Source organism: Enterococcus canintestini (assembly GCF_001885735.1).
GTDB lineage: Bacteria > Bacillota > Bacilli > Lactobacillales > Enterococcaceae > Enterococcus_C > Enterococcus_C canintestini.
Genome location: NZ_JXKG01000001.1, coordinates 230,687 through 321,132, shown reverse-complemented (window position 1 = coordinate 321,132; position 90,446 = coordinate 230,687). Strand labels below are relative to the sequence as shown.

At 34.6% G+C, this 90,446-nt stretch carries 82 protein-coding genes and 1 tRNA gene (1 of these 83 cut by a window edge); 13 read left to right on the top strand and 70 right to left on the bottom strand.

Annotated elements, in window-relative coordinates:
• Positions 1-48: 48 nt before the first annotated feature.
• From rpoD to RU96_RS01475, 4 genes are all read right to left on the bottom strand, one after another.
• Complete coding sequence (rpoD, locus tag RU96_RS01490) at positions 49-1,155, bottom strand: RNA polymerase sigma factor RpoD (protein ID WP_016172347.1); 1,107 nt, start codon at positions 1,153-1,155, stop codon at positions 49-51.
• A 24-nt stretch (positions 1,156-1,179) separates the two neighbouring features.
• On the bottom strand, positions 1,180-3,045 hold the full coding sequence (gene dnaG / locus RU96_RS01485; RefSeq protein ID WP_071863775.1) for a DNA primase: 1,866 nt from the start codon (positions 3,043-3,045) through the stop codon (positions 1,180-1,182).
• A gap of 260 nt (positions 3,046-3,305) precedes the next feature.
• Positions 3,306-4,148 (bottom strand): DUF368 domain-containing protein, encoded by an 843-nt coding sequence (locus RU96_RS01480; protein ID WP_071863774.1) that lies wholly within the window; start codon positions 4,146-4,148, stop codon positions 3,306-3,308.
• An 88-nt stretch (positions 4,149-4,236) separates the two neighbouring features.
• Positions 4,237-4,857: a lysozyme family protein gene (locus tag RU96_RS01475; protein WP_071863773.1), complete on the bottom strand. Its 621-nt coding sequence runs from the start codon at positions 4,855-4,857 to the stop codon at positions 4,237-4,239.
• Between the two features lie 199 nt (positions 4,858-5,056).
• Here RU96_RS01475 and RU96_RS01470 point away from each other — a divergent pair, with 199 nt between their 5' ends.
• On the top strand, positions 5,057-5,653 hold the full coding sequence (locus RU96_RS01470; protein ID WP_249024133.1) for an alpha/beta fold hydrolase: 597 nt from the start codon (positions 5,057-5,059) through the stop codon (positions 5,651-5,653).
• Positions 5,654-5,777: 124 nt separating this feature from the next.
• Positions 5,778-8,354, top strand: coding sequence for a bifunctional lysylphosphatidylglycerol flippase/synthetase MprF (gene mprF / locus RU96_RS01465; RefSeq protein ID WP_071863772.1), 2,577 nt, complete (start codon positions 5,778-5,780; stop codon positions 8,352-8,354).
• A 184-nt stretch (positions 8,355-8,538) separates the two neighbouring features.
• On the opposite strand, the gene lepB is transcribed toward mprF, so the two are convergent.
• The 7 genes from lepB to RU96_RS01430 all read right to left on the bottom strand — a co-directional run bounded on the left by lepB (position 8,539) and on the right by RU96_RS01430 (position 13,979).
• Positions 8,539-9,078: a signal peptidase I gene (lepB, locus tag RU96_RS01460; protein WP_071863771.1), complete on the bottom strand. Its 540-nt coding sequence runs from the start codon at positions 9,076-9,078 to the stop codon at positions 8,539-8,541.
• 15 nt (positions 9,079-9,093) lie between these two features.
• Positions 9,094-10,524, bottom strand: coding sequence for a S41 family peptidase (locus RU96_RS01455; RefSeq protein WP_071863770.1), 1,431 nt, complete (start codon positions 10,522-10,524; stop codon positions 9,094-9,096).
• Positions 10,525-10,539: 15 nt separating this feature from the next.
• Positions 10,540-10,761, bottom strand: coding sequence for a YozE family protein (locus tag RU96_RS01450; protein WP_071863769.1), 222 nt, complete (start codon positions 10,759-10,761; stop codon positions 10,540-10,542).
• Complete coding sequence (gene msrA / locus RU96_RS01445; protein ID WP_071863768.1) at positions 10,754-11,275, bottom strand: peptide-methionine (S)-S-oxide reductase MsrA; 522 nt, start codon at positions 11,273-11,275, stop codon at positions 10,754-10,756. Before msrA ends, RU96_RS01450 begins: the two co-directional genes overlap by 8 nt.
• A 4-nt stretch (positions 11,276-11,279) precedes the next feature.
• Complete coding sequence (locus RU96_RS01440; protein ID WP_071863767.1) at positions 11,280-11,933, bottom strand: YpmS family protein; 654 nt, start codon at positions 11,931-11,933, stop codon at positions 11,280-11,282.
• 30 nt (positions 11,934-11,963) lie between these two features.
• Complete coding sequence (locus RU96_RS01435) at positions 11,964-12,863, bottom strand: SGNH/GDSL hydrolase family protein (RefSeq protein ID WP_071863766.1); 900 nt, start codon at positions 12,861-12,863, stop codon at positions 11,964-11,966.
• A 270-nt stretch (positions 12,864-13,133) separates the two neighbouring features.
• Positions 13,134-13,979, bottom strand: a complete 846-nt coding sequence (locus tag RU96_RS01430; RefSeq protein ID WP_071863765.1) for a DegV family protein — start codon at positions 13,977-13,979, stop codon at positions 13,134-13,136.
• Between the two features lie 137 nt (positions 13,980-14,116).
• Between RU96_RS01430 and trhA the strand changes: the two genes are divergently transcribed.
• Positions 14,117-14,770 (top strand): PAQR family membrane homeostasis protein TrhA, encoded by a 654-nt coding sequence (trhA, locus tag RU96_RS01425; RefSeq protein WP_071863764.1) that lies wholly within the window; start codon positions 14,117-14,119, stop codon positions 14,768-14,770.
• 106 nt (positions 14,771-14,876) lie between these two features.
• Here the strand turns inward: trhA and RU96_RS01420 are convergent, their stop codons facing one another.
• From RU96_RS01420 to RU96_RS01350, 15 genes are all read right to left on the bottom strand, one after another.
• Entirely contained in the window at positions 14,877-15,377 is a 501-nt protein-coding gene (locus tag RU96_RS01420) for a dihydrofolate reductase (RefSeq protein ID WP_071863763.1), read from the bottom strand.
• Between the two features lie 31 nt (positions 15,378-15,408).
• Positions 15,409-16,356 carry a thymidylate synthase gene (locus tag RU96_RS01415; RefSeq protein ID WP_071863762.1) on the bottom strand — a complete coding sequence of 316 codons (948 nt, stop codon included), beginning with the start codon at positions 16,354-16,356 and terminating at the stop codon, positions 15,409-15,411.
• A 51-nt stretch (positions 16,357-16,407) separates the two neighbouring features.
• Complete coding sequence (locus tag RU96_RS01410; RefSeq protein WP_417323499.1) at positions 16,408-18,231, bottom strand: ABC-F family ATP-binding cassette domain-containing protein; 1,824 nt, start codon at positions 18,229-18,231, stop codon at positions 16,408-16,410.
• A 443-nt stretch (positions 18,232-18,674) separates the two neighbouring features.
• Positions 18,675-20,720: a cation:proton antiporter gene (locus RU96_RS01405; protein WP_071863760.1), complete on the bottom strand. Its 2,046-nt coding sequence runs from the start codon at positions 20,718-20,720 to the stop codon at positions 18,675-18,677.
• Between the two features lie 3 nt (positions 20,721-20,723).
• Positions 20,724-21,005 carry an AAA family ATPase gene (locus RU96_RS01400; protein ID WP_071863759.1) on the bottom strand — a complete coding sequence of 94 codons (282 nt, stop codon included), beginning with the start codon at positions 21,003-21,005 and terminating at the stop codon, positions 20,724-20,726.
• Between the two features lie 197 nt (positions 21,006-21,202).
• Positions 21,203-23,338, bottom strand: a complete 2,136-nt coding sequence (locus RU96_RS01395) for a penicillin-binding transpeptidase domain-containing protein (RefSeq protein ID WP_071863758.1) — start codon at positions 23,336-23,338, stop codon at positions 21,203-21,205.
• A gap of 333 nt (positions 23,339-23,671) precedes the next feature.
• Positions 23,672-24,781: an LCP family glycopolymer transferase gene (locus RU96_RS01390; RefSeq protein WP_071863757.1), complete on the bottom strand. Its 1,110-nt coding sequence runs from the start codon at positions 24,779-24,781 to the stop codon at positions 23,672-23,674.
• 156 nt (positions 24,782-24,937) lie between these two features.
• The gene (locus RU96_RS01385) at positions 24,938-25,747 is read right to left on the bottom strand and encodes an ABC transporter permease (protein WP_071863756.1); all 810 of its coding nucleotides are present in this window, start codon (positions 25,745-25,747) and stop codon (positions 24,938-24,940) included.
• A gap of 42 nt (positions 25,748-25,789) precedes the next feature.
• Positions 25,790-26,845, bottom strand: a complete 1,056-nt coding sequence (locus RU96_RS01380; RefSeq protein ID WP_071863755.1) for an ABC transporter ATP-binding protein — start codon at positions 26,843-26,845, stop codon at positions 25,790-25,792.
• Between the two features lie 133 nt (positions 26,846-26,978).
• A complete protein-coding gene (gene tagD, locus RU96_RS01375; protein WP_071863754.1) occupies positions 26,979-27,374 on the bottom strand; it encodes a glycerol-3-phosphate cytidylyltransferase in 396 nt (131 codons plus the stop codon).
• A gap of 100 nt (positions 27,375-27,474) precedes the next feature.
• Positions 27,475-27,675 (bottom strand): cold-shock protein, encoded by a 201-nt coding sequence (locus RU96_RS01370; protein ID WP_071863753.1) that lies wholly within the window; start codon positions 27,673-27,675, stop codon positions 27,475-27,477.
• Between the two features lie 82 nt (positions 27,676-27,757).
• A complete protein-coding gene (locus RU96_RS01365) occupies positions 27,758-28,237 on the bottom strand; it encodes a GNAT family N-acetyltransferase (RefSeq protein WP_071863752.1) in 480 nt (159 codons plus the stop codon).
• Between the two features lie 59 nt (positions 28,238-28,296).
• Positions 28,297-28,905, bottom strand: coding sequence for a superoxide dismutase (locus tag RU96_RS01360; RefSeq protein ID WP_071863751.1), 609 nt, complete (start codon positions 28,903-28,905; stop codon positions 28,297-28,299).
• 78 nt (positions 28,906-28,983) lie between these two features.
• Positions 28,984-29,958, bottom strand: coding sequence for a glycosyltransferase family 2 protein (locus RU96_RS01355; protein WP_071863750.1), 975 nt, complete (start codon positions 29,956-29,958; stop codon positions 28,984-28,986).
• Positions 29,955-30,401, bottom strand: a complete 447-nt coding sequence (locus RU96_RS01350; protein ID WP_071863749.1) for a GtrA family protein — start codon at positions 30,399-30,401, stop codon at positions 29,955-29,957. Before RU96_RS01350 ends, RU96_RS01355 begins: the two co-directional genes overlap by 4 nt.
• A gap of 142 nt (positions 30,402-30,543) precedes the next feature.
• On the opposite strand from RU96_RS01350, the gene RU96_RS01345 reads away from it, so the two are divergent.
• Together RU96_RS01345 and RU96_RS01340 are read left to right on the top strand one after the other, a co-directional pair.
• Positions 30,544-31,347, top strand: a complete 804-nt coding sequence (locus RU96_RS01345) for a DUF1189 domain-containing protein (RefSeq protein ID WP_071863748.1) — start codon at positions 30,544-30,546, stop codon at positions 31,345-31,347.
• A gap of 95 nt (positions 31,348-31,442) precedes the next feature.
• Positions 31,443-32,387, top strand: coding sequence for a phosphoglycerate dehydrogenase (locus RU96_RS01340; RefSeq protein WP_071863747.1), 945 nt, complete (start codon positions 31,443-31,445; stop codon positions 32,385-32,387).
• Positions 32,388-32,460: 73 nt separating this feature from the next.
• Here RU96_RS01340 and RU96_RS01335 read toward each other — a convergent pair whose 3' ends face one another.
• From RU96_RS01335 to RU96_RS01220, 24 genes are all read right to left on the bottom strand, one after another.
• Positions 32,461-33,417, bottom strand: coding sequence for a glycosyltransferase family 2 protein (locus RU96_RS01335; protein ID WP_211269884.1), 957 nt, complete (start codon positions 33,415-33,417; stop codon positions 32,461-32,463).
• Between the two features lie 15 nt (positions 33,418-33,432).
• On the bottom strand, positions 33,433-33,726 hold the full coding sequence (locus tag RU96_RS01330; protein WP_071863745.1) for a HesB/YadR/YfhF family protein: 294 nt from the start codon (positions 33,724-33,726) through the stop codon (positions 33,433-33,435).
• Positions 33,727-33,738: 12 nt separating this feature from the next.
• Positions 33,739-34,404, bottom strand: coding sequence for a potassium channel family protein (locus RU96_RS01325; RefSeq protein ID WP_071863744.1), 666 nt, complete (start codon positions 34,402-34,404; stop codon positions 33,739-33,741).
• A gap of 99 nt (positions 34,405-34,503) precedes the next feature.
• Positions 34,504-35,133, bottom strand: coding sequence for a response regulator transcription factor (locus RU96_RS01320; protein WP_071863743.1), 630 nt, complete (start codon positions 35,131-35,133; stop codon positions 34,504-34,506).
• Positions 35,134-35,185: 52 nt separating this feature from the next.
• The gene (locus RU96_RS01315) at positions 35,186-36,244 is read right to left on the bottom strand and encodes a sensor histidine kinase (RefSeq protein ID WP_071863742.1); all 1,059 of its coding nucleotides are present in this window, start codon (positions 36,242-36,244) and stop codon (positions 35,186-35,188) included.
• Positions 36,241-36,972: a cell wall-active antibiotics response protein LiaF gene (gene liaF / locus RU96_RS01310; protein ID WP_071863741.1), complete on the bottom strand. Its 732-nt coding sequence runs from the start codon at positions 36,970-36,972 to the stop codon at positions 36,241-36,243. The genes RU96_RS01315 and liaF overlap by 4 nt, the downstream gene beginning before the upstream one ends.
• A gap of 331 nt (positions 36,973-37,303) precedes the next feature.
• Positions 37,304-37,783 carry a transcription elongation factor GreA gene (gene greA, locus RU96_RS01305; RefSeq protein WP_071863740.1) on the bottom strand — a complete coding sequence of 160 codons (480 nt, stop codon included), beginning with the start codon at positions 37,781-37,783 and terminating at the stop codon, positions 37,304-37,306.
• A gap of 106 nt (positions 37,784-37,889) precedes the next feature.
• On the bottom strand, positions 37,890-39,308 hold the full coding sequence (gene mltG / locus RU96_RS01300) for an endolytic transglycosylase MltG (RefSeq protein WP_071863739.1): 1,419 nt from the start codon (positions 39,306-39,308) through the stop codon (positions 37,890-37,892).
• 99 nt (positions 39,309-39,407) lie between these two features.
• Complete coding sequence (locus tag RU96_RS01295) at positions 39,408-41,387, bottom strand: GH25 family lysozyme (protein WP_071863738.1); 1,980 nt, start codon at positions 41,385-41,387, stop codon at positions 39,408-39,410.
• Between the two features lie 119 nt (positions 41,388-41,506).
• Complete coding sequence (locus RU96_RS01290; protein ID WP_071863737.1) at positions 41,507-43,843, bottom strand: YfhO family protein; 2,337 nt, start codon at positions 43,841-43,843, stop codon at positions 41,507-41,509.
• Positions 43,840-44,262 (bottom strand): YfhO family protein, encoded by a 423-nt coding sequence (locus RU96_RS01285; RefSeq protein WP_071863736.1) that lies wholly within the window; start codon positions 44,260-44,262, stop codon positions 43,840-43,842. The genes RU96_RS01290 and RU96_RS01285 overlap by 4 nt, the downstream gene beginning before the upstream one ends.
• Positions 44,263-44,356: 94 nt before the next feature.
• Positions 44,357-45,307, bottom strand: a complete 951-nt coding sequence (locus tag RU96_RS01280; protein WP_071863735.1) for an SDR family NAD(P)-dependent oxidoreductase — start codon at positions 45,305-45,307, stop codon at positions 44,357-44,359.
• 14 nt (positions 45,308-45,321) lie between these two features.
• Positions 45,322-48,777 carry a CDP-glycerol glycerophosphotransferase family protein gene (locus RU96_RS01275; RefSeq protein ID WP_071863734.1) on the bottom strand — a complete coding sequence of 1,152 codons (3,456 nt, stop codon included), beginning with the start codon at positions 48,775-48,777 and terminating at the stop codon, positions 45,322-45,324.
• Between the two features lie 27 nt (positions 48,778-48,804).
• Positions 48,805-52,098 carry a CDP-glycerol glycerophosphotransferase family protein gene (locus tag RU96_RS01270; protein WP_071863733.1) on the bottom strand — a complete coding sequence of 1,098 codons (3,294 nt, stop codon included), beginning with the start codon at positions 52,096-52,098 and terminating at the stop codon, positions 48,805-48,807.
• A 26-nt stretch (positions 52,099-52,124) separates the two neighbouring features.
• Positions 52,125-53,303 carry a CDP-glycerol glycerophosphotransferase family protein gene (locus RU96_RS01265; protein WP_071863732.1) on the bottom strand — a complete coding sequence of 393 codons (1,179 nt, stop codon included), beginning with the start codon at positions 53,301-53,303 and terminating at the stop codon, positions 52,125-52,127.
• Complete coding sequence (locus RU96_RS01260; protein WP_071863731.1) at positions 53,296-54,027, bottom strand: WecB/TagA/CpsF family glycosyltransferase; 732 nt, start codon at positions 54,025-54,027, stop codon at positions 53,296-53,298. Before RU96_RS01260 ends, RU96_RS01265 begins: the two co-directional genes overlap by 8 nt.
• On the bottom strand, positions 54,024-55,163 hold the full coding sequence (locus tag RU96_RS01255) for a CDP-glycerol glycerophosphotransferase family protein (RefSeq protein ID WP_071863730.1): 1,140 nt from the start codon (positions 55,161-55,163) through the stop codon (positions 54,024-54,026). Before RU96_RS01255 ends, RU96_RS01260 begins: the two co-directional genes overlap by 4 nt.
• 186 nt (positions 55,164-55,349) lie before the next feature.
• Complete coding sequence (locus RU96_RS01250) at positions 55,350-55,580, bottom strand: hypothetical protein (RefSeq protein WP_245813011.1); 231 nt, start codon at positions 55,578-55,580, stop codon at positions 55,350-55,352.
• A 268-nt stretch (positions 55,581-55,848) separates the two neighbouring features.
• Positions 55,849-57,147: an asparagine--tRNA ligase gene (gene asnS, locus RU96_RS01245; protein ID WP_071863729.1), complete on the bottom strand. Its 1,299-nt coding sequence runs from the start codon at positions 57,145-57,147 to the stop codon at positions 55,849-55,851.
• Positions 57,148-57,202: 55 nt separating this feature from the next.
• Positions 57,203-58,396: a pyridoxal phosphate-dependent aminotransferase gene (locus RU96_RS01240; protein WP_071863728.1), complete on the bottom strand. Its 1,194-nt coding sequence runs from the start codon at positions 58,394-58,396 to the stop codon at positions 57,203-57,205.
• 85 nt (positions 58,397-58,481) lie between these two features.
• The gene (locus tag RU96_RS01235; protein ID WP_071863727.1) at positions 58,482-58,985 is read right to left on the bottom strand and encodes a cell wall elongation regulator TseB-like domain-containing protein; all 504 of its coding nucleotides are present in this window, start codon (positions 58,983-58,985) and stop codon (positions 58,482-58,484) included.
• Between the two features lie 81 nt (positions 58,986-59,066).
• Positions 59,067-61,817: a helicase C-terminal domain-containing protein gene (locus tag RU96_RS01230; protein ID WP_071863726.1), complete on the bottom strand. Its 2,751-nt coding sequence runs from the start codon at positions 61,815-61,817 to the stop codon at positions 59,067-59,069.
• Positions 61,818-62,019: 202 nt separating this feature from the next.
• Complete coding sequence (locus tag RU96_RS01225; RefSeq protein WP_016172403.1) at positions 62,020-62,220, bottom strand: cold-shock protein; 201 nt, start codon at positions 62,218-62,220, stop codon at positions 62,020-62,022.
• A gap of 280 nt (positions 62,221-62,500) precedes the next feature.
• On the bottom strand, positions 62,501-63,622 hold the full coding sequence (locus tag RU96_RS01220) for a baeRF6 domain-containing protein (protein ID WP_071863725.1): 1,122 nt from the start codon (positions 63,620-63,622) through the stop codon (positions 62,501-62,503).
• Between the two features lie 171 nt (positions 63,623-63,793).
• Between RU96_RS01220 and RU96_RS01215 the strand changes: the two genes are divergently transcribed.
• On the top strand, positions 63,794-65,128 hold the full coding sequence (locus tag RU96_RS01215; RefSeq protein ID WP_071863724.1) for a Y-family DNA polymerase: 1,335 nt from the start codon (positions 63,794-63,796) through the stop codon (positions 65,126-65,128).
• A 99-nt stretch (positions 65,129-65,227) separates the two neighbouring features.
• On the opposite strand, the gene RU96_RS01210 is transcribed toward RU96_RS01215, so the two are convergent.
• On the bottom strand, positions 65,228-66,160 hold the full coding sequence (locus RU96_RS01210; RefSeq protein WP_071863723.1) for a DUF7916 family protein: 933 nt from the start codon (positions 66,158-66,160) through the stop codon (positions 65,228-65,230).
• A gap of 480 nt (positions 66,161-66,640) precedes the next feature.
• On the opposite strand from RU96_RS01210, the gene RU96_RS01205 reads away from it, so the two are divergent.
• Positions 66,641-66,714: transfer RNA gene (locus RU96_RS01205), tRNA-Arg, on the top strand.
• A 33-nt stretch (positions 66,715-66,747) separates the two neighbouring features.
• Here the strand turns inward: RU96_RS01205 and RU96_RS01200 are convergent.
• From RU96_RS01200 to sfsA, 11 genes are all read right to left on the bottom strand, one after another.
• The gene (locus tag RU96_RS01200) at positions 66,748-67,908 is read right to left on the bottom strand and encodes a GNAT family N-acetyltransferase (RefSeq protein ID WP_071863722.1); all 1,161 of its coding nucleotides are present in this window, start codon (positions 67,906-67,908) and stop codon (positions 66,748-66,750) included.
• 179 nt (positions 67,909-68,087) lie between these two features.
• Positions 68,088-68,501, bottom strand: a complete 414-nt coding sequence (locus RU96_RS01195; RefSeq protein WP_071863721.1) for a DUF3284 domain-containing protein — start codon at positions 68,499-68,501, stop codon at positions 68,088-68,090.
• Positions 68,498-68,695 carry a DUF3188 domain-containing protein gene (locus tag RU96_RS01190; RefSeq protein WP_071863720.1) on the bottom strand — a complete coding sequence of 66 codons (198 nt, stop codon included), beginning with the start codon at positions 68,693-68,695 and terminating at the stop codon, positions 68,498-68,500. Before RU96_RS01190 ends, RU96_RS01195 begins: the two co-directional genes overlap by 4 nt.
• Positions 68,696-68,764: 69 nt before the next feature.
• On the bottom strand, positions 68,765-68,986 hold the full coding sequence (locus RU96_RS01185) for a hypothetical protein (RefSeq protein WP_071863719.1): 222 nt from the start codon (positions 68,984-68,986) through the stop codon (positions 68,765-68,767).
• Positions 68,987-69,136: 150 nt separating this feature from the next.
• Positions 69,137-70,558, bottom strand: coding sequence for a PTS sugar transporter subunit IIC (locus tag RU96_RS01180; protein WP_071863718.1), 1,422 nt, complete (start codon positions 70,556-70,558; stop codon positions 69,137-69,139).
• 125 nt (positions 70,559-70,683) lie between these two features.
• The gene (locus RU96_RS01175; protein WP_379924011.1) at positions 70,684-70,986 is read right to left on the bottom strand and encodes a PTS lactose/cellobiose transporter subunit IIA; all 303 of its coding nucleotides are present in this window, start codon (positions 70,984-70,986) and stop codon (positions 70,684-70,686) included.
• Positions 70,987-71,034: 48 nt separating this feature from the next.
• A complete protein-coding gene (locus RU96_RS01170; protein ID WP_071863716.1) occupies positions 71,035-71,358 on the bottom strand; it encodes a PTS sugar transporter subunit IIB in 324 nt (107 codons plus the stop codon).
• A gap of 142 nt (positions 71,359-71,500) precedes the next feature.
• A complete protein-coding gene (locus RU96_RS01165; RefSeq protein WP_071863715.1) occupies positions 71,501-74,206 on the bottom strand; it encodes a sigma-54-dependent transcriptional regulator in 2,706 nt (901 codons plus the stop codon).
• A gap of 54 nt (positions 74,207-74,260) precedes the next feature.
• Positions 74,261-75,529 (bottom strand): DEAD/DEAH box helicase, encoded by a 1,269-nt coding sequence (locus RU96_RS01160; protein ID WP_071863714.1) that lies wholly within the window; start codon positions 75,527-75,529, stop codon positions 74,261-74,263.
• Positions 75,526-76,548, bottom strand: coding sequence for a Gfo/Idh/MocA family protein (locus RU96_RS01155; protein WP_071863713.1), 1,023 nt, complete (start codon positions 76,546-76,548; stop codon positions 75,526-75,528). Before RU96_RS01155 ends, RU96_RS01160 begins: the two co-directional genes overlap by 4 nt.
• 56 nt (positions 76,549-76,604) lie before the next feature.
• On the bottom strand, positions 76,605-77,345 hold the full coding sequence (sfsA, locus tag RU96_RS01150) for a DNA/RNA nuclease SfsA (protein WP_071863712.1): 741 nt from the start codon (positions 77,343-77,345) through the stop codon (positions 76,605-76,607).
• A gap of 124 nt (positions 77,346-77,469) precedes the next feature.
• Between sfsA and RU96_RS01145 the strand changes: the two genes are divergently transcribed.
• The 3 genes from RU96_RS01145 (at position 77,470) to RU96_RS01140 (ending at position 79,550) form a co-directional block, all read left to right on the top strand.
• On the top strand, positions 77,470-77,817 hold the full coding sequence (locus RU96_RS01145; RefSeq protein WP_071863711.1) for a DUF4828 domain-containing protein: 348 nt from the start codon (positions 77,470-77,472) through the stop codon (positions 77,815-77,817).
• 103 nt (positions 77,818-77,920) lie between these two features.
• Positions 77,921-78,067 carry a hypothetical protein gene (locus RU96_RS12995; RefSeq protein ID WP_016172419.1) on the top strand — a complete coding sequence of 49 codons (147 nt, stop codon included), beginning with the start codon at positions 77,921-77,923 and terminating at the stop codon, positions 78,065-78,067.
• A 181-nt stretch (positions 78,068-78,248) separates the two neighbouring features.
• The gene (locus tag RU96_RS01140; RefSeq protein WP_071863710.1) at positions 78,249-79,550 is read left to right on the top strand and encodes a serine hydrolase; all 1,302 of its coding nucleotides are present in this window, start codon (positions 78,249-78,251) and stop codon (positions 79,548-79,550) included.
• Positions 79,551-79,661: 111 nt separating this feature from the next.
• Here the strand turns inward: RU96_RS01140 and RU96_RS01135 are convergent, their stop codons facing one another.
• Entirely contained in the window at positions 79,662-80,144 is a 483-nt protein-coding gene (locus RU96_RS01135; protein ID WP_071863709.1) for a GyrI-like domain-containing protein, read from the bottom strand.
• A 131-nt stretch (positions 80,145-80,275) separates the two neighbouring features.
• Between RU96_RS01135 and RU96_RS01130 the strand changes: the two genes are divergently transcribed.
• Positions 80,276-81,478: a YdcF family protein gene (locus tag RU96_RS01130; RefSeq protein WP_071863708.1), complete on the top strand. Its 1,203-nt coding sequence runs from the start codon at positions 80,276-80,278 to the stop codon at positions 81,476-81,478.
• Between the two features lie 66 nt (positions 81,479-81,544).
• On the opposite strand, the gene RU96_RS01125 is transcribed toward RU96_RS01130, so the two are convergent.
• Entirely contained in the window at positions 81,545-82,048 is a 504-nt protein-coding gene (locus RU96_RS01125; protein WP_071863707.1) for an HD domain-containing protein, read from the bottom strand.
• A 118-nt stretch (positions 82,049-82,166) separates the two neighbouring features.
• On the bottom strand, positions 82,167-82,925 hold the full coding sequence (locus RU96_RS01120; protein ID WP_071863706.1) for a TrmH family RNA methyltransferase: 759 nt from the start codon (positions 82,923-82,925) through the stop codon (positions 82,167-82,169).
• Between the two features lie 98 nt (positions 82,926-83,023).
• Here RU96_RS01120 and RU96_RS01115 point away from each other — a divergent pair, with 98 nt between their 5' ends.
• Positions 83,024-83,305, top strand: coding sequence for an acylphosphatase (locus RU96_RS01115; RefSeq protein WP_071863705.1), 282 nt, complete (start codon positions 83,024-83,026; stop codon positions 83,303-83,305).
• 200 nt (positions 83,306-83,505) lie between these two features.
• Entirely contained in the window at positions 83,506-84,450 is a 945-nt protein-coding gene (yidC, locus tag RU96_RS01110; RefSeq protein ID WP_071863704.1) for a membrane protein insertase YidC, read from the top strand.
• A 128-nt stretch (positions 84,451-84,578) separates the two neighbouring features.
• Here the strand turns inward: yidC and glyS are convergent, their stop codons facing one another.
• The 5 genes from glyS to recO form a co-directional block, all read right to left on the bottom strand.
• Complete coding sequence (gene glyS / locus RU96_RS01105) at positions 84,579-86,657, bottom strand: glycine--tRNA ligase subunit beta (protein ID WP_071863703.1); 2,079 nt, start codon at positions 86,655-86,657, stop codon at positions 84,579-84,581.
• A 1-nt stretch (position 86,658) separates the two neighbouring features.
• Complete coding sequence (gene glyQ / locus RU96_RS01100) at positions 86,659-87,573, bottom strand: glycine--tRNA ligase subunit alpha (protein WP_071863702.1); 915 nt, start codon at positions 87,571-87,573, stop codon at positions 86,659-86,661.
• Between the two features lie 64 nt (positions 87,574-87,637).
• On the bottom strand, positions 87,638-87,877 hold the full coding sequence (locus RU96_RS01095; RefSeq protein ID WP_071863701.1) for a hypothetical protein: 240 nt from the start codon (positions 87,875-87,877) through the stop codon (positions 87,638-87,640).
• A 291-nt stretch (positions 87,878-88,168) separates the two neighbouring features.
• On the bottom strand, positions 88,169-89,830 hold the full coding sequence (locus RU96_RS01090) for a formate--tetrahydrofolate ligase (protein WP_071863781.1): 1,662 nt from the start codon (positions 89,828-89,830) through the stop codon (positions 88,169-88,171).
• Positions 89,831-90,072: 242 nt separating this feature from the next.
• A protein-coding gene (recO, locus tag RU96_RS01085) for a DNA repair protein RecO (RefSeq protein ID WP_071863700.1) crosses the window boundary here: on the bottom strand, positions 90,073-90,446 show its 3' end. 397 nt of this gene lie beyond the right edge of the window; 374 of the gene's 771 nt are visible here — the last part of the coding sequence; its start codon lies beyond the right edge, outside the window; the stop codon is at positions 90,073-90,075.

Genomic DNA, 90,446 nt, shown 5'->3' with positions numbered 1-90,446 from the left:
CAACACAATTTGACGAAGAGCCCAATAAAATAGCGTAACAGCTTGATATTATTCTAAGAAATCTTTTAATTGTTTCGAGCGAGATGGATGGCGCAATTTCCGCAATGCTTTTGCTTCAATTTGGCGAATCCGTTCTCTGGTAACCCCAAAGACTTTTCCGACTTCTTCTAACGTCCGGGTACGACCGTCATCAAGACCAAAACGAAGACGTAACACATTTTCTTCACGATCTGTCAAAGTATCTAAAACATCTTCTAGTTGTTCTTTTAAGAGTTCATAAGCCGCATGTTCTGCTGGACTAGTTGCTTCTTGGTCTTCAATAAAATCACCTAAATGAGAGTCATCTTCTTCACCAATTGGCGTTTCCAATGAAACTGGTTCTTGGGCAATTTTTAAGATTTCACGTACTTTTTCAGTTGGCAAATCCATTTCTGCACCAATTTCTTCAGGTGTTGGTTCCCGTCCTAGGTCTTGTAGTAATTGACGTTGGATTCGAATCAATTTATTAATGGTTTCAACCATGTGAACTGGAATTCGGATTGTCCGGGCTTGGTCAGCAATCGCACGAGTAATCGCTTGACGAATCCACCAAGTCGCATAAGTAGAAAACTTGAAACCTTTGCGGTAATCGAATTTTTCTACTGCTTTCATTAACCCCATATTACCTTCTTGGATTAAATCTAAAAATTGCATTCCACGGCCAACATAACGTTTCGCAATGGAAACAACTAAACGTAAGTTTGCTTCAGCTAAGCGTTGTTTTGCTTCTTGATCGCCTTCTTCAATTTTTAAGGCTAGTTCAACTTCTTCTTCAGCCGTTAAAAGTGGTACGCGACCAATTTCTTTTAAATACATACGCACAGGATCATTTATTTTTACCCCTGTTGGTGCGGACAAGTCTTCTTGTTTGGCTGCTTCTGCTTTCTTTTCATTGCTCTTTAAGCTGTGAACAGACGGTTCGCCATTTTCGTCGACGACACTAATACCAGCATCTTCAACTTTTTGGATTAATTTGTCCATTGCGTCAGCATCTAATGAAAAAGGTGTGGCCAATTTATTGGACAATTCGTCGTAAACGACTTGGCCATTGGGTTTATTTTCTTTGATAAAGGCACTTACCGCTTTATCATATTCTGTTTTTTGTTCTTTTGCCATGAAAAGAAGGCCCCCTTTGTGTAATTAAGCTTGCTGCAATTGTTTGGTTAAATCTATTATTTCAACTGCCAACTCTAATGCCTGCTGCATATTGCCCAATTGACTTGCTTCTTGCTGCATAAATTTCTTTTGATTAATTTTTTCAGCAATGCGTGCCTTTTGGAATAAACGCAAAATGCTTTTTATCTCCTCTTCAGAAGAATCTTGCGGTACATTAAGATAGGCAATTTCAATCACTTTATTTTTCACTGCCGTTTCTGTTAAATAATCGAGAAAATCAGGTAAAGAAAAGTTGCCGAAACTCTCGATAAAGTTTTCATACATAAAATAAATCGTTTGATATTCATCATGGATAAAAACTAACTCTGCTTGTTGTAAACGCGATAACAGTGAACTATCGTTAAAGAGTCGATACAAAATTAGCTGTTCGCCTCGTTCGACCTGAGTTAACGGTCTATTTGGCCGCTGGGTTATAGCTGATGATTTTACTTCCTGTGAACCAATTTGAGGCGCATCTTCAGTCGCTATATTGTGCCGAGGTGCTTTTGTAGCTTCTTGTCGTCGTTTTTGTTTGAATTCACTGAGTTGTTGCTGCAATGTTTCCCGACTTAAATGAAACTCCGTGGCAATTTGAGTCAAATAACGATCCTGAGCGAGTAATGAATCAACTTTTGCCAATTCTTGTAATAAATCAGTTACATAGTCAAGTTGTTCTTTTTCATTACTTAAATTTCTATTTTGGCGTAAATAAGCCATCTTAAAACCAAAAACAGTTTCACGGCCATGATAAGCCAATTCATAAAATGCTTCACTACCGTACTTTTGAACATACTCATCTGGATCAAGTTTTTCCGGCAACTGTAAAATTGCTAAATCCAAATTACTGTGTTCATCTAATAATGCTATGGCCCGATCAGTTGCTTTTAAGCCAGCATTGTCGCCATCGTAACTAATGACAATTTCCCCTGCAACTCGTTCGATTATTGCAATTTGTTGACTTGTTAAACTCGTCCCCATACTGGCAATTCCGTTTTTTACACCAGATTGCCAAGCAGCAATAACATCCATAAAGCCTTCAAATAAAAAAACGGTATTTTCTTTGCGGATTACAGGTCTGGCTCTATCAAAATTAAAAAGAACTTGGCGTTTATTAAATAATTCGGTTTCCGGTGAGTTTAAATACTTCGGTTGGTTTTCGCCTGGATAATCCGGTGTTATTAAAATACGTCCGGAAAACCCAATCGTCTTTCCCTTTACATCGTGAATTGGAAACATAATCCGTTGATAAAAACGATCGGCTAATTCACCGTTTTCTCGTTCCACAAAAAGTCCCGACTGAACTAAAAGAGTGGAGTCCACTTTTTCGTTAGCAAAAACTTGTTGCAAAAATTGGCGTTCGTTTGGTGCAAAGCCAATTTCAAACTCATCAATCAGCTCTTGGGTTAACCCACGTTCTAATAAATAATCTAAAGCTAACTGCCCGACAGCTGTATTCACCAACATATGGTGATAAACTTCTTTTGCTTTTTCATGCAGTTTAATTAATGCCTGTTGGGGTGAATTGCCCACTTGCGTCGTTGTATTTAATTTGTATTCATCAGCAAAAGGAATTTGTTCAATTTCTGCTACTTTTGCAACAGCCTCTGGAAAAGTAAGTCCTTCTAATTCTTCAACAAAACCAAAAACGTTTCCTCCTCGGCCGCAACCAAAACAGTGAAAAATCTGCTTATCTTCGGCGACAGAAAAAGATGGCGTTTTTTCTTCGTGAAAAGGACACAAGCCAACGTAGTTTTTACCGGCTTTTTTTAGCTGGACGTATTGACCAATGACTTCGACAATATTACTCTTTTCCCGAATCTCATCAATTACATTCTGAGGTATTCTGGCCACTTCATTCACCTCCAGCCTGCAAATTATTAAACAATTGTTATCGGTAAAAAATCGCACTAATTAAAAATCAGCGCGACTTCAAAAAAGACCCAATAATACAAACTATATTCTAACATATTCTCTTTGTTTTTCAAGTCTTACGACCTAAAGTCCGTGAATTGAAAAACACTCATTAAAAAAGTACTAAAGAAAGTATTTGCTCTATTCAAAAGCTCAAAAGCATTTTTTGGCAAAAGCCAAACAAAATTATTTTAGGACAACTATTTGTACTGATCTTCTAGTTTGCTCATCCAAGCACCCAATAATGCGCCCAGCAGACACAACACAACACAACCTGCGTAACCTGCAAAAGTAAACCCTTGATAATTCGTTGGAATAATCATCACAGTCGAAGCAAAAACAATTCCTAAAATAAAATGGAACAATTGAGGATAAGCTTTACTAAAAATATAATCCATCACTTTTGACAAGCCTAAAACGGTGATAATACCACCAATCCCAATTGGAATAATCACACTGAGATTTAAATCTTTAATACCATCAGACATCGCTTTATACATCCCCATATATACTAAAAAATTAGAAGGGCTAAGTCCTGGTACAATCATCCCCAAACCAATTAAGCCACCTGCGATTATCCAAGTGAAAAAGTTTTGATCTACTTGAGAAAATAAACCTGAACCTTTCCACAAAAATAAAAAGCCTAATGTAAAACTCACCACTAAAATAATAATTTCTCTTTTACTACGCCCTTTTTTACCGGCTTCTTTCCATAAAGCAGGAACTGTTCCTATAATACACCCTACAAAAAACCATAAAATAATCGTTTCATAAGTTCCTAATAAAAAACTCACCACAAAAGATAATAAAAAGACACCAGTGATACCACCTAAACCAACTGGAATAAAAAATAAAACATTTTCTTTAAAATTACGGGTTATGTGCGCTAAAAACGAAATAATCCGTTCGTAAATACCAAAAATTGCCGCTAAAGCTCCCCCAGAAACTCCTGGCAAGATGAAACCTGACCCAATAAACATGCCTTTAACAAAGCGAAGTAGCCAATCTTTTGTTTTCGCCTCTTTTGCCATTGTTTTTCCCATCTTCTAAGACACTCCTCATGATTAAATTCAACTTTAACAATTAATAAAATACCTTTTAAAGTTTAGCATATTTGGTTTTGCTTGCAAGCTAAAATAAAAAGTTCGTCCAATTGATTTTCTTTTCGTTGAATTTCACCAGATCCGCATAAAACATATTCCCGCCATTATGGTATAAAAAGCCACCATTATAAAGTAATGACTGAATTCCCCAATAACGGTATTTCGTTTTATCTTGATTACCTAAAATTGGCGATAAAACATCTTTAGAATATTTTTCCGCTAATTCGACTGTGTTTGTCCCCCCATTTTTGGCAACAAAATCAATATAATCCAAACCAAAATTATAAGCTTGAACAGCCGTCCAGAGATCACAGTCTTGTGCTTGTGCTTTTTTGATAGCGGCAGCTAAAAATTTAACACCGGCATCAATACTTTCGTCTGTGTTTGTAATCTTATTTTGGCTGCCATAACTACTTTCAGAACTTTGCATCACGTCAGAGCCTTGCCCTTTTGATTCAGTAAAAATGATGGCCTGGGCTAATTTTTCTTTAGAGGAAATCTGATATTTTTTGGTCGCACTAGCAACAATCGCATCGTATTGATGGACTTGTTTTAATATTTGGTAATTTCGAAAGCCAATAAAAATAATACCTACTAAGACAATCAAAATTAAACACTTTAAAATAATCTTGCTAATTTTTTTTAACATAAAAACCATCCAAACGTTTTGAGTATTTTTCTATACTACTATTTCTCTTTTTCTATGGCTATCACAAAACCATTTCTTGGTAATAATTTTAGAAAAACAAAATATTTGGCAACAACTTACAATATTGTTTGGCTAAAGTTATCCATATCATTGTTCATAATTTTAGCCAATCGTTATAATGAAAGAAAGGAGGGTGCCTATGACAAGTGGATTTATTACTTTAACAGATCAAACCAAGCTCTATTATGAACGTTATGGCGCCGGCAAACCTTTGATTTTTTTACATGGCAACAATAGTAGTGGTCGCTATTTTAAAAAACAAGTTCCTTTTTTTGCCAATTATTTTGATTGTCTCATTTTAGATACGCGTGGTCATGGCCGTTCTAATAATGAAGCAACAGAGCTTAATTTTCGCCTTTTAGCTGGTGATTTAGCAGAGGTTATGGAAATTTTAAAGCTTAGTAAGGCTACTATTTTAGGCTTTAGTGATGGTGCCAATCTAGCCCTGGCCTTTTCCCATATTTTTCCCGAAAAAGTTGAAGGCCTGATTTTAAATTCCGGCAATTATCGTGTAAACGGGGAAAAGTGGCTAACTAGAGTGGCTACTCAATTGGGCTATTTTAGCTTGGCTTTTTTAGGAGTTTTTAGCACTACTTTTATAAGACAAAAAAACATGCTGAGTTTAATGGTGAATGATTTACCGTTAAGTGAAATAGATTTAGAGCAGATCACTGCCAAAACACTCGTCATCGCAGGCACTTGTGATGTCATTAAACCAGTCACACCCAAAAAATAGCCGCCCTCTTACCTAATAGTCAGCTAATTTTAATTAGCAAAGCCGGTCACACAGTCGCTTTTAGTCATCCGGAAATTTTCAATCAAATGGTTTACAAATTTTTACAAGAAAAGTAGGTGTTGATATGCAAAAAATTATTGCCAAAGTAAAAAGCTATGAGAGTATTTTAAAAACAATTTTTCTTTTCGCAGTTATCATTATTGTAGTAGGTGAACTTATTTCAATTAGCAAAACAATTAATATCGCCCAGTTAAAAGCTACTTTGGGAGATGTCCCTATTTACAAAGTCTTTTTAATGTTTATTATTGGCCTGATTGCTGTTTTACCAATGGTAGGCTATGATTTCACATTAAATAAGATGTTGAATTTGAATCACAAAAAAAGTTACATTTTTGAAATGAGCTGGTTAATTAATACGATTAACAATATCGCAGGCTTCGGAGGATTTATTAGCATTGGGTTACGTTCAGAATTTTTTGGCAAAGGCCAAAAGGGAAAAGACGTCGCCAGCGCACTATCAAAAATATTGATCTTCTTAATGTCTGGCCTTTCTATTTATAGTTTGATTTCCTTTTTCTTAGTTACTTTTACTGATATTAATCCTTATTTAAAACAGTATTGGATTTGGTTAATCGGTGGTGGCTTATACTTCCCTGTTGTTTTAATCATTACCCATTTTAAAAAGACTGGCTTATTAGGTGGACTTAAACAACAGTATCGTCTTGAACTAATTGCAACTTCCTTTTTGGAGTGGACAGGTGTAGCCGGTTCGTTTCTAGCAATAGGCTATTTAATGGAAGTTCCTTTTCCTTTATGGCAAGTCTTGCCACTTTATATCGCAGCTTCTGTTATTGGGATTGTTTCCATGATTCCTGGGGCATTGGGTAGTTTTGATATTATGATGATTTTAGGATTATCCAATCTGGGAATCAACCGTGAAACAGTTGTTGCTTGGCTTTTACTCTACCGAATTTTTTATTACCTGATTCCTTTTGCTATTGGTCTAGCACTTTTCTTCAAAAATCTATGGACAAAAGTGGACGTACGTTACTCTGGTATACCCAAACAACTTACATTGGAAATTTTCCATAAGATCGAAGTAATTATGCTTTATTTTTCCGGTATTATGATGGTCCTAATGGCAACAATTCCCCAAGCGTTTTCTGAATTCAAATGGTTACAACACGTCAATCCATTTCGTTTCCACATTATCGTGCAATTTCCTAGTATCGTTTTAGGATTTAGCTTGTTAATTATGGGTAGAGGGATTGCTTCACGAGTAAAACGCGCCTATTTCCCGACCATTATGTTAATTGTGGCCGCGATTATTTATACGTTTTTAATTGACTTTAGTCTAGCCGCAATTATTTTCTTAAGCCTGATTTTATTGATTACAATTTTATCTAAAACTGAATTATTCCGTGAACAACTCGTCTACTCATGGGAACAATTAACTATTGACGGTATTATTATCGGTGGTCTAACTCTTTTATATTTAATTATTGGTATTTACAATCTGCCTACATTTCCCCACCATCACCGAAAACCGATTAGCTTTTTCTTGTTTCCTTCAGAAAAGTTATGGTTTTCAGGGTTTGTCGCAATTTTAGTTATCGCTTTGTTTATTTTGCTTTTTGTCCGTTATTTACAAGGGAAAAAGCAGCAGCCTGGTCAAGCGTTTGATGAAGCAAAAGTCAGCCATATCCTAACCACATATGGTGGAAACTCAGATTCTCAACTGGTCTATTTAAAAGATAAAAATATTTACGTCTACAATAACGGCAGCGATGATACCGTCTTTTTACAGTTTGCGACTTACAATAATAAAAATGTGGTGATGGGTAGTCCCAATGGCAATAAAGCTGATTTTGAAGCGGCGATTGCCCAATTTATTCACGATGCAGACTTATTGGGCTATTTACCAGTCTTTTATGAAACAGATGAAGAAACCGTTATGATTTTGCATGAATTAGGTTATGACTTTATCAAGATGGGCGAAGAAGCACTAGTTGAATTGGATACTTTTACCACCTCTGGTAAAAAGATGAAAGGAACACGAGCAGTTTTAAATAAAATTGAAAAAAAAGGCTTTACTTTTGAAGTTTTACAACCACCATATTCGGACCAACAAATGAAAACTTTTAAAGAAATTTCTGATAGTTGGTTAGACGGCCGAAAAGAAAAAGGATTTTCATTAGGCTTTTTCTCTGAAGATTATTTGCAACGCGGGCCAATGGCAGTGGTCAAAAATAGCGATGGTGAAATTGTTTCTTTTGCCAATATTATTCCGACCTATACGAATGAGATTGGTACAATCGATTTGATGCGTCATCATGCCCAAAAAGCGCCATCTGGCAGTATGGATTTCTTGTTTGTTAACTTGTTTTCTTATATGCAAGAAAATGGTATTCAGTATTTTGATTTGGGAATGGCGCCACTTTCAAATGTCGGTCAATCCCGTAAAAGTTTCTTACAAGAACGTATTGCTTATCTGGTGTATGAATTTGGTTCACGATTTTACTCTTTCCAAGGTCTCCGAGACTATAAAGAAAAATATGCCAGCCAATGGCGCTCTCGTTATACCTTGTACTCTCGTGATAGTTGGATTGCTTATGTAATGTTGGCAATATTATTTATTGACAACCGGACAGTTGATAAAAAGACACCGCTACACGGTGTAAAACGCTTTTTAAAGCGTTAAGCCAGATTTATTTTATAAAAAACAGGTGTGACAAAAATCTCGTCACACCTGTTTTTTGGCGATAAACTCTTGTTTCAAAAGCAAATTTTGCTTAAATAACTCGAAATTTCACAAATATTTAAGTAGCAACTTCTTAACATTACTTCCTATTTCTTGAAGCTGACCACTTCTGTCACCTATCATTTTAAATAATCCGCCAATGTTTAAAAGGATAATAGACAAAGCGTGCTTTTCCTAAAATTGACTCTGCTTTAATCGCCCCAAAAGAACGACTATCTTTTGAAATACGGCGGTTATCCCCCATCACAAAATAACTATCCGGACCTAATTTTTTAGCCCCAGTTAATTCTTCTAAAGAAAAATCATTGGTAAAAGAGCCCTCATCTGCTAAGTTCTTTTTATTTGTTGCTAAAAAGGGTTCTGAAACGACCTTGCCATTAACGTAAAGCTTATCGTTGTCATAATATAGTTCATCCCCAGGCAAGGCTATGACTCGTTTAATATATGTCGTACCACTTGCTAGTTGAAAAACGACAACGTCAAACCGTTTAATTTTGGAAATTTTTTCCATGATGACCATATCATCTTGTTTTAAAGTAGTCTCCATTGAATTTCCTTCTACCGGCACGGGAATAAGTAAAAAACCGCGTACTAAAATAGCAATTGCAAAAGCAATAATGGCATATTTTATTGTCATCCAAAAATATTCTTTAAACTTTTTCATACCATTTCTCCTGCATTAATTCTTTGAAGCCATTTCTTTTTTCAACACGTCAATTCCTTTGTGGTACGCTTCATCATGACTCGTAATTTGCGTAGTTAATTGTTTTTCAATTGCATCGGCAGTCTCTTTGTTTAAAGTCTGTGAAACTTCTAGATGTTGTTTAGTTTGAAAATCTTTCAGCGCATTTTTGGTTTTCTCATTAAACACATCTCCAGCGGTATCATAACCTAAAGCTTTTAAAAAGCGATTTAGACGTTTGATTTCATCAGAAGACTGGCCTTGTTTTAATTCCTTGTCCCGTGGTAATGGCGCTAAATAAGCATAATCAGGAAAATCAGCTTTAATCGTTGGTTCTAAACCTTTTTCGTGAATCCAATTACCTTTTGGGGTTAGCCATTTACTGACGGTTAGTTTTAAACTGCTTTTATCATCAATTGGACTCACCGTTTGAACCGTTCCTTTACCAAAAGTAGTCGTCCCGATAATCGGTATTTTAGCAGATTCTTTTAGGGCGGCCGCAAAAATCTCTGAAGCAGAAGCAGAACCACTATCTACTAACACGACTGTTGGTTCAGTTACTTTAAATCCTTGATCAAATTTTTCGCCAGCAACTGCTTTTGAAACAGTATGATGATTGTCTTTAAATTCTACAATAGTTTGACCATCTTTTAAAAACATACTTGCCATTTTTTCAACTTGATCTAATAGTCCACCAGGATTTTGTCTGACGTCTAAAATAAATGATTTTGCACCTTGCTTACGTAATGAAGTGATAGCATCTTTTAGTTCTTTAGCGGTATTCTCGCCAAAACTACTGATTTGTAGTACCCCAATTTGCTTATTTTCATTACTAATTTTTTCTGTAACTGTGTGAAGTGGAATCTTATCTCGCTTTAAAGTAACTGAGAATGTCTCGTTACCACGCTTTATTTGTAAAATAACTTCGGTTCCTTTTTTACCACGAATTTTACTTACTACTTCAGCTAATTTTTTTCCTTTGGTAGTCATTTGGTCTACTTTTAAAATGATATCATTTGCTCTTAGACCACTTTTAGCAGCTGGAGTATCTTTAATTGGCGCTTGCGCAATTTCAGGATATTCATCTTTGATTTGCAATGTCGCGCCGATTCCTTCAAAACTATCAGATAAAGATTGATTTAATTGACTCGATCCTTCTTCATCTAAAAAAGTCGTATACGGATCATCCAAGGCCTCTGTCATGCCCTTTAACGCTCCATTGACCAATGTCTTTGAATCTACATCCCGATAGTAATTTCCCTTTATTTCATCATACAATTGTTGTACTTGAGCTAAATCATCATTGCTTTTTGCGACTGTTTCATTTTGTAATTCGTGAATAGTCCCATACAAATAGCCGCCAGCGCCAAAAAGAACTGCCACTGTTACGAGTGAAGCAAAATAAATTTTAGGGGATATTTTCTTCATCTTGGGCCTTCTTTCTTAACGATTGTTTTCCACATATTGCTCATAAATGCGATCAAAAATATCCATACTTGTTAGGTAATTAACATTCATCTCCAAATAACTAGATAACTCATCATAATCACTAGTATGTTTGGGAAACTGAATATCATGACTGACATGATTAGCGAAAACTTGTTCTTCACTTAAATGATTTGGCCCTTTTAAAGTCAAAACATAATGATAAAAACTTCTACGCATTAAACTCCTCCCAATGTTCTTTAATAAATTCAGCGCGTCTTTGGTGATTTAAAGCAAAATTTTGAGGATGTTTTTTATAGTAATCTTGATGATAACTTTCTGCTTCATAAAAAGGTTGCGCTGGTTCAATTGTCGTCACAATCGGTTCAGAGAAAATACCGCTATCAGCTAAAGCTTGCCGACTTTTTTCAGCTTTTATTTTTTGTTCTTCATTTAAATAAAAAATGACTGGTCGGTAATTATCCCCGCGATCTTGAAATTGACCAAAGGCATCGGTGGGATCTGTCTGTTGCCAATAAATTTGCAATAATTCTTCATAGCTAATAATTTCAGGATCAAATATAATTTCCACTGCTTCAGTATGACCTGTGGTATGAGTTAAGACTTGCTCATACGTTGGGTTTTCCACGTGACCTCCTGTATAACCAGAAGTCACTGTATAAATTCCAGGTTGTTCATCAAAGGGTTGCACCATGCACCAAAAACAACCACCTGCAAAAATTGCGCGTTCCATCAAATCATTCCTTTCCTTCTGGCAAATATAAGCCTACTTGAATTTCATCGTCAATTAAATTAATCTTTTTAGCTTTGACAAAAAGGCCCGTTGGTAATTGAAACTGATCTAAACGTAAAGTAATAGCTTTATCTTTCGGGGTTACTTCAATCCATTCTGGAAAATCATAACTTCGCTTCACCAATTTCATAACTTCTTCAATGGGCAGACCCAATGTACCAATTGACATGCTCTTGGCCCGCAATTGAATATTTCCGTTTTCCATCACATAAGGATCAAAGTACAAATAAAAATGAACCGGAAAATTTAATACTTTTGTCTCACCTGAAAGCATAGCTTCATTTTCTAGGGCAAATTGATATTTCACGCTACTATCTTTTTGAAAATCGGTTAAATAGTAATCAATTAAAGCATTTAACTGACTTTTGTTCATAGAAATTGTAGTAACTTCTTGTCCTTTAGTATTAGTTACTTTTGCGGTTTCACTATAATTTGGTTCTCTGATAGCAAAAATTCTCGTACTCAAAAAGATACCGGTGCCAATGACAAACGCCGTTAAGACTAAAAATGCAATCTTCCAACCATTCATTTTTTTGAAATTCATCTTTTTGAATATTTGCTTTTCTTCACGAGTTTTTTTAGGATTATTTTCAGTCATTTGCGACTACTCCTCGTCTTTATAGGTTTCTTATTTTTTTATCAGCCACTCTGATTTCGTTTGAATTAATTCATCTCGCAATGCATTGGCCATTAACTGATAGCCCAAATTATTCGGATGAAATTTATCCTGGTCATATAACGCATTGTTATCGACAATATTTAAATCACTACTATTTGAACTTTTTATATCAGCCTCTGCTGAAGAATCAAGTGTACTGTCAATGCCCACTTCATTATCAAGTCCACGGTATAACAAATCATTAATTGGAATAAAATGAACATTTTGAAATTCTTTTGTCGTTTCTTCCGTAGCTAAATTCCAGTTATCGACAATTTTTTGCATATCGGTAATTTCAGGAAAATTTAAATAAAATGGATTGTAGATACCAAAAACGTAAATAGGCGCTGTTTGATTTTCTTTTTGCATTAATGTAATGATTTCAGCTACCCTTTTTTGATATTTAGCTTGTGGTTTCTGAAATGTTTTAATAGAAAGGCCAAAGAAATTATCTTGAATCACTTTCATTAAATCATTTCCACCTACAGTTAATGTCAAAATATCTGCCGAAGCAATATTTTTTAAAATTTTATTTTCTTTTTTCATGCGTTTTAAAATCTGATCACTACGTTCTCCAGCCACCCCGTAATTTTCCACTTCTACACTGGTTAGACGATAGCGTTCTTCAATATCGCTTGTAACGATAGGAACAAAACCACCACGTTTAGTTTCATCACCTATTCCTTCAGTCAAAGAATCGCCAACAGCAACAAAGTGAATTTTTTCTTTTTGATTTTTCACCACTTCATTACTAGGTGCTGATTCCAAGATTGGTTTGGCAGCAGGAATCGCTTGATTTAGCACAATATAAACAAGCATTGCACCAATCCCCACGATTAAAACGGTAATCAGGGGTTTAAAAATTTTCAATAGCTAAACCTCCTCTTTAAAACTAAGCCAAAAAGCTATAGTATCGCCTATTTTAGCAAAAAAAAGGATAAAAAGGTAGTATCCCACATTAACGCTAATAAAGCTTTACTTTTCTCTAATTACTAGACTGTAAAATTTACCAATCAAAAAGAAGCCAAAACAAAAGTTTGCTCGTAGCAGCTGCTTATTAATCAATTTTTTTAGATAAATCATTTCTTATCTCTTTTGATCATTGATTATTTCGCATACTTTTGTTTTAACTTCCAATTATTAATCTTCCGTATAATAAGTTATCGCAAATGCACCTTTACCAGTGTGTGTTGCAATAATCGGCGTGGTGTGTAGCAGTGGGATATGCATTTCAGGAAAAATTTCTTGCAGTTCTTTTTTAAATTCTTCACATAAGGCTAAACCATCAGCATGGGAAATACCAATACTTTTTACGTTGGTTTTTTGCTGTAATTCTTTTTTTAATCCTTCAAACCATTTGGTAAAAGTTTTAGTCCCTCGTCCTTTTACCACTGGAATCAATTCAGAATGATCAAAGTCCATTACAACTCGCATATTGAGTAAATTAGATAAAATCCCTGTTGCGCGACTAATTCGTCCACCTTTTACGAGATTATCTAACGTCGAGACACCGATATAAAGTTTTGTGTTTTCTCTTACTTTTTCAACCGCTGCCAAAACTTCAGCTAATGAACTGCCTGCTTGTGCCATTTGGGCGGCTTTAATTACTTGAAAAGATAGGCCTTGATCTGTCGTGTCACTGTCAATGACTGTCACATCACTTTTAGATAAATTACTCGCTTGACGGGCCGCTTCAACTGTCCCACTTAAGCCTTTCGTCATATGAATAGACAAAATTTGACTGCCATCTTCTCCTAATGCATCAAAAAGCTCAACGAATTCGCCAATTGGTGGTTGACTTGTTTTGGGTAATTCTTTGGCTGTAGCCATCATACTCATAAATTTTTCACCAGGTAGGGTTTCGTCATCTTTATATAAGACGCCATCAATCATTACCGATAAGGGAACGATTTCAATTTCTAATTTCTCTTGCATTGCTTTTTCCATCGTACACGATGAATCCGTAACTATTTTAAGTTTTGCCATGGTTCCTTCACTCTTCCTTTAACATTGCTCATCTTCATGTTAAAATACGTCTAAACATGCTCTGTCTCTAAGTATAACAGAGACAATTTGTTTTTTCATTAATTTTGAAACATTCCCTAAAAGGAGGCAGGTAAGATATGGAAAAACCGCGATTTTCTCGTAAATATTTAATCTTAAATGAAGTACTAAACGCTGTGACTCACGGTATTGGCTTTGGGTTAGCAATCGCTGGACTTGTTATCTTATTAGTCAAAGGTGCCCGTTTAGGATCAGCCATCCATGTAGTTTCTTATGCGATTTATGGTTCGATGATGATTCTACTTTTTTTGTGTTCTACTTTATTTCACAGTTTAATTTTTACCAAAGCAAAAAAAGTCTTTCAAGTATTTGATCATGACTCTATCTTTCTTTTGATAGCAGGTAGCTATACTCCTTTTTGCCTTTTAAGTATTAAAGGTTGGTTAGGATGGACGTTATTTGCATTAATTTGGCTCCTAGCAATTACTGGCATTATTTATAAATCTTTGACACTGCATAAAAAAGATACAGTCTCTAAGGTTTCAACTTTTATTTATTTATTCATGGGTTGGCTTTGTTTAGTCGCGGCTAAAGATTTGTGGTTATCTTTAGGCAATATAGGAACTGCACTTTTAGTTGCTGGCGGCATGTCCTATTCCATTGGAGCCCTGTTTTATAGTCTGAAAAATATTCGCTTTATGCATGTGGTGTGGCATCTTTTTGTTATGTTAGGTGCAGGTTTTATGTATTTCTCCATTTTACTTTATACTTAAAAAGTGATGATTAGTTCATAATTGTTAGTTAAAATTTTAGCTAACTAGCAGATAAAAGCTAAAAAATGAGGTGTGATAAGAGTCCATTATCACACCTCATTTTTTATTAATCCGCATGAATGCGTTCATATTCTTCAAAAGTATGGGGAAATTTATTCTTGTCATCAATTTTTCCGGCAACTTTTTTCACTAAGCGCCAATTTTCCCATTCAATCGCAGGAAAATACGTGTCCCCTTCAAAAGAATCTTCAATTACGGTGCGAAAAATGTAATCGCAAAAAGGTAATAACGCCGTATAGACTGCCGCTCCACCTGCAATAAAAACCGTATGCTCTTTTTTGTGTGCATATTCTAACACTGCATTAACATCATGCATTACATAGACGCCTGCTGGAGCTTGGTAATTTTGATTACGTGTTAAAATGATAGTTGTTCTTCCCGGTAAAGGTCTTCCGCCCATTCCTTCAAAAGTCCGCCGTCCCATTATTAATGTATTGCCAATCGTCATCTCTTTAAAAAACTTTAAATCGTCTGGTAAATACCAAGGTAAAGCTTCATTTTTGCCGATTAAACCATTTTGATCTTGGGCCCAAATTGCTGCTAACATGACAATCTCCTTTTTATAAATTGTTTTTTATTTAAACTGCAATCGGTGCTTTAATTGTAGGATGAGGATGATAATTTTCCACTTGAATGTCTTCCATTTCAAAGTCAAAAACAGAAGATTTTGTTTGATTTAAAACTAATTTTGGTGCTGGACGAACATCTCGAGTTAACTGTTCATTCATCTGTTCAATATGATTTTGATATAAATGTGCATCCCCTAAAGTGTGGACAAATTCTCCTACGCCTAAACCTGTTTCATGAGCAATTAGATGTGTTAGCAATGCATAGCTTGCGATATTAAACGGCACACCTAAAAAGACATCTGCACTTCTTTGATATAATTGGCAGCTTAACTTACCGTCATAAACATAAAATTGAAACATCGTATGACAAGGAGGAAGCGCCATTGAAGGAACATCTTCTGGATTCCATGCCGTTACGATGAGACGACGGGAATTGGGATTGGTTTTAATCATCTCAATGACATCTTTAATTTGATCAATGAAAGTTCCATCTTGCTTTTCCCAATGACGCCATTGATAACCATAAATATGGCCCAGATCACCATGTTTTTGGGCAAACTTCTCATCTGCGACAATTTTTTCGCAAAAAGCTTTCATTTGTTTTTGATATTCTTCATTAAATTTTTCATCCACCAAAGAACGACGACCGAAATCAGTCATATCTGGACCAGTATAATCCGCACTTTTTACATAGCGTTCAAACGCCCATTCATCCCAAATATGGTTATTGTGTTGCAACAAATAACGAATATTAGTATCCCCTTTTAAAAACCACAACAATTCACTTTTAATTAAACCAAAAGGAACGCGTTTAGTCGTCAGTAATGGAAAGCCTTCATTTAAGTCAAAACGCATCTGGTAACCAAATAAACTTTTCGTACCAGTTCCCGTCCGATCCCCTTTATCGTGTCCTTCTTCCAATAGCTTTCTGCCTAGATCTAAATATGCTTGTTCCATAAATATCCTCCTTACCATTCAAAAAGATTTCAGTCATATTATATTCATCGCTTAGTCTGTAGCAAATTCACTTAAATACTCCCACCGTTGCATCTTTTCTTCTAACAAAGCTTCAGATTTACTAATCTGCTTTTGTAATTCTTGCAATTTGGTAAAGTCTGCCCCTTGATGATTCATTTCTTCTGTTAGCGTGGCAATCTTTTCTTCTAGCTTTGTGATTTCTTTTTCGATTGCTTCCCATTCTTTTTGTTCCATGTAAGTCAATTTTTTCTTTACTGCATCTTTTGGCTTGGTTACTGGATCTTCACTGATTTTTTTAGTTACAGATGTGGGAGAATCTCCTATCGTATTTTCCGCTAAATAATCGGTAATACTACCAAAATAAGACGTAATAATGCCATTCCCTTTGAAAATCAGTAGTTTTTCAGCGACCTTGTCTAAGAAATAGCGATCGTGGGAAACAGTTAAGACTGCACCAGGGAATGTATCTAAATAATCTTCTAAAACAGTTAATGTCGCAATATCTAAGTCATTTGTCGGCTCATCTAACAATAAAACGTTCGGTTGACTCATTAATAATTTTAGTAAAAACAGACGGCGTTTTTCTCCACCGGATAATTTTCCTATTGGGGTGCCATGGGTTTGGCGTGAAAATAAAAAACGTTCCAACATTTCCGTCACACTAACTTGAGTACCATCATTTTTTTTGACCATTTCTGCTACTTCTTGCAGATAATTGATCATGCGCTGATTTGGATCCATCACATCACTTTGCTGCGTATAATAAGCCATACGAACAGTTTCACCAATCGTTAAAATACCGCTTTGTAAAGGAATTTTGCCACTAATAAGATTGAGTAACGTTGATTTACCGGCGCCATTTTCACCAGTGATGCCAATTCTTTCTCTAGCCTGCACTAATAAATTAAAATCATTTAAAATTACTTTATTCTCATAGGCATAATTTGCTTCTTTTAACTCGATTACTTTTTTTCCCAAACGTTTAGTCGCTATTTCAATGGCGACTTGTTCTTCATTTTTAGTTTGGCCCATACTTTCTTTTAAATCTTCAAAACGATTAATCCGTGCTTGTTGTTTAGTTGTTCTAGCCTTAGCCCCAGCTCGCATCCAGGCTAACTCTTGTTTATAAAGTTGCTTTTTCTTTTGTTCCGCTTCAGCATTTACCCGTTCTCTTTCAGCTTTTGCCGCTAAATAGTTTTCATAATTTCCACTAAATTCTTGCAACTCCCCATTTGAAAGCTCAAAAATACGATTGGTTACGCGATCTAAGAAATAACGATCATGGGTAACCATTAAAAGGGCACCGCGATAATTTTTCAAATAATTTTCTAACCATGTAATTGCATCATAATCCAGATGGTTTGTCGGTTCATCTAATAAAAGTAAATCCGGCTCATCAATTAAAACTTGCGCCAAACCGACCCGCTTTTGTTGCCCACCAGATAAGTTGTTAATCGGTTCATTTAATTGGTGAATGCCTAATTTTTGCAAAATAATTTTAGCGTTGGTGTCAGTCTGCCAAGCATCTTGCTCGTTCATCGCTGCTTCTGCTTTGGCAAAACGTTTTTGTGCTCGCTCACTTGTTCCGTCTATCGCGAGCTGCTGCAAAGCTTGCTCATATTCTTTTACTACCTGAACTTTCAGGCTGTCACTTTCAAAGACCGCTTGTAAAACGGTTTGATTTGTATCAAAGTTACTTTCTTGGGCCAAATATGCGATACGATAATCTTTGGCATAGTCTAGAGGATTTAAATCACCGTCACCACTTTCAATTCCGGCAATGATTTTTAACAAACTACTTTTACCGGTCCCATTAATTCCGATTAAACCAATCCGATCTTTTTCATGAATCATAAAATTTAAATCGTAAAATAATGTTTTTTCGCCGTAAGTTTTGTGTAGTCCTGTCACTTTTAATTCTTTCATTTGTCACCCTCCAATGTCTCACACATTGTACCATTATTTGTAAAAAAAAACAGTTAGACATTTTGTGTAAACTTTGTTTTTTCATTCAATTTTTATCTAATTCAATTGTCTGAAAACTATAAGATGTGGTCGATTTTTAGCCATGATATTTCTCTTAGATACTAATAAAATTAACTATGCTACATTTTTAACCAAACAAAAAAATGTTACTAAGTAATGCCCCACCGCCAAAGCTAAATTTTTGCTTTGAGACTTAGATGTGGCACCCTTAGTAACATTTTTAAATTAAGCAACTATTTTTTGCATTCATTTATTCATCAGCAAATACTAAATGAGCTAGCCCTTTTTACGAATCAAAATCACCTGTGATTTTAGATTTTTCTAAAAAAAGGTACTCTTGGTAAGTTACCTGTCTGCCCCATTGCATAAGATTCTAAAAGATTCACTTTACGGCGATACTCATTAGCTGCAAAAGTTGTAATAGTTCCAGCCGTTTCAAATAAATCAATCACTTTACGTTCCAAATAATAACCACGTAACATTTCCTTAATATAAGCGGGATCTTGTCGAATCATGACTGCTGCCATAAAATCATTTAGCTCCAATTGTCCCATCATATTTTGACGTTGCTCTAAGAAATGGGCGATAATTTTTTCATCATAAACCCCATCTAAACTAGACAAACTTTGCTTAATTAATTTTGTATTACGCAAGTATACTTTTTTAATTTGATTTAAGTCATTTGGTTGCATTTGTTTAGGAGCATTTTGTCTTCTTTCAAAAAAGAGTTTAGGGTGCAAAATCACCCGGATAATTCGTCTCACTACTAATAACCAAAAAGCGAGAAATGACAAAATTTGCTGTCCTACCGAATGTTGAAAGTTAGCGATAAAGCGAGAATAAAAACGATAGGTATTACCATCAATTTCATGGCGGCGAAAACTTTCATCTAAACCATCCCGTTCAATACCGATAATTAACGCCTGGATTTCTTGTACTTCTTGCCGTTCGCTTTCTGTCATAGCTACCGTATAAATATCCCACATTCGGTTTTCATACGTTTGGATTACAGCTTTTAATGCAATTTGTTCATTTTCTGTTAATGTTTCATCTAACTGATCTACCTTTAGTTCTTCTTTGACTTCTGATAAGATAGCGAGTCCTTTTTCATCAACTGGTACTTCTGCTTCACCATCAGAAATTTGAGGTAAAACAACTAAACTAATGATCAAACTTAACAAAATAACTCCAGCGGTTAAAAATAATAAAACGCTACGTTGTGGGAATAACTCACCATGAAGGCTAGTTGGTAAAATAAAAATAGTTGCTAAACTGACGGTTCCTTTCACCCCACCAAATGTTAAAAGTAAAATTTCTTGCCACGACTTTGCTTTACTTTTTTTAGCACTAAAAAGATTTAAAAGTAGCAAAAAAATAAAACGAATAAAAAACAAAATGATCGTAACTGCTACAATAACCAACAGTAATAACCAATTAGCATAAACATCACTTTCCCAAATTGGTGAAAAAACTTGCGAGATTTCAATTCCCAAAAAAATAAAGACGAGACCATTTAAAGTAAAGACAATCGTATTCCATGTTGCCGTAGAAACATTTGCCAGTTCTGCTTGAAATAAAGTTACTTTTTGCCGTCCAGTAGCTTGCATAACTCCCGCTACAACAGCGGCAATAATGCCAGATACACCAATAATTTCAGAAAAAACGTATGCTACAAAGGGTAATAAGAGTTCAATCAACAAATAAGCCGTCACATCTTGGGCAGATAATTGCTCAATTAAACGGATTAATTTTCTTTTTCCCCAAACTACAACGATCCCCACAAGAGCTCCGCCAACGCTAGCAAACAGTAGACGCCACGAACCTTGCCAGATAGAAAAACTCCCAGTAACTAATGCGATAGTAGCAAATTGAAACGCCGTTACACCAGAAGCATCATTTAATAATCCTTCGCCTTCTAAAATTCGCATTACCCGTGGAGGAATTTTTAACGATTTCGTAATAGAAGACACTGCCACAGCATCGGTTGGTCCTAAAGCCGCACCAAAAGCCATACAAGCTGCCAGAGGAATGGTTGGCATTAAAGTATGTAACGTTATTCCCACCGCCACTAAAGTTACAAGTACGCCACCAAAAGCTAAAGATAAAATCGTCCCGAAATTTTTAAAAATGACAGGTAGATCCGCATGTTCTCCTTCCCGAAACAAAAGTGGTGCGATAATCAACACTAGAAAAATTTCTGGGCGAAAATTCAACGTCCGACCATAACTTGATAGACCAACTAAAATACCAAAGAATATTTGGATGAAAAAAATAGGTACAGTCGGAATAATCTTGGCTAAAATATTGGAAAATGTAATGGCTACAGCAATTAAAATAATTAATTCAACTAACTCCATCCCTTACTCCTTTTGTTTAAATTCACACAATAATTTTAAAAAGATTTCTTTGCGCGCTACAATTTTTTCTTCGAGTTCTTTTAGTTCTTTGGGCTGCTCTTCCAACTCTGTTTGCGCTCTTTTGGCCTCTAAGCGCAAAAGTTCGTGTTTCAACCGTTCTAATTTTCGATAGCTAAATAAATTTTTGCGCCTTATTTTTTCTAAAATACGCCGTCTTTCTGCCATTGTTAGACTACCATATTTTGTGCGTAACAAATTCATCTGTGTTTCAAAGTCTTTACTCATGATTTTTCTCCCTTAAAAAATGTCTTATTAACAGTAGCGCAAAGAATTAAAGTTGACAAGTAATAACTGCGTTTCTTAAGGCCAACCCAACTTTTTGTGAAACTTCAATTTATTAAAAAGAAACTGCAGCTGTTACACCTTCTATTTCAAAAAAAGACGATGCGACAAGAATTTTGTCACACCGCCTAAAAATATAGTTAGTTATTCATGTAAAGATCATAATAAGCATCCATGATTTCTTTAGCAATAATGACATTGACATGATCATTATCATTTTTCAAGTTTGGCAACATTACACTAATAGCGACTTTAGCATCATCAGATGGCCCATAAGCGACAATATTACTATTGATGGTATCAATCAGTTTACCATTTTTTGTAGTAACAGAGGTTTCTGCCGTACCTGTTTTAGCTGAAGCTGACATTTTTGCTCCCGCTAAAGCAGTTGCAGTCGTATAAGGATCATTCCCATGAACGGCATCGTAAAATCCACCTTGAATAATATCCATTTGACTTTTTGAAAGATTAACAGTATTTAAAATTTTCGGCTGAATCGCTTTTTTCAAATTGCCTAAATTGCCTTCAGCATCGTTTCCATAAATTCCACTCACGATATGGGGTTGAATTCTTTTACCACCATTTGCCACTGTTGCAGCATATTGTGCAAGTTGCATTGGTGTGTAAGTATCAAACTGACCAAAAGATAAATCGAGTACACTCCCCCCATTATTTTGGGAATCTAGGAACCGAGTATCTTTAATCAAACCACTTTCTTCACCAGGAAGATCAATACCTGTTTTTACACCCATCCCATATTCAGAAAATGCTTTTCGCAAAGCATCATAGGTGCCAATCTGTTTGTCAATTAAAGGCATTGAAATATTATATTGATAGTCCATGTGTAGTAATTTAAAAGCAACTTTCATCATATAAGCATTCGATGAAATCTCCAGTGCTTTACGAGCCGATAAATTACGGCTCCCACTACCGTCTTTATTATAGATTGATGCTTTAACAGCGGTACCGTTGACTTTTATTGGTTCATCGTATAGGACTTCGTTGCCATTTAAAACCCCATTTTGCCAACCAGCTGTAAGTGTACCTGCTTTTACTACCGAACCAGGTACAAAGGCTGATTGAACAGTTCCTAAAGCATGTTCCTCTAATGAATCACTTTGTTCTTTATGCAAAAAACCAGCCATAGCTAAGACACCACCAGTATTGGGGTCCATCGCTACAGCGTATGCCCCGGGTGAATAATCCGCCTTACCTGCATCAATTAAGCCTTGATAATTTTTTTTCAAAATCGCTTCTACCCGTTTTTGAAATTCAGCGTTAATAGATAACACTAAATTATCTCCTTTTGCTCCAGGTGAGACTTCTTTTTGGCTTGAAATATTACCTTGTCGATCTAACAATACTTCAGACTGTGATTTTGTTCCTTGTAAAACATCCTCATACTGTTTTTCTAAAAAGCTCGTTCCAACCCGATCGTTACGAGCATAACCTTTTGCCAAATATTTGTCTAAATCTTCAGCAGGAAGCCCTGTAGTTTCTGTTGAAACTTTACCTAAAATACTACGTAAAGAGCCATTTTGGGCGTAGTCACGTGTCCAGTCAGTTCCAGTTGAAACTCCTGACAATTCACTTGCACGTTCAGCAACAACTGCTAATTCTTCATCGGTCACATCTTGATTTTTAATATAAACAGTATTTAAAGCAGATGCGCTGTTCATTCGTTTGAAAATCATTGCAGCTTTTTTTTGTTTCGTATCAAATTCAATTTCTTTAGCAGATACTTTATCGACCAATTTAGCGTAAAGCTTACTTTGGTCAGTAATTAATTTCTCGCTGGTGCTTAAGCGATCATTAGCTTTTTTCAAATTCTTCGGGTCAGCCAACCAATAGTCTTTCAAATCTCGTTCTTGTAATGTTTTATCTATCGGAACATCGATTAATTCATTCAGACGGTTCGCAATTTTCAACAAATCCTCAGCGGACATTGTATTTCCTCTGGTAAAAGTGATGGCAGGATTAGCTTTATTGGTAACTAACGCTTTACCCGTAGCATCATAAATCATTCCTCGCGGTGTACTGCCTTTAATATCAATTGTCGAAGAAGCCTTTAGCTGGGTGGCAATATTATCGCCATTAACAATTTGCAAATAACCAAGTTGTGCAATTAAAGCAATAAATAAGGCAAAAATAATAAAGAAAAGAAAGTTTAAACGAAATGGAACATGGGAACGCGGCGCCGTTTTTGAAGGTGCCCGTCCGTCTTTCAATTTTTTTTCGATATGCGCTTTTGTAAATTTATCTTTAAGATCTTTCATGAGTCAAATCCTTCCAAAACATGAGTACCGTCTTATTTTACCAAAAAACAAGTAAGAATACAGTTTTATTCCTCAAATAAATAAAACCTTAAGCTTGTTTTTAATCTAAAGATAAAATGTTCCACAAGAATAATTATCTTTTTAATTTTTTATCATAAAATCGGGTAATTTAATGGATTTAACCATTATCTTTTTCTCATAAATTGTGAAACATTCTTTTTTCTTACTTTTTGTTTTTTATAAACTGTGGGTAACTACAAAACAAAAAAATCTTGAGAATGAAAAAAGACAACCTCAAGAAAACTACTCGAGATTGTCTTTTTTAGCGTACTATTAGTAAGCAGCTTGTTCTTCGTAATTTTGATCATAGCCAGAAGTAGTTTGGCTACCATCATCATACCCTTGTGTCCCTGTTACATTTTGAACAGAGCCATCAGCGTCTGAGGTTTGATTAGTATCATCATAAAACTGTCCTTGCGCATATCCACTTGTGTATTCATCACCAGTTGGTAAAGTTTCACTTGTAGGTAAATTCAACTCTGCTTTCAATTTATTTTGCATAGTCAAAATTTGATTCAAACCTAACATTTGGTAATAAATACCATTCATCATTTGGCCTTCGCCTTCTAGTTGATCTTGCTCAATATTTTTAAAAGCTGGAATATAATTATTAGCAATATCTAACATATCGTCCCAAGAAAGATCGGTCTTAGTATTTTTTTCAACGGCTTTTAAGATTTTTTGATAGTTTGCCACGCTATCAATACTCATCACTTTATTGACAATTTTCGTAATTACTTCACGTTGGCGTTTTTGGCGGCCAATATCACCTTCTGGATCTTGTTTACGCATTCTCGCATAGGCCAGACCAGTTTTACCATTTAATTTGATTTCACCTTTTGGAACGTGGACACCTTCTAGGGTAAAATCAATTTTGTTATTCACAGTAATTCCGCCAACAGCGTCAATTAAATCACGTAATCCTTGCATATTAATCGACACATAATGATCTAATGGAATATCCAGCAAATTTTCTACTGAGTCCATTGCCATTTCCACACCACCAAAAGCATACGCATGGTTTAACTTATCCATCGTACCGTAACCAACAATTTGAGTATAAATATCACGGTCTAAACTGACAATTGTTGAGCGTTTCTTTTCTGGGTTTACCGTTACCACCATCATCGAATCTGAACGACCTTGTTCTGTTCTTCCTAAAGCACCGGTATCAATCCCCATTAATAAAACAGAAAAAGGTTCGGTATTATCAATATTGGCTTTTGAAACATGGCGACTATTTTTTCGATCAATCTTTTCAACGATAGCATTAAACGAACTGTTTGCATCGTGGTACATTTTGATTCCGTAAGCAGTCGCCCCTAAAACAGCGACAGTGATTACACCCACGATTCCTAAGATAATTTTTTGATATAAACGCATTGGACACCTCTTAAGTTAACTTTTTCATTTGTGGAATATCGTATAAATTCTGCCATAATTTTCTACTTTGGGCAATGCCGGATTACTTTTATTACTCAAACTTAACACTTTTGCAACATAAATGAAAAGAAGCGATCAAATCTGATCGCCTCTTTTTTAAATATAATCAACAAAACGGGCCCGGAATTTCATATGCAAATGACTCCCTAAAATAAGCAGAATTAAGATAATTCCCCAAAATATTAAGGTATAATTGGCTTTTTCCCAAAACCAAGCTCGGCTTAAAAAGGAGTCTCTGATGCCGTCATTAATGTAATAAATTGGATTAAGTTTTAGTATTTTAACCAACCAGACGGGGAGATTGCGATTATTGATATCCCATATTGTTCCCGAAACATAAAAAAGCAAGCGTAAAACCGACTGTAAAAAGATATGATAATCTCGTATTAAAACAGTTATAGTCGAGTTTAAAATACCAAAAGCAAATAGAAATACAAACATACAAACGAAATAATAGATATACTGCAACCAATAAATTGTCGGTGTCACCCCAGATACCAAGAGCGCACCCACCACAATGGCAAGCATGGGAAAATAAGAAGAAAGATTACTAACAATATTGATGGTCGGCAAGACACTGACGGGAAATTTCATTTTCGCTACCATACCAACTTGTCGATGAATCGAATTTGACGCACCCAAAATAGATGTATTTATATAAAACCAAGCTGTAATCCCCATAATCATCCAGACAAAGAAGGAAACACCATCCATTTTACGATTGCCATTCATACCGATTCCAAAAACCAAATAGTAAATTCCTACTTGAATGGCGGGATTCAAAATTTGCCACGCAAGTCCCAAATAATGGCTTTGATAAGTGGCCTTATCTTCATAGCGGGACATGCGAAAAATCATTCCTAAATGTTGAAACTGTTCTTTAATTATCAACCAAATTTCTTTCACTAAAATCTTCCTTTACATATCAACGACTAGCAATAGTCATCCTTATTTAAAAACTTGTACGATGGTATCTACGGGATGCTTAATAGCATGTGTTAAAGAGCGTCCGCTAAATGATACTAACGAAAAGAAAATTGTCGCAATAGTTGCACCAACGAGAACAGCTTTTGTTACTCCTGTCATTTTATCACCTAATGGCGTCCGCTTTAAATTCTTGTTAATTTGATCGTCAGGTAGTTTTTGTGCCACTAAATGTTGATCTTGTTTAGCGTTTTCTGCCAGTTTAGTAAGGTTAAAAGATTTTTGTTCTTCTTTACACTTATCTTGATAAGCTTTTTGTTCTTTTTTAGACAACTTTTTAAACCAATTGATGAACTCTTTATACTCGCTCATCACCTCATTGGTAGGTCCAATAGCACGCATATCGCCATAATGCATCCAAATAGTTTTATCGCAGAGTTTTTCGACTTGAGCCAACGAGTGACTCACAAAGAAAATAGTCTTTCCTTGTGCTTTAAATTCCATAATTTTATCGACACATTTTTGATAAAAAGTTTCATCACCAACAGATAGGGCTTCGTCAATGATTAAAATATCGGGATCATTGTGAACTGCAATTGCAAATCCTAATCGTGATTTCATACCACTGGAATAACTTTTAACCGGTTGGTTCACAAAATCACCTAAGTCAGCAAAAGCTACAATTTCATCCATTTTGGCATCAATTTCCTTATTAGTAAGACCTGTCATTAAAGCCTTCAAGCGGATATTTTCAATCCCGGTTAATTGCGGCTTCAAACCAGCTCCAATAGCAATAATTGATGTATCGCCATTTACTTCCATCGTGCCAGAAGTTGGCGGAATGATACCGCTAATAATATTGGAAAGCGTCGATTTACCAGAACCGTTAATTCCAATAATTCCAACAGATTCACCAGCTTTTACTTCAAAATTAACTCCCTTTAATGCCCAAAAACGGGGAACATTACGATGATAAAACTTGAAGAGTGCCTTTACTTTATCAGATTTCTTTTTGTACAAATCATACTCTTTTGTAACAAGGGTGCTTCTTACTTTAATATTATTTTCCAAAATCTTCATCCTTTACCAGATATTGACTTGAAATAGTTCACGCTACATCATACCATATTTTATTTATTGGTCAAAACAGCCTCTAATAAAATAGACCAAAAATATGAAAAAGTCGAGAAAATTCTCGACTTTTTCGAAATTATTACAATTTTAAATCGTTTTTAATTTGCGTAGTGGAGATTTCAGGTGTCCGGGGGAGATAAATAACTTCAGCTTCTGTTTCTTCTTGCAGAAAATCAAACTTACCTGCCCAGTCGTCTCCCATTACAAATTTATCAATATGGTAAAGTTCGATGTCACTAACTTTTTGATCCCAGGCTTCTTCAGGAATTACTAAGTCTACATAGCGAATTGCTTCTAATAATTGTTTACGTTTTTCATAACTGAAGTAACATTTTTTTTGTTTTTCATCCCAGTTAAACTCATCCGTTGACAGAGCAACGACTAAATAATCACCTTGTTCTTTGGCACGCCGTAACAAATTAATATGGCCATAATGCAATAAGTCAAAGGTTCCATAAGTAATAACACGTTTCATGTTTTTCCCTCGTTTCTTTTTCATATAACGAAGATAGCAAAAAAGATTTAAAAAGGCAAATAAAGAAAAAAACCGGAATAAAATCCGGTTAAAAACTAAATTATAATTTAGTTACTTCAGCTGCTTGTGGACCCCGAGCGCCTTCAACGATTGTAAATTCAACATCTTGGCCTTCTTCTAAAGATTTGAAGCCATCCCCTTGAATTGCTGAGAAGTGTACGAAAACATCATCGCCACCTTCAGTTGTAATAAAGCCAAACCCTTTTTCGTTGTTAAACCATTTCACTTTTCCTTGTTCCATATTTCGTGTAGCCTCCAAAAAATATAATTTAACGGATCACCCGTCACTTAATTATAACCAAAATTGGAAGCGGTAGCAAATTTTATTTTTCTAAAATATAATCATTCATAATAAAGCCATTACCGATTTCATCGTCTTTTGTAGCAACAATTTTAAAGCCACAATGTTCGTACACTGCAATGGAATGTGCGTTATTCCGATTTACTCGCAGTTGTTGTTTTAAGCCTAATTTTTCACTTAAATTATCGTACCAAGTAAAAATTTCACGCATCAACCCCTGTCCTCGAAATTCTTTTTTGATGTAGAGCTTACTAATATAGATTGCTGTATCCTTAATTTCGTAGGCTGTATAACCAATCATTTCATCTTCTTTTAATAACGCAAAATAACGAGCACCTCGTTTTATTTCTGCTTCAATATTTTCTTTTGATTGATAATTGTCTAACATAAAATCCACTTGTTTTGCTCCAATAATTGGCGTAAACCACTCTTGCCAAATTTCGACAATAACAGGATATAATACTGCGATTTCTTGTTGTGTTTCAATTTTCTTTTTTTCCAAATTGTTTCCTCCAAATAAAAAATGTGGTGAAAGTTTCCCTTCACCACACTTTAGACTACTTATTTTGCGTTTTCAAAATGTTCATTGGCTTTATCCCAATTTACAACTTCCCAAAAAGCTGCAATATAATCAGGACGCACATTTTTATATTTCAAATAATAAGCATGTTCCCAAACATCTAAGCCGATAATTGGTGTTTTACCTTCCATCAATGGTGAATCTTGATTAGCAGTAGACATAATAGCCAATTTACCGTTATCAACTACTAACCAAGCCCAACCAGAACCAAAACGTCCAGTCGCAGCTGTTTTAAATTCATTTTTAAAATCTTCAAAAGAACCAAACGTTTCATCAATGGCATCTTTTAGAGCGCCAGTTGGTGTGCCACCAGCATTTGGTGCCATAATTTCCCAGAAGAATGTGTGGTTAGCATGTCCACCGCCATTGTTTTGAACAGCAGTGCGAATATCAGCTGGAATTTCATCCATGTATGCAATCAATTCTTCGACACTTTTTTCAGCTAATTCAGGATATTTTTCCAAAGCTGCATTTAAATTTGTTACATAAGTGTTGTGATGTTTATCGTGGTGTAAGTGCATTGTTTCCACATCAATATAAGGTTCCAATGCATCATATGCGTAAGGTAATTCTGGTAAAGTATAAGCCATTTCTAAACTCCTCCTAAATGTTATTTACAATGTAAACACTATCAAAGAAAAGTCAATTATTCAAAAAATATGCTTGTTTCATTTAGTAATTTCATCTTTTTTATCATCCAAAAAAGCTTTTCCTCTATATTTATTTTCAATAAAGTATAGTGGACGTCCTTTACTTTCTATAAATACTCTTCCAAGATATTCACCTAAAATACCTATAGAAATTAACTGACATCCTCCGAGAAATAGCATCATGATCATTAGAGAAGGAAATCCCGATGTATCTGCGCCTAAAATTAAGGTTTTAATTAAAACGTATATCATATAGATAAAGGCCGCAAACGAAACTAGAAAACCAAAATACATAGATAATTTTAAAGGAGCCGTTGTATATGAAGTAATACCTTCAATTGCAAGTTTTATCAACGAACCTAAATTCCACTTTGTTTCGCCATGTAACCTCTCATTGGCATCAAATTCAATTGCGACTTTCTTAAAACCAATCCAACTATAGAGTCCTTTTGTGTAACGTTGTGTTTCCCTTAGTTCTTGTAATGATTCGACTGCTTTTTTATCTAAAAGTCTAAAATCACCGGCATCTGCTAATACAGGAGCATCAGACATTGCCTCTAAAACTTTATAAAACCATCTAGATGTTGACTTTTTAAACCACGATTCACCATTTCGTTTATTGCGTTTTGCATAAACATCTTCGTAGCCCTGTTCCCACAAATTAAGCATTTCAATTATCGTCGCAGGCGGATGTTGTAAATCAGCATCAATTGTAATTAAAGCATCATGATTAAAATAATCAAAACCAGCTGCCATGGCAGTTTCTTTTCCATAATTTCTAGATAAGTCTATTAAAGAAACATAAGGAGAAAATTCCATTAACTCCATGACTTTTTCTACTGTATGATCTGTACTACCATCATTTATAAATAGAAATTCAAATTCATAGCGATCATAAACCGAACATAATGCTTCATCCAATGCTTGATACAGCGGAAAAACATTCTCTTCTTCACTATACGATGGAATAGAAATTAATACTTTCTTTTTCATTTAATATTATCCACCTTTACCTTTTTACTTTTAAAAATAAATAACTTACTAAATAAATAGTTAGAAACCACAATAAATATCTGGGTCAAAAGTTTTGCTATAAAATCTGATAAATGAAAAACTTTGATAAAAATAAACATGGATCCCATATCAATTCCAAAAGAAAGCAAACGATAAAAAATAAACTTACCAAACTCAATAATCAGTTCGAAAAAGCTTTCACTTTTTGATTTAAAAACCCAAATTTTATTTGTTATAAAAGCAAACAAAACCGCGGAAATCCATGAAATAGTATTTGAAATCACAAAATTAAAGTGGAATAGGTCTCGCGCTATAAAATACGCAACAAAATTAACCACTGTTGTCAAGCCACCAAAAAAAATATAAAGTATGATTTCCACTAACCGTTCATTTTTAATGATCTTTTGAATATAACCTTTCATTAACTCACCTCATTTATGTATCTTATCGTAATTTCAATATTGTTTCTAGTCATTATTTCTATTTTACCACCAATTCTCCTTGTAAAAGCACAAGACCTTCGATAGAATGGATTGAATACTTATAAAAGGAGTCCTGCTCTGAATGTTATCACTAATGAAAAGTTCTTTTTTCCAGTTTCAAAAATTACTGGAAGCAAAAAAATTACCATTTGGAAAGATAATTGGTTATGTCTTTATATTGGGAGCTGTTCTAGCATTGCCTCTTGCTTACAAAGTAAGTGGTGTTTTTCATGAAATCCAGCAAGATGGTCAAAAAATTGCCGCAAAACTTCCCGATTTTACTATAGAAAATAATCAACTTACGCCGGCAAAAGAAAATGAAAAAGGTTTTATCTATCAAACGGATTCAATTATTTTTACTTTTGATCCAGAAGGAAAGCGTACTGAAAAAGATATTACTACCGATATGGTTGGCAACTTTTTAAGTATCGGTCTATTAAAAGGCAGTCTAGTCGTTGCCATGCCAAGTACTGGAACAGGTTCTGCTTTATTAGGTGACAATCAACTAGTTATCCCCTACACAGAAGCTGCTTTAAAAGGCTTAGACGGCCAACATATTCGTGAGTACTTAAAAGACGCTAAAATACCTTGGTGGATGTATCTGATTGCCTTTTTAGTTTCTCTTTATCCTAGTGTCATCAATTTACTCGTGACACTATTATTTGCCACTCTTGGCGCAACATTGCAAACAAAAATGCGCCGACTCAACTTAAGTAGTTTTGAAAATTTCAAAATTATTGTTTTTGCAGCAACACTCCCAGTTGTTATAACTGCATTAATTCACCTTGTAACCATGGGATTTGACGGAACAATGTTCATCTTGATTGCAACTTTATTTATTTACAATCAAGTGATAAAAGGCCTGGCTGGCAAAGACAAAGTTTAACTTAATCAAAAGACTCTTTTCAAATTTAGAAAAGAGTCTTTTTTTGTTCCTTTTGATACAATGAAAGTAGCTAATCATTAAAAGGAGATGTCCTTATGACAAAATTTATCTTATCACAACGTTCTTTTAAATCTGAGTATCTCGATCAAATGAAAAAAATAGCCCCTCAATTTCAATTTATTACAGAGATTCATGCAAAAGAAGATTGGGAAAAAGTTGCAGTTACGATTGGCTGGCAAAAAGAATGGCAACCACTGTTAGCTTTAAACTCTAATTTAAAATGGGTACAAAGCATTTCTGCTGGGGTGGATTATTTACCACTTAAAGATTTTGAAAGTAAAAATATTTTATTAACCAATGCAAAAGGCATTCACAAAGAAGCAATTAGTGAACATGTTTTAACAACTATTTTGATGCGTCTGCGGGGCTTTAATGAAGCAGCGATTGGTCAACGTCATAAAAAATGGAGTCAAGCTGTTTTTTACGGAAAATTAGAAGAACAAAAAATTCTTATCATAGGTACTGGCCAAATTGGTCAAGAACTGGCTAAAACATTAAAATTATTAGGAAATCAACCTGTAGGAGTAAATACAACAGGCCATAAAGTAGCAAATTTTGAACAAACTTTTGCTATTTCACAGTTAAAATCAATCGTTAAACAATTTGATTTTGTCATCAACATCTTACCGCTCACAACACAAACTCATCACTTATATGATGCCGACTTTTTCAACGTTATGAAACACACTGCAACTTTTGTTAATGTCGGAAGAGGAGCTAGCGTTGACACAAACGCTTTACTTGTAGCACTCCAAAAAAGAAGCATTGCTTATGCTGCACTAGATGTTTTTGAAGAAGAACCGCTTCTTCAAACTAATCCATTATGGCAGCTCGATAATATTTTAATTACACCTCACATCGCAGGGATGGTACCACATTTTCAACAAAAATTTATGGCAATCTTTTTACAAAATCTAACATCTTTTGTTTCAAATCAATCTGTCGTTAAAAATCAAGTCGATTTAAAAAAAGGTTATTAATCTTTCCCCTTATATTCTTATATAAAATGCAAAATTAAAAACCTTGGTAAAATAGCTAAATCATTATTTCTAACTATTTTCCAAGGTTTTGATCATTTTCTTGATCAGATTCTTTAATTAAATAATGAGGTCTTTTTTTAGTTTCCAAAAAGATTTTGCCAATATATTTACCAATAATCCCTAAACAAAGTAATTGCAACCCACCAACAAATAAAAAAATCGAAACCATTGAGGGCCAACCACTCGTCGGATCACCAAATAATAATGCCCGAATTACAATAAAGATTAAAGCAAGACCAGAGCCTAAACAAGAAAATGCTCCTACAAAAGAAGCAATATTTAAAGGTACATCAGAAAAGTTTACAATCCCATCAAGAGAATATTTTAATAATTGCCAAAAAGACCAAGAAGTTTTACCAGCAACACGTTCCACATTTTCATAAGCAATGTATTCTGTCTGAAAACCAACCCAGCTAAAAATCCCCTTTGAAAAGCGATTATACTCTGTTATCTGTAAAACTGCATTCACCATTTTTCGTGTCATTAGACGAAAATCTCGTACGCCAGGGACAAGTTCTGTTTCACCAATTCTATTCATCAAACGATAAAATAAATCAGCAAAAAAACTTCGAATTTTTGGTTCACCAGCTCGGTTTTTTCGTCGTGTTCCCACACAATCCAAGTGATGTGCGACTAGCAACTGATACATTTCGACTAATAAGTGCGGCGGATCCTGTAAATCGGCATCCATTAATGTGACATAGTCTCCTTTGGCATTTTGCAAACCAGCATAAATTGCAGCTTCTTTACCAAAATTACGCGAAAAAGAATAGTAATGAATTTTTTTAGGATTTTCTTTTGCTAGATGCTGCATGAGTGGCAGTGTTTGATCGGTAGACCCATCATCAATTAAAATATATTCGATTTTAAGAGGTAATTTTTGCTCAATTTTTTTCATTTCAGTAAAAAAATAAGGTAAACTTTTTTCTTCATTAAAACAAGGTACAATCACTGATAAAAGCATCTGCATAGGCTCCTAACAATTTTATTCTTCTTGAAATAGATACTTAGGTTCATTTAATTCTTCATCTAAATCAACTGTTAAATCGTAACCTTTAAAAAACCATTCATCTGCTTCATCTGCGTAAAATAAAATACCGTCTGCAGTTATTTTTCCAATCGGATGTTCAGGTGTATCCACTGACATTCCCACTGAAAAACCTTCATGAACTTGGGTTTTGCCATAAACTTTTCCGTAAAACCGTACACCCATTCCGTCATCTACTGTCAATTCATTTTTAAACCATTGTGCAGCTTGTGGTGTTATTGTTATTTTCATCAGTATCCCTCGCTAGTCATTCATTTTTTCGTCTAATATATCGACATCATCTGTTTCCCCAATCACTAACAAATTATCATTTTTTAAAACGATTTCATCAGCAGTTGGCGAAACGACTACTTTACCATTTACGCGGCGAATTCCTACCACCGTTAAGCCAAAATTTTGTCGAAAATTCAGATCTGCTAAACTTTTATCGTAGAATTTCGGATTGGTTACACGAATTTCTGCTAAAGAATAATCATCAGATAATTCTACGTAATCTAAAATGTTTTTAGAAACCAAATTATGCGCAATACGTACGCCCATGTCTCGCTCCGGATGGACAACGCGATCTGCACCAATCTTTTCTAATACGCGGGCGTGATATTCATTTTGCGCTTTCGCTAAAACATTTGGTACACCCATTTCTTTAACCATGAGCGTGACTAAAATACTTGCTTGAATATCTTCACCAATCGCAACAATGACATGATCAAAATTTCGAATTCCTAATGAACGCAACGTCATTTCATCTTGTGCATTCCCCACAACAGCGTGGGTAGCAATGTTCATATACTCATTCACGCGATCTTCACTACTGTCTATAGCTAAAACTTCTTGACCAGATTCAATTAGGGTACGACAAATACTGCCGCCAAATCGTCCCAAGCCAATAATGGCATAATTTTGTTTCATCTTATTCTCCTCATTTTAGAAATTTGAAACTTAGTGACTGTTACTTATGAAGTTAGTATAACAAAGACCCCTTCGTTGTGCTATCGAAGAGGTTTTTTCTCATTTGGCTAAACCATGTTTAAAAGCATAAATAGCAGCTTGAGTTCGATCTTCTACTTCTAATTTGGATAAAATATTAGAGACATGGGTTTTCACCGTTTTTAAAGTAATAAAAAGCTCATCTGCAATCTCTTGGTTGCTTTTTCCTTGCGCGATTAATAATAAAATCTCTCGTTCACGATTGGTTAAATCTTCATGTAAAATCGGCGTTCTATTGGTTAAGCGATGCATCATTTTATTGGTAACTTCTGGTTCTAAGATTCGTTCACCTCGATACGTCGCCCGAATAGCGTCAGCAATTTCATGTGCTGTAGACGTTTTAAGTAAATAGCCTGATGCACCAGCTTCAATTGCAGGATAAACTTTTTCGTCATCAATAAAACTAGTAACTATTAAAATTTTAGCATCTGGCCAACTTTTTAAGATGGCTTTGGTCGATGCAATACCATCCATCACATCCATCACCAAATCCATTAAAATCACGTCTGGTTTTAATTCCAACGCTTTTTCATAACCAATTTGACCATTCTCAGCTTCACCGACAACTTCTATATCTTCTTGAATCGATAAATAGGAAGAAACCCCTAAGCGAACCATTTCATGATCATCGACAAGTAACACTTTAATCACACCAATATCCTCCTTCAAACCAAATCACATTATCTACGATTATATTTTAATCCTAGACAATTGGAATTTTTATTTCAACACTTGTTCCTTGTCCTTTAAAACTAATAATCTTACACGTACCACCGACACTGGCGACACGTTCTTTAATATTCATTAAACCATAGCTACCGGCGTTTTGCTCGCTTGTATCAAAACCTACACCGTCATCAATGACCCGTAATAAGACATTTTGCCCGACTTTATGCAAATAAACTTCCAATTCTTCTGCTTTAGCGTGACGCAACGTATTGGATAGTAGTTCTTGAACAATTCGAAAAAGTTGATCTTCAATGGTAGGCGCAAGACTAATTTCTTCTGCTTCCCACTTCAACTTAATCTTTATTTTAGACTGTAGCTCATTTAACAACTGTTCAATCCCCATTTTCAAACTCTTACCTTCTAGACTAACTGGACGCAAATGTAAAAGCAGTGCTCGCATTTCAGATTGCGAAGCGTTGATGATATCTGAAACCATCTGTAGTTGTTTTTGCTGTGGTAATGGCAATTCCATTTTTTGGGCCTGCTCATTTAATGCTGACAACATCATCATAGCTGCAAACAATTGTTGAGAAACAGAATCATGAAGTTCACGGGCTAAGCGATGCCGCTCCACTTCTAAAATTTCTTCTTTTGTCTGCCCGTCCATTAATTGTGGCCGGCTATTTAAAGTTTGAAGTTCTGTAGAAAGCTTATTTAGCTTTTGGCCAATCTGGACAATATCTTGATCAATCGCTGTTAAATAATGATTTTCTTTTGAATGGGAAACAGATTCTTTTAATAACTCCGATTCATAGTTACCCGCCACTAATAATCTTAACTTTTCTTCTATTTCCCCAAATGAACTCTTACGGAATAAAGAAATCAAAATATAAGTAACCACACCAAAACCAACAGAAATAGCCAAAATATAAAATATCAAAGGTAAAAAGAAAACCCGCGTTTGTAGTGAAACAAGCCACCAGTCTTTAACCTTATTAGCATGAAGATAAGAAAATAAAACTAAAATTAACGTGATAAATATGGCAATTCCAGTATAAAGTGCAATCATTCCTTTTGAAATTTTTGCCATCATACTCGAATCACCTCAATATCCCCAATTAAAGTACTAGATAAAATTTTAATACGACGTTCGCTCGTATCATAATCTTCACTATAGACGGTAATTCTTTCACTGCGTAATGCGGTTTGTTCACCTAGAAAAGTTACATTTCCAATAAAGCTACCATGCTCTAAGGCTATTCCAATTCCTAGCGGCACTAAAATTCTTGTTTTTCCAAAACCCTTACGTAGCATAATAATATTATCTCGTTTTGGTAAAATCGTATTTCCCAAATCAATAATCGTATCACCAGAAATCATATTGATGTTAATATCATCCCATTCAAAAACTTGATGACCAATTCTTTCATTACCAAATAAAGCTTGGCGCTCCATTTTACTTGGATGAAGTTTTGGAACAGTTGTTTCTACCATAACCATTTGTTTTTTCTTCCAAAAGGCATTTTTGGTTAAATCCAGACCTGTTATTTCTACGCCTTTTAACCCAATAAATAAAACACCAAATACTAACATTAACCAGACAGCAGGATTATTTAAAAGACTGATAAATACTGCTAATAAACCAACAATCAACCAAAAATTGGTTCTACGCCCTCTTTTTTGGGTACGGCTAGTCGTATACAAACATAAAACACCAAATATAAGTAGTAATAATAAAGGCGGACTATTGAAGACCTGCCATAGAGCATAAAGAAACAATAGTGCTTCAACTACAAGAAAAAAACGCCAAGGACTTCTCAATTCTGCCACCTCCGGATAGTTAATCTTTTCATAGATAAATCGCTCCAAAACTTTTGATTCTTCACAACATTTCTATTTTATCATAACGAAAAGTGAAAAAAATAGAATCGGTCTAAAGAATGAAAAAAGAATGATCTCAACTACTAAAAGTTAAGTGATTTTTTCACCTAAGCGTTAGTCAGATTATAAAAAATCAACTTTTTTATTATTTTTTTGATTACGAGTGCTTAGTTTTATCATTATAAAAAGCCAGCTTAAGAACTTTTATCGTCCTTAAACTGGCTTTTGTTATCTTCTAAAATCTAAATTTTATGAAAATGAATTTATTTTATTAAGCTTGTTCAACTTTAGTAATTTTTACTAGCATATCGCCACCAGGAGTTTGGATTGTGACGTCTTCACCAACTTTTTTACCAATCAAAGCTTGTGCAATTGGTGAATCGTTAGAAATTTTACCGGAAAAAGGATCTGATTCCGCACTACCAACAATGGTATATTCTTCTTCATCACCATCTGGTTGTTCTACAAAAGTAACTTTTTTGCCCAGTGAAACTTCATCACTATCGACACCATCATTATCAATAATTTGGGCAAAACGAATCATATTTTCTAAAGTTGTAATCCGGCCTTCTACAAACGCTTGTTCATCTTTTGCAGATTCATACTCAGAGTTTTCTGATAAGTCACCAAAACCACGGGCGATTTTGATTCGTTCAATAATTTCGCCGCGTTTTACTGTTTTTAATTCTTCTAATTCTTGTTCTAATTTCTCTTTACCTTCAACTGTCATTGGATATACTTTTTCTACCATGGTAATTTCTCCTTCATTCTCAACTCTAAAATCGCAAATAGTAACCTTTTCGCAATTAATATCGAAAAGGTTACCATGCTTTTTTTAAAATGTAAATGTTAATAATTTAATTATTGACATATTTTTCAACTAAAGCTAAATGTTCTTCGTAAGTTTCTGCATAATAAACTTTACCTGTTTTAATATCTGCGACAAAATAATAATAGTTATTTGGTGTTGGATCTAATACAGCTTTAATTGATTGTTCACTTGGACTGTCAAATGGACCCGGGCCGTAACCAGTATTCGTATATAAGTTATATGGCGAATCTACTTGCAAATCTTTATTGTATACTTTTTCTTTGTGTTCTCCTAATGCATACAAAATTGAAATATCCGATTGTAATGGCATTCCTGACGCAATACGATTAAAGAATACTTGGGCAATCTTCTTGCGATCTGTCTCTGTTACACCTTCTTTTTCAACTAAAGAAGCAAGTGTCATAACTTCTTGAACATCCATATTTTTTTGCTTAATTGTTTCATAATATGCAGACATAACGCTATTTGTCTTATCAATCATTTGTGTCACAATATCTTCTAAAGAAGAAGTCTTATAATAATCATAAGTTGCTGGGAATAAATAACCTTCCAAACGATAACGAACACCACTTGCTTTAGCTGCACTTGCTAAAAGATCAGGATATTTTTCCTCCATTTTTTTAAAGAAATCTTCATCTTTCATTAAATCAATAAAATCAGATTTTTTGATTTTGGTATCTTTTGCAATAATATCACCAATTTTATCGATATCAACACCCTCAGGTATGGTAAGTTTGGCATCAGCTCCGGCAGTTCCTGCACCGCCACCTTGTAGGTTCTTACTAATATCTTCTAAAGACATAGAAGGTGAAAAATGATAACTACCAGCTTGAAAACCAGTTAAGTTATTGAATTTCGTATAGTAATTAAACACCATTCCACTTTTAATTACTTTATCTTCTTGTAATATTTCACCTATTTGTTTATTGGAGGAACCACTTGGAATTTCGACCGCAATTGTTTTTTTGCTATCGGGATCTAGCGGCTGTAAACTACTAGAAACATAACGGTAAACAGAAAATCCTAAAATACTACCAATTACAAGTAGGGCTAAGACGACAACTGTGACAATTTTACTAACAATACGATCTTCTTTTTGCCGCATTTTACGCCGCTGCAATTCTTCAGCAGAAGCACTTAAAGCCGGTTTATTATCATTTTTAATCTTTTCTTTTACATTTTTCTTTTTGGCAGGCGTTTTCTTTGTTTCTTTTTTCGTCGTAGTACCTTTTTTAGAGGAAGTGTTAGTTCCCTTGGTTCCGCCACTTCTTCTAGTGCCAACTGACTCTTTTACAACATTCAAGCGTTCTCTTTGACTGCTTTTATTTTGTTGACCATCTTGATTGGAACTTCTTTTTGGCTTAGAAGCTTCCTCATCTGAATTATTTAACGAATTTAAAATCTTGTCTTTGAAAGATTCTTCTTCTGGATGTTGTTTAGACAAAACAACTCCTCCTTACTTTCATGATACTAGCTTGTACCATTATACACGAAAGTCAGGAGGAGTAAAATGCTTTTTGCTATTTTAAAACTTTATCAACAATTATTTCGTAGCGTTTGCATTAATATAACCCAGCCATACACCACTGTGACTGTATAAGGAATAATATGTTGAACCATTAAAATGTTTATACTGATATTTAGCAGTCAATGTTTGGTTTAAATAGTTACTACTCTTATTTTTTTCCTTCCAAGAAAAATTTTGCCAAATACTATAATTTTTGCGTTTAATCTTTACAGATTTATTATAAGACAACGCAATTCCTTGTTTTCCAGTAATTTTCGTTCCATTTTTATTCACGTAACCTAACCACTTATTATTCTTATCATAAAGAGAAAGATATGAACTACCATTGGTATGCTCATAAATGTATTTCGCATTCAGTGTTTGGTGATAATAGTTTGAAGAAGCATCGCGTTTTTTCCAAGAAAAGTTTTGCCAAAAATTATAGTTTTTACTACTAATAGAAACATATTGATGAAACGCTCGTGCTGGTCCTTGATTTGCTTGTTTTGTCAACACATCATTTGCCACATAGCCTAACCATTTACCGTTCATATCATAAAGCGATTCATAACGTCTTCCATTAAAAGCGTTATAATAATATTTAGCCACATAAACTTGTTTTTTTATTTCAGCAGTAATCTTTTTTGGCTTATTTAGATTTTTATTGGTATACAAATTCGCATTACTGTTGATCTTAACATAGCTATTTGTTGAATAAATTTTACCAAATTGGCCACCTGCGCCATTGGTAGTAGCATTTTTATTTAGATAACCTACCCATTTGCCGTTGTTATCATATAAAGAATAGTAACTTGAGCCATTAACGTGGTCATAACGATAGCGCACTTCAAGAGTTTTATTAAGATAAGTTGCAGAATTTGAACGCTTTTTCCACGAAAAATTTTGCCAAATAGAATAATTTTTATTAGTAATCGTTACATAACGCTGATCTTTAATCGCCTCTCCTTGTGGTGTACCAATAAACTTACCTTTGTAATCAGCTGACATATCAAAAACGCCATTAACACCTGGAAAAACTACTTGAGAGGTCCATTGCCACGCACTAAACTCTGTATTCCAATGATTAGTGGGGTTATAAGGATATTGGGCTATCCAACAGTTATCTAAACCTAATTTTTGAGTGTCAATCTTCCCTGTGTCAACCCAATGACGCCCAATATAATGCATAGTATTTTTAAAACCTAACTCACTTAATCGTTGGGCAAAAGCCAGCGAATTTTTTGTATGGTCTCCACTGTTAACAATCTGAGGTTCTTCAATATCATTTACCATTAAAGTGTTACTAGTTAATTGTAGGTTCTTTGCAAACGCGGCAAAATATTCCGCCTCTCTTCTTGCCTGTGACACACTAGTGAACCAACTGTAATGATAGACATGAACCTTCAGACCAGCTGCTTGTGCATTTTTGATTTGATCAGCAGCATATGGATTTTTATAAGAAGTAGCTTCAGTAAGCTTCACTACTACACTTCTTACACCATAATTTTTGATTTTAACATAATCCGATACTTTTAAATCACTATTCCAAGAAGATACATCAATAAAATCAAATCGTGGTCTCCCAGACTCACCTGCATTAATTGTTGGAATAGAAAACGCACTTCTACCATAAGAGCGTAACTTTCTTCGCCCAGCTGCTCCATTCAAATCAGAGCGACTTTCTTGCAAAGGAAATAAGTCATCTGTTTGCTGTAGATACGCTTGTAAGTCACTATCTGTTTCAGAATAAGTTTCTGTTGTAGAAGTTTCTGTACTTTCTACAGATTCATCTGTTTTAGTATTTTTTTCTGTAGAATCCGTAGAAAACAAAAGTTCATCTTTACTGGTCTGATTTTTTTCAGTTTCTGATGAAGTACTCTGTATGCTTTCTGTGTCAATTGTCACTTGATTTTCTACGTTATTGGCAAAAGAATCTTCTGCAGCTTTAACTGCTGTAACATTTAATGTTGTACTTAACAACAATCCCCCAACTAACAATCTGATAACATTTTTCAATTTCAATCTCCTTCCAATCTTTTTCCTATTATAATTTAATCATACAATTAAAAAAACAAGCAAGAAAAAGAACCAATACATAATTATTTAGTATTCTGTATCTCAACTATGCAAAAAATTCAGTTAGTAAAAATTTTCTTTATTTTGATACCAAAAAACAGGAAAATTGAAATCCCTGTTATGAATAACGAAATAGGTAACCAAGGAGTCATATAGGTAATTTTTATATCTTTTTTTCCTCCATCTTTCAACTCAAAACCCAAAAACCCCTTATTTACAATAAACTTATCAATCTTTTTACCATCAATCATTACAGTCCATCCATCTGAATACGGTATGGAGCTAGCAATGATTGTTGGCGTCTTAAAATTTGATGTAGCACTAATCACTCCGTTATCAACCTTTAGATTATTTAAACCACTATTTTTTAATGAAAGTAAATTATCAAAAATTTCTTGATTTACGTCTTTTTTATACAGTTTAATTTTTGATATATCTATTTTGTCGTTTGAAAACAATTTCAATACAATATTTCCATTATCTAAACCAAATTGGTTTTGGTTACCAATATTAAATAATATGTTATTAACAATCGCAAAGGAAGATGGATCATAAGGACTATACATATACTTCAGATTTAATAGCTTAGAGTTTTGTAAAACCTGAATAGTAGAACCTGTAGTAGTAAATTTCGATTCATTGATAAAAAAATCTTTAATAGATTCTTTATTATCATCAGATTGTGTAGTATATTTTTTTAGTCTATCCAAAAAATGATCATAACGAACTGATACTCCATCTAATTTTAAGTAATATTCATAATTTCCATTCAAATTTTCCTCCTTTGTTTTTGGAGAAATCGTTATATTATTTTGAAACTTTTCTATATTTATTGGAATTTCTTGAAGATTATCGGGATTTTTTGTTGTTCTAAATTTTTTCAAAACATCCAAATTCATTTCAGGATTTATTGCTGCGCTGGTAGATAGAAAGTCTTCTCTAATAATACCATTCAGTTTGTTTTCCGTTGAGGTAACAGAATTATAACCAAACATCAACGGTAAAGAATATTGACTTTTAAAAATATAAAATTTTTGATTCTTAAAGGAACCTTCTTTGATTAAATCATAACCTATTGGAACATCATCTTTATTTCTGCTGATTAAATACTCAATGCCTAAATAATTCGATAAAATCATTCTATTATCAACATTTCTGAGTGGCTCGGTCATAACCATATCTGAGTTTCCATAATAATTAGAAAATTCCCCAATATATTCATTTTGTAAAGAAAAATAAGAATTGACCATTCTTAAATTATTCCAAGCCCCGACATTTGATCTATTCTCATAAGCTGAGCCCAAATTAGTATTATGAAATCTTCTTGTGAAAGAGAACCTGCTGAATCCATTTGATTCATTCCACTTTGCTATATCTGATTGTAAACCATAAATATAATCATCATAATACTCATCTACTTTGTCTCTATCTATATGTGACGATACATAGTTAGAACCAAATTCAGCATTATAATATAGACCATTGAAAACAGCATTAACACAAATAATGACAAGCAAAAAAATTTTTCTTTTTTGCGTTATAGATGAATTTTCCGTTGGTAATAAAATAACAAATATTCCAATAAACCAAATAAGTAGAAATGACAAATACGGATCTATTTCTCTTGTAATTCCTTTACCAAAGTTTGACAATAAAACAGAAAGGAACGTTAATAATAGCATTAATAAGTACTGTTTTTTTGTAATACTAGTAATGTTTTCAATTAAATTAGCGGTGGCCACAGCTAAAGGTATCCCTAATAAAAACTCCCATCTTAATGAAGGAGTAGATGCGCCATTTATTAGTGCCGCAACTATCGGAGAAATGAATCCTAAAAATATTAATATTATTCCTATCGAGGTATTTTTGTTCTTTTTAAAGTTTACAAAGGAATAAATAAGTGCTGGTATCGCTATTAATGCATATCCACCATGAAACTCAAAAGATCTATTCGCAGGCGGCATTAGAAATGTATTAAAAAAATTAACATAAAATTTTAAAGGGTATGATTTTAAACCATTCGCAAAAGGAACATCAGCTCTCGTTGAATGAAGAAATGCATAAACGGTCGGAATAAAAAATACAGCAGAAATTCCAACTCCAATGGATAGCTTAATTATTACATTAAAAATCATAAGCCATCTATTTTTATACCCTTCAATTCGTGTAAAAAGTTGCATAAAAAAATAGACGGCTCCAGCCAAGATAACGAAAAAAGCAAAATAGAAATTACTACATAGTGCCCACGCTAATACAATAGAAATTAGTACGCTATTTTTTCTTTCAAATAAAAAATCTATACTTAAAAGAAAAAAAGGCAAAATAACCATTGGTGTTAGAAACATTGGATGCGAAGTAAGTGAATGTATTGAATAGCCACAATAGGTGTAAATCATAGTTCCAGAAAGTATAGATACGTTAGAATACTTTTTTTCCAGTCTAAAAATAAAATCATTCCCAGCCCTGAAACAAACAATTTTGAAATCATTATAACAGCAAAAGATACATCATAGTCTTTGAATAACAAACCTAAGTATGTAAAAATATCTCCCATACCATAATAACTATAGATCTGAAACTGATCTGCACCGATACCAATGTTCCACGACCAAAAATCTGTAAAATGAAACCTCCCTTCTAATATTTTTTCCAAGATTAGTCTTATATTTTTTATAGCCACAATATGCTGTTGCAGCGCATCGTATTTACTAATTAAACTTTTTCCCCCTAACATGTATGGAGATAAAATTATTACAGTTGCAAATACAAAGATAAATAAATATTGTACGTATATGTTGTTCACTATTTTTTTCATCTAAAAACTCCCCTTAAAACACAAAAGTCCATAAAAAGATTTCGATGTAGTGATTTTCAATAATCACTACATCGATTTTTTACAGAGTTCCAAATTATAAATTTTCTAATTCCTTTTTTAAATAGCTATGAATACCTTTAACTATTGAGTATATAGGTACGTAACCTAGATTCTGCAGACTAGAGATATCAGCGTAAGAATAACGAATATCCCCATCTCTAGATGGCAAATAATTTAATTTCATACTTATTTTGAAATAATCATTATAAATCTCAATAATTCTATTTAAAGATGTTGCTATACCAGTTCCGACATTATATACATTGCCTCGGGAACTTTCTGATTCTGATACTAACATAAGAGCCTGAATTACATCCTCAATAAATACAAAATCTCTCTCTTGATTACCATCTCCATACACATTAAAAACAGCATCTTTTCCCGCTAATTTTTGCTTAAATTTATCTGTAATAATGGATAATACACCCGAATAAGGTGATTCTGGATTTTGATTCATCCCATATACATTAAAAAATCTAACTACTGATGCAGGAACACCATATAAATTATTGTACAATAACACAAATTGCTCCGAAGCAAACTTATCAATTGCATATGGTGATAGTGGTTTTATTTGAGAATTTTCTTTTTTAGGCAACGTTGGTTCATCACCATATACTGCAGCAGAAGAGGCAAACACAACTCTTTTAATATCATTTTGTTTTTCTTTGATTAATTTCAAAATATTTAAATTAGCATCCAAATTGACCTCGTGTGTTTCTATAGGTCGCTGAATTGAGTCTGCTACACTTGCAATAGCAGCTAATAAAAACACGTAGTCAAATTGTGTTTTTTCAAACACTTGTTCCATTAGTTCGTTATCCCTAATATCACCTTTAATAAAATAAACTTTTTCAGTATCCAGATTTTCTTTTTTTCCCATTGAAAGGTCATCAATAACGGTTACTTCATGTCCGTTATCTACTAGTTTCTTAGCTAGGGATGAGCCTATGAATCCAGCTCCTCCAGTAATCAAATATTTCATGAATGTTATCTCCTTTATACTAGTTTACTATAAAACATTTTCATGACTTCTTCATTATAACTAACCGGATCAAAAACTGCTGGTTTTACATGAGTTTTATAAGCAGTAGTAATCATTTCTGCTATTCCTTCTATAGTGTTATTTTTTGCCAATAAACCTCTTTTCCCATTATCTAACACATATTCTGTAGCAGGTATTCTTGTAGTTGCAACTGGAACTTGAAGTGCCATCGCTTCTAATAATACCATTGGTTGTCCCTCATAAGCAGAAGTTAAGGTGAAGAGTTGGCATTCCTTTAAAATTTGAAAAGGATTATCAAGATGGCCTAAGAAAAATATTGAATTAGACAGTTGCAACTGCTTTACCAAATCAATTAATTCATTTTTCATAGGACCATCCCCAAGTATATATAATCGAAGTTTTGGAATCTTTTTTATAACTTTGGCAAAAGCCATGATAAGCTTATCTTGCTGTTTTTCAGGAGAAAGTCTTCCCATCGTTATGATATTATAATATTGATCTTTAGCATCAGGAAAGGACACAAATCGATTAGTAAGGTCAATTTTACCAAATAGTTCGTCAATAATAATATCTTCCTCCCTCATAAAAAAGCCTTCCAAATCTCTATAAAAAACACCCCTAGTAGTAAAAATTCTTTCAACTAAGTCTACTTTTTTGTCATTTTCAAAAGTTTTCATACCATATTTCGGTAATTTTTCTACAATTGGATTACCAGCTACAATAGTAGCTTTTGCTAAAAAGGATTGCTTATCTATTTCAGTAAACACCTTCACAAAATCAAGATTAGCTTCATTTATATAACCAATAAGTTTACTTTCTGACCACAGTTTATAATAAACTCCGTGACGAGTTCTCACTTTAATAGAATATCTATAAATTGTCTCACTATTTTCACCAATCTCATTTTTAGTATTTTGTACTGCCTGCGACCAATCATCCTGTTCAGAAAAATTCTTGATTTTAACAAATCCTGTTTCATTCATTGTCTCTAGCACTCTATCACGTAACTGGAAATATTTATGTCGATTTGTAAATCGATTTTTTATTCTTCTAAGATTTATAGCATTTTCAATAAATATTAGCGCAGATTCATTGATCCAGCCAATTGTTTCATTATTAATTATCATTTGATAGTATATAGAACCATCTGAAAGAGTAACTTTTGCATTCAAATAAGCAAGTAAATAACGATAGTTTTTTGCATCACTAACTTTTCTCGCATCCTCTTCAATGGGTAAATCAATCCATACTATTGCTTTACTTTTTGGTCGAATATAACCATATAAATTGACGTCTTTTTTTGTTTCTATCATTGGATATTTTTTATCAAATTCCTCGATATCACTCCAGCCTGAATAAATATCGTTTATTAAGATCTTATAACGTTTTATATTTTCTTCTTCATTTTCATAATATGCGATTGTTCTAATTTTATCGGCCACACTTGAAGTAACCATTTTAAATTCATTAGAATCATATTTGGAATATACTTTATAATTATTATTGTGCGGAGTGATAGCAAATTTCATCATTTCTAATTGTATATCAGTACTGTCAATCCGAACTGGTGCATCAAAAAGTTTATTCAAATCTAAACTATTTAGAACGTTCGTAATTTTCTCTGGAGCGATATAATGTTTAAGTTTATCTGCATTAATTTGTTCCATAACAGGAGAAACTGTTACCAATTGATCAAACTTATCATACATCGTAAATATTAGTGATAGGGGTTTAAAATGAATCTTAACTCCATTAACTTCTCTATCCCTGTCTGCAACCATATCACTATGCATATAACAAAGTTTTTTATCAGCATCACTAGCTGCAATATACTTTGCCCAATAATGACTATACCCGCTAAAGTCAATCGCTACATCAAAATGTAAATTTGCAAAAATCCTTCTAGATTCACGCTCAAACGCTTTCCATGGAAAAGAATCCGTTGTAACTTTTTCCAAATGCTTTGAAGCAAACAATTTGTTAATCATACTGTTTTCATCTTTAGTCAAAATTGCATATCCAGGTTTATAAATAAAACGACATTCTTTAGGGACTGATAGAATATTATCAATTTGGGCTTTCTTTTTTGGGTATCCAGAAAAACACGTAACATCATAATTATTATAATCAATATTTTTTAGTAAATTTATTAAACTGCTAGTTATACCATTATTATTCATCCCGCCAACATAAAAAAGAAGCTTTTTCTTTTCTGAATCACAACGAATTATCTTTTTATTTTCTCTAAGATTTCCTTTAAATATATAGTCCACAACAGCTTCTGTTACCTTCCCATCATCATAAGGGCAAAATTGCTCTTTTGCTTTTTGGTACTTTTCCTTATAGGTTTTAGAAATATCCGTCAAACGATCAAAAGCTGTAATTACCTCATCCATCGTTTCTAATACTGGACCGGGAAACATATCTTCTTCAAAATAAAGTCCTCGCTCACTACTGTACATATCTTTATCCCAACAATAAAAAAGGATAGGTTTATTCGTTACAAGAAAATCAAAGAAAATACTTGAATAATCTGTTAGCAAGACATCTATACCCGCCATGATAAAATTAGGATCAAATTCATCTGGCACTAAATAGTAGACTAACTCTGGATACTCCCTTGCTCTTTTATATAAATAAGGATGGACTTTAATTAAAACATTATATGTTTTACCGATATTTTTCCTTAGCAATTCACTTTCCGCAATTATTTGTTCAATTGAATCTGTTGGTTTTGAAATAGAATTTCCTTTCCAAGTGGGACAATACAATACTGTTTGTTTTTTAACATCAATATTTAAACCCACATTAATTAAAGACTTTAAACTTTCTTCAGGTTTTGTATTTAAAGTAAAATCAATTCTTGGGTAACCAAACTCTAGTATTTGACCGGTAAAAATATCATCCAGTTTGAAGCTTTCTGTATACATTTTTGTAGTGTGTGAATTAGGACTAAGTAGGTAGTCAGAAAACAAAAAATTTCGAACAACATTTTGAAGTCCTGCTGGGTTTCCTTCTTGAATGTCGTAACCCATTTTTTTTAACGGTGTACCATGCCATGTATTAATACAAACTTGTTCCTTTTTTGGAATAAAAAAAGACTGGAAGGTGGCATTATTGATTAAATATTTTGCAGAAGATAAAACTTTTACATATTCTCGAGAATTTCTTTCAACAAATTTTACATTTGGTAAATGAAATAATTCATCAAGCGAACTTTCATCAACTAAATCCGTTTTACACCAAACATGATTAAAATGTTTGAATTCTGGATTAGTTATCAAAGATTTAAAAATTGCTGCCGGAGAGTCAATTGCACTTTGTCCATCACGGCTTTCATAAAAAACCAGATTATCATCAATTTTCTCATTTTCATAATCTTCAGCAAACCAAGTAGACAATTGTGCAGACAAGTTCTGATTTTTGTTAAATATATTCTTTAATTTCATTCATTTTCACCCTTCAATGATAATTACTTATTTCAAATTTTTATAAAACATCTCCAGCGCATCACGATTATAAGCATAAGGATCAAATTTATCATAAGTTATCTTGTAATCTAAATAGGATTTAATTCCCATAACAAGTGATGAAACATCCGTACCGCGAATATATTCTCCATAATTATTTTTTAACACCGATCGATTCGCCGGAATATCAGTAGCTATAACATTCATACCTAAAGTTAAAGCTTCTAACAGAACCATAGGTTGACCTTCATAAATAGATGGTAAAACAAATAAATTACACTCCTTCATAATTGAAAAAGGATTTTTTTTATGTCCTAATAGGTAAACTGAATTTTCGAGATTTAATTCAGCAATTAACTCTTGTATTTCATTTTTTAAGTTTCCATCTCCAAGTATAAACAATTTAAGCTTTTTATACTCATTTGTTAACTGTTTAAATGCCTTTATCAGATTTATCTGGTTTTTTTCAGGTGATAACCTTCCCATAGTAACAATATTAAAATTATCCGAGTTAATGTTAGGAACTATCCCACCATTTATATCTGTCAAATAACCTTTATTTTTGTCTTCATTTGTACTGTGTACTGAAACATCTCTTATTACTTCTACTGCATCAGAAGATATCCACAATGGCCGAGAGTGAAGATTAGTTAGGAACAATTCATTTCCTTCAACTACGATTCTCTTGGTAAGCATAATCTTATTTCCAATACTATCACTTAAATTGATTTTAAGAAGGCACCGTGGAATTATTTGTTCGTTATCCGATAAAATAATTTTAGGTTTTGTAACGACAATGGCCTCCCTTAACTTCTCATCAAACTCTTGTGAGACTAAAACTTTATTTTTATTAAGTATCAATTGTCTTAAAAGGGAAAATTTACGCATATTATGGATATTGGTCACATATTTTTGTTCTACCCATCCGATCTCTCCAGCATAGGTTTGAATAAGATAATAAATTCCCAATTCTGTTGTAGCAATTTTATTTACACCCACATACGTCTTTTCTAAGTACTTCAAAGGAGATACAATTTTACTATTTTCCTTTGGCTTAAAATAAATATAGCCATCATTACTTTTAGAGATTGTAGCTAGTAAGCATACTCGCTTAACTTTGGTATCTGATTTTGTTTTAACATTTAAAATTTCTGAATCAACCCATCCAACATATACACCATTAATAGTAACTTTAGCATACTGTTTTTCTTGGAAAATCGTAGTTGCTAAAACATACACTTTGCTACAACCAACAACCTTTATTTTATTAAATTTATGTTTAATAAGATTATTTAAGTCTTTAGCGACCAAGTAATCTCCAGTATCTTCGATTTCTGCTGTATATCTTCTAAAATCTAACGTATTAAAAGAAACTTCATTTCTACTTTTATCAGTCTGATTCGTACTTAGAATTTTATCAATATTTAACAAATTATTAGCATATCCTAACTGTGCTGGCTTAACATATCTAAATAATTTTTTCCCATTTAATTCCATTGTTTCTTTCGATACACTCAAAATCCGATCAAAATACCGGTAAAGTAAAAAAATTTGAGAAAGGTTGTTCTTATGCACTTTTTTCCCATCAATAATTTTTTCTGATTCACTCAATAAATCATTGTGTTGATAAATGATTCTTTTTAAAGCAGGTACGCCACATATTATCTTGGCCCAATAAAAGCTATAACCACTAAAATCAATTGCAACATCAAATAAAACTCCACCAGTTATTCTTCGCGCGTCTCTATAATAAGGAGTTTTGGGATATAGATTTTTAAAAAATTTAGCATTACCAAATGATTTAAAAAAATCATCTTTAAAATAATCAATTTTTTTATACAACTTTCCACCAGGCGCAAATAATAATCGTACTTGATTAGGTATATCTACAATCATACTTTTTTCTTCATCAGAAAGGTTTTTACCTAAAAGAATTGAAATATCGTATTGTTCAAAATCGATATTTTGAAGTAAGTTCATAAAACTAGAGGTAATACCATTTTTTTTCAAACGACCAGGATAAATTAATAATTTCACTTTATGGTTAATTAAAGAAATTTCATTTATCTCCTCAATAGTTTGATTAAAGAAAATACGATTTACGTATCTTTCAGTTGTGTGACCGTTGTCGTAAGAAGTAAATTTAGTTTTAAATGAATTATACACATCACGATATTCACTAGATAATTCAAATAAATTTTCGATTGTTATTAATAAGTCTTCTACGTTTTCGACAATTGGACCGGGCAATTCATCTTCTGATAAGTACATACCTCTTTGATTTTGATAAAGATCTCGATCCCAAGCATAAAAAATTACGGGTTGATCAGTCACAAGATAATCAAAAAAAATACTTGAATAATCCGTAATCAATAAATCAATTCCAGCCATTAAAAAATTTGCATCCATTGAATCGGGAATAAGCATTCCTTCAATTTTTGAATTGTTTTCTAATTTTTTATATAAATAAGGATGGACTTTTACTAAAAAATTATATTTTCCAGAAAGACGATTTTTCATTAACAGAGATTCTTGAATTATTTGTTCCTGATCATTACTAGGATTTGTTATAGAAGTTCCCTTCCAGGTAGGAGTATACAAAATAGTTGGCAAAGATTCATCTAATCTTATCCCATACGATTTCAAAGTATTTACAACAGCACTTTTACTAGTGTTCAAAGTTGTATCAATACGTGGATAACCACCTTCAAGAATCTTCCCAGCGTATAAACCATCTAAATGATAGCTTTTAGAAAATATCTGTGATGTGTGAGCATTAGGGGACAAAATAAAATCTGCCATCAAAAAATTACGTAAAACATTGTAAGAATGCGATGGATCACCTGGAATATCAAATCCCATTAATTTTAAAGGCGTTCCGTGCCATGTATTAATATAAACCTGTTCTTCTCTTTTAGAAAAAAAAGGTTGAAATGTTGCATTATTTATTAAATATTTTGCCGTAGCCAACCAATACATATAATCTTTTGAATTGCGTTTAATTAAAGTTACACGCTTAGAAAATTGAGAAATTAAAGCTTGTGCTGTGGGATTTTCTTCATCATTTATAACCCAAATATGGTGAAATTTTTTGAATCGATTATCCTCAATCAAGTAATTAAATATCGCAAAAGGAGAATCCACTATTGATTCTCCATCTCTTACTTCATATAAAACCGTTTCTTCATTGATTGGATATTGATAATACTTCGCATACAATGACTGTAAGCGCATTTTTTTATTTAACAATATTCTAGCTGTATCGCTAAAACTTTGTTTAATAAAACCTTTTAAATTCATTTTTATTCCCCAATTCTCAAAAAAACTTAGCTTTCTTCACTTAAAATTTGACATACCTTTTTTGCAGCAATACCACTTTCCCATTCAGAAAATTTTAAATTAAAATGATTCAATTTAATCTGAAATGCTTTAGGAAAATTATTGCAAATCTGTTCTAAATATAAATAAAACTCTTCTTCATCAACAGCTATAGGACCAGGAACTTCGCTGTAATCGAAGTAAAACCCTCTTAATTCGTGTTGGTAATGTTTAATATCATAAGGATAAAACAGCATCGGTCGTTCTAAAATAGCGTAATCAAACATTACAGAAGAATAATCTGTAACCATCATATCACTAATTAAATATAAATCATTGATATCTTCATCCAAACAAATTTTAACATTTTTTTCATAACCACTAATGTCAATCGAGTCTCCAACTAAATAATGCGGTCGAATAACTAAAGTATCCTCATCTACCAAAATTTGAACAATCCTACTTAAGTCAAAAGGCATAAAAAATTTATAATTTCCTTTACTGACAAAATAATCATCCCGCCAAGTAGGCGCATAGAGAATAACACGACCATTAGTTTTCCCAATAATTTTTTCTTTTAAGCTATTTTTATACTCTTCGTCGTACTTTTTTTGAACCAAAATATCGTTACGTGGATAGCCAATATCAAGGAAGTTATTTTTAAAACGAAAGGCTTGCTCAAATATTTTATGTGAATATTCATTTGGTGCAATCAGATAATCCCAGCGTGCCGTTTCTAAAATAAAATTCTTTTTATAAGTTACGCTATCCGTTCCTGGCATCGCAACAGTTTCAATATCTAAACCTAATTTTTTTAAAGGCGTTCCGTGCCAAGTCTGAATATAAGTTGTCGCTTTATTTTTTTTCAACCAATGGGGCATCCTTGCGTTAAAAACCCAAAATTGTGCTCTGGGAGTAAAAAGCAACCATTGTAACGAAAAGCGTTTTATAAACTTAAAGTCGGGATAGTCTTTTTTAGCTTTATCATAAAGTGATCCCTTAACCCCCCACACTAAATCCCAGTCTGGTTGCTGTTTTTTCAGTTCTAAGTAAATGTAGTATGGATTATCAGATGGTAATTTCCCATTAAATGATTCAAAAAGGACCGTCTTCTTTTTAACAGGAAATATGCTAGCATTTAAATTAAAGAAAATTCGATAAATACGACTTATCATTTTTTTAATCATTTCCATTCCTCATCTTCCACCACAAACTTTTTACCACAAAAATTGGCAGTTGCACAATGCGACCAATTCGTGTGGGATTACTTAATGAGCGATACAGCCACTCCAAATGTGTCTTAATAAAAAAAGCGGGTGCTCGCTTTACATGGCCGCTTAAAACATCAAAGCTTCCGCCTACATCTTGAAAGATGCTCCCGTTAACATTTGTCATGTTCTCTGCCAACCAAAGTTCTTGGCGCGGAAACCCTAAGGCCACAAAAACAAAATCTGGCTGTACAGCATTCATCTGGGCAACAATTTCATGATTTGTCATTTTTGTGTAGCCGTCGACACTGCCAGCAACTTTTAAATTAGGATAATCATTTTGAATATTTTTGATAGCATCGTTTAATACTTCTGGCTTAGCGCCATAAAAAAAACACTTTTTCTGTGTTTTATTGGCATATTCTAAAAGCTCCACCATCAAATCAAAACCGGCAACTCGTTCTTTGATTTTGCCACCGGTAATTTTTGAGACTAAAACAATTCCAATACCGTCTGGAATGCGGTGGGTGCTGTTTTCAATTAATTGTATTATAGTAGGGTATTTTTTTGCTTCTAATGCAATTTGAGGATTCACGCTGATAATACTCATTTTTTGTTTGCTGGCTAAAAACTTCGGCACGTCGTCTAAGATAGCAGCATACGTTATTTGATCAACGGGTAATCCAAGAATCATTTCCGTCATCTATTTTCAATCCATCCTATCAATTGTTTGTGGGCATTCCCAGTATTATATGTATTCCACATATGATTGAAATCCACTAAATTTTTATAAGGATAATCTAAAATCCTCTCCACTAATTCTGTTTCTTTTGTCACAATGACTTTTTGTAAACTTTCACCAAAATTTTGCTGTAAGCCTACTGTTTCATTATACTGATTAAAATCCGGACAATAATAAAGCAATTTTCCCCCTGGATTAGCCAGCGCATATTCAAAAGGAACAGAAGAATAATCTGATATTAAACAATCAACATTTTGCAACAAAGCCGGTAATGAAAGTGAATCAAAACTGGTTATTACATCTTCATGAGCAGCTAGTTTTGCTTGTAAGATTTTATCATGGGGATGCGCTTGAGCAAGTAATTGCCATTCAGTACCTAATTTTTGACGCAAGCTAGTAAAATCTAAAAGGGGTGTTTCATAGCTTTCACGATAAGTTGGTGCATAAAGCAATGTCTTTTTAGTACCAAATTTGGCAATAAATTGTTTTTTATTTTGTCTTTTTAACTCACTGTCAAAATAAATATCGGTTGGTAAATAACCAAACGGCAAAAATTCTGCTTTTTTTGCGTGATAACTATCTTCAAAAATAGTCTTCATTTTTTTGGAACCAATAACATAATGAGTAAAACGATTATAAACCGCTTGATAGCGTTCTTTATCGGCATTACTTTGCGCTTTTGCGTAGTTTGCTTCTAGACCAAAAGACTTAGCTGCACCAGCTGCATGCCACAATTGCACTACCGCCGTTCTATTAGAAAATTGAATTCCTGCTAAAAAAGCAAAATAGTTATCGCATAACACCACATCCGCATTTTTTGTTAATGCGACAATGTTACTACTAAAAATCTTTTTTGCAGCTAGAGAATAAGTATTACAGCCGAATCTTTGATAAGATTGGGCGACCTGTTCACTATTAGCAGTATAGCCAATCACTAACTCATGTTTAAAATGCGGCGCAAGATGATCAAGTATGATATTACTAGTTGTTGGAAAACTCAGTAAAAACACAACTTTCTTTTTTTGCACTGGGCGTTGACTTAGTAGATGGATTAATTTTAGATAACTATTTTTTACTGCCGTACTGACTTTTTTCATATTTACTCCTTTTTACACTATGGTCTATTGTACATGAAAAGCCAATGATTGAAAATAATTGTAAACAAACTGTCATATTAAGATTATGTATTTAGCCTAATTTTCTCTTTCATTCTTTTATATTAATTACTTTATAACAAAAAAATGTCGCAGTCTAATAGACTACGACATTGGCAAATATTCAAATTAACTAAAGAAACAATTTTCGCCTACAGCACGTTTAATATCGTAACTTGTAGCTGTTACATAGGGATTGTCTTGTGATACTTTATCGCGATCGCAAAGCTCACAAAAGTCGACTTTAAAGATAATACCGTCATTGACTACTTTTGCAGCGGTTGCCAAAATGGCACGATGAAATCCTTTCGGTTGGACCATATACTGTTTTCCTAACAAAATTGATTTTTCTGTTATCACTTTTATAACCCCTTTTCTTTTCTTGCGTTGCATTCATGATAACATACCTTTTATAACTTAATCAAGTTAATTTCGCTTTAAATCAATTATTTTAACTTGTATATACATATATACCAATTTTAGAGCTAGTTCAAAAAAATGAAATAAAATAATAACTTTTAACTAAAGTTCGATTAAAAAAGGGCAAAAAAACTGCCACACAATAAAAAGACCCCCAAAAGTTAAAATTTTTTGGGGGCACTTCACAAAGCTTATGACAGTTTTTTTGTTATGGATAAATCCGATTTAATAAACGTGGGAATGGAATAGCTTCACGGACATGTTCAATACCAGCTAACCAGGTCACGGTTCTTTCTAAACCTAATCCAAAACCGGAATGCGGAACTGAACCATATTTACGTAAATCTAAATACCATGAATATTCATTTTCATCTAATCCATGCGCACGAATTTGTTCTAAAAGATATTCATAATCAGTTGCTCGTTCAGAACCACCAATAATTTCACCATATCCTTCAGGGGCAATCATATCGGCACAAATCACCAAATCTTCACGAGTTGGGTGTGGTTTCATGTAAAATGGTTTAATTGCTTTTGGATAATTCAAAATGAAAACTGGACGATCAAAGGAATTAGCAATAAAAGTTTCATGAGGAGAACCAAAATCATCGCCCCATTCAATATCTTCAAAGCCATTTTCTTGTAATAATTTAATTGCATCATCATACGTAATACGTGGGAAAGGAAGTTGTGTATATTTTTCTAATACACTACGATCCCGTTTTAAAACATGTAGCGCATAATCGCAATTATCTAAAACACTTTGAACCAAATAGGCAACATATTGTTCTTGTACTTCTAAACTTTCTTCTTGATGCATGAAGGCCATTTCTGGTTCTAACATCCAAAATTCAATCAAATGACGGCGTGTTTTAGATTTTTCCGCCCGAAAAGTTGGACCAAAAGAAAATACTTTACCAAAAGCCATTGCAGCAGCTTCCATATAAAGTTGGCCAGACTGAGAAAGATAAGCTTTTTGATCAAAATAATTTGTTTCAAACAAATCAGTGGTACCTTCTGGAGCAGATCCGGTTAAAATTGGCGGATCAATTTTAACAAAGCCTTCTTTGTTAAAGAACTCATAACTTGCTCGAATTAACTCATTACGAATTTGCATAATGGCATGTTGACGGGAAGAACGGAGCCATAAATGACGATGATCCATCAAAAAGTCTGTTCCATGTTCTTTTGGCGTAATAGGATAGTCATGACTTTCGCCGATAACTTCAATATTTTGTACACCGATCTCATAGCCAAACTTTGAACGACTATCTTCTCTAATTTCGCCAGTTACTAAAATCGATGTTTCTTGATTTAAGTTTTTGGCTGTTTGAAAAATTTCTTCAGCTACTTCGCTTTTCACTACCACGCCTTGGAAATAGGCTGTCCCATCGCGTAATTGCAAGAAAGCAATCTTACCACTTGAGCGTTTGTTAGCAACCCAAGCTCCAATGGTGACAACTTCGCCTACGTGGTCTTTTGCATCAATGATTTGAATTTGTTCCACTTGTGTCTCTCCTATTCTTTCACCCTAATTATTGTGAGGATTTCCTTCTAGCATTCTAATCTTTATTGCGTTTGTTTTCAACAAATTTATGCATTCGTCTTACAGCTTCTTCTAAAACATCCCAACTAGCCGCATAACTTATCCGCACATTTTCTGGTGCGCCAAAGCCTGCACCTGTAACTAAAGCGACGTGACCTTCTTCTAATAAATCTTCGACAAAAACATTGACATCATCATAACCACACATCGCCATGGTCTTTTTAACATTTGGGAAAAGATAGAAGGCCCCTTGCGGTTTTTTCACCTCAACACCAGGGATTGCTGCAATTAAAGGATACAATTTATTCAAGCGTTCCTCAAACGCTACCCGCATTTTTTCAACAGAGCTTTGATCTCCTGTTAAAGCTTCTAAGGCAGCATATTGACTCGCAGCAGTAGGATTACTTGTTGATTGAGAAGCAATTGTCGTCATTGCTTTAATGATTTTAGCGTCACCTACAGCAAACCCAATCCGCCAACCGGTCATGGAATAAGTTTTTGAAACACCATTAATCACTATTGTCTGTTTGGCAATGGCATCTGATATGGTAGCGATGGGTGTGAATTTATTATCGTCATAAACTAAACGACCGTAAATATCATCTGCGACAATTAAAATATCATTTTCAACCGCCCAGTTACCAATTGCTGTTAATTCTTCTTTGGTATAAATCATACCTGTAGGATTAGAAGGTGAGTTGATAATAATCGCAACTGTCTTATCTGTTCGTACTTTTTCCAATTGGGCCACGGTAACTTTAAAATCATTTTCAAAACCACCATTTACATAGACTGGGATGCCTTCAGCTAGTTTTACTTGTTCTCCATAACTGACCCAATAAGGCACTGGAATAATAACTTCATCGTCTTTATCTAAAATAGCTTGAAATAAATTATAAAGCGCATATTTTGCGCCATCCGTTATGATAGTTTCTTCCACCTTGTAATCGAGTCCATAGTAGTTTTTCATATAATCAACCACAGCTTGACGCAACTCAGGAATACCAGCAGACTGGGTGTAAAAACTGGCTTTACCAGAAGTGATAGCTGCAATAGCAGCCTCTTCTATGTTTTTTGGGGTGATAAAATCTGGCTCACCTACCGTCAAACTCAGCACATCTACACCTTGCGCTTTTAAAGCTTTTGCCTTAGCAGCAGCAGCCAATGTGACTGATGGTTCTAATTTTTGGGCCCGTTGCGACAATTTCATCCTCATCATCTCCTCAATAAATTAAAAATCGTAAAGCGGTTATTTTAACCGAAATTATTTTCGGAATAAAAACAGTGGGCTTATCTTACACATCTTTAATAACTTTAACTTCTTCCCCTTTTTCAAACGACAATAAATAATAAGTAATTTGCCCATCTTCATCAGTAGCCATTACTTCCCAAACAGGCTTTTTATCATAAATACCCAATTCAGCTTTTTTAGCAGTTTGGCTATGAAAAGTATTGTTAACGAGCGCTTTTGCTTTATTGGCTGTAATACCATCTTTTTGGGGTAAGACAGTAATTTTTTCTCCTGATTTAGGAACAATAACAGCAATTTCTTGCCCTTTTTTATCACTACCAATTAAACTAAAATACGTCTGTTGGCGGTTATACCAATAAAATTCATCCACATTTACTAAATCAGTATGTTTTTTTGCTAAAGCAGTCGCTTCTTTTTTTGCTTGCTGCATAGGACTTTGGGCTTTTAGATAACCTAAAATACCTAGCGCAATCAAGATAACTAAAACACCAGAAATAATAAATAAAATTAGCTCCTGACGTTCTTCTTTTGCCAAGTTTTTTTTCACCGATTGACGCTCCTTTTGTGATAATTGCCTTTAATTATAGCAGACTTCAAGTTAAAAAGTTTTTCAGCACTTAAAATTCTGCTAATCTTTTAAAAATTTTGTAATCTCTTCAGTCATTTCTAAAAGCGGAATCTCTTTGATTGCAACTTTTTTGGGAATAGACTGACGTAATTTTTTGCCATAAGTAGTATTTACAAAGCGCCGATCCAACACTACTAGTATACCTTGATCTTCTGGGGAGCGAATGAGACGTCCATAGGCTTGACGTAATTTTAACATAGCGTTTGGTAAAGATTCTGTCTGAAAAGGATCAGCCCCAATCGATTTCAAAAAGTCATACCGCGCTTTAACCATGGGACGTTTGGGATTTTCAAAGGGTAAGCGTGTCACAATCACAAGCTCCAACTGTTCACCAGGAAGATCAATACCTTCCCAAAAACTATCTGTGCCAAATAAAATCCCAGACTCACTTTGACTAAAGCGTTTCAACAGCTTATCTCGACTGCCACCAATTCCTTGGGCAAGTATTTCTCGTCCATTTTCTAAAAAAGATAAATGCATTTTTTCATATACTTTTTGTAAAACTTCATGGGAGGTAAAAAGTACTAAGGCAGGACGATTAAAATCTTTCAATAAAGCAGTCAAATTTTCTGCCAAAAAGTGACTATACTCATTAGGTGAAAGTTGTGGTATATACGCTGCTTTAGTCGGAACTATAACTTCTGTTTGCTTTTCATAATCAAATGGTGATGGCACTATTTTTAAACTAGCAGCAGGGATTCCCAATCGTTTGGCAAATAAATTACGGTCTTTGGTAAGCTTTAGCGCCCCACCAATATAGATGATCTTTTCAAAGCGAGGATACCATTTTGTTTGCGGTAAAATCGCTGCTTTGAAATCTGTAACTTGAAAGGTTAATCCTGATTGTCTTTCATTTCTTAAGACCCAGTGAAGATAACGAGGCGCAAAATCATGACAAAAGCGTTGCATAATACGTCTTTGTTTTTCTAAATCATTTAATAAATCTGCTAATGTAGCAAAATCAATTTGAGCACAAACGCCCCAAGCAAGTCGCCGTTTAGCGAGAAATTGTTGCCAAAGAGCACCAATTTCGCTACTTTCTTGTAAAAACAATTCAATTTTTTTGAAACATTTCAAAGTTTTTTTATCAAAATTCGTAAAATCTGCTGCCGTTACGATTTCTTGATCTAAAGATAGTTCTGTTAACAATAAATCTGTTAATGTCTCATAACAATCAGTCAGTGCGATTAACTCTTCTTGTAGTAAATGAACTAATCTTTTTCCTTCTGACTCTTGTGTTAACCAATTATCCAGCCTAGTAAAAACACCTTCTTCACTTACAGCTTGTTCGACACGTTTAGTAAAAGAAAATGTATTAAACGATTCTGCGGCGATTTTTTCACAAATCGCTGGTAAATGATGGGCTTCATCGATAATTAGATAAGGTGATTCAGGTAATAAAGGTTCTTTTCGCAAACTTTCTTGCGCCAAATAAGCATGATTAACAATCAGGCAATTACTTTCTTGCATCTGACTATTTAAAAACTTTAAAAAATCATAGGGATAAAATGGCGATTTGGGTGATAAGTAGTTTACGCCATGATGCGCCACGTCTTGGAAAAAGAGATGATTTAAATTAATTAAATTCAGTTCGCCCAAGTCCCCTGTTTTGGTTTTTGTTAACCAGACCAAAACTGTCATTTGATAAAGAGTGTATTGCTTTTGTGGTATTGGATTTAGCAGGGTCTGTTTAAACCTCGCTAAGTCTAAATAATGTCGTTTACTTTTTACCACTACAGCTTGAATTTTTTGATCTAAGAAACGATTTAACAACGGAATATCTTTTTTTATAATTTGTTCTTGTAATAGTAAAGAAACTGTGCTGATGACAAGTGGTTTTTCAGGTGTGGCTAAAAAACTCGCTGGTAGCAAATAACCAATCGTCTTGCCCATGCCTGTTGCGGCTTCAATTAATAAATCTTTCGTCTCTGTTTGCGCAAAATGTTGATAAACCAAATTCATCAACCGCGCCTGCTCTTTACGAAAAGACAACTTATTTTGATAGAGTTTTTCTTTTTGAGTTTTCTTTTGCGGATAATTTTTTTGATAGTGACTATCTTCATACAACGTAATTGCTTTTTTTTTCAATGCAATCCCGTCCACTATTTCTAAATCATCTGCTAGCGGTGGATTTTCTTTTACTTGTTGCTGATAGATATTTTCAATATAATCTTTCGTTTGCATCGCAGTTAGGGTAGCTAATTCACTAATTGTCTTTAATGTAACCAGTGGCAATTGTCGCATGATAGCTTCAATGTAAAGTAGTAGTGCTGCGGTAACCTCAGCATCACTATCAGCTTGATGTGGATTATCATGTTGCAGGCCAAAACTTTCCGCTAAATCACTTAACCGAAAACTGCTTTCTTCTGGCAAAAAAATTTGAGCCAATTCAACAGTATCGATACCCGGAATTTCTAAAGGCAAAACACCACAACGCTTTAATTCAGCATTTAGAAATTGATAATCAAAAAAGATATTGTGGGCTACAAACACAGTATCTGCTAAAAGATCAGCAATAATAAAAGCAACATCTTCAAAATAAGGTGCTTTTTGAACACGGCTATTTGTAATATGCGTTAAATTTTGAATTTGCTTAGGAATTTTCTTTCCAGGATTAATATCCGTAGCAAAACGATTGATTAGACGGCCATTTCTAATCAAAACACAGCCTATTTGGATAATACGATCAACTTTTGGGTCTGTGCCTGTTGTTTCAATATCCACCACGGCATACGTTGTATTTTGGTTCATGATCAGCCATCTCCTAGTAAATTGATAATCGTAATAAAGGTTCATTTGAAATTATACTATTTTTTCAATAGTCATGAAATAAAAACCTGTTTTTCGTAAACAAAGTAAAATATGGTAGCTTGTTCCTTATTAAAATCATATAGCCTTAAATACAAAAAAAGCCTGACGAGAAATCTCGTCAGGCTTATAAGTTTAATTTAAATTAAGCTTTGTTAACGTTTGTTGCTTGAGGGCCACGTTGACCTTCTTCAACATCAAAAGTTACTGCTTGGCCTTCTTCTAAAGTTTTGAAGCCGTCGCCTTGGATAGCTGAGAAGTGAACGAATACATCGTTACCGTCTTCTGCTGTAATGAAACCAAAACCTTTGTCTGCGTTGAACCATTTAACTGTACCTGTTTGCATATTAAAAATCCTCCTTGTGTGAAACACACGTATTTGTGCAATTCCTTGTATCCGGTGAAAAAGTGGAAGATGTTTAAATATGAAACAAGCTTGCCATTAATTACCTTTACAATAACTACAAAAAGAATTGTACCACATATATTTTATAAAAGCGAATTTATTTTGACTAAATGTTAAGAAGATTTAATAAAGGCCCCAAAAAGGCTCTCCTTTAAAAGAAATCTTCTATTTTCATGGGTGATATTAAAAAAGTCCGTTTCAAAAGAAACGGACTTTTTTTCTAATAACGTAAGATTGCGACTAAACTTTTTTCGTCCGGTGCATCTTTTTGTTCTAATACAAAAACTTTACCACTATTTTTAATCACATCTGCAGCCAAATTGTTTAATACTTGGCGACGATCATATTCTGTATCTGGATCTTCACCAAAACCATCTACTAAATTAGACGTTGCGATGAACAGATGTGAAATCCGTCCTTCTTTAGCTGCTAAAGCAATATCTGGTAATTGATCAACAAATTTTTTATCTAATAGTTTTTGATAAGAAGCAATTTCAGCTTGCGATAAAGTTGTCGTAATTTCAGCTAAATCTGCTTGAATTTTTTGAATGTCCAATTGCGCTGGTGAGCCAGAAATTGCAGCATCCGCGCGATAATAAGGTGTTTTAGCATATTTTTTAAACATCGTTTGATTTTCAGGTAAAGCATATAAATAAAGTGGATAATTTTCAGCATTATTAAAAGTATCTTTAAAGAAAGTATCTACTGCTTGATAGTAGTTTACCCAATCAATTTCGACTTCTTCATCTTTGGCGTTAACACCATGATAGGCAACCCCTTCTTTTGAACCAGTTTGACTACCTTGTGAACTGTAATTTAAATTTCCGCCTGTTAATTCGTCACCTAAAGCTGTTTTAACATCAATTGGCGCATCGTCTGGTAAAGCGACTTCACTAATTTCTTTATTGTCGACAAAATAAAGTTTCATCGAATCACGATTTAACGCTAATAAATAGTAGGTGTAATTAAATTGACCATTTTTAATGAAAGCCAATAAATAAGGTAAATCGCCAACATAATATTGATCATCTACTGCAATATTTAAACGATGAACCAGCGTTTCTTCAGGCGTTAAGAAGACGGCGACACTTTTAGTACCACTACGCCAAAATGAGGCATCAGCTAAAAGGACGTCAATTTTATCTTGAATTTTTTTCCATTCTTTTTCAGGATATTTTTTCTCAAAACGTTTTTTGGCTTCTTTGGCAAAGTTTTTAAATTTTATTTGATCTTTTTCTACATCTTGGTGGGCAACGTGTGTATTTAACATAATCGTAACAAAAGGCCCTTTTTCAAGATCAGCAGTTAACTGCTGCAAAACTTCATTTCCAACTTTGGTCATAAAACATTACCTCCTAAAAATAATGAATAACACTACACTAAAAGTGTAACACGCTTACATTTTTACATAAAGCAATAAGACCTTATCAAAGTTTTTATCGACAAAAATACAATTTACTACTTTACAAAAACAAACACACGTTCGTATAATATAAGCAGTGAGGTGAGAATAATGACAGCGAATTTTGATTATCGTAAAGAAGATGTTCAAGATATTTTATTTATTGATGTTAAATCATTTTACGCTACAGTGGAGTGCGTTATGCGCGGACTTGATCCTTTAACTACTCGTCTAGTTGTAATGAGTAGTGAGGATAATACCGGTAACGGCTTAATTCTGGCATCTTCGCCTGCAGCAAAAAACGACTTAGGCATAAGCAATGTGACGCGTGCCGATAATTTACCAGATGATTCCACCTTATTGAAAGTTCCTCCTCGCATGAGTCTATATATTAAAGAAAATATGCGCTTTAATGAAATTTTTCAACAATATGTCGCAGATGAAGATTGGCTTCCTTATTCAATTGATGAATCCATTTTAGATGTTACCCATTCTTTAAATCTATTTTATCCTGACACTACTGAGTCGCGTTATATGAAACGGATGCGTCTAGCTCGCCATATCCAAAATGAAGTGAAAGAAAAATTAGGTCTAGTTTTATCCATTGGTATCGGTGACAATCCCCTGTTGGCAAAATTAGCATTGGATAATTTTTCTAAACATAGCTCCAATTTCATTGCTGAAATTCGCTATCAAGATGTTTTAACTAAAGTGTGGTCTATCCCTGAATTGACCGATTTTTGGGGAATTGGAAATCGCATGAAAAAGCGACTTTATAACTTAGGAATTGATAACATTAAACAACTCGCTAATAGCGATCCTCTCCAACTACAAAATCATTTCGGCATTTTAGGTCTACAACTGTATTACCATGCCAATGGTATTGATCGCACAATTATTTCAGAAAAAGCGCCCCAAACAAAAGAAAAATCTTATGGCAACAGTCAAGTTTTACCAAAAGATTATACCAATCAAACAGAAATTGAAATTGTGATAAAAGAAATGGCTGAACAAGTTGCTACGCGAATTCGGCGACATCATTGTTTGACGCAATGTGTTTGTCTATACATTGGGGCTAGTCGTGGGGAGGAAAAAGCTGGTTTTTCCCATCAAATGAAAATTTCTGCAACGGACAATACCAAAGAATTAGTGAACCACTGCCTTACAATTTTCCGCCGTTATTATACCGGTCAAATTGTCCGTCACATTGGCGTTAGTTACTCAAAACTAGTTTTTACCAATGCCAAGCAGCTCAATTTATTTACACCGCCGGAAGTGCAGCTAAATGAAGAACGCTTGGATCAAATAATTGATAAAATTCGTTCCAAGTATGGTTTTTCAGCAATTATCCACGCTACAAGCAAATTAACCGGTGCCCGTAGTCTTGCACGAAGTCACCTAGTCGGAGGCCATAACGGCGGCGCTGGTGGGTTAGATGGTTTATAACTTATCATAAAAAGTAAAACGATGCCTTTTAATTCTCAAGCCATACATAAAGGACGTAACAAAAAAGTCACGTCCTCTTTCTAACCTATCTATTTAATATTAACGATTGATTGAGCGAGCAACACGATTAAGTGTGTGGCGCATTCCGCGAATCGCTATAGACATTTCAAAAATATTTTCTGCTGGTGCCATCCCACCATAGCCAGCATCGCCAATATGTTGCAAATCTACGCCGCAAATTTTATTGGTAATCGCCATTTGACGCAGTGTTTCTGGTCGGGCACTTTCCTGACTGGTGCCAATTGCGGTCATTGTTAACAAGTCATTTTCCTTTGCTAGTTTGACTGCTTCAATTAAATCTTGCTCTAAAAAGCCTTGAATCGTCCCTACAGCTGGAAGTAATAAAATATCTGCTCCTGCATTTGCATAGGCTTCAATCGCTTCTGTTGTCACAACAGGCTCACTTGAACCAGCACTGTGCATCTTGCCTGCAATAACTAGCCCTGAAAAATGTTCTTTTGCAATTTTTACTGCTTCTGCAATTGCTTCATTCGTTACCCCTGTACCTGGGTTACCTGTAAAGCAGATGAAATCAACTCCTAATTTTTCGGCTTCTTTAATCGTTTCAACTGAGCTAGTACGGCCTTTTGAAATCACCACTTGCTCACTCATTAAATCTAAATCAGCTGGAATTGGTTCTAAATTAATCCCTATTGGTCGCCCGGTTAATTTTTTTAACATAGGAATCGGATTTTCAATTACTGCATTCTTATCAAAAATCATTTCTGAAGTTAAGCCAGGCATGCCAAAAACAACTGGCCGAAAACAATCAAACCCATTTAATAAAATCAAATCGGCACCAAAAGCCGCGGCAACTTCAGCATTAGTAATTTCGCCTGCTTGTGGAATTGTTTGAACAACTGTTTCCGTTACAACTACACGACCTTCACTGGCTTTGATGGATTGTTTTAATTCTTTGGCACTCATTTTTTTAACATCACTGTAATCAGCACTAATCAATCGTTTTACCATTTTTCTTCCTCTTTCTTTACGGATGATTTCATCCTTTATTACTAAATTTTGCAACTATTAAAACTTTTTTACTCATTACTTTATTAATAATGTAATTCCTAAATTTCAACACTTTTCCATTTCTGTGATACTTTAAGTGTCTCAAACAGTAGTAAAACACGAAAAGATAACCGTAACTATTCAACTATTTTCCAGCGTAATAAAATAACACAGAAACTGTCATAACCCCGTCAATGATAAATAACAGTTATAAATTTTTATAATTGCATTTCTCTTTGCCAGCAAAAAACGTCAAAATGTTAACTCAAAACGGCAATCCTGTAGCCTGTACAAAGTGGCAGTCCTCTCCAAAGCCTAATACAGCAATTTTACTGTATATCAATTGACTCAAATTTAATGGATAGGTTATACTAGGATACAGTCATTGAGCTAAAAATAACGACCAGTTAGCTGTTAAATAGCAACGCAACAGTAATTTTTGTTCCCGTAGCTCAGTCGGATAGAGCAGTCGCCTCCTAAGCGACAGGCCGCTGGTTCAATTCCAGTCGGGAACGTTAGTGAAGTCCATTTTAGGGCTTCTTTTTTATTTAAAAATAATCTCCTAATAACGGTTTTTCCGTTGGTAAAAGCGTTATTAATTGGCGTTCCAAATCAGTTGAAAGTTCAATTTTTTCAGCTGCACGTAGCTCATTTAACGAAACGCTACCCAAAAATAACTGTGTGAAACTTTGTGGCGTTGCTTTTATACGGGGAAGCTTACTTGACACAACTTTCTTAACACTTTTTTCTGGCGTAATTTCATAGCATCCGTTATTAACAGGTAGAAAAGAATCCGTGACAATTTCAATCGTGAAACTTTGCTTAATCTTATTTTGCCAAGGATAAGCCTTTAAAAACGCCAGTATATTAACTACCCGCGCCATCATATAAGGCAATATTTTCACATCTACTTGTGGATTACAAACTTGTAGCAGTTTTGTCTCACCATTATAAGGACAGCTCCAACCAATCTTTTTGACAGTCCCACTATGCGCTTTAATAAAAGCATGTAAAGCATTAAACCCTGATTGTGTTAACGCAATTAATTCCATAATTTCTAATTTATCTTGAACAATTTGATAAGCTACATATCCTCTAGCTTCGTTTTTTTCTTCATATATGGCAAAGTTAAAATCTTTATGCAAGTCAAATTTATATTTCAACCACCATTCTGCTCGTTGTAGACCACCTTTTTGACTTTCGTCACTTTTTTGGTAAATTGTCTTCATTACCTCTTTTGCAGCTGGAAAAGTAATGCGTCTAACTTTTCCCATCGATTTTTCCGCAAAAGGCCACATTTCAGGGGATGCTTCATACCGAATTTGTAAAAATGCTGATTCATAGCCATAGCGACGGTAAAAAGGATAAGAAAATGGCGCCAAATAAGAAAGCTCTGTCCCTTGCTTATAACTATCTTGTAAAATCTCTTTCATAATAGCATCAATTCGGCCTTGTTTACGAAATTCAGGATAAGTAGAAACAAATCCGATCCCCTTCATTTTAAAAGTTTGATCCCAAAAATTTATGAAAAAAGGCGTCGCCATAATTTGACTGGCTAGTATTTCATCAGCAAATGAACCATAATTTTCTGAATTTTTTGCTAAATACGTAAACCGCTCTTTTTGTTCTGCACTTTTATTTTGTACAAAAGCATAAGCAGCTAGATCAAACATCTGTTGAAAGTCCCCTTGTATCTTTCTGACGGTCACAAAAACCCCTCCAAAGTAAGTGAAATCCTTGCAAATTTTTAAATACGCTACCAGTTTGTTTTTTTGCTTAAGTGTCATCAAAAGCAGTTTTATAACTTTAAACAAATAGTATTAAAATCTTTATTCCTAACAAAATACTAAATTTTCTGTAAAGCAAAAAAGGTGTCCGTAGACCCCTTTTAATTAGCACTTGCCATATTTTCTAACATTTTACCAAACTGGCGTTTTCTAAAAAAGCCCAGCATTATCCCCAATAGCAAATCATTCATCTGTTGCATAAAACCAAATGATTTCATATTTTCATTGTAAATAACGAGACATTTGTTTTCATCAATTGGTGTAATCTCATAACGGACGACAAACTCATTACGGCTAGTGGAAGTTTTAAACTGATAAATACGATTTTCAACAAGTTCTTCAATGACAATTTTAGCGCTGCTATTTTTAGAAAATTGTTTAATGTAAGAAAAATTTTTTAATTGTTTACGCGTAATAGATTTTCCTGTTGCTTTGCGAACATCAAATATAACAGAGTTCATCATTTTATCATAAAAATTTTCTGCTGAAGTATTCAGTTTCTTTTCTACTTTCATGCTTTATCGCCTCTTTCATCTTCTTTTGTTGTCTTTTTTTTACGCCAAATCATGACGCCTCCAATTAAGACAAACGCTAATCCTACAACTAAGCGCCCTACATTCATTTGCTGACTCGGCCCACTAAAACTGTAGATTGTGATTAAAAAGCCAATGCTGCATAAAAATAAGCCGTTTTTTACCATGTTCATCATCCTACTTCCTACTTTTGTAACCCTTTGATTCTTATCCTTCACTTACTTTTTTAGTATAATTGAAGCGACTTAACCTTCTGCAACTGCTTGGAAATATAAAACGCTACCCCAAGGTTGTGCTTTAATTAATTGTTTGGCAGTTGCAGCAGCTTGTTGTGCATCTCCAGTTACATCAAAATATAATTTGATTCCTTTTTTTTCTTTAAAAGTATAGCTAATTCCTTCTTCGTTATAATCAGCTAGTAGATTTTTAATTTCTTCTTGTTGCATTGCACTGGCAATACTAATCATTATAATTCCTCCTTATATCTTCAAAAAACAAGTTAATACTCGTTTGTTAAATAATTTATACCGTTTTCAATTTCATTTTCTCACAACTTCTCTGAGAAGAAAAGAACTGCTTCCACCTCTTTGGGAAGCGAAAACAGTTCTTCAATCATTTTAAAGATCAGTTGGTTGTACTTTATTCGCTGCAATCACAAATGGTGCATAGATTACAAAAGTTACAGCCATACAAATTACTGATACGACAACCGCGCGCCAGTCCATTGCTGTTGCAAGTAATGCGTTTAAGATTGGTGGTGTTACCCAAACAACTTGTTGTGACACTGGGTTTACCCAACCAGCTTGTGTTGCAAAGAAACCAATTGAAACAGATACTAGTGGTGCTAAAATGTAAGGGATAAATAGCAATGCGTTTAATACGATTGGCATCCCGAACATAACTGGTTCGTTGATATTGAAGAGACCAGGACCGACACCTAATGTACCAACTGCACGGTAATCTGCTCGTTTTGAGAAGATTAAAATTGCGATTAGTAACATTAATGTACCACCGGCGCCACCAAACCATGCGTAAATATCAAATGAACCACGAACCCATTTGTAACCGTCGTCTAAGACTGCAGACATACCGCCTTCTTGGAACAAGTTAACGTTTTTAAGTTGGGCTACTGAGAAGACACCTTCTAAAATTGGTGCTAATACGTTGGTACCATGAATACCAAAGAACCAGAATAATTGAACAAACAATGTTACGATTAATACCGCACCATAACCTTGGGAGAAGCCTAATAATGGTTTGGCAATCATTTCTTGAATCCAAGCTAATAATGTCATACCTGGAACTAGTTTAGAGAAGATCCAGTAGAAAATTGCTACTACATATAAAGCTGCTGTCGCAGGAATAATCGCTGCAAAAGCTTTTGATACTGCAGGTGGTACTTGTTCAGGCATTTTAATCGTAATGTTTGCTAGCATTAATTTACAGAAGATAATGCTTGCCACAAAACCAACAATCATCGCTGTGAAGTAGAAGTTGGCATCCATATTGTTTAATGGAATCCATCCCCATGCATTTGCAGTAATGCCATCAGCAGTTGCAGACCAACCACTTGTAGCAGAGTTTGCGTTAATTTGGTCAACCAAATCAGCAGGAACTTTTTGTGCTAATGTTCCTGAGTATGAATATGTCACACCAGAAATAGCAGCCGCTAAAGAAACAATACCACCGGCTAAGTCATTAACGCCGTAAGCACGAGCTAAGTTAAAGCCCCAAGAAAAGGCGAAGATAATCCCGGCAATTGCCAATGTACCATTCCAAACGTAACCATTAATTGTAATGATCGTACTAATAAGAGCAAAAATACCTTTTCCTTCAGCAATGCTTGCACCCCAAGTTGAGATGAACTGACCAGGTAAATCACGAATAATTGCGTTGATCATAACGGCTACTGAACCTGCCATTGTTGCTGGCATTGTGCCGATGAAGGCATCCCGCAAAGCAACTAAATGTTTTTGGGCCCCAATTTTTGCTGCGATTGGAAGCACGTGTTTTTCTAACCACGCTGTTAATGCGTCCATTTTATTTCCTCCTAATAAAAAGATTACAGGTGCCATCTTTTAACAAACAACCACGATAAAAAAGATGAATTAAACTGCTCACCTGCTCAGCAGTGTACTAACGCTTTATAAATCGAATTTGATTCTTATTTGTCAGCAGTCATTTCAGCCATTTTACGATAAACATCAATTACTTCTTTAGCTAAATCAGTTACCGCAATAGCTGTCATTAAATGATCTTGACTGTGAACAGTTAAAAGTGTCACATCAACATGTTTTCCTTGTGCTTCTTGGGTCAACATATTGGTTTGTGAATGATGCGCTTCAGTCAGAGAATTTTCTGCATCTGCGATTTTTTGGTCTGCTAATTCAAAATCACCTTTTTTAGCGGCTTGAATTGCTTCCATGGCATCGCTTTTGGCATTGCCGCCATACATGATTAAACCCATGATGGCTTCTAAGTTTTGTTGTTCTCCCACAAAATTCCCTCCTTATGATTATTCTTCATTCATCAATTTTTCAGCTTGCGCTAAAACTTTTTCACCATTCATCATGCCGTAATCGGCCATGTTGATTACATCTAGTTTGATGCCTTTTGGTGCAACTTTTTGTTCAAATTGTGCTTTCATAAAGCGAACTTGTGGGCCAAGTAGCAAGACATCAACATTTTTTTCTTCTAAAATGTTGTCTGCTTCAGATGCTGAAACCGCGAAAATATCGGCGTCAATTCCTTTTGCTTCGGCAGCTTTTTCCATCTTTGTAACAAGTAAACTTGTACTCATCCCCGCTGAACAAACTAACATAATTGTTTCTTTTGCCATTTTATCTCACCTCTTTTTCATTTATCTTACACTTAACTATAATGCAAAAAGCGTGCCAAAATAAAAAAACGATTAAAACACTGTTATTAAAGCGTTTTAATCGTTGTTTTTTAATACACAGATAGCACACACTATTTACACACTAATCATTGCGTGTAAGCGCATACGCACTACTGATTTTATTTTGTTGAATCATTTGCACAACATAAGCAATTTCATCATCGCTAAACTCTACTTGATAATTTTTGGCAATTGGCATTAAGCTCGTTTTTAATAAGTCACATTCCAAACGATATTTTTTTTGAAAAGCTGCTAAGTTATCAAAGCGCCGTGACGTGCCACCATTGCGTAAATTATCGACTAAAAAGGCCAGATGAATCATAATTCCCGCATCAACACTCGGCTCTAAAACAGCGTGCATTTGGCCTTCCACATGATGCAAAAGTTGTTGTAATTGTATCATCAACTGTTCAACCCCACTTACACTGGTCAAAGCTTCTTGCAAAGATTTTCCAATTTTTTCAAGAGAGATTTCATCATTAACAATTTGTTTTAATACACGCAATCGCTCGTTATCAAATATTTCATAAGCCGAAAAGAAAGGAATATTTTGATAATCAATTTCTACTGTTCCTGCGATTGCTTTAATCTCATACTCTGTCATTAGCGCATCAATATGTTGTAAGAAAGCATTTTTTTCAATAAATTGCATTTGAATCACTTCGGTTTGGCTTTGATCTACTACCGGTACAATTCTATCGTAAAGCTTACTTGCGACACCTTCACCGGTAAAACACGTAACTACAACAGCTTTCTTTTGCTTTTGTTTATGCAAATTGAATTCATCTTTTACAATAGCTTTAAATGACAAGAGGGTATTTTGGTAAATATCTTCTAACGTTCTTCCCATATCCACCATTCTTAATGCTTCTAAGACAACCATTGTACTTGTCATTGAAACAGCTTTAGTGCGGATACCAGTTTCTTCATAAATCAAATCCCCAAATGAATTCAAAGACCCCATATCTGTCAGTAGCAAAATACCCCCGTTCCACTTACCAGTATTTTCTTGGACGTATTGTAGGAGTTGGTTATAAATCGTTTGGACTTCCATATCTAAACTCATATTAAAAGCCACACCAGTTTTTGTATCCAATAATTCTTGCGCTGTTTCAAGCATCGACGTTGCAGTTTGTTTACCGTGCATTAAAACGATAACTTCCACATTTCTCTCTGGTAGTGGTGTATTTTGTCCCACTTGAATGGATAAAAACATACTGATAAATCCAATTTCATCAAAAGGAATTTCAATTTGACAACGATCTTCAATAATCGTTGATAGATCTAGCGCAACTTGAAATTCTTGTTTGAAGTTTTTACGGATATTATTTAAGTCAGGGTGAATAATCGTGTGACCATCTTTTAACCGTTCAATCGTACTTTGCAAATGTAAGGCAAAGGCAAAACGAGCTTTTTCATTGTATTTTCGTTCCAAGCGCTCTTCAGCGACTTCATATAACTCGCTGGTTAATTGCCAAATTTCTTTTGGCAATAACTCTTTATGCAAAGAACTTTGGGTCAATTCTTCGACATACGTTTCAAAATAAGCATCGACATCCCCTAAGATTAGCTGCTCTAAATCGACATTATTTAAATCTTGATTAGCTAAAGTTGTCACCTTTTCTTCAATCGCATTATAAACTTGCATGTTGCGTTCTGGATCTTGGCTCCACACTACTTCAGTGGCGCCTGGTTCAAAACTAAGCAGACTACCTTTTCCTTCTAAGAATTGTTTTAAATCATCGCTATGATCTTTACGCATCAGTAGTCCTTTTTGAACCGGCAGTGATAAGTCTTCTTTACGAATTAAAAGAGTATTTTGTTGCTTAGTCCGATAATGTAAGAAGGCTTTGGCACAAACCAGTTTTAAATCACGTTTAATTTGACCGATATTTCCTTCTGCTTGATACAACATAAAAGCAATAATAGCATCTTGTTCTACTTCAATTTTTTGTTTGAGGCGATTGGCTTCTTGTTTAATGAATAAAGTAATAATCTCATACCGTTCATCTAGTGAGCGTGCCTTAATACTTGGTAATGTAATAGACATCGGGATGCGGCGATTAAAGGTAGTTAAAAAATTCTCGGAAGACTCCGTTGTTGCCCCAATAATTTGAACCGCTGCTTCATAGGTCTTATTACTTTCTCCTAAGGGTCGATACACACCTTTATCAATGAAGGTAAATAGCATTTCTTGGCCTTCTGGGGGTAAACGATGAATTTCATCAAGAAATAAAATTCCATTATCTGCTTTAGCAATTAAGCCAGGACTGTCTTCATTAGCCCCTGTATAAGCACCTTTTTTTATCCCAAAAATATGACCAAAAAGCAGTTGCGGGTTTTGGGCATAATCGGCACAGTTAAAGGAGACAAAGGGCGCATCTTTTTTTAAAGTTTGCGACTTTAAAGCAAATTGATACATACACTCAGCAAAAAGCGATTTACCGGTACCTGTATCGCCAAAAATAATCGTATGCAAGCCTCGTGGTGGATATAAAATTGCAGCTTTCGCTTGCTGAATCGCGACTTTTAAAGAACCCTTTTCACCAACTAAAGCATCAAAGGTTACCGCAGAAGAATTGTCAACGTGAACTTGTTCTTCAGATAGTGGCTCATAAATAACTGGGCGACCTGAATTTTTGACAATCCGCTGCTCTTTTGCCAACTCATTTAAATAGCGACTCGCATTCGTACGATCAATATTTAGTAACTCCCCAATTTGAACTGCCGTCATGCCTTGTTTGCGCATTTCTAATGTGTGTAAAATTTCTTCTTTTCGTGAATTCATGACAAGCTCCTTGCCTAAATTTTTTACACTCTAAGAATAGCACAAAAAAAGGCGCTAAACGCGCCTTTTCCCAATATTTTTTTGTTTACTGTGCCGTTTTTTCTTTTTCTTTTTCTCAGTGCTTACACTAGTGTGCACTTTTTCTATATCTTTGTGTTTTTCTTTTGGTAAATTCTGTGTGTTTTTCTCATTTGTAGCACTCAGTGGACGCTCAGTCACTAAGTTTCCTTTATACAGATAAATTTCTGTTAAGGGTAGTGCCAATTTTTTTGTCATCTTTTTCAAATAAGACAATTCATTTTCTGCTACTAAGGTTATCACAGTACCTTTTTTTCCCATTCGACCTACCCGCCCAGCGCGATGTAGGTAGCTAGCATCATCCATTGGCACTTCTGCATTGACTACCATAGGTAAATCAGCTAAATCCAGTCCCCGCGCTGCTACATCGGTGGTTAATAAACCATTAATTTTCGCTGTTCGAAAAGCATTTAAGGCAGTTTTACGTAACAACTTATTTTGATCTGAAGCAAGAGTTGCAACGGGTAATTGATGAAACTGTAATTTTTCAGCGACGGCGCCTAGTTCGGCTACTTCATTGAAAAAGATCAAACTACGAAAGTCTTTGACATGGAGTAACTTCCGGATTGTGTCGGCCTTTTTACGTTTAGAAGTAATGAGATAAAAGTGATTGACTTCTCCTTGGCTTGCATCTTCTTTTGTGACATCGATTAAAGTGAAGTTATCTTTTGTAATTGTTTTTATTTCCGGCATAACATTTAAGGCGGTGGCAGAAAAGAAATTTAACTGACAAGAATTATCCAAATATTGCAAAATTCCCTGAGCAATTTCTAGTGCTTGACCGGTTAAGAGTTGATCTGCTTCATCAAAAACCACTGTCTGTAGCTGATGGCTTTTGATTTTTTTTGATTTCATTAACTCTAACACGCGTCCGGCTGTGCCCACTAAAATCTCTGGTTTTTCCTTCAACTTTTCTAACTGTCGTTTTGTATTGGCCCCGCCAATTAATGGTTGAACCTTTAAACCCATCTTTTCTGTCCAAAAACGAGCTGTTTCTACTACTTGCATTGCTAATTCTTGTGACGCAGTTAAAATCAACAGCTGATTTCCTTCACCTGAATTTAGTTGCATTAAAATAGGTAATAAATATGCGACTGTCTTACCAGAACCAGTAGGAGCAACTCCGACTACGTTCTTTTTTTCTTTCAAAGGTTCAAAAACTCGTTCTTGAATTAAAGATGGTTTTTGATAGCCGGCTTTTTGCCATTGTTGTAAAAGTGTTCCGGGTAGTTTCTCTAACATCATGAATTTTTTTCCTCATCTTTTTGATCAGCAGTAAAGCGAATACCTGCTTTTTGGCGTAAATCATAAATTAGTTGGTTTACATTACGCGCCAACTCAACCCACTCTTCATATAAAATACCTTGCATTTTGTCCGTTGGATTGTTCAGCACATTCGCAAAGGCCAATGCCTCTTCTTCCATTGGATTTTCTTTTAATGTGATTGGCAACAGCAATCGTTTCTTGGTATTACGATCATAAAATTCTGCTTTTTCAAAAGAGTTAATGCCATTTAACGTTAATGTGCCATTATCAAAATAAATTTCAGACGGTAAGAAAGAATCTCCAATCTTGCCTTGTTGAATCGTAACATCAAATAAATCATAGCGTAAAATAATAGTACCGATACCATCGACATCAGTAGCAATTTTCCGCATAAAATAATGACTTTCATTGGGAACACCAAACCATCCTAGTGTTGCATAAAGAGGGTAAACACCTAAATCCATAAGTGAGCCACCGGAAAATTTTGGTGAAAATATATTTGGTTCTAGCCCATCTAAAACTGCATCATAGCGGGAAGAATATTTCATAAAAGTAAAGTTGGCGCCAATAATTCGATCTTTTAAAGGTAAAAAATCGCTAATGGTATCAAATGCTTTTTCATGAATATTGCGGGCTGCTTCAAAGAAGTAGACATTATGCAGGTTAGCTAATTCAATTATTTCATCTATTTCTTTTGGGGTCGAAAATGCTGGTTTTTCGACAATCACATTTTTACCTGCCAAAATAGCAGCCTTGGCTTGCTCAAAATGAAGGGCATTTGGAGATGCAATATAGACAGTGTGCAAATGGGCTAAATTAAAAAAAGTTTTTAAATCCGTTGTGTACGCTATGTCTTTGTGATACCGTGCGCCAAATTCTTGCGCTTTTTCCAATGAACGGGAATACACTGCTACTAAGTCGTATTTTTTGGTTGCAAGTGCCGCTTCTACAAATTGATGGGTAATCCAGTTTGTACCAATAATACCTAAATTAATCATAAGTTTCGCTCCTTTATTTTCTAAAATTAAACAGTAACAACCGCTTTTGATAGCTGCTAGTCAGCCAATGCATTAGGATCAACAAAAGGATACGTCAAATCAAAGGGTACCTGTTTTTTTAATGTTACTTCTTGAGGGTCTACTTTACAATTATACGCTAAAACTTCCACGCCGTCTGCCATTGCGGTGGCAAAACTTGTAGCTAATTGTGGTTGCATTGCATTGTGAATAGTAGCTAGCCGAATTTTTTCAAATTGGACAATAAACAATACATAAGAAAAGTATCCCGCATCATAAGCTACTTGAAGTTCATTGACATGCTTTAAGCCCCTTACAGTCGGCGCATCTGGAAAAGCTCCTATCTCCTTATTTTCTAAGGTCATGCCTTTTACTTCAATAAATGCTTTGGCGCCAGTATCGCTTATTGCAAACAAATCAAATTTAGAATTGCCATACGTAACTTCTCTTTTTAAAGACAAAAGCTGACCAGGAAAATGCGGCAACACAATTTTTCCACTTAAAATACCATCATAGGCTAATTGATTGGGGAGCTGACTATCAATATTAATCCACATCGTTTCTTTTTTTACCGCCACTAAATCATATGCGGTTTTCCGTTTTGGACCCGGTTGATAATTTAATGCGACTAAAGCACCTGTGATTAAAATTTCTTTACCACGGCCTGTATTTTTCACATGGACCGTGACGATTTTTTTATTATTTATTAATTGACAATGACAAATAAACCGATTATCTCTTCTGATAAAATAAGCCATTTGAATATTTTCATACTTCATCTTCTCACCTACCAGCTAAATCCTAACAAAAAAAGGAAAAACCGACAATCTCCAACCTTAGACCGAGGGCCGCTTAAATTTCTTATGCTATACTACTCCCATCATAAAAAAGGAGGCGCGCCTGATGAAAAAAAATTTACCATTAATGTTAGGAATTTCACTGTTAGCCGGTCTAATTGGTACAATTTTCTGGCATAAAAATAAACATGAACCTAAAGCATTTGTGGGAAGTTGGTTTTATCAGACGCCTTTAGAAAAAGTCCACTTTACCATTGATGAGAATTGGAATCTGACCCGTAATCGACAGCCGGTTAAAACGACGCTAGTTGAATTGACACCAGAACGTCTGATTCTTTTAGATGAGATGGGTTATAAATTAACTTTTCTTTTAAAAAATGACCAGCTTTCTTTTTATGACGAAACGGAAATGGATGGTATTTACCATATCTTATCCCGAGAAGAATTAAAATAGATAAAAAGAAACATTCCAGTGGCTCGATTAGATAATTATTGTTATACTTGTTATGAGGATTTGTAACCGTAGCCAAGTAATTTATAGAAAGAAGGTTTTGCTGATGCTTGCAACGATGATTACACTATTTACCATGTTTAGTTTGGTCGTATTATTGGGCATTTCAGCCTATGCAGTTTTTCGTTATATTAATGACGAAAATCAATTGGAGAAAGTTCCTGTACGCGTAAAAAGTCACCATCGCAATTAATTGTCCCCTATAAAAAGTTTCAATTAGCCACGATTAACGAGTTGAGAAGTCTGCTTCAACTGGTTAATCGTGGCTTTTTTAGCTTTTTTGTGAAACTTTTGGAAGAAGAATTGTTTTGTCTGCTACTCTTTGTTAAAATTACAACTTGTAATGTCTAATTGTCTAATTAAAGGAGCTTATCATGAAAAAAATACAACAAATTCTGATTACTCTTTTACTGTTTTGTGCTACTTTTGGTTTTACTAGCCAAAGTTTCGCCGCCCAAAATACAAATGATTTTTCAGTAGCCGCAAAAGGCGCTATTGCCGTAGACTTCAAAACAGGAAAAGTACTTTATAATCAAGATGGCGATACACCGATGGGAATTGCTTCGATTACGAAAATTATCAGTCTTTATTTAGTTGAAGATGCTGTTAAAGCCGGAAAATTAAATTGGGATGATAAAGTGACTATTTCTGATTACGCTGCAAATCTAAGTGTTGCCCCGGATCTTTCCAATGTCCCTTTACACAAAGAAAATGAATATAGCGTAAAAGAACTGTTTGATTCTGCCGTTATTCAATCAGCCAATGCTTCGGTGGTGGCTCTAGCTGAAAAAATTGCTGGTTCAGAAGCAAAGTTTGTCGATCAAATGCGTAGCCAATTAGAAAAATGGGGTATTCACGATGCTAAAATCTATAATGCTTCTGGTTTGAATAATAAATATTTAGGTGATAATCGCTATCCTGGTTCTAGCCCAGATGCCGAAAATTTACTATCTGCTCGCGATGTGGCCATTGTCGCCAGTCACTTAATTAAAGACTATCCTGATATTTTAAAAGTTTCAGCTACAACAACACAAATGTTTGGTGCTAATACCCAATCACCTGTTGAAATGGTCAACTGGAATTGGATGTTGCCAGGTTTTATTAACGCAAAAGAAGGCGTCGATGGGCTTAAAACTGGTACAACAGAACTAGCAGGCGCTTGTTTTGTCGGAACAATTGAAAAAAATGGACAACGATTAATTACTGTCGTCTTAAATGCTACTGATCATAAAAATAATCCTAGTGCACGTTTTGTTGAAACAGGGAAATTAATGGATTATTGCTATGAGCATTGGCAACAAAAAGAAGTTTTAAAAGGTGGTACTAAACTGCCTGGACAAAAAGAAATTGCGGTTACTGATGGTAAACAACTTAAAACTAGCATTTCTTTAAAAGATAGCGTGACATTATGGGTTCGAGATGATCTAAACGAAAACGATTTAACAATTACACCAAAATTTGATAGTAAAGTAAAAGACAACGCTGTTACCGCTCCAGTAGCAAAAGATGATGTAATCGGGCAGGCAAGTGTCAGCCTAAAAGGTGATGAGCTTGGTTATTTAGAAAAAGCCCCAACCCACACTACAGATATTATTGTTGATAAGGCGGTAGAAAAAGCGAATATCTTCGTTATTTTTGGCCGTCGCGTTGAAAATTTCATTCAATCTGTTTTTTAAATGCAATTAAAAGTTTTGTGACAAATACAAATTTTGTCACAACCTGTATTTCAAAAAAAAAGACGGTGTGACAAGAATTTTGTCACACCGTCTTTTTTATGGTTTGGTCTTTTAAATTGCTACAACTGGAAAATACAATTCCACTTCCCCGGGAGCAAATTCTGGTAAATAATGTTCTTGGATAGCTCCACTTAAAGTTACGTTATTTTGTGGTAAAACTTCTAGTAACATTTTCTCAGTCATTGGCGCCAAATTTTCAACATCTGTTTTAATGACAAAATAATCTGCTGTTGGTATCTGCCATTTTTGCCAGCCGGCAGGTACTTCTGTATGCGTGGGGACTGCAATGCCTGCTAAATAACGCCCCACTTCTTGCCAAGGGGCAAGCCAGGTATTTTCATCGCTCATCAACCCCCATAGATGAATTTCATCGGGCGTAAGCGTAACATTTTTTGCGATTTCTTCAAAATGTTCATTGACATTATCCCATAATAGCGGCACCCATGACGATCCTTCTGCTGCTAGACCACTACCTTCTTTACCAATCACAGTAAAAGCCGGTAAATTGACTTTTTTTATCTCACCTAATTCCATCTTCTGCCTTCTTTCTACTACTCTTTTTCTTTATTGTACTAGAAAATAACTTTTTTAAAAAATCATATCTTTTTCACAAGCCAAAAGAGTTGTAATCCGCTATACTAAAAAGAGATTAAGGAGTTGAATGTATGAATTTTTTACCCGAAGTTTTATTATTTATTTTTTTAATTGGCGGTATTTTAGCTATTATTTCGTGGCGTAAGAAAAGTCCAGATCCTGATACAATCTTTTTTAGCTTAGTCTGGACCTGTATTTGCTTAATTTTTTATTTTTCTGGCATTGAAATTTTACAAGGCAGCTATTTCTTTATTTTACCGCTTCTTTATCTCGCTATATTTTTATGGCAATATTTTAGAAACAAAACCCGCTTACGTAATGGCCTACTGTTCAATATTTTAATTTTTGTTTTTGGTATTTATTTAGTCTATAACGCAAGCATTACCGCAAGTGTGGTCGCTTTTGCCATTTTAGGGCTGGCGTTTGTCTTTTTAGCTGCAGTTTTAATTTTTGGCTTTGTATCATTACTGGTTTTTCTTTATTGGAATGCACTAATCGTCTTAAAAAGAGAATCCCGTTCGCTGGCGAATATGTTAACTTTACTCTTAGCTATCTTTTTAACATTCTTTTTAGTCTATGACTTTTTCATTGCCCAGCGCCTACCGGAATGGTTAACTAGTCTTTTAGCGGCATTACCGTTTATGATGTTTTATTTCGCACTCGTTTTCTTCAATTTTTTAAGCGTCTCAATTTTATATCAGTTTAATCATCCCAAGCCAAACCAAGATTACATTATCGTCTTAGGAGCGGGACTTTTAAATGGTGATAGTGTTTCTCCCCTTTTAGCCAAACGCATAGATGTTGCGATAAAATTTTATCAGCATCAACTAAAAGTTGCAGGTAAACATGCGAAAATTTTAATGTCTGGTGGTCAAGGTGCTGATGAAAAGTTGCCAGAAAGTGTTGCTATGGCAACTTATGCAAAAGAAAAAGGCATACCAGAAAGCGACATCCTCATTGAAGAACGATCAACTACTACTTTAGAAAATATGCAGTTTTCAAAAGAAATTATGGATACAAGTCAGCCTGTACCTTATCGCGTAATTTTCACTTCAAACAACTACCATATTTTTCGCGCAGGTATTTATGCTCGCCAAGCCGGACTAAAAGCTGATGGTCTTGGGGCAAAAACAGCACTTTATTACCTACCAAATGCTTTTTTACGCGAATATATCGCAATCGTTGCCTTGCATAAGAAAAGACATCTCATTGTCTGTGGTTTGATTCTAGCATTTTTTGTTTTCATTTCGATAATGTCATTTTTTGTTGGTTAGACCATGATGAGTACAAACAAAGAGGTGTGACAAAAGCAACTTTTGTCACACCTCTTTTATATTGTTTTAAATTGAATTTTTGCGCCCAAATAAATGATTAAAACGCAATCGCATTGATTTAGTCATTGGTTCAGACGCTTCTTTAATTGCACAATATTTATCTACCATAGTAACGATATAACTTTCTTTATACTTCGGTGGTGCAATTGTTGCGCCCCACATATGTTTTAAAATGATATCTTTTTCTAGGGGAGATAATTCGGTAATTTTTTCTGCATTCTTAATTGCAATTCTTGGGTGCATATAGGCGTGGGAACCTTCATCAAATTTCGTCGTGCGCCAATCATAATAAAACAAGTCATGTAAAAGACCTGCTCTCGCCGTTGCTTTAGCATTTGCGCCCCATTTTTTTGCTAATTTATAGCTGTAATAAGAAACACTTATAGAATGTTCTAAACGTGTCGAATTGACGTGTTGTTTATATTGGCTCAACTTTTGGACTTCAGGTGTTGCCAGTAAATCTGCGACATAAGACATATATTCAGAATCTTTGCGCCAGTTTTCAGTCATGTAATAAATAGCCACCTTTAGCTTATCTTTTTTTCGTACAAGTGTAAGTATAGCACCTTTTTTAAACTTTTAAAGAAAGCGGCCTCAAGCTTAACAGTTCTTTAAAATATTTCAGTTATTACAATTTGAAATGATAAAGTAAAATTCCTGCGGCTACACCTACATTTAAAGATTCTGCTTGGCCAAAGATAGGAATATATAAATTTTGGTCAGTTATTTGTAGCAACTCTTTGGCCACACCTTGGCCTTCATTGCCCACTAAAATAGCCACATCCCCTTTTGGGACTGTGTGGAAAGGTTTAGCCTCTTTATTTAGTTCTGTGCCATAGATTGGCACCGCTAATTTTTTTAATTCGTCAATTGCAGTCGTCAAACTCATAGTAATTACCGGCAAATGAAAGTTACTTCCCTGCATACTTCTTAAAACTTTAGTACTATATATATCTGCACTACCTTCCCCTAGAATAACACCAGTATAACCTGCAGCATCTGCCGTACGGATAATTGTCCCCACATTACCGGGATCTTGGACACGATCTAATAAAATCCAAGCTCCTTTTTGTAAAGCGGTTTGCTGTTGGCTTTTAGTAACAACAGCAATGATTCCTTGGGGTGTCGGTTGATCTGAGAGCTCTTTTAAAATACTGTCTGTCACTAAATAGCTGTTATTAGGATAAGCTGTTAAAAAAGAGGCACCCTCTTTTTGACCTCTCTCATTAACTAAAATCGTTTGAATCTCTGCACCACTTTTGTGGGCTTCTTCCACTAAATGGAATCCTTCTAACAAATATTGTTGTTGTTGATCGCGATATTTTTTTTGATGCAATTTTTTTAATGACTTAACCAGTGGATTTTTATTGGATTGAATTTCTTTCATGGTTTCACCTCGTCTTATTATACCATTTTCAGCAGATTGCTTGTGAGAAGTCGTGAAAAAAGCTATCATGAAATTATGATAAAAAAGAGGTGATTGTGATGCGCAAAGTAAGAATGAATGTTCAAGGACGCGTACAAGGGGTCGGTTTTCGTTATACGACTAAAATGTTAGCAGACCAATTAGGAATTCACGGTGCTGTTTGGAATGAAGCAGACGGATCTGTTGGGATTGAAGCAACTGGTTCCACTGAAGCGATGGCAAAATTCATTGAAGGTGTAAAAGCTTCCCCCTCACCTGCCGGACATGTCACATATCTTGATTTGACCGATGATCCAATGATTAAAAATCGCGATAGTTTTGAAGTAACTTTTGGTCATTAGCGGCTTAGCCGCTTTTTTATTTAGCTTACTTTTTTATTTGAGCCAAATAAAGACTTACTTATAAGTAGTTGTTTTTTCTTATCTTTTTAAACGACTTAAGCGACGCTAATTCTTGAATATTTTGTGAAGCACGTTTACAGTTTCTTATTTTTCTAGTATGATTACTTTTGTGTAAATTTACAAAGTAAAGGACGAAGCAAATGACAAAATTAAAAAACTGGCTATTAGCATCTGGTCTAGTGGGAATCATGCTTACACTATCGGGCTGTGTTTCGATGGATAAAAACGGCAATCCTGATAAAAGTGGCATCGTATATCGAATTTTAGTTGAACCGCTAGGAGGCTTTTTACAATATCTAGCTAAAGACTTCAATTGGGGCTATGGTTTAGCGATTATCATGGTGACAGTTATTGTGCGTATTATTTTATTACCACTCGGAATTCACCAATCAAAACAAACAATGGTCCAATCAGAAAAAATGCAATTTTTAAAACCACAAATCGATCAAGCGCAAGCAAAACTAAAAGCAGCGACTTCTCCTGAAGAACAAATGAAAGCCCAACAAGAAATGCAAGCTGTTTACAAAGAAAATGGTGTCAGCATGTTTGGTGGCATGGGTTGTTTGCCGTTACTGATTCAAATGCCTATTTTCTCTGCATTGTATTATACTGCTCGTTTTACTCCCGGTATTCAAAGTGCAACGTTTTTAGGAATTAACTTAGGCGAATCAAATATCGTACTCGTGGTAATTGCTGGGTTATTTTATCTTATTCAAGGTTTTATTTCACAAATTGGTGTGCCAGAAGAACAAAAGAAAACGATGCGCTCAATGTTGATTGTTTCACCATTGATGATTGTTTTTATGTCTATGAGTGCTCCTGCTGGTGTGACGTTATACTGGGTAGTCGGTGGTCTCATTAGCTGTCTACAAACCTTTATTACAAACGTCATTATGAAACCGCGTATTAAAGCTCAAGTTCAAGCAGAAATGAAAAAAAATCCACCAAAAACCGTTGTCACTCCACCTAAAAAAGATGTGACACCAAAAGAAATAAAAACAAATGTAGCCGATTATACAAAGAAAAATAAAAATCGTAATGCCGGTAAACAAGGTCGAAACGCCGGTAAACAAAAACGTAAATAAGCTGCTATCTAAAAGACTGTGACATAAAAATTGTTACAGTCTTTTTATTTTGTACATAAAAAACAATCTCTAAAAATCAGCCCATAGGCCAACTTTTAGAGATTACTTCGGATTATATTATTACATTTCTAATTATTCTTCGTGATTAACGCATCTAAGCTGGCCAATGCCAATGCCATTTTGGCGATTTTATTTAATTGCGTCAAACGATTACGGCGCACTTTTTCATCTTCTACCATGACCATTGTTTGATCAAAGTAGTTTTCAATTAGCGGCCGTAAAGCTGTCAGACCCTCGTAATTTTCTGCCATTGTTTGGCGAGCAAATCGATTTTCTAAATCCGTCACTGCATCAAAGAGCGCTTTTTCAGCGTCGTTATCAAACAGTTCTGGCTTAACATTTGCATCTTCTACCTCAGCTTTTTTAGCTAAATTAATAACCCGCGTTAAAGCTTCCATCGATGGTTTAAAATCTGGATCGTTTAAATGCTGACGTAAAATTTGAGCCGCAGAAAAGAGGGCACTTAAGTTGGTTTGTTCGGCATTAATAACAGCATCAATTACATCGTGACGGAGATTTTTCGTCGTTAAGAACTGTTTTAAACGTGCTTTTACAAAATTAACTACTTCGGTTTGACCGCTATTTAATTTAAGACCATAACGTTTTTCATCTTGGCTGATGACTTCGCTAATTTTTGCTTGCAACTCCACTAATGGGAAGGCCCAATGTCTGTTTTCAATAATTCTTACAATCCCATAAGTTTGCCGGCGCAATGCGTAAGGATCATTTGAGCCACTTGGAATCATTCCGACAGCAAAGAAAGAAAGTAAGCTATCTAACTTATCTGCGATTGCTAAAACAGCGCCAATATCTGATTTGGGTAGTTCACCTTCACTAGAAATTGGTAAATAATGTTCACGTATAGCTTGGGCAACGCTTGGTTTTTCACCTTGTAATAAGGCATATTTTTCTCCCATGATACCTTGTAATTCAGGGAATTCTCCCACCATGTTGGTGACCAAATCAAATTTATAAATTTCTGCTGCGCGGGCTAAATCCTCCAATTGTTCGCTTGTTAAGCCAACTGTCTCTCCAACAATTTGCGCGATTTCAGCAACCCGCTGCATTTTTTCATAAATGCTACCGATTTTTTCATGGAAAGTAACTTGTTTTAGTTTTTCCACACAAGCATCGATTGTTAATTTTTGATCTTCTTTGTAGAAAAATTCGGCATCTTCTAAACGAGCAGTTAAAACTTTTTCATTTCCTTTTACTACATTGTCTAGTTTAACTGCATTTCCATTACGAGCAGAAATAAAATGAGGCAACAACAAACCAGCACTATTGCGAACATCAAAATAACGTTGATGTTCTTTCATAGAAGTAACTAAAACTTCTTCTGGTACTGACAAAAAGCGTTCTTCAAAATCACCTACAAAAGCAGTTGGATACTCCACTAAATTATTGACTTCTTCTAGAAGATCTTCATCAAGTTCAACTTGCCAATCATTTTTAGTAGTTAATTCATCAATTTGGGCGACAATCATTTCTTTTCGTTTTAATGGATCAGCAATGACAAATTGTTCTTGTAACTTTGCTTCATATTCTTGAGCATTTTCCAAGACTGCATCATCACCTAAGAAACGATGTCCTCTAGTAGTATTACCAGTTTTAACATCTAAAATTGAAAATGGAACAACTTCTTCGCCTAATAAAGCGACAACCCAGTGAATTGGTCGAATATATTCAAAATCATATTTATTCCAATGCATCGTAACTGGAAAAGTGAGACTAGTAATCACATCTTTTAAACCAGATAATACTTTTATTGCAGGTTTTCCTTTAGCATATTTAGTAACATAAACATATTCTACCCCTTTTAACTCTCTAAAAGTGATCGCATCTGTTGTTACACCTTGCCCTCTTACAAAACCTTCTGCCGCTTTTGACCAATTGCCTTCACTATCCAAAGCAATTTTTTTAGCCGGGCCTTTTACTTCTTCTTCGGTATCGACTTGTTTTTCAGCTACTTCACTAACCAGCACAGCCAAGCGCCGCGGCGTACTGAAAGACTTAATGGAAGAAAAAGCTAATTTTTCGGTCGCTAAAAATTCACTAACTTTTTGCTCTAATTGTTGCATACTCTTTGTTACTACATGAGCAGGCATCTCTTCTAAACCAATCTCCAATAATAAATCTTTTGCCATCTTAGTTTTCCTCCTTCAATAATTTTGCCGCTTCTTCAGGAGCTAGCAGTGGATAGCCCAACTTCGCCCGTTCAGCCACGAAAATCTTAGCAACGGCTTTAGCCATATTCCGAATGCGGGCTAAATATCCAGCTCTTTCAGTAACAGAAACAGCGCCTCTTGCATCTAATAAATTAAAGGTATGGCTACATTTCAAAATATAATCATAAGCTGGATGAACTAAATCTTGATCGATACAGCGTTTGGCTTCTTTTTCAAAGCGATCAAAATTTCCTAATAATAGTTCTTGATCACTAACTTCAAAAGAATATTTGGAATGTTCATATTCTGGTTGACGGAAGATTTCACCATATTTGACGCCATCTGCCCACTCTAAATCATAAACACTTTCAACTTCTTGAATATAAGAAGCTAAACGTTCCAAACCATAAGTAATTTCTGAAGTAACAGGTTTACAAGGTAAGCCGCCGACTTGTTGGAAATAGGTAAATTGTGTAATTTCCATACCGTCTAACCAAACTTCCCAACCAAGACCGGCACACCCCATTGAAGGATTCTCCCAGTTATCTTCTACAAAGCGGATATCGTGTTCTAAAGGATCAATACCTAATAATTTCAAACTTTCCAAATAAAGTTCTTGAATGTTTTCTGGTGATGGCTTCATTACCACTTGAAATTGATGGTGTTGGTATAAACGGTTCGGATTTTCCCCGTAACGTCCATCAGCAGGACGACGAGAAGGTTCAACATAAGCCGCATTCCAAGGTTCAGGTCCAATCGCACGTAAAAAAGTATACGGACTCATGGTACCAGCACCTTTTTCAGTATCATAGGCTTGCATTAACATACAGCCATTACCAGACCAAAATTGTTGTAGCGTCAAAATAATATTTTGCACAGTCATTTTTTTACTCATTTTATTTCCTCCTACTTTTCACACTTATTGCTTCTACTGCTTTATGCTTTAGATTTAGATGCGATTACAATGCGTTTACAACTGGATAAAACTCAACTGGATTTCCCGGTATTAAATGCACCTCTACTACCATATCATCAGTCAAAAAAGCTAAGTCATAAAGCATTTGACTTGGTTCAGTTCTAAACTCTTCCACCAATTGCCCACTATCATTTTTTACAATCACATTTAATGGTACGTTAGCTAAAATCTTCAATTTTTTTTCTTTAAACTCACTGGCATTAATTTCCATATCAAATTGCATCTTTATCCTCCTTAAAAGAATTGTTAACAGATTTTAAAATAGAAAATAAAAAAGCCCTGCATAGATTTTCATCTATGCAGGGACGAATACTTCGCGGTTCCACCCTGCTTCCGATTGCTCGGCAGCTTTAAAATATTTAACTGAATACTCCCAAGTTGCCCCCAAATAAGTTACTGTCTGTGGCTTCCACTTTCCCACAGTCGCTTTTCAGTTTCTTATTTTTCGTCTTGTTCAACGTATTAACCTTTGTTTATCATAGCTGTTTAACCTGACATTTGTCAATTAAAAAAATTAAAATAAACCGGTAATGTTCCCTTCAGCATCGACATCAATGTTTTCTGCCGCCGGTTTTTTCGGCAAGCCTGGCATTGTCATAATATTTCCTGTCAGTGCGACAATAAAGCCCGCTCCTGCTGATACTTTGACAGAACGAATCGTGATTGTAAAATCCGTTGGTGCTCCTAAAAGATTTGGATTATCACTAAAAGAATATTGCGTTTTAGCCATACAAATCGGATAGTTACTAAAACCAAGTTCGGTTAATTTCGCTAATTCACGTTTGGCTACTGGCGTAAATTCTACTCCACTAGCACCGTATATTTTTTTAGCGATTGTTTCAATTTTTGCTACCAATGAAAGATCGGCCTCATAGGCAAATGCTAGCTTACTTTTTGTTTCTGCTAATGCCACTACTTTTTCAGCTAGCTCAATCCCGCCTGCGCCACCTTTACTCCAAACATTTGAAAGTACAACTGTAACACCACGTTTTTGACAAGCTTCTTTAACTGCCGCCAATTCTTCTTTAGTATCACCGGGAAATTGGTTAATACATACCACCACAGGTAAACCAAAATTATCTTTTAAATTGTGTAAATGACGCTCCAAATTGGGTAAACCCGCAATAACCGCTGCAACATTTTCTGTTGCCAACTCATTTTTGGCTACACCACCATGCATTTTTAGTGCCCGAATCGTGGCCACTAATACGGCTGCGTCTGGCTTTAAATCCGCTAGACGACATTTAATATCCACGAATTTTTCAGCACCTAAATCCGCCCCAAAGCCAGCTTCTGTCACTGCATAATCAGCGTATTGTAATGCCATTTTTGTCGCCTGAACACTATTACAGCCATGAGCGATATTAGCAAATGGCCCACCGTGAATAAAAGCAGGTGTTTGCTCTAAAGTTTGAACTAGATTTGGTTTGATCGCATCTTTTAATAATGCTGTCATTGCACCGGCTGCTTTTAGATCACCACAAGTAATCGGCTCACCAGTAAAGGAATAAGCAACAATAATTTTTTCTAAACGATTTTTTAAATCGGCTAAATCTGCCGCTAAACATAATATCGCCATAATTTCTGAAGCGACAGTAATTTCAAAACTATCTTCGCGGGGTACGCCATTTAAACGGCCTTGGAGACCATCCACAATGTGACGCAATTGACGATCATTCATATCCACGACGCGCTTCCAAGTAATTTGGCGACTATCTATTCCTAAAGCATTGCCTTGATGAATATGATTATCCAACATTGCGGCTAGTAAATTATTGGCGGCACTAATTGCATGAAAATCACCTGTAAAATGTAAATTAATATCTTCCATTGGTACTACTTGCGCATAACCGCCCCCAGCAGCTCCGCCTTTGATTCCAAAGACAGGTCCTAATGAAGGCTCTCTTAGGGCAATCGCTGCTTTTTTACCAATTTGTCCTAATGCGTCAGCTAATCCGACAGCAGTGGTAGTTTTCCCTTCACCGGCTGGAGTAGGACTAATTGCAGTCACTAAAATTAATTTCCCATTTTGTTTTTTTTCAGTACTGGGTTTAATCTTAGCTTTATAATTACCATATAGTTCTAAATCAGTAGCAGGTATCCCTAATTTTTCGGCAATTTTCGTAATATTTTCCATTTCTACTTGTTGTGCAATTTCAATATCTGATAACGTCAAGTCTTTCTCCCCTTTGGTTGCATGGTTAGTAATAATCAATTTAATCATCTTTATTTTACTTTATTTTTCTAAAAAAATCTCCAATATACGACTAATTATTTTAAAAATCACATCTATTGTTCGTGAAAATGTAAAAAAATATCCCAATTCTATTGTCCAATCTCACCTTTACTTTGTTTAAAAGCAAATTTTTTGAGAAGTTACAATATTATTCGGATATTTACTAATTTTTTAGTAGTGTTTTAATTATCTGGTTTCATTAAATCTTGCCACTTGTGCATATCATCAATAAATTTCTTGCTTTTCAAATGAATTCCCACATACTCATCATAAAGTTGATCGATTACGCGCCGAATTTCTTTTTTTACTACTGATTTTACTTTAATCGTTTTTACTTTGGTCAAATCGACTTGATTAAATAAACGGATAAAATGCATCGCATTAGGGTCTGCATGGTAGCGATGTTCATCTAAGGAAAAATGATTTTCACACAAAACGCCACCATATTTAGAAGAATAATCAAAACGGCCAGTCGTTTTACCACAAATAACACAATGATCAAAGATTGGCGCAACGCCAAACCGTTGTAAAATCTGGACTTCAAAAATATTGGTAA

What these genes read in the sequence shown, in the direction of transcription:
- RU96_RS01240 (WP_071863728.1), bottom strand. Translation starts at nt 58,396, where the DNA reads ATGAAATTGTCGCAACGGGCCCAAAAATTAGAACCATCAGTCACATTG.
- RU96_RS01115 (WP_071863705.1), top strand. Translation starts at nt 83,024, where the DNA reads ATGCGCAAAGTAAGAATGAATGTTCAAGGACGCGTACAAGGGGTCGGT.
- RU96_RS01450 (WP_071863769.1), bottom strand. Translation starts at nt 10,761, where the DNA reads ATGCGTAGAAGTTTTTATCATTATGTTTTGACTTTAAAAGGGCCAAAT.
- RU96_RS01135 (WP_071863709.1), bottom strand. Translation starts at nt 80,144, where the DNA reads ATGGAATTAGGTGAGATAAAAAAAGTCAATTTACCGGCTTTTACTGTG.
- glyS (WP_071863703.1), bottom strand. Translation starts at nt 86,657, where the DNA reads ATGGCAAAAGATTTATTATTGGAGATTGGTTTAGAAGAGATGCCTGCT.
- RU96_RS01440 (WP_071863767.1), bottom strand. Translation starts at nt 11,933, where the DNA reads ATGACTGAAAATAATCCTAAAAAAACTCGTGAAGAAAAGCAAATATTC.
- RU96_RS01145 (WP_071863711.1), top strand. Translation starts at nt 77,470, where the DNA reads ATGAAAAAAAATTTACCATTAATGTTAGGAATTTCACTGTTAGCCGGT.
- RU96_RS01390 (WP_071863757.1), bottom strand. Translation starts at nt 24,781, where the DNA reads ATGCGTTTATATCAAAAAATTATCTTAGGAATCGTGGGTGTAATCACT.
- RU96_RS01130 (WP_071863708.1), top strand. Translation starts at nt 80,276, where the DNA reads ATGAATTTTTTACCCGAAGTTTTATTATTTATTTTTTTAATTGGCGGT.
- RU96_RS01430 (WP_071863765.1), bottom strand. Translation starts at nt 13,979, where the DNA reads ATGGCAAAACTTAAAATAGTTACGGATTCATCGTGTACGATGGAAAAA.
- RU96_RS01400 (WP_071863759.1), bottom strand. Translation starts at nt 21,005, where the DNA reads ATGAGTAAAGACTTTGAAACACAGATGAATTTGTTACGCACAAAATAT.
- RU96_RS01340 (WP_071863747.1), top strand. Translation starts at nt 31,443, where the DNA reads ATGACAAAATTTATCTTATCACAACGTTCTTTTAAATCTGAGTATCTC.
- RU96_RS01230 (WP_071863726.1), bottom strand. Translation starts at nt 61,817, where the DNA reads ATGAACCAAAATACAACGTATGCCGTGGTGGATATTGAAACAACAGGC.
- RU96_RS01420 (WP_071863763.1), bottom strand. Translation starts at nt 15,377, where the DNA reads ATGTTAGCAGCAATTTGGGCCCAAGATCAAAATGGTTTAATCGGCAAA.
- RU96_RS01480 (WP_071863774.1), bottom strand. Translation starts at nt 4,148, where the DNA reads ATGGGAAAAACAATGGCAAAAGAGGCGAAAACAAAAGATTGGCTACTT.
- RU96_RS01225 (WP_016172403.1), bottom strand. Translation starts at nt 62,220, where the DNA reads ATGCAAACAGGTACAGTTAAATGGTTCAACGCAGACAAAGGTTTTGGT.
- RU96_RS01265 (WP_071863732.1), bottom strand. Translation starts at nt 53,303, where the DNA reads ATGATTAAAAAAATGATAAGTCGTATTTATCGAATTTTCTTTAATTTA.
- RU96_RS01220 (WP_071863725.1), bottom strand. Translation starts at nt 63,622, where the DNA reads ATGACCAAAGTTGGAAATGAAGTTTTGCAGCAGTTAACTGCTGATCTT.
- RU96_RS01255 (WP_071863730.1), bottom strand. Translation starts at nt 55,163, where the DNA reads ATGAAAAAAGTCAGTACGGCAGTAAAAAATAGTTATCTAAAATTAATC.
- RU96_RS01160 (WP_071863714.1), bottom strand. Translation starts at nt 75,529, where the DNA reads ATGATGTTAGAGAAACTACCCGGAACACTTTTACAACAATGGCAAAAA.
- RU96_RS01350 (WP_071863749.1), bottom strand. Translation starts at nt 30,401, where the DNA reads ATGAAAGGTTATATTCAAAAGATCATTAAAAATGAACGGTTAGTGGAA.
- RU96_RS01415 (WP_071863762.1), bottom strand. Translation starts at nt 16,356, where the DNA reads ATGGAACAAGCATATTTAGATCTAGGCAGAAAGCTATTGGAAGAAGGA.
- RU96_RS01345 (WP_071863748.1), top strand. Translation starts at nt 30,544, where the DNA reads ATGTTATCACTAATGAAAAGTTCTTTTTTCCAGTTTCAAAAATTACTG.
- msrA (WP_071863768.1), bottom strand. Translation starts at nt 11,275, where the DNA reads ATGGAACGCGCAATTTTTGCAGGTGGTTGTTTTTGGTGCATGGTGCAA.
- RU96_RS01095 (WP_071863701.1), bottom strand. Translation starts at nt 87,877, where the DNA reads ATGCAATTTGATATGGAAATTAATGCCAGTGAGTTTAAAGAAAAAAAA.
- RU96_RS01260 (WP_071863731.1), bottom strand. Translation starts at nt 54,027, where the DNA reads ATGACGGAAATGATTCTTGGATTACCCGTTGATCAAATAACGTATGCT.
- RU96_RS01360 (WP_071863751.1), bottom strand. Translation starts at nt 28,905, where the DNA reads ATGGCTTATACTTTACCAGAATTACCTTACGCATATGATGCATTGGAA.
- RU96_RS01475 (WP_071863773.1), bottom strand. Translation starts at nt 4,857, where the DNA reads ATGTTAAAAAAAATTAGCAAGATTATTTTAAAGTGTTTAATTTTGATT.
- RU96_RS01395 (WP_071863758.1), bottom strand. Translation starts at nt 23,338, where the DNA reads ATGAAAGATCTTAAAGATAAATTTACAAAAGCGCATATCGAAAAAAAA.
- glyQ (WP_071863702.1), bottom strand. Translation starts at nt 87,573, where the DNA reads ATGAGTAAAAAAATGACTGTGCAAAATATTATTTTGACGCTACAACAA.
- yidC (WP_071863704.1), top strand. Translation starts at nt 83,506, where the DNA reads ATGACAAAATTAAAAAACTGGCTATTAGCATCTGGTCTAGTGGGAATC.
- RU96_RS01210 (WP_071863723.1), bottom strand. Translation starts at nt 66,160, where the DNA reads ATGGTAAAACGATTGATTAGTGCTGATTACAGTGATGTTAAAAAAATG.
- RU96_RS01190 (WP_071863720.1), bottom strand. Translation starts at nt 68,695, where the DNA reads ATGATGAACATGGTAAAAAACGGCTTATTTTTATGCAGCATTGGCTTT.
- RU96_RS01405 (WP_071863760.1), bottom strand. Translation starts at nt 20,720, where the DNA reads ATGGAGTTAGTTGAATTAATTATTTTAATTGCTGTAGCCATTACATTT.
- RU96_RS01470 (WP_249024133.1), top strand. Translation starts at nt 5,057, where the DNA reads ATGACAAGTGGATTTATTACTTTAACAGATCAAACCAAGCTCTATTAT.
- RU96_RS01270 (WP_071863733.1), bottom strand. Translation starts at nt 52,098, where the DNA reads ATGAATTTAAAAGGTTTTATTAAACAAAGTTTTAGCGATACAGCTAGA.
- RU96_RS01120 (WP_071863706.1), bottom strand. Translation starts at nt 82,925, where the DNA reads ATGAAAGAAATTCAATCCAATAAAAATCCACTGGTTAAGTCATTAAAA.
- greA (WP_071863740.1), bottom strand. Translation starts at nt 37,783, where the DNA reads ATGGTAGAAAAAGTATATCCAATGACAGTTGAAGGTAAAGAGAAATTA.
- RU96_RS01335 (WP_211269884.1), bottom strand. Translation starts at nt 33,417, where the DNA reads ATGCAGATGCTTTTATCAGTGATTGTACCTTGTTTTAATGAAGAAAAA.
- RU96_RS01410 (WP_417323499.1), bottom strand. Translation starts at nt 18,231, where the DNA reads ATGATTCATGAAAAAGATCGGATTGGTTTAATCGGAATTAATGGGACC.
- RU96_RS01215 (WP_071863724.1), top strand. Translation starts at nt 63,794, where the DNA reads ATGACAGCGAATTTTGATTATCGTAAAGAAGATGTTCAAGATATTTTA.
- rpoD (WP_016172347.1), bottom strand. Translation starts at nt 1,155, where the DNA reads ATGGCAAAAGAACAAAAAACAGAATATGATAAAGCGGTAAGTGCCTTT.
- RU96_RS01125 (WP_071863707.1), bottom strand. Translation starts at nt 82,048, where the DNA reads ATGACTGAAAACTGGCGCAAAGATTCTGAATATATGTCTTATGTCGCA.
- RU96_RS01170 (WP_071863716.1), bottom strand. Translation starts at nt 71,358, where the DNA reads ATGGCAAAAGAAACAATTATGTTAGTTTGTTCAGCGGGGATGAGTACA.
- mprF (WP_071863772.1), top strand. Translation starts at nt 5,778, where the DNA reads ATGCAAAAAATTATTGCCAAAGTAAAAAGCTATGAGAGTATTTTAAAA.
- RU96_RS01325 (WP_071863744.1), bottom strand. Translation starts at nt 34,404, where the DNA reads ATGAAACAAAATTATGCCATTATTGGCTTGGGACGATTTGGCGGCAGT.
- RU96_RS01330 (WP_071863745.1), bottom strand. Translation starts at nt 33,726, where the DNA reads ATGAAAATAACAATAACACCACAAGCTGCACAATGGTTTAAAAATGAA.
- trhA (WP_071863764.1), top strand. Translation starts at nt 14,117, where the DNA reads ATGGAAAAACCGCGATTTTCTCGTAAATATTTAATCTTAAATGAAGTA.
- RU96_RS01380 (WP_071863755.1), bottom strand. Translation starts at nt 26,845, where the DNA reads ATGAAGATTTTGGAAAATAATATTAAAGTAAGAAGCACCCTTGTTACA.
- RU96_RS01315 (WP_071863742.1), bottom strand. Translation starts at nt 36,244, where the DNA reads ATGATGGCAAAAATTTCAAAAGGAATGATTGCACTTTATACTGGAATT.
- RU96_RS01155 (WP_071863713.1), bottom strand. Translation starts at nt 76,548, where the DNA reads ATGATTAATTTAGGTATTATTGGTACAAACTGGATTACCCATCAATTT.
- tagD (WP_071863754.1), bottom strand. Translation starts at nt 27,374, where the DNA reads ATGAAACGTGTTATTACTTATGGAACCTTTGACTTATTGCATTATGGC.
- RU96_RS01275 (WP_071863734.1), bottom strand. Translation starts at nt 48,777, where the DNA reads ATGAAATTAAAGAATATATTTAACAAAAATCAGAACTTGTCTGCACAA.
- RU96_RS01165 (WP_071863715.1), bottom strand. Translation starts at nt 74,206, where the DNA reads ATGAATTCACGAAAAGAAGAAATTTTACACACATTAGAAATGCGCAAA.
- lepB (WP_071863771.1), bottom strand. Translation starts at nt 9,078, where the DNA reads ATGAAAAAGTTTAAAGAATATTTTTGGATGACAATAAAATATGCCATT.
- RU96_RS12995 (WP_016172419.1), top strand. Translation starts at nt 77,921, where the DNA reads ATGCTTGCAACGATGATTACACTATTTACCATGTTTAGTTTGGTCGTA.
- sfsA (WP_071863712.1), bottom strand. Translation starts at nt 77,345, where the DNA reads ATGAAGTATGAAAATATTCAAATGGCTTATTTTATCAGAAGAGATAAT.
- RU96_RS01140 (WP_071863710.1), top strand. Translation starts at nt 78,249, where the DNA reads ATGAAAAAAATACAACAAATTCTGATTACTCTTTTACTGTTTTGTGCT.
- RU96_RS01175 (WP_379924011.1), bottom strand. Translation starts at nt 70,986, where the DNA reads ATGGGTTTAATCATGTATGGCGGCAATGCCAAAAGCGATGCCATGGAA.
- RU96_RS01370 (WP_071863753.1), bottom strand. Translation starts at nt 27,675, where the DNA reads ATGGAACAAGGAAAAGTGAAATGGTTTAACAACGAAAAAGGGTTTGGC.
- RU96_RS01185 (WP_071863719.1), bottom strand. Translation starts at nt 68,986, where the DNA reads ATGATTAGTATTGCCAGTGCAATGCAACAAGAAGAAATTAAAAATCTA.
- RU96_RS01285 (WP_071863736.1), bottom strand. Translation starts at nt 44,262, where the DNA reads ATGAAAAAAATAGTGAACAACATATACGTACAATATTTATTTATCTTT.
- RU96_RS01280 (WP_071863735.1), bottom strand. Translation starts at nt 45,307, where the DNA reads ATGAAATATTTGATTACTGGAGGAGCTGGATTCATAGGCTCATCCCTA.
- RU96_RS01180 (WP_071863718.1), bottom strand. Translation starts at nt 70,558, where the DNA reads ATGGACGCATTAACAGCGTGGTTAGAAAAACACGTGCTTCCAATCGCA.
- RU96_RS01195 (WP_071863721.1), bottom strand. Translation starts at nt 68,501, where the DNA reads ATGAAAGTAGAAAAGAAACTGAATACTTCAGCAGAAAATTTTTATGAT.
- RU96_RS01455 (WP_071863770.1), bottom strand. Translation starts at nt 10,524, where the DNA reads ATGAAGAAAATATCCCCTAAAATTTATTTTGCTTCACTCGTAACAGTG.
- RU96_RS01290 (WP_071863737.1), bottom strand. Translation starts at nt 43,843, where the DNA reads ATGATTTACACCTATTGTGGCTATTCAATACATTCACTTACTTCGCAT.
- RU96_RS01355 (WP_071863750.1), bottom strand. Translation starts at nt 29,958, where the DNA reads ATGAAAAAGAAAGTATTAATTTCTATTCCATCGTATAGTGAAGAAGAG.